This window comes from Rhizorhabdus sp. P4_G5 (assembly GCF_056401065.1).
The window spans coordinates 282496-396452 of the sequence record NZ_JBFUKB010000002.1 but is presented as its reverse complement, the minus strand read 5'-3'; the positions used below and the strand labels follow the sequence as shown (position 1 = coordinate 396452).

104 protein-coding genes and 1 pseudogene (2 of these 105 only partly in view) are annotated in these 113957 nt (G+C 65.0%); 65 read left to right on the top strand and 40 right to left on the bottom strand.

The features are described 5' to 3' along the window. The 3 genes from AC1DQK_RS04185 to AC1DQK_RS04175 all read right to left on the bottom strand — a co-directional run. On the bottom strand, nucleotides 1-621 hold the 5' portion of the coding sequence (locus AC1DQK_RS04185; RefSeq protein WP_477867696.1) for a KpsF/GutQ family sugar-phosphate isomerase. The gene continues 378 nt to the left of window position 1, outside the view; 621 of the gene's 999 nt are visible here — the first part of the coding sequence; it begins with the start codon at nucleotides 619-621; the stop codon falls past the left edge of the window. Nucleotide 622: 1 nt separating this feature from the next. Continuing rightward, entirely contained in the window at nucleotides 623-2713 is a 2091-nt protein-coding gene (locus AC1DQK_RS04180; protein WP_477867694.1) for a class I SAM-dependent methyltransferase, read from the bottom strand. 72 nt (nucleotides 2714-2785) lie between these two features. Continuing rightward, nucleotides 2786-4588 carry a hypothetical protein gene (locus AC1DQK_RS04175; RefSeq protein WP_477867692.1) on the bottom strand — a complete coding sequence of 601 codons (1803 nt, stop codon included), beginning with the start codon at nucleotides 4586-4588 and terminating at the stop codon, nucleotides 2786-2788. 75 nt (nucleotides 4589-4663) lie between these two features. Between AC1DQK_RS04175 and AC1DQK_RS04170 the strand changes: the two genes are divergently transcribed. From AC1DQK_RS04170 to AC1DQK_RS04160, 3 genes are all read left to right on the top strand, one after another. Further along, on the top strand, nucleotides 4664-7858 hold the full coding sequence (locus AC1DQK_RS04170) for an intermembrane phospholipid transport YdbH family protein (RefSeq protein ID WP_477867690.1): 3195 nt from the start codon (nucleotides 4664-4666) through the stop codon (nucleotides 7856-7858). Between the two features lie 73 nt (nucleotides 7859-7931). Beyond that, complete coding sequence (locus tag AC1DQK_RS04165) at nucleotides 7932-8117, top strand: YnbE family lipoprotein (RefSeq protein ID WP_477867739.1); 186 nt, start codon at nucleotides 7932-7934, stop codon at nucleotides 8115-8117. After that, nucleotides 8114-8485 carry a YdbL family probable chaperone protein gene (locus tag AC1DQK_RS04160; RefSeq protein WP_477867688.1) on the top strand — a complete coding sequence of 124 codons (372 nt, stop codon included), beginning with the start codon at nucleotides 8114-8116 and terminating at the stop codon, nucleotides 8483-8485. The genes AC1DQK_RS04165 and AC1DQK_RS04160 overlap by 4 nt, the downstream gene beginning before the upstream one ends. 221 nt (nucleotides 8486-8706) lie before the next feature. Here the strand turns inward: AC1DQK_RS04160 and AC1DQK_RS04155 are convergent, their stop codons facing one another. Genes AC1DQK_RS04155 through AC1DQK_RS04145 form a run of 3 tightly spaced genes read right to left on the bottom strand, consistent with a single transcriptional unit; the run spans nucleotide 8707 to nucleotide 12844 of the window. Further along, nucleotides 8707-10428 carry an ATP-binding protein gene (locus AC1DQK_RS04155; RefSeq protein ID WP_477867686.1) on the bottom strand — a complete coding sequence of 574 codons (1722 nt, stop codon included), beginning with the start codon at nucleotides 10426-10428 and terminating at the stop codon, nucleotides 8707-8709. Continuing rightward, nucleotides 10425-10997: a TOL_0243 family YfiR-like periplasmic protein gene (locus tag AC1DQK_RS04150; protein WP_477867684.1), complete on the bottom strand. Its 573-nt coding sequence runs from the start codon at nucleotides 10995-10997 to the stop codon at nucleotides 10425-10427. The genes AC1DQK_RS04155 and AC1DQK_RS04150 overlap by 4 nt, the downstream gene beginning before the upstream one ends. 2 nt (nucleotides 10998-10999) lie before the next feature. Further along, nucleotides 11000-12844 carry a TOL_0244 family TonB-dependent receptor gene (locus AC1DQK_RS04145; RefSeq protein ID WP_477867682.1) on the bottom strand — a complete coding sequence of 615 codons (1845 nt, stop codon included), beginning with the start codon at nucleotides 12842-12844 and terminating at the stop codon, nucleotides 11000-11002. 522 nt (nucleotides 12845-13366) lie between these two features. Between AC1DQK_RS04145 and AC1DQK_RS04140 the strand changes: the two genes are divergently transcribed. From AC1DQK_RS04140 to AC1DQK_RS04120, 5 genes are read left to right on the top strand one after another with little or no spacing between them, the layout of a single operon-like run. Further along, complete coding sequence (locus AC1DQK_RS04140) at nucleotides 13367-13687, top strand: AtpZ/AtpI family protein (RefSeq protein WP_477867680.1); 321 nt, start codon at nucleotides 13367-13369, stop codon at nucleotides 13685-13687. Between the two features lie 39 nt (nucleotides 13688-13726). Next, entirely contained in the window at nucleotides 13727-14512 is a 786-nt protein-coding gene (locus tag AC1DQK_RS04135; protein WP_477867678.1) for a F0F1 ATP synthase subunit A, read from the top strand. Nucleotides 14513-14560: 48 nt separating this feature from the next. Next, nucleotides 14561-14788 (top strand): F0F1 ATP synthase subunit C, encoded by a 228-nt coding sequence (locus AC1DQK_RS04130; RefSeq protein ID WP_012050658.1) that lies wholly within the window; start codon nucleotides 14561-14563, stop codon nucleotides 14786-14788. Between the two features lie 58 nt (nucleotides 14789-14846). Beyond that, the gene (locus AC1DQK_RS04125) at nucleotides 14847-15338 is read left to right on the top strand and encodes a F0F1 ATP synthase subunit B family protein (RefSeq protein ID WP_477867675.1); all 492 of its coding nucleotides are present in this window, start codon (nucleotides 14847-14849) and stop codon (nucleotides 15336-15338) included. Between the two features lie 12 nt (nucleotides 15339-15350). Further along, on the top strand, nucleotides 15351-15971 hold the full coding sequence (locus AC1DQK_RS04120; RefSeq protein WP_477867737.1) for a F0F1 ATP synthase subunit B family protein: 621 nt from the start codon (nucleotides 15351-15353) through the stop codon (nucleotides 15969-15971). Between the two features lie 61 nt (nucleotides 15972-16032). Here AC1DQK_RS04120 and AC1DQK_RS04115 read toward each other — a convergent pair whose 3' ends face one another. Genes AC1DQK_RS04115 through AC1DQK_RS04105 form a run of 3 tightly spaced genes read right to left on the bottom strand, consistent with a single transcriptional unit; the run spans nucleotide 16033 to nucleotide 18103 of the window. Next, nucleotides 16033-17310: an NAD(P)/FAD-dependent oxidoreductase gene (locus tag AC1DQK_RS04115; protein ID WP_477867673.1), complete on the bottom strand. Its 1278-nt coding sequence runs from the start codon at nucleotides 17308-17310 to the stop codon at nucleotides 16033-16035. Then, on the bottom strand, nucleotides 17307-17768 hold the full coding sequence (locus AC1DQK_RS04110; RefSeq protein ID WP_477867671.1) for a DoxX family protein: 462 nt from the start codon (nucleotides 17766-17768) through the stop codon (nucleotides 17307-17309). Before AC1DQK_RS04110 ends, AC1DQK_RS04115 begins: the two co-directional genes overlap by 4 nt. A 56-nt stretch (nucleotides 17769-17824) precedes the next feature. Next, entirely contained in the window at nucleotides 17825-18103 is a 279-nt protein-coding gene (locus tag AC1DQK_RS04105) for a BufA1 family periplasmic bufferin-type metallophore (protein WP_477867669.1), read from the bottom strand. Between the two features lie 229 nt (nucleotides 18104-18332). Between AC1DQK_RS04105 and AC1DQK_RS04100 the strand changes: the two genes are divergently transcribed. From AC1DQK_RS04100 to AC1DQK_RS04045, 12 genes are all read left to right on the top strand, one after another. Continuing rightward, a complete protein-coding gene (locus AC1DQK_RS04100) occupies nucleotides 18333-18836 on the top strand; it encodes a sigma-70 family RNA polymerase sigma factor (protein ID WP_477867667.1) in 504 nt (167 codons plus the stop codon). Continuing rightward, on the top strand, nucleotides 18836-19477 hold the full coding sequence (locus AC1DQK_RS04095) for a DUF1109 domain-containing protein (RefSeq protein WP_477867735.1): 642 nt from the start codon (nucleotides 18836-18838) through the stop codon (nucleotides 19475-19477). The genes AC1DQK_RS04100 and AC1DQK_RS04095 overlap by 1 nt, the downstream gene beginning before the upstream one ends. Before the next feature lie 79 nt (nucleotides 19478-19556). Then, complete coding sequence (bufA2, locus tag AC1DQK_RS04090; RefSeq protein WP_477867665.1) at nucleotides 19557-19829, top strand: BufA2 family periplasmic bufferin-type metallophore; 273 nt, start codon at nucleotides 19557-19559, stop codon at nucleotides 19827-19829. A gap of 57 nt (nucleotides 19830-19886) precedes the next feature. Then, nucleotides 19887-20732 (top strand): MNIO family bufferin maturase, encoded by an 846-nt coding sequence (gene bufB, locus AC1DQK_RS04085; RefSeq protein WP_477867663.1) that lies wholly within the window; start codon nucleotides 19887-19889, stop codon nucleotides 20730-20732. Beyond that, nucleotides 20729-21475 (top strand): HvfC/BufC family peptide modification chaperone, encoded by a 747-nt coding sequence (locus tag AC1DQK_RS04080; protein WP_477867661.1) that lies wholly within the window; start codon nucleotides 20729-20731, stop codon nucleotides 21473-21475. The genes bufB and AC1DQK_RS04080 overlap by 4 nt, the downstream gene beginning before the upstream one ends. A gap of 65 nt (nucleotides 21476-21540) precedes the next feature. Continuing rightward, nucleotides 21541-21804, top strand: a complete 264-nt coding sequence (locus AC1DQK_RS04075; protein ID WP_477867659.1) for a hypothetical protein — start codon at nucleotides 21541-21543, stop codon at nucleotides 21802-21804. A gap of 80 nt (nucleotides 21805-21884) precedes the next feature. Beyond that, nucleotides 21885-23807, top strand: coding sequence for an excinuclease ABC subunit UvrC (uvrC, locus tag AC1DQK_RS04070; protein ID WP_477867657.1), 1923 nt, complete (start codon nucleotides 21885-21887; stop codon nucleotides 23805-23807). Further along, nucleotides 23804-24796 carry a polysaccharide deacetylase family protein gene (locus AC1DQK_RS04065; protein ID WP_477867655.1) on the top strand — a complete coding sequence of 331 codons (993 nt, stop codon included), beginning with the start codon at nucleotides 23804-23806 and terminating at the stop codon, nucleotides 24794-24796. The genes uvrC and AC1DQK_RS04065 overlap by 4 nt, the downstream gene beginning before the upstream one ends. Nucleotides 24797-24852: 56 nt before the next feature. Then, nucleotides 24853-25584 (top strand): DNA repair protein RecO, encoded by a 732-nt coding sequence (gene recO, locus AC1DQK_RS04060; protein ID WP_477867653.1) that lies wholly within the window; start codon nucleotides 24853-24855, stop codon nucleotides 25582-25584. Nucleotides 25585-25653: 69 nt separating this feature from the next. After that, nucleotides 25654-26697 (top strand): 3-isopropylmalate dehydrogenase, encoded by a 1044-nt coding sequence (leuB, locus tag AC1DQK_RS04055; protein ID WP_477867651.1) that lies wholly within the window; start codon nucleotides 25654-25656, stop codon nucleotides 26695-26697. Nucleotides 26698-26984: 287 nt separating this feature from the next. Next, nucleotides 26985-29357 carry an RNA-directed DNA polymerase gene (locus tag AC1DQK_RS04050; RefSeq protein WP_477867649.1) on the top strand — a complete coding sequence of 791 codons (2373 nt, stop codon included), beginning with the start codon at nucleotides 26985-26987 and terminating at the stop codon, nucleotides 29355-29357. A gap of 33 nt (nucleotides 29358-29390) precedes the next feature. After that, nucleotides 29391-29723 carry an addiction module antidote protein gene (locus AC1DQK_RS04045; protein ID WP_477867647.1) on the top strand — a complete coding sequence of 111 codons (333 nt, stop codon included), beginning with the start codon at nucleotides 29391-29393 and terminating at the stop codon, nucleotides 29721-29723. 50 nt (nucleotides 29724-29773) lie between these two features. On the opposite strand, the gene AC1DQK_RS04040 is transcribed toward AC1DQK_RS04045, so the two are convergent. Together AC1DQK_RS04040 and AC1DQK_RS04035 are read right to left on the bottom strand one after the other, a co-directional pair. Continuing rightward, nucleotides 29774-30529 (bottom strand): LytR/AlgR family response regulator transcription factor, encoded by a 756-nt coding sequence (locus tag AC1DQK_RS04040; RefSeq protein WP_477867645.1) that lies wholly within the window; start codon nucleotides 30527-30529, stop codon nucleotides 29774-29776. Further along, nucleotides 30519-31247 (bottom strand): annotated as a pseudogene (locus AC1DQK_RS04035) (sensor histidine kinase); the annotation flags it as partial. The pseudogene AC1DQK_RS04035 and the gene AC1DQK_RS04040, both read right to left, overlap by 11 nt. 1240 nt (nucleotides 31248-32487) lie before the next feature. On the opposite strand from AC1DQK_RS04035, the gene AC1DQK_RS04030 reads away from it, so the two are divergent. The 3 genes from AC1DQK_RS04030 to AC1DQK_RS04020 all read left to right on the top strand — a co-directional run bounded on the left by AC1DQK_RS04030 (nucleotide 32488) and on the right by AC1DQK_RS04020 (nucleotide 34567). Then, nucleotides 32488-32754, top strand: a complete 267-nt coding sequence (locus AC1DQK_RS04030; RefSeq protein WP_477867643.1) for a hypothetical protein — start codon at nucleotides 32488-32490, stop codon at nucleotides 32752-32754. Nucleotides 32755-33006: 252 nt separating this feature from the next. Continuing rightward, nucleotides 33007-33555, top strand: a complete 549-nt coding sequence (locus AC1DQK_RS04025; protein WP_477867641.1) for a hypothetical protein — start codon at nucleotides 33007-33009, stop codon at nucleotides 33553-33555. A gap of 136 nt (nucleotides 33556-33691) precedes the next feature. Further along, the gene (locus tag AC1DQK_RS04020; RefSeq protein ID WP_477867639.1) at nucleotides 33692-34567 is read left to right on the top strand and encodes a class I mannose-6-phosphate isomerase; all 876 of its coding nucleotides are present in this window, start codon (nucleotides 33692-33694) and stop codon (nucleotides 34565-34567) included. Here the strand turns inward: AC1DQK_RS04020 and AC1DQK_RS04015 are convergent. Both AC1DQK_RS04015 and ubiG read right to left on the bottom strand, forming a co-directional pair. Beyond that, the gene (locus AC1DQK_RS04015; RefSeq protein WP_477867637.1) at nucleotides 34498-35289 is read right to left on the bottom strand and encodes an NUDIX hydrolase; all 792 of its coding nucleotides are present in this window, start codon (nucleotides 35287-35289) and stop codon (nucleotides 34498-34500) included. The genes AC1DQK_RS04020 and AC1DQK_RS04015 overlap by 70 nt on opposite strands. Nucleotides 35290-35436: 147 nt before the next feature. Continuing rightward, nucleotides 35437-36171 (bottom strand): bifunctional 2-polyprenyl-6-hydroxyphenol methylase/3-demethylubiquinol 3-O-methyltransferase UbiG, encoded by a 735-nt coding sequence (gene ubiG / locus AC1DQK_RS04010; RefSeq protein WP_477867635.1) that lies wholly within the window; start codon nucleotides 36169-36171, stop codon nucleotides 35437-35439. Nucleotides 36172-36255: 84 nt separating this feature from the next. Between ubiG and AC1DQK_RS04005 the strand changes: the two genes are divergently transcribed. From AC1DQK_RS04005 to AC1DQK_RS03970, 8 genes are all read left to right on the top strand, one after another. Further along, a complete protein-coding gene (locus AC1DQK_RS04005) occupies nucleotides 36256-37512 on the top strand; it encodes an aspartate kinase (RefSeq protein ID WP_477867633.1) in 1257 nt (418 codons plus the stop codon). Between the two features lie 26 nt (nucleotides 37513-37538). Beyond that, nucleotides 37539-38525, top strand: a complete 987-nt coding sequence (locus AC1DQK_RS04000; protein WP_477867631.1) for an NAD(P)H-dependent flavin oxidoreductase — start codon at nucleotides 37539-37541, stop codon at nucleotides 38523-38525. 77 nt (nucleotides 38526-38602) lie between these two features. Next, a complete protein-coding gene (gene ptsP, locus AC1DQK_RS03995) occupies nucleotides 38603-40882 on the top strand; it encodes a phosphoenolpyruvate--protein phosphotransferase (protein ID WP_477867733.1) in 2280 nt (759 codons plus the stop codon). A 109-nt stretch (nucleotides 40883-40991) separates the two neighbouring features. Beyond that, entirely contained in the window at nucleotides 40992-41963 is a 972-nt protein-coding gene (locus AC1DQK_RS03990; protein ID WP_477867629.1) for a RodZ domain-containing protein, read from the top strand. A 65-nt stretch (nucleotides 41964-42028) separates the two neighbouring features. Further along, nucleotides 42029-42940, top strand: coding sequence for a tetratricopeptide repeat protein (locus AC1DQK_RS03985; protein ID WP_477867627.1), 912 nt, complete (start codon nucleotides 42029-42031; stop codon nucleotides 42938-42940). Next, nucleotides 42924-43925 (top strand): tRNA lysidine(34) synthetase TilS, encoded by a 1002-nt coding sequence (tilS, locus tag AC1DQK_RS03980; protein WP_477867625.1) that lies wholly within the window; start codon nucleotides 42924-42926, stop codon nucleotides 43923-43925. The genes AC1DQK_RS03985 and tilS overlap by 17 nt, the downstream gene beginning before the upstream one ends. An 80-nt stretch (nucleotides 43926-44005) precedes the next feature. Continuing rightward, nucleotides 44006-45958, top strand: a complete 1953-nt coding sequence (ftsH, locus tag AC1DQK_RS03975; protein WP_477867623.1) for an ATP-dependent zinc metalloprotease FtsH — start codon at nucleotides 44006-44008, stop codon at nucleotides 45956-45958. Nucleotides 45959-46082: 124 nt separating this feature from the next. Further along, the gene (locus tag AC1DQK_RS03970; RefSeq protein WP_477867621.1) at nucleotides 46083-46511 is read left to right on the top strand and encodes a DUF3597 domain-containing protein; all 429 of its coding nucleotides are present in this window, start codon (nucleotides 46083-46085) and stop codon (nucleotides 46509-46511) included. Between the two features lie 148 nt (nucleotides 46512-46659). Here the strand turns inward: AC1DQK_RS03970 and AC1DQK_RS03965 are convergent, their stop codons facing one another. Continuing rightward, nucleotides 46660-47985 (bottom strand): methyl-accepting chemotaxis protein, encoded by a 1326-nt coding sequence (locus AC1DQK_RS03965; protein WP_477867619.1) that lies wholly within the window; start codon nucleotides 47983-47985, stop codon nucleotides 46660-46662. 175 nt (nucleotides 47986-48160) lie between these two features. Here AC1DQK_RS03965 and sdhC point away from each other — a divergent pair, with 175 nt between their 5' ends. From sdhC to AC1DQK_RS03945, 4 genes are all read left to right on the top strand, one after another. After that, nucleotides 48161-48568, top strand: coding sequence for a succinate dehydrogenase, cytochrome b556 subunit (gene sdhC / locus AC1DQK_RS03960; protein WP_477867617.1), 408 nt, complete (start codon nucleotides 48161-48163; stop codon nucleotides 48566-48568). Continuing rightward, nucleotides 48568-48957: a succinate dehydrogenase, hydrophobic membrane anchor protein gene (gene sdhD / locus AC1DQK_RS03955; protein ID WP_477867615.1), complete on the top strand. Its 390-nt coding sequence runs from the start codon at nucleotides 48568-48570 to the stop codon at nucleotides 48955-48957. Before sdhC ends, sdhD begins: the two co-directional genes overlap by 1 nt. Next, complete coding sequence (gene sdhA, locus AC1DQK_RS03950) at nucleotides 48957-50759, top strand: succinate dehydrogenase flavoprotein subunit (RefSeq protein WP_477867613.1); 1803 nt, start codon at nucleotides 48957-48959, stop codon at nucleotides 50757-50759. The genes sdhD and sdhA overlap by 1 nt, the downstream gene beginning before the upstream one ends. Before the next feature lie 159 nt (nucleotides 50760-50918). Next, nucleotides 50919-51365 (top strand): response regulator, encoded by a 447-nt coding sequence (locus AC1DQK_RS03945; RefSeq protein ID WP_477867611.1) that lies wholly within the window; start codon nucleotides 50919-50921, stop codon nucleotides 51363-51365. Here AC1DQK_RS03945 and AC1DQK_RS03940 read toward each other — a convergent pair. Further along, entirely contained in the window at nucleotides 51319-52500 is a 1182-nt protein-coding gene (locus tag AC1DQK_RS03940; RefSeq protein ID WP_477867609.1) for a glycosyl transferase, read from the bottom strand. The two genes, AC1DQK_RS03945 and AC1DQK_RS03940, sit on opposite strands and share 47 nt — an antisense overlap. An 84-nt stretch (nucleotides 52501-52584) precedes the next feature. Here AC1DQK_RS03940 and AC1DQK_RS03935 point away from each other — a divergent pair, with 84 nt between their 5' ends. Further along, entirely contained in the window at nucleotides 52585-53322 is a 738-nt protein-coding gene (locus tag AC1DQK_RS03935; protein WP_477867607.1) for a phosphocholine cytidylyltransferase family protein, read from the top strand. A gap of 17 nt (nucleotides 53323-53339) precedes the next feature. Here the strand turns inward: AC1DQK_RS03935 and AC1DQK_RS03930 are convergent, their stop codons facing one another. Continuing rightward, entirely contained in the window at nucleotides 53340-53774 is a 435-nt protein-coding gene (locus AC1DQK_RS03930; RefSeq protein WP_477867605.1) for an HIT domain-containing protein, read from the bottom strand. 11 nt (nucleotides 53775-53785) lie between these two features. After that, nucleotides 53786-54928: a CDP-alcohol phosphatidyltransferase family protein gene (locus AC1DQK_RS03925; protein WP_477867603.1), complete on the bottom strand. Its 1143-nt coding sequence runs from the start codon at nucleotides 54926-54928 to the stop codon at nucleotides 53786-53788. 28 nt (nucleotides 54929-54956) lie between these two features. Between AC1DQK_RS03925 and AC1DQK_RS03920 the strand changes: the two genes are divergently transcribed. Further along, entirely contained in the window at nucleotides 54957-55751 is a 795-nt protein-coding gene (locus AC1DQK_RS03920; RefSeq protein WP_477867601.1) for an NTP transferase domain-containing protein, read from the top strand. A 2-nt stretch (nucleotides 55752-55753) separates the two neighbouring features. On the opposite strand, the gene AC1DQK_RS03915 is transcribed toward AC1DQK_RS03920, so the two are convergent. Further along, nucleotides 55754-57280, bottom strand: a complete 1527-nt coding sequence (locus AC1DQK_RS03915; protein ID WP_477867599.1) for a lipopolysaccharide biosynthesis protein — start codon at nucleotides 57278-57280, stop codon at nucleotides 55754-55756. Nucleotides 57281-57421: 141 nt separating this feature from the next. Here AC1DQK_RS03915 and AC1DQK_RS03910 point away from each other — a divergent pair, with 141 nt between their 5' ends. From AC1DQK_RS03910 to AC1DQK_RS03870, 9 genes are all read left to right on the top strand, one after another. After that, nucleotides 57422-58201: a succinate dehydrogenase iron-sulfur subunit gene (locus AC1DQK_RS03910; protein ID WP_477867597.1), complete on the top strand. Its 780-nt coding sequence runs from the start codon at nucleotides 57422-57424 to the stop codon at nucleotides 58199-58201. Between the two features lie 58 nt (nucleotides 58202-58259). Further along, nucleotides 58260-59378 (top strand): cell division protein ZapE, encoded by a 1119-nt coding sequence (zapE, locus tag AC1DQK_RS03905; protein ID WP_477867595.1) that lies wholly within the window; start codon nucleotides 58260-58262, stop codon nucleotides 59376-59378. Continuing rightward, nucleotides 59378-60385: an acyltransferase family protein gene (locus AC1DQK_RS03900; protein WP_477867593.1), complete on the top strand. Its 1008-nt coding sequence runs from the start codon at nucleotides 59378-59380 to the stop codon at nucleotides 60383-60385. Before zapE ends, AC1DQK_RS03900 begins: the two co-directional genes overlap by 1 nt. A gap of 127 nt (nucleotides 60386-60512) precedes the next feature. After that, entirely contained in the window at nucleotides 60513-61475 is a 963-nt protein-coding gene (gene mdh / locus AC1DQK_RS03895) for a malate dehydrogenase (protein ID WP_477867591.1), read from the top strand. A 49-nt stretch (nucleotides 61476-61524) separates the two neighbouring features. Further along, a complete protein-coding gene (gene sucD / locus AC1DQK_RS03890; protein ID WP_477867589.1) occupies nucleotides 61525-62409 on the top strand; it encodes a succinate--CoA ligase subunit alpha in 885 nt (294 codons plus the stop codon). 105 nt (nucleotides 62410-62514) lie between these two features. Further along, on the top strand, nucleotides 62515-65421 hold the full coding sequence (locus AC1DQK_RS03885) for a 2-oxoglutarate dehydrogenase E1 component (RefSeq protein WP_477867587.1): 2907 nt from the start codon (nucleotides 62515-62517) through the stop codon (nucleotides 65419-65421). A gap of 1 nt (nucleotide 65422) precedes the next feature. Beyond that, a complete protein-coding gene (odhB, locus tag AC1DQK_RS03880) occupies nucleotides 65423-66664 on the top strand; it encodes a 2-oxoglutarate dehydrogenase complex dihydrolipoyllysine-residue succinyltransferase (RefSeq protein WP_477867586.1) in 1242 nt (413 codons plus the stop codon). 104 nt (nucleotides 66665-66768) lie between these two features. Continuing rightward, nucleotides 66769-68160, top strand: a complete 1392-nt coding sequence (gene lpdA, locus AC1DQK_RS03875) for a dihydrolipoyl dehydrogenase (protein WP_477867584.1) — start codon at nucleotides 66769-66771, stop codon at nucleotides 68158-68160. A gap of 75 nt (nucleotides 68161-68235) precedes the next feature. After that, complete coding sequence (locus AC1DQK_RS03870) at nucleotides 68236-70182, top strand: S9 family peptidase (RefSeq protein ID WP_477867582.1); 1947 nt, start codon at nucleotides 68236-68238, stop codon at nucleotides 70180-70182. A gap of 52 nt (nucleotides 70183-70234) precedes the next feature. Here AC1DQK_RS03870 and AC1DQK_RS03865 read toward each other — a convergent pair whose 3' ends face one another. Genes AC1DQK_RS03865 through AC1DQK_RS03825 form a run of 9 tightly spaced genes read right to left on the bottom strand, consistent with a single transcriptional unit; the run spans nucleotide 70235 to nucleotide 79359 of the window. Beyond that, nucleotides 70235-70837 carry a flagellar basal body-associated FliL family protein gene (locus AC1DQK_RS03865; RefSeq protein ID WP_477867580.1) on the bottom strand — a complete coding sequence of 201 codons (603 nt, stop codon included), beginning with the start codon at nucleotides 70835-70837 and terminating at the stop codon, nucleotides 70235-70237. Between the two features lie 17 nt (nucleotides 70838-70854). Next, on the bottom strand, nucleotides 70855-72528 hold the full coding sequence (locus tag AC1DQK_RS03860) for a flagellar hook-length control protein FliK (RefSeq protein WP_477867578.1): 1674 nt from the start codon (nucleotides 72526-72528) through the stop codon (nucleotides 70855-70857). After that, nucleotides 72506-72937, bottom strand: coding sequence for a hypothetical protein (locus AC1DQK_RS03855; protein ID WP_477867576.1), 432 nt, complete (start codon nucleotides 72935-72937; stop codon nucleotides 72506-72508). The genes AC1DQK_RS03860 and AC1DQK_RS03855 overlap by 23 nt, the downstream gene beginning before the upstream one ends. Next, nucleotides 72934-74232, bottom strand: coding sequence for a FliI/YscN family ATPase (locus AC1DQK_RS03850; RefSeq protein WP_477867731.1), 1299 nt, complete (start codon nucleotides 74230-74232; stop codon nucleotides 72934-72936). The genes AC1DQK_RS03855 and AC1DQK_RS03850 overlap by 4 nt, the downstream gene beginning before the upstream one ends. Before the next feature lie 58 nt (nucleotides 74233-74290). Then, nucleotides 74291-74935: a FliH/SctL family protein gene (locus tag AC1DQK_RS03845; protein WP_477867574.1), complete on the bottom strand. Its 645-nt coding sequence runs from the start codon at nucleotides 74933-74935 to the stop codon at nucleotides 74291-74293. Then, nucleotides 74928-75962, bottom strand: a complete 1035-nt coding sequence (fliG, locus tag AC1DQK_RS03840; protein ID WP_477867572.1) for a flagellar motor switch protein FliG — start codon at nucleotides 75960-75962, stop codon at nucleotides 74928-74930. The genes AC1DQK_RS03845 and fliG overlap by 8 nt, the downstream gene beginning before the upstream one ends. A gap of 5 nt (nucleotides 75963-75967) precedes the next feature. Next, nucleotides 75968-77704 carry a flagellar basal-body MS-ring/collar protein FliF gene (fliF, locus tag AC1DQK_RS03835; RefSeq protein WP_477867570.1) on the bottom strand — a complete coding sequence of 579 codons (1737 nt, stop codon included), beginning with the start codon at nucleotides 77702-77704 and terminating at the stop codon, nucleotides 75968-75970. 3 nt (nucleotides 77705-77707) lie between these two features. Then, the gene (fliE, locus tag AC1DQK_RS03830) at nucleotides 77708-78073 is read right to left on the bottom strand and encodes a flagellar hook-basal body complex protein FliE (protein WP_477867568.1); all 366 of its coding nucleotides are present in this window, start codon (nucleotides 78071-78073) and stop codon (nucleotides 77708-77710) included. Between the two features lie 11 nt (nucleotides 78074-78084). After that, entirely contained in the window at nucleotides 78085-79359 is a 1275-nt protein-coding gene (locus AC1DQK_RS03825; protein ID WP_477867566.1) for a sigma-54 interaction domain-containing protein, read from the bottom strand. 464 nt (nucleotides 79360-79823) lie between these two features. On the opposite strand from AC1DQK_RS03825, the gene AC1DQK_RS03820 reads away from it, so the two are divergent. From AC1DQK_RS03820 to AC1DQK_RS03810, 3 genes are all read left to right on the top strand, one after another. After that, nucleotides 79824-80648 (top strand): flagellin N-terminal helical domain-containing protein, encoded by an 825-nt coding sequence (locus AC1DQK_RS03820; RefSeq protein ID WP_477867564.1) that lies wholly within the window; start codon nucleotides 79824-79826, stop codon nucleotides 80646-80648. Between the two features lie 363 nt (nucleotides 80649-81011). Further along, nucleotides 81012-81836 carry a flagellin N-terminal helical domain-containing protein gene (locus AC1DQK_RS03815; protein WP_477867562.1) on the top strand — a complete coding sequence of 275 codons (825 nt, stop codon included), beginning with the start codon at nucleotides 81012-81014 and terminating at the stop codon, nucleotides 81834-81836. Between the two features lie 109 nt (nucleotides 81837-81945). Next, nucleotides 81946-82725, top strand: a complete 780-nt coding sequence (locus AC1DQK_RS03810; protein WP_477867560.1) for a hypothetical protein — start codon at nucleotides 81946-81948, stop codon at nucleotides 82723-82725. 28 nt (nucleotides 82726-82753) lie between these two features. On the opposite strand, the gene AC1DQK_RS03805 is transcribed toward AC1DQK_RS03810, so the two are convergent. From AC1DQK_RS03805 to AC1DQK_RS03785, 5 genes are all read right to left on the bottom strand, one after another. Further along, entirely contained in the window at nucleotides 82754-83053 is a 300-nt protein-coding gene (locus AC1DQK_RS03805) for a PspC domain-containing protein (RefSeq protein WP_477867558.1), read from the bottom strand. A gap of 157 nt (nucleotides 83054-83210) precedes the next feature. Further along, entirely contained in the window at nucleotides 83211-83942 is a 732-nt protein-coding gene (locus AC1DQK_RS03800; RefSeq protein ID WP_477867556.1) for a sigma-70 family RNA polymerase sigma factor, read from the bottom strand. Continuing rightward, nucleotides 83932-84789, bottom strand: coding sequence for a MinD/ParA family ATP-binding protein (locus AC1DQK_RS03795; protein WP_477867554.1), 858 nt, complete (start codon nucleotides 84787-84789; stop codon nucleotides 83932-83934). The genes AC1DQK_RS03800 and AC1DQK_RS03795 overlap by 11 nt, the downstream gene beginning before the upstream one ends. Then, on the bottom strand, nucleotides 84786-86933 hold the full coding sequence (gene flhA / locus AC1DQK_RS03790) for a flagellar biosynthesis protein FlhA (RefSeq protein WP_477867552.1): 2148 nt from the start codon (nucleotides 86931-86933) through the stop codon (nucleotides 84786-84788). Before flhA ends, AC1DQK_RS03795 begins: the two co-directional genes overlap by 4 nt. 268 nt (nucleotides 86934-87201) lie before the next feature. Continuing rightward, nucleotides 87202-87699 carry a hypothetical protein gene (locus AC1DQK_RS03785; protein WP_477867550.1) on the bottom strand — a complete coding sequence of 166 codons (498 nt, stop codon included), beginning with the start codon at nucleotides 87697-87699 and terminating at the stop codon, nucleotides 87202-87204. Between the two features lie 460 nt (nucleotides 87700-88159). Here AC1DQK_RS03785 and AC1DQK_RS03780 point away from each other — a divergent pair, with 460 nt between their 5' ends. Further along, nucleotides 88160-98089, top strand: coding sequence for a hypothetical protein (locus AC1DQK_RS03780; RefSeq protein WP_477867548.1), 9930 nt, complete (start codon nucleotides 88160-88162; stop codon nucleotides 98087-98089). A gap of 17 nt (nucleotides 98090-98106) precedes the next feature. On the opposite strand, the gene AC1DQK_RS03775 is transcribed toward AC1DQK_RS03780, so the two are convergent. The 5 genes from AC1DQK_RS03775 to AC1DQK_RS03755 all read right to left on the bottom strand — a co-directional run bounded on the left by AC1DQK_RS03775 (nucleotide 98107) and on the right by AC1DQK_RS03755 (nucleotide 100585). Further along, on the bottom strand, nucleotides 98107-98421 hold the full coding sequence (locus tag AC1DQK_RS03775; RefSeq protein ID WP_477867546.1) for a hypothetical protein: 315 nt from the start codon (nucleotides 98419-98421) through the stop codon (nucleotides 98107-98109). After that, entirely contained in the window at nucleotides 98418-98693 is a 276-nt protein-coding gene (flgM, locus tag AC1DQK_RS03770) for a flagellar biosynthesis anti-sigma factor FlgM (protein ID WP_477867544.1), read from the bottom strand. The genes AC1DQK_RS03775 and flgM overlap by 4 nt, the downstream gene beginning before the upstream one ends. A 70-nt stretch (nucleotides 98694-98763) precedes the next feature. Next, on the bottom strand, nucleotides 98764-99315 hold the full coding sequence (locus tag AC1DQK_RS03765; RefSeq protein ID WP_477867542.1) for a flagella basal body P-ring formation protein FlgA: 552 nt from the start codon (nucleotides 99313-99315) through the stop codon (nucleotides 98764-98766). 98 nt (nucleotides 99316-99413) lie between these two features. Next, nucleotides 99414-99905 (bottom strand): flagellar motor protein MotB, encoded by a 492-nt coding sequence (locus tag AC1DQK_RS03760; RefSeq protein WP_477867540.1) that lies wholly within the window; start codon nucleotides 99903-99905, stop codon nucleotides 99414-99416. Further along, entirely contained in the window at nucleotides 99902-100585 is a 684-nt protein-coding gene (locus AC1DQK_RS03755; protein WP_477867538.1) for a motility protein A, read from the bottom strand. Before AC1DQK_RS03755 ends, AC1DQK_RS03760 begins: the two co-directional genes overlap by 4 nt. Nucleotides 100586-100605: 20 nt before the next feature. Between AC1DQK_RS03755 and AC1DQK_RS03750 the strand changes: the two genes are divergently transcribed. From AC1DQK_RS03750 to AC1DQK_RS03685, 14 genes are all read left to right on the top strand, one after another. After that, nucleotides 100606-100803: a hypothetical protein gene (locus AC1DQK_RS03750; RefSeq protein ID WP_477867536.1), complete on the top strand. Its 198-nt coding sequence runs from the start codon at nucleotides 100606-100608 to the stop codon at nucleotides 100801-100803. Nucleotides 100804-100846: 43 nt separating this feature from the next. After that, nucleotides 100847-101200, top strand: a complete 354-nt coding sequence (gene flgB, locus AC1DQK_RS03745) for a flagellar basal body rod protein FlgB (RefSeq protein WP_477867534.1) — start codon at nucleotides 100847-100849, stop codon at nucleotides 101198-101200. Nucleotides 101201-101202: 2 nt separating this feature from the next. Then, nucleotides 101203-101607 (top strand): flagellar basal body rod protein FlgC, encoded by a 405-nt coding sequence (gene flgC / locus AC1DQK_RS03740; protein WP_477867532.1) that lies wholly within the window; start codon nucleotides 101203-101205, stop codon nucleotides 101605-101607. Then, complete coding sequence (locus AC1DQK_RS03735; protein ID WP_477867530.1) at nucleotides 101604-102281, top strand: flagellar hook assembly protein FlgD; 678 nt, start codon at nucleotides 101604-101606, stop codon at nucleotides 102279-102281. Before flgC ends, AC1DQK_RS03735 begins: the two co-directional genes overlap by 4 nt. A gap of 22 nt (nucleotides 102282-102303) precedes the next feature. Next, on the top strand, nucleotides 102304-103623 hold the full coding sequence (locus tag AC1DQK_RS03730; protein WP_477867528.1) for a flagellar hook protein FlgE: 1320 nt from the start codon (nucleotides 102304-102306) through the stop codon (nucleotides 103621-103623). Between the two features lie 25 nt (nucleotides 103624-103648). Continuing rightward, a complete protein-coding gene (flgF, locus tag AC1DQK_RS03725) occupies nucleotides 103649-104392 on the top strand; it encodes a flagellar basal-body rod protein FlgF (RefSeq protein WP_477867526.1) in 744 nt (247 codons plus the stop codon). A gap of 20 nt (nucleotides 104393-104412) precedes the next feature. Next, nucleotides 104413-105201 carry a flagellar basal-body rod protein FlgG gene (gene flgG / locus AC1DQK_RS03720; RefSeq protein WP_477867524.1) on the top strand — a complete coding sequence of 263 codons (789 nt, stop codon included), beginning with the start codon at nucleotides 104413-104415 and terminating at the stop codon, nucleotides 105199-105201. Next, nucleotides 105182-105883, top strand: a complete 702-nt coding sequence (locus tag AC1DQK_RS03715) for a flagellar basal body L-ring protein FlgH (RefSeq protein WP_477867523.1) — start codon at nucleotides 105182-105184, stop codon at nucleotides 105881-105883. Before flgG ends, AC1DQK_RS03715 begins: the two co-directional genes overlap by 20 nt. 26 nt (nucleotides 105884-105909) lie before the next feature. After that, nucleotides 105910-107013 (top strand): flagellar basal body P-ring protein FlgI, encoded by a 1104-nt coding sequence (locus AC1DQK_RS03710; RefSeq protein WP_477867521.1) that lies wholly within the window; start codon nucleotides 105910-105912, stop codon nucleotides 107011-107013. Beyond that, entirely contained in the window at nucleotides 107010-107357 is a 348-nt protein-coding gene (locus AC1DQK_RS03705; RefSeq protein ID WP_477867519.1) for a rod-binding protein, read from the top strand. The genes AC1DQK_RS03710 and AC1DQK_RS03705 overlap by 4 nt, the downstream gene beginning before the upstream one ends. Then, on the top strand, nucleotides 107354-108709 hold the full coding sequence (gene flgK, locus AC1DQK_RS03700; RefSeq protein ID WP_477867517.1) for a flagellar hook-associated protein FlgK: 1356 nt from the start codon (nucleotides 107354-107356) through the stop codon (nucleotides 108707-108709). Before AC1DQK_RS03705 ends, flgK begins: the two co-directional genes overlap by 4 nt. Before the next feature lie 12 nt (nucleotides 108710-108721). After that, complete coding sequence (locus tag AC1DQK_RS03695; RefSeq protein WP_477867515.1) at nucleotides 108722-109579, top strand: flagellin; 858 nt, start codon at nucleotides 108722-108724, stop codon at nucleotides 109577-109579. Between the two features lie 116 nt (nucleotides 109580-109695). Next, entirely contained in the window at nucleotides 109696-110559 is an 864-nt protein-coding gene (motA, locus tag AC1DQK_RS03690) for a flagellar motor stator protein MotA (protein ID WP_477867513.1), read from the top strand. Nucleotides 110560-110589: 30 nt separating this feature from the next. After that, nucleotides 110590-111597, top strand: coding sequence for a flagellar motor protein MotB (locus AC1DQK_RS03685; RefSeq protein ID WP_477867511.1), 1008 nt, complete (start codon nucleotides 110590-110592; stop codon nucleotides 111595-111597). Between the two features lie 111 nt (nucleotides 111598-111708). Here the strand turns inward: AC1DQK_RS03685 and AC1DQK_RS03680 are convergent, their stop codons facing one another. Next, complete coding sequence (locus AC1DQK_RS03680; RefSeq protein ID WP_477867509.1) at nucleotides 111709-112581, bottom strand: hypothetical protein; 873 nt, start codon at nucleotides 112579-112581, stop codon at nucleotides 111709-111711. Between the two features lie 170 nt (nucleotides 112582-112751). Between AC1DQK_RS03680 and AC1DQK_RS03675 the strand changes: the two genes are divergently transcribed. Next, entirely contained in the window at nucleotides 112752-113573 is an 822-nt protein-coding gene (locus tag AC1DQK_RS03675) for a class I SAM-dependent methyltransferase (protein ID WP_477867507.1), read from the top strand. Here the strand turns inward: AC1DQK_RS03675 and AC1DQK_RS03670 are convergent. Together AC1DQK_RS03670 and AC1DQK_RS03665 are read right to left on the bottom strand one after the other, a co-directional pair. Further along, nucleotides 113512-113646 (bottom strand): hypothetical protein, encoded by a 135-nt coding sequence (locus AC1DQK_RS03670; protein WP_477867505.1) that lies wholly within the window; start codon nucleotides 113644-113646, stop codon nucleotides 113512-113514. The two genes, AC1DQK_RS03675 and AC1DQK_RS03670, sit on opposite strands and share 62 nt — an antisense overlap. Further along, on the bottom strand, nucleotides 113643-113957 hold the 3' portion of the coding sequence (locus tag AC1DQK_RS03665; protein WP_477867503.1) for an adenosylmethionine--8-amino-7-oxononanoate transaminase. 936 nt of this gene lie beyond the right edge of the window; the window shows 315 of its 1251 coding nt (coding positions 937-1251); the start codon falls outside the window, past its right edge — the gene reads right to left on this strand; its stop codon occupies nucleotides 113643-113645. Before AC1DQK_RS03665 ends, AC1DQK_RS03670 begins: the two co-directional genes overlap by 4 nt.

Sequence of the window (113957 nt, the reverse complement as noted above, 5' to 3'; positions counted from 1 at the left end):
CAGGCGCGAGCCGATCACCCCGCCGGGATGGAGCAGTTCCAGATGCTCCCGCGAAATGCCGCGCACGCTCATCGTCGCCACCGCAAGGGCATCGCCCAGCGCGAGCATTAGCGTGGTCGATGTGGTCGGCGAGATATTGAGCGGGCAGATCTCGCGCACCTTCGGCAAGGTCAGGCAGGCGCTGGATATCTGGGTGATCGGCGAATCCGGTTGCGATGTGATGCCGATGATCGGGCAGCCCAGCCGCTGGGCATGATGAGTGATCGGCCGTAGTTCCGGCGTCGCGCCCGAATTGGAGAGCATGACCAGCAGATCGCCGGCGATGACCATGCCGAGATCACCATGCGCGGCTTCGCCGGGATGTATGAAGATTGCCGGCGTCCCGGTGGAGGCGAAGGTTGCCGCCATCTTGCGCGCGATATGCCCCGACTTGCCCATGCCGCTGACGACGACCCGGCCGCGCGTATCGACGATCAGTTCCACCGCGCGTGCGAATTGCTCGTCGAGCAATTCGCCGAGCGTGGCGAGCGCCCGCGCTTCGACCTCCAGCACGGTCCGGCCATGTTCGAGGATCGCCTCGCGCGCCGAACGTGCCGAATGGAGCCTGGGATCGTGAAGCATCTCAGGGCTTCATCGCGAACCAGGTCGGGTACATCGAGTTCCATGTGTCTTCGTGGCAGTCGATCACGTGGAGCTCGAGATCGTTCTCGACGACGAACCGGTCGACGGCGGCCATGACCAACGGCCAGTCGGGCGCATAGTCGTCGCCCGCGATGATGCCGCCGCGGCGCAGCTTCGGGAGCCAATCCCGGAAAGTCGCGCCGTTCAGCTCGCCATCATGGGCATAGCCATCGACATAGATGAAATCCAACGACTCGTCGCCGAACAGATGGAGCGCCTCGTCGAAGCGCATCCGCAGGATGGCATTGCGGTCGCGATAGGGGCTGAGCCGCGCGACAGCCTCGCGATATTGATCCACGCCATGGCCGCGGTCGCCTGCCCACATGTCGATGCTGAACAGATAGCCGACATGGTCATATTGCAGGATGCGCTCCGAGAAATCACCGGCCGCAACGCCAAGTTCGACGCCAACCCCGCCTTCGCGGAACAGGGTCGCCACGTCGTCCCGCCGGGTGAAGGTCCTCGCCAGCGTCTTCAGGGTCCGGCTCATTTCCGCATCGTAGCAGGATCCGGCCTCGGCCATCGCTTCGGAGCGGTATTCCTGGCCGCGAATGTAAAAGGTCAGCGCGATCGAATTGCGCGGCTTCTCGTCAGGCCCAAGCGCGTCGACGCTGTGCCAGCTCTCTTCGGTGCGCACGAAGCCATAAGCCGAATTCGGCTTGAACGCGTTGGTCTTCAGCCGCTCGAAGCCATCGCCCGCCCGCCGATGGAAGGAGGTTCCGAGGTGGATCTGCGATTCGTCCTCGGGAAGGTAGAATTGCAGAGTCGCGATCTTGCTGGCGGCGTCCGGATGAACGCCGATGCGATATCCAGGACGATCGCGGTAGAGTATCGGCACCGCGACGAGGTCCGGCAGCCGATCGCCAAACCGCTCCCTGAGGGCCGGTTCGAACTTGGCGATGATCGCCTCGGCTATGGCCGGTGCGGTGAAGACATCGATCATCGCCTGCCAGAATGGTTGATCGTCGGACGCGATCCGCGACAGCGACGCTGGGGTGAGATCAAGCAGGAAGCGGGTCGGCTTGCCATCGGCATCGATCGCATCGGGATGGTCGATCGGATCGAGCGCCTCGTCCCCGGGCAGGCGCAACAGCAGCTCGCGATAGACATTGGCGGGCAGCATATCCTCCATGAAGATATTGCCGCTGGGGACGGGGTCGACCGGTGCCGCCGCGATCCTGTCGATGATCCGCCCGATGATCTGGTCGATCGTCACGGGCGCCTCGTCAGCGGCAGGCGGCGTCGCGCATGTCGGGGACCGGGCTGCGAGCTTCGCCGGGTCGCGATGGAACAGATAGTTGAGCACGTCGCGCGTTTCGGCTGTCGCGAAAGCCGCGTTCTGCTGCTTGTGGATGAAGTGCAGTCCGGCGCCTTCGAGGATCGCGGTCACCGTCGCGACCTGGTCCGCATCGCTCTCGATCAGTTCGATCGACACCGACTGCAGCTTTTCGCTCGCCAGCGTCCGCTGCGCGCCCTTCACGATCGCGAGCTCGATGCCGTCGACATCGATTTTCAGGTGGGTCGGTATCTCCAGGCCGAAATCGGCGATGAAGCTGTCGATGTCATAGCCGATCATCCCCTGTCGGAACGCCGGTTCGAACGGCTGGCCGCGAAAGTCCAGTGCCGCCCCGAAATTGCTCATCGACGTGCCGATATCGAGGCTCGCCAGGTTCATTGCTGCGATCGACTTGCCCTCGGCGAAGGCCAGGCAGAGCGGGGTCACGAGATCCTGCAGGCCGTTGACGGCGATCGTGATGCAGAACTGATGATAGTTGGCGAAATGGGGTTCGAACGCCACCGTCCGGATGCCGCGCGCCCCCGCATAGATGCTGTAGATGCCGACATTGGCGCCGATATCCCAGAATGTCTCGCCCGGCTCGAACGTATCGATCCAGGCGATCGTCTCCGGTTCCTTGTCGAGCAGCGTGTCGTAGCGCCAGCCGGCGCCCTGTTCGGCATAATGGATCAGATGGCCGTTGGCGTTGAGCGTCTTGAAGCCCGCCGCCGCGAAATCCCTGGCCATGACGTTCATCGATCAATCTCCAGCCGCCGATCGCAACGGCCTAATCCGAATTGCTGAAGCCTTCGTTAACCATGTTCGGCATCACGCCGCGCGCAGCCGCTCATTCTCCCGCTCCAGGTCGCGCGCCCATGAGGCCAGGCCGAAACGCCTTATATCGACCTGCCGCCAGAACAGGCCGGGGTCACGATGCCACAGATCGAAGTGCGCGACCGCATTGGCGCATTGCGATCCCATGTCGATCACTTCGGCCAGCTCCGTCAGGTAGAAGGGCAGGGGCCGGTCGGTCGTTCCGATCTGCGTCTCATGCGGGAAGGCCGCGGCCTTCAGCGCGGTGTCGACGCCCTGCTGGAAGCGGGCGAGTGCGGTCTGGCTGTCGCCATCGGCCAGGCACAGCCGCGCTTCATAGAAGGATGCCGCGATCGCCTTGGTCGCCAGCAGCGGCGAGAAGACCTGCCATTCGCCCTCGGCGGCGGCGCGATACCAGCGCCTGGCAGCATCGCGTTCTCCGATCAGCTCGCTGAGCCGGCCCGCGAGGAATGCCAGCGAGATCCGCCAGCGCCGCACATGGACGGGCGTGCTGTCGTCGAGCGGCTGATCGGCATAGGCTGCGATCAGCGGCAGGATCGAGGGCGCGAGATTGTCGAGCCGCAACTCGAGCACCCGATAGCCCAGCACGGCTATCGCGGCTCCACGATCGGCCGAGCCTTCCCGCGAATCCTCGATCACGCACTCCGCGAGCCGGGCGAGCTTAATATCGTCGCCGAGTCTTTCGCCCATCTGCACCATCGAGCGGTAGAGATAGGGATTGTCATAGGCGGCCCCGAAATCCACCAGCGCAGGCTGCGGAGCCGCTCCCTTCGGAAAAGCCGGATGATCATATTCGGCTGCTCGGCCTTCGCCCATCAACGGGTTGGCGGCCGCCACGAGCAGCAGCCATCCGCTGTCACCGGCCTGGTCGAGCGAGACCGGGAACAGCGCGTGCGGGCCTTCGGGATCCGAGCTGACCGGCATCTGGACATAGCGGATCTCCGGCAGGAAGCGCTCGGATACCGCCTCGATCAATGCCGCCCAGTCGCGCGGCTGCCTGCTATCCGCCCCGTTCTGGCGAAAGCCCAGGATCAGCCGCCCGTCGAACTTCAGGACGCGGGCATAGTCGTCGAGCCGCGCCATCCAGTCGGCTGGAACGGCAGGCTCGAAGGCGACGATGAGGTCGAGCATATTGTCCGCAAGCTGCGCAAGATCGGCGTCGACGCGATCGATGTCGCGACGCCCGCCCCAATGGTCGGGCTTCGGCTTCGGCCCGACGCGCGTTATCGATCCGGCCCGCGACAACGACATCAAGACAGCGGCACCGCCCGCCGATCCGATGCCGTCGATCAGCACATGATCGCCGGGCCGGACATGATTGGCCGCCATCGCGTAGCGCGCGATGGTCGCGTCGGCTTCGATGCTGCCCTTCTGCAGCTCGCCGCCGCCACCATGCGGCGCACGCTGATAATAGCTGATCGCCGGCAGCGCCCGCCCCGACCAGTTCGAATATTCACCGAGCGTCATGCCGCCGGCATGGCGCTGCCAGCCGGCATCGAACAACACGCGTTCCAGCGAGCGCCGATCATGCCCCGCCGATTGAAGAACAAGGGCGTTCATCCGCTTGAACGGACGAATGGCATCCGCGAAAGACATCGTCGGCGCGGCATCGGTCCAGCTCAGCAGGCCTGCGGTGGGGCGGTTGTCGGTCGGCGAGGTTCCGCCCGCCGGCAGGTCGACCAGGTCGCAGCCCATCAACGCCAGCTCGCGTGCGAGATCGAGATGCGCCGCCTGGTCCAGTGCTATCCGGCAAGGACCCAATCGCTGCACGATTGCGTTGGCACATTGAATGGTCACTCGCTTCTCCCTGAACCTCGGGCGTTCGCCAGGTCGCTGCCGGATTAGGCTCCAAGCATTGAGGGTTGGTTAACCATGTTCGGCCGCGGGATCGGCGGGGTGACGCGCGCGGAACGACAGGGTAAGCGTCGCGCGATGGACGAAGCTCGGAGACGCCGCTCGCGCCTTTTGCTCGCCGCTGGCCTGGCTGGCCTGGCGGTGGCTGGCGGGGCCGTCTGGCTGTGGAGCGAGCGAACCCCGATCGCGACATCCTATATCGACGATTCGCTGAGGACGAGCGGGGTTCCTGCCAGCTATCGGCTTGCCCATGTCGGCCTCCGCACGCACCGTATCGAGCGCATCCGGATCGGCGATCCCCGCCATCCGGATCTGACCGCCGATTGGGCCGAGATAGAGCTGGCGGTCGGATTGACGGGCGTGAGCGTCCGCGCTGTCGATGCCGGCGGGGTGCACCTGCGCGGCCGGTTGGTCGATGGCAAGCTGTCGCTCGGGACGATCGGCCGCTTGCTGCCGCCGACCAGCACCGGCCAGCCCTTCGCGCTCCCCGATATCCGGCTGACGGCCCGCACGATCGGACTCGATCTCACGACGCCGCAGGGCCTCGTCCGGGCCACGCTCGATGGCAAGGGCAATCTCCACGATGATTTCAGCGGCAGGCTTCGCGTCGCATCCGGCGGATTGGCCGCCGGCGGCTGTGCGATCCTCGCGCCGGTTGCAGACCTGGCCCTCGCCGTCGAGGCAGGCCGGCCGCTCGTCCGCGGGCCGGTCGAAGCGAGCTCGGTCACATGCCCCGATGTCAGGCTCGTCGCGCCGCGGATGGCGGTCGATGCCCGGGGCGACGCCGATCTGGCGCGCTGGCGCGGCGACATCGGCCTCCAGCGCGGGCGGTTCGCGGCGGCTCAGGCCGACATAGGCCGGCTGGGCGGCCGGATCAGCTTCGACGCTTCGGCGCGGCAGGTCTCCGGCAAGGCCGATCTCCATGCCGATCGGGTCCGCCATGCCGCAGGCACTGTCGGACGGGTTGGCCTCGTCGGGTCCTACCGGCTCGATCCGGCGACGCGCCGCATCGCAGTCGATGGCGATCTCAAGCTTTCGCAGGCGCGCCTGAACGCAGTCCTGGCCGACCGCGTGGCGCGCCTGCCGGCGATGGCCGATGGAACGCCGATCGGGCCCATATTGGCCGCCTGGGCGCGCGCCGTCCGGCAGGCCGGGCGCAGCGTCGACGGAACCGCGCGATTTGCGCTGGAGCACGCTCCGGAAGGCGGCGCGTTGCGGGTCGAGCGGGTCGACGCAGCGGCATTCGGCGGGGGGCGCCTGTCGATCCGCGCCGAACGGACGGGAGGACTGGGCTGGCGCTGGCCTGTGGCCGGCCCCGTCGTCAACGGCAGCCTGGAACTGGCGGGCGGCGGCCTGCCCCATGTCTCGGTGAGCCTGCGGCAGGCCGCGCCGGGGGCGCCGCTCGAGGGTTCGGCGACGATCGCCCCCTATCGGGCCGGCGATGCGCTGCTGCGGCTGGCGCCGCTGCGTTTCGGGCCGGGGCGCCAGGGCGCGACCACGATCGCCACGCACATGACGCTCGATGGTCCGCTCGCCGACGGAAGGATCGACGGGCTCGACCTGCCGGTTGCTGCCGCCATCGGCCGCAACGGCGGCTTCGCGGTCAACGCCACCTGCGCGCGCCTCAGCTTCAGCCGGCTGGCCATCGCCGGCACCGTCATCGCCAATGCCCGCTTGCCGCTGTGCCCGATCGGCGGCGCCCTTGCCGGACGACGCGCCGGCGGCACGCTCTACGGCGGGGCCAGCATCGCGGCGCCACGGCTGCGGGGCCGCGTCGGCGATCAGCCCCTGACCATGGCGGCGCGCTCGCTGGCGGTCGGCCTAGGCCGGCCGGGCTTTTCCCTCGATACGCTGGCGATACGATTGGGCGATCCGGCGTCGCCGACGACGCTCGACGTCGCGACGCTCGGCGGGGCAGTGGGGGCGAAGGGATTCTCGGGCCGTTTCGATGGCGCGTCGGGCAAGATCGGCGCGGTGCCGCTCCTGGTTTCGGGCGGCAGTGGCGATTGGCGGCTGGCGTCGAGCGAACTTGTTCTCGGCGGCGCGGTGAAGGTCGACGACGCGGAGCGGACGTCACCGCGTTTTCACCAGCTGGTCGCCAACGATGTCCGCCTGACCCTGAAGAGCGGCCGGATCGGCGCCACCGCGACCTTTCGCGAACCGCGATCCTCCGCAGCTGTCGCACGCGTTGCGATCCGCCACGATCTGTCGAGCGGAGCGGGCGATGCGCTGCTCGATGTCGCCGATCTGCGCTTCGGCAAGGCGCTCCAGCCGGAAGCGGTGACGCCCCTCACCCTCGGCATGATCGCCAATGTGGAAGGCACGGTGACGGGCCAGGGGCGCATCCGCTGGTCCGGCGGCAATGTCACCAGCGACGGTGACTTTCGAACCCAGAAGCTCGATTTCGCAGCCGCCTTCGGCCCGGTGAGCGGCCTCAAGGGATCCATCCACTTCACCGATCTGCTCGGTCTCGTCACCGCGCCCGATCAACAGGTGACGATCGCCGAGATCAACCCAGGCATCGCCGTCAACGATGGCACCATCCGCTATCGCCTGCTGCCCGATCGCATGCTGGCGGTGGCAGGCGGGGCGTGGCCCTTCGCGGGCGGGACGCTCACGCTGGAGCCATCGATTCTTGACATGGGCCAGCCGGTCGCCCGTCGCCTGACCTTCCGTATCGCCGGACTCGACGCCGCGACCTTCGTCCAGCAGCTCGAGTTCAAGAATATCGCCGTCACCGGCAAGTTCGACGGCGTGCTGCCGATCGTCTTCGACGCGCGCGGCGGCCGCATCGAAAATGGGGCGCTGACGGTTCGGCCCGGCGGGGGCACGCTCTCCTATGTCGGCGACGTCACCAATGCCGATCTCGGCCGGATCGCGCGGATTGCCTTCGATGCGCTCAAGTCGATGCGCTACGATCGGCTGACCATAGATCTCAATGGTGATCTCGATGGCGAGATCGTCAGCAAAGTCCGTTTCGACGGGACCAACGACAAGCCCGAGCAGACCGCGCGATCCGGCGGGATCGTCGGGCGCCTGCTCGCGCCGGTCACCCGCCTGCCGTTCCGCTTCAACATAACGATCACCGCGCCGTTTCGCGGGCTGGTCAATTCGGCGCAGACCTTCGTCGATCCGTCGATCGTGCTCCGCAACGCCACCTCGGGCGCCGTCGAGGCGGCGCCTGTGCAGCCGACACCCATTCAGCCCCGGTAAAGCGAGATCATGCGATGAACACCCCGACATTGACGACGAAGCGTTGCGATGCGAGCCTCAGGCCATGAACAAGATGGTCCCTGCGTCTTATGGCGCCCTGCTGTTCGCGTTGATGCTGCCAGGCTGTATCCAGGTCTCCGCGCCCGACAAGCCGATCGAGATCAACCTGAACGTCAACGTCAAGCAGGAGGTGGTCGTTCGGCTTCAGAAGGATGCCGAGGATTTCATCGCCAACAATCCGGAGCTGTTTCCGCAATGATGAAGCTTTCCAATATCATCGCTCTCGCCGCGGCCCTCGCTGTCGCCGCGCCTGTGCTTGCCGCAGACCCGGTCGTTGAATCGGCGCTGTCGAGCGGGACGGTCGGCGAGCAGTGGGACGGCTATCTCGGTTTCGTCTCGGCGCCTTCGCCCGATCTCAAGGCCGCCGTCGATGCGATCAACATCAAGCGCCGCGCGGGCTATACCCAGATCGCCGCGGCCCGGAACGTCACGGTCGACCAGTTCGCGCAGACCACCGCCTGCTCGACCCTGCGCGCCGTCAAGCCCGGCCAGGCCTACAAGCTCAAGGATGGCGGCTGGCGCAAGCGGCAGGGATCGGAATCGATCACGCCGGATTATTGCGGCTAACGCGATTTCTTGTCAGGTGAAATCATCTGTCGAGTCGAAAATAACGGAAAACAAAGACAATTCAGACGATAGGCCTGATCGCTCATCGCTCTGATATCAAGAAGCGTTGATCGTGACTCATCACCCCTCCCCTGAAGGCTAGGGCATTCGCACATTGCTCTTTTTTCCGTCATCCCAGCGAAAGCTGGGATCTCTCTGCAATGCAACGCGGTATGAGCCGATCATACCCTGGCGCTGGCCATCGCTTCGTCGACCGCCACCGCCAGGGTTTCCATGCGATAGGGCTTGCGGACCACCGGAAAGCCTTGCGATCCCGCCGCTATGATCCGGTCGCTGTAGCCGGTCGTCAGGACGATTGGCAGTTGCGGGCGGCGCAGCTGAAGCGCGCTCGCAAGCTCCAGGCCGCTCATCCCGGGCATGACGACATCGCTGAAGACGATGTCGAACTCGGCGCCGTCATCCGCAATATGCAGCGCTTCGGGGCCATTGCGCGCCCGTACCACCGCGTGACCCAGCTCGCCCAGCAGGCTTTCCGCTAGATCGCCGACCTCCTCATTATCCTCGACCAGCAGCACGCGCCCGCAATTGTTGCGTACGGCCATTGGCTGTTCGGTGCGCTCGCGCTGGGGCAATGGCTTGTTGCTTGCCGGCAGCAGCATCGAAAGCGTGGTGCCCTTGCCGACGACACTGTCGATCCGCGCTTCGCCCCCCGATTGCGCGGCGAAGCCATAGACCTGGCTGAGGCCCAGTCCCGTCCCCTTGCCCACCACCTTCGTGGTGAAGAACGGCTCGAACACATGGGAAAGTTGGTCCGGCGCGATCCCTGTCCCATTATCTGCTATCGCAACGACCACGGCGCGCTCGCATCCCTCGGCTTCCTCGGGCGTCGCGTTGCGCGTGCAGATCGTCACTTCGCCGCCGTCAGGCATGGCATCGCGGGCATTCACGACGATGTTGAGCAGCGCCGCCTCGAATTGTCCTGGATCGACCTCGACCGGAAGCAGCGCTCGTTCGAGATGCGTGTTGAGGATGATGTTCGCGCCCAGCGTCGGCTGCAGCATCACCAGCATCTTCAATATGCTGTTGTTGAGATCGATAAGCTCTGGCTTGAGCGGCTGCCTGCGGGCGAACGCCAGCAACTGCCCGGTCAGCAGCGCGCCGTGGGTCGAGGCGTCGATGATCGTCTTGGTAAACCGCATGTGGCGCTCTTCGGACAAGCCCGGCCGCTGCAGCATCTCCGCCGAGCCCTGGATCACCGTGAGCAGGTTGTTGAAGTCATGGGCGACGCCGCCGGTCAATTTGCCGAGGGCCTGCATCTTCTGGGCCTCGCGGAGCTGTTCCTCGGTGCGGCTGCGCTGCTCCATCTGGAACTGGAGTTCGCGGTTGGCCTCCTCCAGCGTTTGGTTGACTCGGCGTAGCGCCGCCTGCCCAAAGCCCAGAACCGCCATGATCAGGGACGTCATGACCACCAGGAGCGCAATCATCGCATAACGCGTGATGCGCCGTGACAGCGGCTCGATGTCGCCGGCGAGATAGACCGTGCCGATTCTCGTCCCGCTGCGCATGACGGGTACGGTGACCTCGATCGGCACGCTCTCCGATGGTCGGATATCCGAGAACCGCGTCGGCAGCAGCGTCGGCAGGCGGGCATAGCCGGCGAACCGAGCCCCCGCTGAATCATAGACGCCTGCGGCCAAGATCTGCGGGCTGACCCGCAACGCATCGGTGGACTCCTGCGCGGCGGTCTGATCCTGGAAGTCGAGCGCGGCGGTCACGCTCGCCGCCAATATCTCGCCTTGTATCTGGGCAGCGCTCTGCCGCCCCTCACGATAGTTCCGCTCGTTCTGGAAGATGATCCACAAGCCGGCGCTCAACAGCAGTAGCATGGCCAGCGACACCAGCGCCATCAGGCCTCGACGGCTTAGCGGACGCAACAGGCTCATGATTGCCGAACGCGCGATTTGACGCTGAGCGCGAGGCTCAGCAGGCGGGCACTGATCGACAGGTTGCTGCGCGCGGCCATGGCGTCGTCGATGTGGAAGCGCACGCGACCGTCCTTCAGCGCGAAGTGCACCATGCCTCGCCCGCTACCGAGGCTGGCATCGGTGACGGTTAGGATCGGCTGTCCACGCAATGCTTCCTGCATCGCGGCGACGCTCTGCTTTGCGGACCCACCGAGAAAGGCGACATGGCAATCGGCAGCGCCCGCCGTGCTGTCGAGCCGGCGCACCACAAGCGCATGCTGGTCGACATGCTGGCCAACCACGGCTTCGTCGACATCGGCGCCGAAGGGATCGCGGCCGATGATGCACAGCTCGAGCGGAGCTGTTGCGGCGCCCACCGCGCTAGGCGGCCAGTTCACATAAGCCGCGAACTTGGGAAGGAAGGCGGCCTTGACCTGCGCCTCCAGCGATTTCGGCGCCGCGTCGGCCGCCGTCGCCGCGGCGAGGCTGGTGGCAGCCATCACCAAGCCAAGGCTGCGGCCGAGGCGGTGGAGAGTCCTGCCGGCCATGTTCACAATCGCCACTGCGCGGCAAGGAAAACGCTTCGCCTTACCTCGACGCCCACGGGCCCGACCTGCAGCGTGTTGCTCGTCGTGCCGAACTCGGCATGATAGTCGTGGAGAAGGTTGGAGCCGGTCAGCGAAATCTCGAGCGTGTCTGAGGGCGCCCAGGCGATCCTGGCGCCGAGTTCGACATAGGCCGGCGAGGATGGGGCGGGCAGGGCGCCGATCCGGCGCAGATCCAGAGTCAGCAGGACACTTCGGCTCAGTTCCATCGTGGAGCGTAAGGAGAGCTGGTATTTCGGGTCGTTGCCGGCAATCTGCAATCCGCCGAGCCCGGAACTGCCTCGCTTGAAGCGCAAATCCTTGTGCAGCCAGTTCGCGCCCGCCGCGAGGCGCCACCAGCTGCTTGCGCGGTAGTTCGCCCAGGCTTCGACACCATAGGTCTCACCTTCCATGCCGTTTTCGAAGGTCAGCGGAAAGCCGCCATTGGTGAACTCGGCACTGCGCAGATCCGAATAGACATTGTAGAAGGACGAGACGGAGAAGGAGAGGTCCGCCAGCGGCTGTGAGCGATAGCCGAGTTCGTAGGCGGTCACCTTGACCGGCTGCATATTGCCGCCGGTTATCGCCACGAGCGACCCGATCCGCTGGGTCACGTCGCGATCGAGCCGGGACGGCACGCGAACGGCGCGCGATGCCGCAAGCCAGAGCAGATTATTGTCGGCGATGGCCCAGGAGAGGCGCAGGTTCGGCATCAGCTCGATGCCGGTGTACGGCTCATGCTCCGCCTTCATGCCGACGACGAGTTTGAGCTTGTCGGTAAGCGAAACCGAATCCTGCAGGAAAAAATTCCAGAGCGTGAGCGTGCGGCCTTGTGGAACGAACTGCACCGTCTGGGTCGCGGAGAGGATGGTCGGAAAATCGTCCTTCATCGCGCGATATCCGCCGCCCGCGACGATGGCATGGTCGCCGACGGCGAAGTCATACTGCGCCTGGATGTCGTAGCTATCGAGATGGTTTGCGAACCGGCCGGGCACCGAGAGATCGATATGATCATAATAGGCCTGGACCTGCAGGCTCGAATCACTGCTCATCGATCGTGTCCATCGAGCGACCAGGTTGCGGCCGCTGACGTTCCCGTCCGGGGGCATGAGCTGCTCCTCCGACCCGTCATAGATGTCGCCCTGGACGGTGATCACATCATCGACCGACTCCCAGTCGGCCCGAAAGCCGCCCTGCACCTTGTCCCAGGCGTCGCGCACCCTCGCGCCCGTGCCGCTGCGATCCTGGTTGCGGTGCCTGAAGCCCAACACATAGGCGCGGTAGGTCAGCGCGTCGGTCAGTTTGCCGCCATATTGCAGCCGGCCTTCGACTTCGGTGTTCCCTGCGCCAAGCTCGACTGCAGCGCCCAGCGTGTCGCTCGATTTCTTGGTGATGATATTGATCACGCCGTTTACGGCATTGGCGCCCCATAGGGTTCCGCCCGGCCCGCTCACCACTTCGATCCGCTCGATATCGCTCGCCGGGACTTCCTGCAGGTTCCAGTTCACGCTCGACGAGAAGGGCGTGTAGATGCTGCGGCCGTCGACCAGCACGAGCAGCTTGTCGGAGGCGCCGCCGTTGAAGCCGCGCGCCGAGATCGCGTAGTGACTGGCGTTGACCTGCGCCACCTGAAGGTTCGGCGCGAGGCGCAACATCTCGGGCAGGCGTCGAGCGCCGGATCGCATGATATCGTCATGGGTGATGACGTAGATCGCTGCCGGAGCGTTGCTCAGCGGCTCGGCGCGTTTGGACACCGAGGTCACCTCGATCTGGGCGAGTTCCTCGATCGACAGGCTGTTTAGATCGAGCACTGCCGCAGCGGGCGTCGAGAATGAGGGCAGGCCGGCCAGCACTGCCGTCCAGACGCACGCACACCACGAAAATCGCCGCCGACCAACCGATACCATGTGGCTCCAGCCCCTGTCCTGGATGTCCCATCAGAGGCAATGCGCGTTCGCGATCAACGACATCAAGCCATGGAAAACACGTAGAGTGCCGACAAGGGCATGAATCACCCCGTTGGAGAGCTACGGGCTGTTTCGGCCTGTGCCATCTGGCAAAGGCGATTTCCTGCACGCCTTGGCGTCCGATGGCCCTTTGGCTGCACCCGGCTGACCTTGCCGTCGTGCTCGCTCATGGGGCGTCCGGCGGCACGGCCAGGCTTTTTGCGAACGCCTGTTTCTGCGGACTTTCAAATATCGTAACGATATCCGCGCTGCGCCATCGGGTAAGCGCGGTTGACTCGGGAAGACCCCCTTCCTAAAGGGGCCTCGCCTTGGCGGGATGGCTCGTCGGCATGGCGTTCGCTTCCCGATAATAGGAGAGGCGGCGACATGGCGGCGAAAGATCCCGGGCAAGACCCGGAAAGCACTGAGGATCAAAGGCTTACGTCGCTCGATGAGCGGCTGCGGACGATCCAGCAGGCTGAACAGGTCAGGACGGCAACAGCGCAGAAAAAGCCTGACAAGGGATATTCCCAGGGCAATCGCGTGCTGACCGAACTGATCGCGGGAATTGCCGGTGGTGGTTTGATGGGCTGGCTGTTCGACGGCTGGTTCGGAACCAAGCCCTGGCTCCTTTTGGTGATGCTGTTCCTCGGGATAGCCGTCGCCTTCAGGAACATCATACGGATTTCTCAGGAGCGCCCGAAATAGCTTTCGGACGCTTTTGGCATAAGCAGGGGTAAGGCAAGCGTGGCAGCCGAATCGGGCAAGATCGATCCGATGCACCAGTTCCTGATCGAACCATTGTTCGGGAAGGATTGGGCAATTGCGGGCCATAACATCGCTTTCACGAATTCTGCGATGTGGATGGTGGTGACTCTGGCGGCGATGCTGCTGTTCATGGTTGGTGGGATGAAGCGCGAGCTCGTCCCCGGCCGCTGGCAGGTCGCGGTTGAAAGCTTCACCGGCTTCATCTCGAACATGATGGCGACGAACATCGGCCCGGAGGGCAAGAAGTTCACCCCTTATGTCTTCTCGCTTTTCATGTTCATCCTCATCGCCAACATCCTCGGGATGATGCCGACCGGCGTCGTCGGGGTGCATCCGTTCACGATCACCAGCCACCTGACGGTGACCGGCGTTCTCGCTGTGATCAGCTTCTCGATCGTGCTGATCGTGGGCTTCGCGCGGCACGGCTTCCACTTCTTCTCGCTGTTCGTGCCCCATGGCACGCCCGGCTACATGATCCCGCTGATCTTCCTGATCGAGCTGTTCTCCTTCCTGATTCGCCCCTTCTCGCTGGGTTTGCGACTGTTCGTCGCGATGACCGCGGGGCATATCCTGATGAAGGTGCTCGCCGGCTTCGTGATCAACGGCATCAACGCCGGCGCGCTGACGGTCGCGATCGTCTCGATCCCCAGCTTTATCCTGATGATCGGCATCACCCTGCTCGAACTGCTGGTGTGCGCGATCCAGGCCTATGTGTTCGCACTGTTGACTTCGCTCTATCTGAACGACGCGGTCAACCTGCACTGATTTCCACCTACGACCACCATCAACCTGTTTAATGCTAAGGAGTTTATCATGGACGCAGAAGCCGCAAAGCTGATCGGTGCCGGCCTGGCCGCGATCGGTGTTGGCATGGCCGCACTTGGCGTGGGCAACGTGTTCGGCTCGTTCCTCGAGTCCGCACTGCGCAATCCCGCCGCTGCCGATGGCCAGCAGGGCCGTCTGTTCATCGGCTTCGCCGCTGCCGAGCTTCTCGGCCTGCTGGCGTTCGTCGTTGCGATGATCCTGCTGTTCGTCGCCTAACAGTTGCATGGCGGGCCGGTGCGCCGGCCCCCATTTGCAACGACCACAGGGAATATCGATGCCTCAGATCGCCCAGATCGCCGCGACCTATGCTTCGCAGATCTTTTGGCTGCTGGTTGTCTTCGGCCTGATCTACTTCGTGATCGGGCGCGGCATGCTGCCCAAGATCGAAGCGACCGTCGACGCGCGCGACCAGAAGATTGCCGCCGATCTTGCCGCTGCCGAGGCCGCTCGCGCCAAGGCTGACGAGACCGAGGCCGCCTATCGGGCACGGATCGAGGAAGCGCGTGCTGCCGCGCTGAAGGCGACGCAGGAAGCCAAGGCCGCTTCCACGGCCGAGGCCGAAAAGCGCGTCAAGGCGGTCGATGCCGAACTCGCGGCGAAAGCCGCAACGGCAGACGCATCGCTCAAGGCTGCGCAGTCCAGGGCCCTTGCCGAGATCGAAAGCGTCGCCGCCGAGGCTGCGCAGGAGATCGTCGCCAAGGTGTCCGGCCTGACCGTCGACAAGGCTGCCGCCGAGAGCGCGGTCAAGGCCGCTTTGGCGGCGTAACGGAGACCCATGATGTCTGTAAACGGCTCCGAACTCGTCGCCGATAATCTATCCGATGCCGCCAAGCTCGAGGGGCTGCCGCAGAACGTCAGCGCCGAGCATGCCGCTGCCGGCACCGAAGAGCATCATGTCGACCCCACGGCGCTGGGGATGACCGCGACCGCATGGGTGTCGCTGGCGATGATCGTCGTCATCGTCCTGCTGCTGTGGAAGAAGGTGCCTTCGGTCATCGGCTCGTCTCTCGACAAGAAGATTGCCTCGATCCGGGCCAATCTTGATGAGGCGGCTGCGCTCCGTGCCGACGCCGAGAAGATCAAGGCCGAATATGAGGCCAAGGCCAAGGCTGCCGCGCAGGAGGCCGAGGCTATGCTCGTCCACGCCCGCGAGGAAGCGGATTCGATCGTGACCCAGGCCCGCGCCGACGCCGCATCGCTGATCGAGCGCCGCGGCAAGATGGCCGAGGACAAGATCGCCGCGGCCGAGCGAACCGCCATCGCCCAGGTTCGTGCGACCGCGGCATCGGTCGCAGCCGCCGCTGCCTCGCAGCTCATCGCCGAGCGTCACGACGCGAGCTCGGACAAGCCGCTGGTCGATGACGCGATCACCGCGCTCGGAACCGCCCGGCTCAGCTGATCCAGCTGCATGATATCAAAAGGGCCTGCCGGCTTCGTCCGGCGGGCCCTTTTTCTTTGACTCAGGCATGCCGGTCGATGCCGGTGATCAGCCGCGCGCCCCGATCGAAGGTGAGGTAGTTCCAGGCCCAGTTGGCGCAGACGACCAGCCGGTTGCGGAAGCCGATGAGGAAGTAGACATGCGCTGCCGACCAGAGCAGCCACGCGAGCAGGCCGGATAGCTTGATCCATCCAAGATCGACGACCGCGCATTTGCGGCCGATGGTCGCCAGATTGCCGAAACTGCGGTAGCGGAAGGGTCCGGGTTCCTTCTGTCCCAGCAGCCGGGCGGCGATCACGCGCGCGGCGTACCGCCCCTGCTGCTTTGCGGCAGGCGCGATGCCGGGCACGGCGCGGCCGGTGGCATCGGTTACGGCCGCGGTGTCGCCGATCACGAACACGCGCTGATCGCCCGGCACCGCAAGGTCGGCGCCGACGATCACCCGTCCGGCCCGATCCGCCGAGCTGCCGAGCCAAGCGGCGGCGGGCGAGGCGCGGACTCCGGCTGCCCAGACGATGGTGCTTGCCGCGATGCGCTCATCACCGATGATCACGCCGTCCTCGTCGATCGCCGATACGCGCGTCTGCAGGCGAACCTGCACCCCGAGCCGTTCGAGTGCTCGCCGGGCCGCCGCTCCCAACGACGGGGGGAACCTGGGCAGCAGCCGCTGATCCGATTGAACGAGGATGATTCGCACGCAGCGGCGCGTGATATGCGGGAACTCGCCTTCGGCCGCTGCCCGGGTGAGCTCGGCGATGGCGCCTGCCATCTCCACGCCGGTCGGCCCGCCGCCGACCACGACGAAGGTCAGAAACTCGCTGCGTTCGGCCAGGCGTTCCTGCCGGTTCGTTTCGGCGCGCTCGAGCGCGAGCAATATCGTCCGCCGCACCGCGATCGCGTCGTCGATCGTCTTGATACCCGGCGCGCGATCGGCCCAGTCTTCCCCGAAATAGCTGTGTCGCGCGCCGCTGGCGACGATAAGTGCGTCATAATCAATCCGGGCGCCGCTCGCGAGCTCCACGCAGCGCGCCGCTCGATCGACCGCCACGACGCTGTCGAGCAGCACTTGCGTTCGCCGCTGTTTCTTGACGATCGCGCGGATCGGCTGGGCGATGTCGGCGGGCGACAGACCGGCGGTCGCGACCTGATAGAGCAGCGGCTGGAACAGATGATGGTTCTGCTTGTCGATCAGGACGATATCGACGGCATGCCGGGCCAACTCGCCGGCTGCCGCCAGCCCGCCAAACCCCGCGCCCACAATGACGATGCGCGGTCGGCGCGAGGGTTCGATCCCGCTCATGGCCGTGGCCAGCGCTCATCGCCCCGCGCGAGGGCATGGTCGATCGACCAGGCGCCGCCGCCCTTGGCGATCAGCGGCAGCAAAAGTCCGGCCCAGCTCAGATGCGTGGGCCATGCGTCTGGATAGACGAAGATCTCGATCACCGTCGTCATGCCTAGCAGCGCGAGTGCGGCGGGTCGCGTTGCCAGCCCCAGCACCAGCAGGATCGGGAAGAGATGCTCGGAATAGGTCGCGACATGCGCGGCGATCTCCGGCTTTACGAGCGGCAGGGCATAATCGGTCCGGAACAGCTCGTAGGTGCCATCCGTAATCGTGAGCAGGCCCTCCACCTTGGTCCGACCGGACAGGAAGAAGACGGCCGCTATGCCCAGCCTGGCGACGAGCAGCAGCAGTTTCTCGGGCAGCAGGCGTTCGGCGAGGCGAGCTGCGCCCGAATAGAATGATATCAGCGCATTCATGGCATTTCTCCTGGCGGCGCCCGCGCGGGCTGTGGGCAGGCGCGGGCGCCGAAAGCTCAGCTCTTCGGGGTCAGCGAACCGGGACCCTGCGGGGTCTTGATCGCGGTGCAGGTGCCGGCCTTCACATATTTCCAGGCGTCGCCCTGATAGTCGTGACGCGAGGTGCCGGCGCAGCTGGTGCCGGCGCCGGCCTTGCAGTCGTTCTTGCCGGCGAGCGAGATGCCGTAGCACTTCTCCATTTTCGGGGCATCGGCGGCATGCGCCGCGCCGGCGACGAAGGTCAGCGCGACGGCGGCGGCGATGGCGGCATGGGTCTTTGGGGTCTTGGTGGTCATGATCGTCTTCCTGTGAATCGTGCCTCGCGCGGGGTGCCGCGCGGTGATCCCGAGGCGGAAGGAGCGGATCACGGGAAGCCAGTTCGGCCCCGTTCAGGCGATCGTTACACGACGCCGACCGAAATATTTTTCGCTTTACGGCCAGATCGCTGTAACTTCCCGCCGTTCTGCAGCGAAGGCGTTTGGGGGAGCGCATATGAGAGCGGATGAAGATCAACTACGGCGATGGATGATCAGCGGCCTCGCGGGCCATGCTGGCGACCATGCCGCGTTGCTCGCCGCGCTCGTGCCGCTCCTCCAGGCTTTTTATCGGCGGCGTATGCGAAATGCCGTCGAGGATGTAGAGGATCTCGTGCAAGAAACCCTGATCGCCGTGCACAGCCGTCGGGCGACCTATGACCCCGACCGTCCCTTCGGCGTCTGGCTGTTCGCGATCGCGCGCTACAAGATGATCGATCATTTCCGGCGCCGTCGGCAGAGTTGCCCGATCGAGGATGTTGAGGAGCTGCTGGTCGCCGAGAGCTTCGAGGGAGCTAGCATCGCGCGCATGGACGTCGATCGGCTGCTCGACACGCTGCCTGCCAAGCAGGCCGCGGCCATCCGTGACACGCGGCTGGATGGGCTGAGCGTGACTGAGGCCGCCGCGCAAGCGCGGATCGGCGAATCCGACGTCAAGGTGTCAATCCATCGCGGGCTGAAGGCGCTAGCCGCACGCGTGCGGGGGGAGCCATGATGGATACCGAGGCCTTGATCCGGTCGCTCAGCACCGATGTGAAACCGGTTCCACGCCATGCGGTTGGTCGGCGCGTTGCCCTTGGCCTCGGCCTGGGGGCGGTGGGTACGGTCGTGTTGATCGGCTGGTGGCTCGGCTTTCGACCGGATTTTGGCACCGCCATGCGCGGCTATTCCTTCTGGATGAAGTGGATCTACACCAGCATGCTCGCGGGCGCGGCGATCGTTGCAACGGTCCAGCTCGCCCGGCCGGAACCGAGCAGCTTGCGCTGGCTGCGGATTCTCGTGGTGCCGATGTTGCTGCTCGCCGCGATCGGAGCCGTGGAGATGATGCGGGTGCCGTCGCGCGACTGGCTGGCGATGTGGCTGGGCAGCAGCTGGAAGCTATGTCCGATCATCGTGCTCATCCTGGCCGCCCCGATCTTCATCGGCCTGCTGTGGTCCTTCCGGCGGTTGGCGCCGACGCGGCTGCGCGCGGCGGGCGCCGTCGCCGGATTGGCCGCGGGTGCCTGCGCCGCCGCGCTCTACTGTTTCCATTGTCCCGAAGTGTCTGCGCTGTTCGTGCTCACTTGGTACACGCTCGGTATCGCGCTCGCGTCGGCGATGGGCGCTCTGCTCGGTCCGCGCGTGCTCCGCTGGTAAAAATCCGCGGCGGTGTAACCGGGCGACAGCGGCCCGCGTATTCCTGATGCCATCCCGGCTATGGAAGGAAAATCCGACGATGATCACCGTGAAGACTGGCGTCAGCGCCGCCACCACCGCCGCCTTGCTCGCGATCGCCGCGATGCAGGCTGCGCCTGCGCTGGCGGACCGGCACCAGGACGCGAAGACCGTGCACTGCTATGGCGTCAACAGCTGCAAGGGCACGTCCGACTGCAAGACGGTCGAGCATGACTGCAAGGGTCAGAACACGTGCAAGGGCCACGGCTTCAAGGAGCTGACGCCTGCCGCGTGCACCGCGGCGGGCGGCAGCACGACCGAAGCGAAGAACTAGTCCAATGCCCCGGTGCCGGCTCCTCGCCGGCCCGGGGTGTATGTCCGCGAGGTTGCCATGCACGCTCTGCCAGCGCACGTCCCGACATTTGGCCTCGGCTTGCGCAAGCCCCATTATCCGGACTTCCTCGATGGCGAGCAGCCCGTTCCGGTCGACTTCGTCGAGGTCATCTCGGAGAACTTCATGGTCGCGGGCGGGAAGCCGCGGCACATCCTGCGCAAGGTGCGCGAACGGCATCCGGTCGCGCTGCACGGCGTCTCGCTGTCGGTGGGCTCCGCCGACGGGGTCGATCACGATTACCTGCGCCGGTTGCGCGCGCTGGTGGACGAGATCGAGCCGATGATCGTGTCCGATCATCTCTGCTGGACGCGGATCGAGGGCTTCAGTTCGCATGATCTGCTGCCGCTGCCCTATACCGAAGAGGCGCTCGACATCGTGTGCGCCAATATCGCGCTCGCGCAAGACATGCTCGGCCGCGCGCTGCTGATCGAGAATCCGTCGAGCTATATCTGCTTCGACGACGCGCCGATGCGCGAGTGGGAATTCCTCGAGGCGATGAGCCGGCGTACCGGATGCGGTCTCCTGCTCGACGTCAACAACGTCCATGTCAGCGCCACCAACCACGGCTTCGATCCGGAGGATTATCTCGCGGGGATCCCCGCCGATCGGGTCGGCCAGATCCACCTCGCGGGGCATAGTCGCGGCCGCGCGCTGCTGATCGACACGCATGACAGGCCCGTGCCGCCCGTTGTCTGGAGTCTGTACGAGGCGGCGCTCGCCCGCACCGGGCCGGTGCCGACGATGATCGAGCGCGACGATGCGATCCCGCCATTGTCCGAATTGCTCGACGAACTTGCCATGGCGCGCCGGATCGCCTGCGCCGACGCGCGGAGGGCGGCATGAGCCTGCTGGCCTTGCAACGCGATGTCCGATCCTGGCTCGCCGAGGAGTCGGAGGCGGCGGCCGGCCGGCTCGGCGCCGGCGCGCGGCCCGGGCTCGACGTCTACCTCAACAATTATCGCAGCCAGCTGATCGCCTGTCTCGGCGAGGTGTTCGAGCGGGTGCGGCTCTGGCTCGGCGAGGAGCGTTTTCTCGGCGTCGCCGCCGCACATATCGATCTGACGCCGCCGAGCGGCTGGACCCTCGATGCCTATGCCGGCGGCTTTCCCGACACGCTGGAGCGGCGGTTCCCGGATGATCCGGCGGTGAGCGAACTCGGCTGGGTTGATCTCCATCTTGCCGAGGCGTTCGTGGGTGCGGATTCCCCCGCGCTCGACGGCCAGGCGCTTGCCACGGCCGACTGGGACGGCGTCGTGCTCCGTGTGGCGCCCACGCTGGCGACCAGGCTGCTCGTCACCAACGCCGCGGCGATCTGGTCGAGCTTGTCGGCCGGCACGCCGCCGCCGCCCGTCGAACATCTGCCGGAGCCCCGCTTCCTTTTGATCTGGCGCAAGGATCTGCTGTCCTGCTTCCGCACCGCCGAGCCCCATGAGGCGGAACTGCTCGACAGCGCGGCCGGTGGCGCCCCCTTCGCGGCACTCTGCGCGCAGCTCATCGCGCGCCTGGGGGAGGAGGCCGGCGTGGCTGCGGCCGGAACGATGCTCGGGCGCTGGCTGGGCGACGGCCTCGTGGTCGACCTCGTTTGAGAGAGGCGCCGGCGTCCGGCCGTCATTTACCATTTCATCATCGGCGGTCCGCTAAAACGCCGACCATGGGCGCGATCGGCTGGATCTGGGCGTGGGTGATGTTGCTGGGCGGGGTGCGCGCGCATCTCGCCCACGCGCTGCCGTCGGGCGTGATCGCGGCGATGATCCTGTCGGGAACCGCCGCGCTGCCCCTGTTATGGAACCGCAAGGACGGCCTGTTCGCTGCCGTCGCGCCCTCGGGCTTCGTCCGCGCCGGGCTCGCGGTGCTGGTGCTGGTCATCGCGGCCATCGGCCACCCGGACGCCATGGCCGGCCTGACCGCCGCCTGAATCCGCCGATAACGCGCCCATGGGTCGAGCCGGGTGATCCTGCCGTTGCGGCGGCCGGTTGCGCGACCTAGATCAGCAGGGTGAGCGACACCATCCCCACCGACAGATTCAACGAAGAGAAGAGCGTCTACACGGTGCGCGGTTCGGACGCGCCCGACCTGGAGGCGGGCATCGCGGCCATCCGCAATGTCCTCAAGACGCTTCCCGCCCGTCCCGGCGTCTATCGCATGCAGGATGCGCGCGGCGATGTCCTCTATGTCGGCAAGGCGAGGGCGCTGAAGAACCGGGTTGCCAACTACACCCAGGTCGGGCGGATGCCCAAGCGGCTGAGCCGCATGGTCGCGCAGACCCGCTCGATGACGATCGTCACCACCAACAGCGAGGCCGAGGCGCTGCTGCTCGAGGCGCAGCTGATCAAGCGCTATCGGCCGCCCTACAATGTCCTGCTGCGCGACGACAAAAGCTTTCCCTTCATCCTGCTGCGCGAGGATCACGACTTCCCGCGCATCCAGAAGCATCGCGGTGCGCGGCGCGCCAAGGGGCAATATTTCGGCCCGTTCGCCAGCGCCGGCTCGGTCACCCGCACGCTGAACGCGCTGCAGAAGCTCTTCCTGCTGCGCTCCTGCACCGACAGCTTCTTCGCGAACCGCGACAGGCCCTGTCTGCTCTACCAGATCAAGCGCTGCTCGGCGCCCTGCGTCGGCCGGATCGACGCGGCGGCCTATGCCGAACTGGTGGAGGACTCGAAGGCTTTCCTCTCCGGAAAGTCGACACAGGTCCAGAAGAAGCTCGGCGAGGCGATGAGCGCGGCGGCCGAGGCGATGGATTACGAGCTGGCGGCGGTCTACCGTGATCGCCTTCGTGCGCTAACCTATATCCAGGGGAGCCAGGCGATCAACGCCGAGGGAGTCGCCGATGGCGACGTCTTCGCCTTCGACACCAAGGCGAACACCGTCTGCATCCAGGCCTTCTTCATCCGCGGCGGCCAGAACTGGGGCCACCGCGCCTTCTTCCCCGCGCACACTGCCGACGTGCCCGAGGACGAGGTGCTCGCGAGCTTCCTGATGCAGTTCTACGAGGAGGTGCCGCCGCCCCGGCTGGTGCTCGTCGACCGCGAGCCGGCGGAATGCGCGCTGCTGGCCCAGGCGCTCGGCGAGCGCGCCGGCCGCAAGGTCCAGATCAAGGTGCCCCAGCGCGGCGAACAGCGCCGGCTGATGGACCAGGCCCGCCGCAACGCGCATGAGGCGCTCGACCGCCGCCTTGCCGAATCGACCACCCAGGGCCGCATCTTCCAGGAAATGGCCGACCTGTTCGAGCTGGAAGGCCCGCCGGACCGTATTGAAGTCTACGACAATAGCCATATCATGGGCACCAATGCGGTTGGCGCGATGATCGTCGCCGGCCCCGAGGGTTTCCGGAAGGGCGGCTATCGCAAGTTCAACATCAAACGTCCGGAGACCGCGCCGGGGGACGATTTCGCCATGATGCGCGAGGTGCTCGAGCGCCGCTTCGCGCGGCTGGAGAAGGAGGACCCCGAGCGTCGCAGCGGCGAGTGGCCCGATCTGCTGCTGATCGACGGCGGCAAGGGACAGCTGAGCGCGGTCTGCGAGGTGCTCGAGGATCTCGGCGTCCATGACGTGCCGGTCGTGGGAATATCGAAAGGCCCCGACCGCAACGCCGGCCGCGAGCATTTCCACCTCCCCGGCGGCCGCGAGGCGATGCTGCCGCTCAACTCGCCGCTGCTGTTCCATCTCCAGCGACTGCGCGATGAGGCGCATCGCTTTGCGATCGGCGCCCACCGGACCAGACGCGCCGCCAATTTCACCAGGAGCCCGCTCGACGACGTGCCCGGCATCGGCCCCGCGCGGAAGAAGGCGCTGCTGATGCACTTCGGCACGGCGCGGGCGGTGCGCGCCGCATCGCTCGAGGACCTCGAACGCGCGCCCGGCGTTTCGAAAGCGATGGCGCGCGCGATCCACGATCATTTCCACGCGGCCGGATGATGGCGACCGGCGCGCCTTCCTCCGGTTCCCCCGCCGCGCCCGCTGCGCTGACCCGCGTGCTGCTGACGATCGACACCGAGCTGACATGGCGGCCGGGCCCGGGCTGGGGCCGCTGGGAGACCGCCTATGAGCGCTCCTACGAGGCGGCGGGGGTCGGCGTCCGCTACCAGCTTCGCGTGCTGGCGCGCCATGCCCTCAAGGCCTGCTTCTTCGTCGATCCGATGCCGGCCTGCGTCTTCGGGATCGAGCCGGTCCGGCGCATGGTCGAGCCGATCCTCGAGGCGGGGCAGGAGGTGCAGCTCCATCTCCATCCGCTGTGGGTTGGCGCGCGCGACGGCCAGACCGGCAGCGAGCGTCAGCTGGCGCGCTACGGACGGCAGGCGCAGCGCGACCTGATCGCCCGCGCCCGCGACATGCTCGTCGAGGCGGGCGTTCCCGAGCCGATCGCGTTTCGCGCCGGCAATTACTCGGCCAATGACGATACGCTGCGCGCGCTGGCGGAGCTCGGCTTCCGGTTCGACAGCAGCCATAACGGCCACCAGAATCCCTGGCCCAGCGCGATCGATCTGCCGCGCGATCACATCACCCCGATCGTCCATCAGGGCATGATCGAGATCCCCGTGACCCTGATCGCCGAGGGCCGCGGATCGCGTCATCTCCAGCTCTGCGCCGTATCGTTGGGGGAGCTGAAGGCCGCGATCGCGCATGCGGGCGCGCTGGGGCTGCCGATCGTCAACATCGTCACCCACAGCTTCGAGCTGGCCAACCGAGCCGGGACGGCGCCGAACAAGGTCCACGTCAAGCGCTTCGAGGATCTCTGCGCCTTCCTGTCCAGCGAGCGCCGCCTCTATCCCACCGTCTATTTCAGCGACCTCGACGACATGCCACTCGACACGCCCTCGACGATGCTGCCCCGCGCCCGCTTCCGCCGCGTCGGGCGGCTGATCGAGCAGATCTGGTCCAACCAGGTCGAGGAGCGGACGCCATAGCGGCGTGCCGTGCCTCATGACGCATCCGGGATGCCGGCCGCACAGGCGATAGGGCGATGCAGCTGAGAAGCTCCGCGATCATCTGCGCGATGCGCCCCCATGGCGAGCATGGCGCGATCGTCCGCGCGCTCACGCCGGACCATGGCCTGCTCGCCGGCTATGTCCGCGGCGGCCGGTCGCGGCGCCTGCGCCCGGTGCTGGTGCCGGGCAACCTGGTCGAGGCGGAGTATCGCGCCCGCACCGCGGAACAGCTCCCCGGCCTGACGGTCGAGCTGTCGCACAGCCGCGCCGCCCTGCTCGCCGAGCCGCTCGCCGCTGCCGCGATCGACTGGCTGTGCACCCTCACCGCCGTCTCGCTGGCCGAGGGGCAGCCGCATCCCCGCCTCTACGAAACCCTCGATGCCACGCTCGCCGCGGTCGAATATGCCCCCTCGGCGCGCGGCTGGGCGGCGGCGGCGGTGCGCTATGAGCTGCTGCTGATGGCGCAGCTCGGCTATGCGCTCGATCTCACCGCCTGCACCGTCACCGGCGCCCGCGACGATCTCGCCTTCGTCAGCCCGAAAAGCGCCGCCGCCGTGTCGCGCGGCGCGGGCGCGCCCTATGCCGATCGGCTGCTGCCGCTGCCCGCCTTCCTGATCCAGGCCGGCGTCGAGGCGGGGTGGCCGGATATCCTCGACGGCCTGCGCCTGACCGGCCATTTCCTGGCGCGCGACATCCTGGTGGAGCGCCGCGCCGATGCCCTCGACGCGCGCGAGCGGCTGGTCGATCGCCTGCGTCGGCTCTGCTGACGCCAAACGCCATTGCGCCGCGAGCCGCATCAGGGCAGGGGGCGGCGACGATTCAAAAGAGGGTGGAATATGCTCATTGCCTTGCTGCCGGGAGACGGCATCGGTCCCGAGGTCATCACCGAAGCGGTTCGCGTGCTCGAAGTCGTATGCGGCGATACGCTCGAATATGAGATCGGGCTGGTCGGCGGTGCCGCCTACAAGGCGGGCGGTCATCCGCTGCCCCCAGAGACGATCGAGCTTGCCCGTCGCGCCGACGCGATTCTGTTCGGCGCGGTCGGCGATCCCGACTGCGACGCTCTGGAGCGCCATCTGCGCCCCGAACAGGCGATCCTCGGCCTGCGCAAGGCATTGACGCTGTTCGCCAATCTGCGCCCGGCCACCCTGTTCAAGGAGCTCGCCGACGCCTCGGCCCTGCGCCCCGAAGTCGCCAGCGCGATCGACATGGTGATCGTCCGCGAACTCAACGGCGATGTCTATTTCGGCGAAAAGGGCATGCGCCAGACCGCCACCGGCCGCCGCCAGGGCTATGACGTGATGGCCTATGACGAGGACGAGGTGCGCCGCATCGCCCGCGTCGGCTTCGAAACCGCGCGCGCGCGCCGCGGCAAGCTCTGCTCGGTCGACAAGGCCAATGTGCTCGAGACCTCGCAGCTCTGGCGCGACGTGGTGATCGAGACCGCGGCCGAATATCCCGATATCGAGCTCAGCCACATGTATGTCGACAATGCCGCGATGCAGCTGGTGCGCAACCCCGGCCAGTTCGACGTGATCGTCACCGGCAACCTGTTCGGCGATATCCTGTCGGACCAGGCCTCGATGTGCGCGGGCTCGATCGGCATGCTCCCCTCCGCCTCGCTCGATGCCGGCAAGAAGGGCCTCTACGAACCGATCCACGGCTCCGCGCCCGACATCGCCGGCCTCGGCAAGGCCAACCCGCTCGCGACGATCCTCTCCTCGGCGATGATGCTGCGCTATTCGCTCGACATGCCGGCCGAAGCCGACCGCATCGAGGCGGCCGTCGCCAAGGCCCTCGCCGGCGGCGCCCGCACCGGAGACCTCGGCGGCACGCTCACCACCTCGCAGATGGGCGACGCGGTGCTGGCGGCGCTGTAAACCGGAGCAAGGACAACCTTCATTTTCGTCATGCTGAACTTGTTTCAGCATCCACCCAGCCACCAACCGCGCGCCGAGGCTCCTGGTGGACCCTGAAACAAGTTCAGGGTGACGGCGGAGAGATGCTCTAGCCTGACGTCGAAACTCGGGGCCGGCTTCAACGGCGAGGCGTGAATCCGGTAGCTTTCAGGCAACCGCCTTCACCCACCTCACCCCAGCATCAAGGACATTTCGCAAACTGCCCCTTCTTCGGCCCAGCCGCGAACCGGCATTTCCCATCGCTGCCCTTGGTCACGGTCGCCGTCGTGCTGACCTTCGTCGCCGACGAGCATTTGATGAACTGCTTCTTCTCGTTGCGACAGGTCGCGGTCTTGCTGGCCGCATGCGCGCTCATGACCTTGCCGTTCGTCACGGTCTTGGTCGAACTCGCGACATGGCTCGTCGCGCTCTGGGCCCACGCCCCGGAGCTCATCAGCATCAGCGCGGCCGCCGCGCCGCTCATATATCTTGGCATGGCATCTCTCCTGCGTCGCCCATCGACAGCGGGCGAAACGCCCGAACGGCGCTTTGGATCAACTTCATTTGTCGGAAATTACGCGGTCAAGCTGACATCCAGGCACGAAGCCGCTAGAGTTCGCAGTGCGGAGGCCGCCGGTCTAATCGGGCGGAAAAAGGGGACGGGCGAGTTGGCGAGCGACGAACAACAGGGCGAGGATTATGTCCTGAATAAAGCATTCTGGCAGAACGGCCAGGCTCTGGGCTTCCCAATCCAGTTCGGCCTCGTGCTAAAGCATCTTCGCCAAGACATGCGCGACGACTGGTATTACGACTGTCTCCAATATAATGATCTGTTCGATGATCCAGACGAGGCCAAGCGGATCATCATCTCAATGCTTCAGGAATGGAACGGGGTTTACGCCGGCACGCGAAGCGTTGTGCGGAACATCCCTAAGAAGGGGTTTGGCGAACGTTACGGACTAGAAACCGATTTTTTCGACCGCTTCATCTACCAGGCCATCTGCAGCTTCCTGATACCTCACTACGATAAACTGCTTGGACATCGGGTACTCAGCTATCGGTACGACCCAGATCCCCAGAACAAAAAGTACCTTTTTAAGAATAAGATCAGCCGCTGGTTCACCTTCGAAGGGGTAACGCTAACCTTTATCCGGTCAGGAAAATTCCTGCTCGTTACGGACCTTAGCAACTTCTTCGAGAACATCTCTCGTGAGCAGATTATCGCCGCGCTGGAGAGGGCGGTTCCCGAAGTGGAAGCAACGGGGCCCGAGAAGCTACAGATTCGAAACGCAATCGGCACCCTCGATAAGCTGCTAAAACAATGGACGTTCAGTGGCAGTCATGGACTGCCACAAAACCGCGATGCGTCCTCGTTTCTGTCCAACGTTCTGCTTTCATGCGTCGATCAAGTGATGACAAAAAAAGGGTACGACTACTACCGGTACGTAGATGATATCCGCATCATCGCCGATACTGAACTCCAAGCACGCCGCGCGCTGCAGGACCTGATCCGGCAACTCAGATTGGTCGGGCTGAACATTAACGCTAACAAGACCGCGATATTGCCTCCTGACACCTCGAAAGCGGATTTAGCCAAGTTCTTTCCTTCTCAAGACAGCACGACGACGGCAATCGCTCAGATGTGGCAGTCGCGAAGCCGTCGCGTTGTCACCCGCTCCGTCACCTACATCTTCGAAATCCTTACCAAGTGCATCGAAGCGGGCGACACGCAGACGCGACCGTTTCGCTTCGCGGTTAACCGCATCGCGCAGATCGTCGAGTCCGGTCATTTCGACGTGGGCGACGCGTTGTCGACCTCCCTGCTCAACACCCTATCAGCTTCTCTGTCGGATCATGCCGTGACGACTGATCAATACTGCCGGCTTATCGCTATTCTTGACCGAGATGGGCGTTGTCTCCCCGCACTCGAGGCCTTCCTGCTGGCCGAAGACGGAGCCATCCACGAGTGGCAGTCTATGGCTGCGGGGATCGCGATCAACGCCAGCGGTCTGTCGGCAAAGCGCTTGGAGGCAGAGCATGACTATTTCTTCTGCCTAAAAAACTATTCTGCGAAGCACGATATGCCGCTTGAGACGCCATCAAAGTCGGCGATCGAGAAAAGGTTACAGGTCGCGGGCTTTGAGCTCGATGGCGTCTCCATGGAGTACGTGCTCGAATTCGTGCCGCATGCACGACGCGCTTTTATTCGAGCATCGTCGGACCGAAACTCCAGCGCAAGTGGTCGCAGCGTTCGAGGCCACAATGACCGCCACCTTGAGCGGCAAGGTGATCGGAAAGGCATCGATCGCCGAGTTCGCACCGGCCTGAGAATGCTTACCCAGGCCGCAAAACCGGTTGGCAGAATCGACCCAATTTGTGCCGCCCGGCACAAGGGCTCCCAACCACGGGGAAGCAGGCAAAACCGGTCGAGGGCGACGCTAGAGAGCAAGGAATCACAGGCCAACGATGCACACGCTGCTTTTTGTTCCTTATATGTTCTTGCGGTTTTGCCTTCTTTCCGCTACCTCTCTCCCTTGAAAAACCGGGCGTGCGCGCCCGTAGCGGGAGGTGGGCAAGAAACAAAAAATGAAAAAACGGCCGAACAACCCCATGCACCCGGAAAAACGTCACTTTCATGTTGACGATCTGCCCTCCGGCGCGGTCGCCTGAAGCCGATGGGCCCCGACAGCTTTCCCATCGACCTCGCCGCCTTGTTCGAGAGCGAGGCGGTGCAGCGGGAGGTGCTGAACGAGGCGCTCGCGAGCGGCCATGCGGGGACGATCGCCGGCGCGCTCGGGCTGGTCGCGCGGGCGCGGGGCATGTCCGGGCTGGCGGCGGCGACGGGCATGAAGCGCCAGCAGCTCTATCGCGCGCTTGGGCCGGACGGCAATCCGACGCTCGATACGCTGGCCCGGGTGATGACGGCGCTGGGCTACCGGCTGGCGGCCGAAGCTGCGCCGGGCCCTTCGAGACGCCGCTTCGGCAAGCTCAGTGGCACCTCAGGGTGAGCGGGTGTCCGGAAAGCGAACGGGCCGGGTCGATCGCCATGAAACGGGCTTCAGCGCCCCATCAGCGTCCGTGCCGCCGGCAGGTAGGTCCGGCCGATCCGGATGCGCTCCTCGTCGGTCATCACCGCGTGCCACACGCCCATGCCGTCATGGCTGAGCTTCGCGATCCGGTCGCGCCGCACGATCGTCGAGCGGTGGAGGCGGATGAACTGGGCGGGGTCGAGCCGCCGCTCCAGCTCGGTGATGGTCTGGTGCAGCAGGAAGCTGCGCGTGCCGACATGGAGCCGCATATAGTCGCGCTCGGCCTCGATCCGGTCGATATCCTGCGCCGCGATGCGGATCATCTCGGAGCGGTGCGGCACCCAGAATTCCTGGGCATGCTCGGACGTCTCGGCCTCCTCCACCGGCGCCCGCCGCCGCTCGACCACGCGGCCCACCGCGCGGCCGAGCCGGTCCTGCGCGACCGGCTTCAGCAGATAGTCGGTCGCCGCCAGGTCGAAGGCGGCCACCGCATATTGATCGAAGGCGGTGCAGAAGACGATGGCGGGCTTCCTGTCCAGCTGGTCGATCGCCCTGGCGACGCCGATGCCGTCCAGCCCCGGCATGGCGATGTCGAGCAGCAGCATCTCGGGCTCAAGCGCCTCGAGCAGCCGCAGCGCCGCCTCGCCGTCCGAAGCGGTGCCGACCAGGTCGATCATCGGCTCGCGCGCGCACAGGATCTGCAGCCGCTCGATCGCGAGCGGCTCATCGTCGACGACCAGCGTTCTTATCGGCGAGTCAGTTCTTATCGGCGAGTCAGATACCATGCCTGATCAATGGCATGAAAAGCGTCACGCCAAAACCACCATTGGCCAGCGGACCATAGCGGCAGGCGGCCTCGTCGCCGAAGCGCGCCTTGAGCCGGTCGGTGACGTTCTTCAGGCCGACCCCGGCGCCGCGCAGCTTGGCATCCTCGCCCAGCGGCTCGCCGTCATCCTCGACGGTGAGCACCAGCCCAAGCGAATCCTCGCGCGCGCCGATCCGGATCGTCACAGGGCGCTTGGCCCGCGACACGCCATATTTGATCGCATTCTCGACCAGCGGCTGCAGGATCAGGCAGGGCACGCAGGCATTGGCCAGCGCCGGCGGCACGCTGATGTCGACGATCAGCCGCTCCGGAAACCGCACCGCCTCGATGTCGAGATAGAGCCGCTGCAGCCGGATTTCCTCGGACAGGACGACATCCTCGGTCGGGTCGGCGGTGAGGCTGGTCCGGAAGAAGGTCGACAGGTTGAGGATCATCGACTCCGCGTCGTCGCGCCGGTCCTTGAGGATCAGCGTCGACAGCGAGTTGAGCGTGTTGAACAGGAAGTGCGGGTTGACCTGGTAGCGCAGCGCGCGCAGCTCGGCGTCGCGGGCCGCGGCGCGGTAGCCTGCCGCCTCGCGCTCTGCGGCGCGGACCGCCGCGGCATAGGACAGTGCCAGGAACAGCGCCCCCCACGCGGCGAAGAAGAAATAGCCGTTGAGCGCCTGGTCGCCGATCTGCCCCATGACGGACAGGTCCTTGTGCTTGTCCGGCGGCTCGCCGACCTGGATCATCACCGTGCCGGGCGTCGGTTCGCTGATCACCGGGGTCGGGACCATGATGGGCTTCGGCGGGGCCGGGGCGGGCGCGGCCTTAGGTGCGGGCGCGGCCTTGGGCGCGGGCTCGGTCGGTGCAGCTTGTGCCGGGGGTGTGGACTTGAAGGGCCAGCCGGGCGTGCCGGCGCCGGGCGGGGCCGGCGGGGCGGGGGGCGTCGGCGGCGGGGGAATGCTCGCCACGATGCTGCCTATGTCGATGTTGACGCCGTGCCGCTTGGCTTCCTCGGCCGCGGCGCGCGCTTCCGCTATGCTTTCCCTGTAGCTGTCATAGGCTTCGCGATAGGCTTCGCGGCGCTCCTGATAGGCCTCCTGCTGCGCCTGATAGGCTTCGCGGGCAGCTTCGCGCTTCGCCTCCTCGGCCTCGCGCAGCGCGGCGGCCCTGTCCTCGCTCCAGCCAGGCTGCGCGGCGACCTTCTCGCGCTGCATCTCGACCTTTTTCCGGGCGATCTCCTGCTTCGCCGCGGCGGCCTCGCGCTGCGCCTCGGCCTTGGCCTCGGCGGCGTCCTGCGCCTGTTCGGAGGCCTCGCGGATGGCGTCGCGGGCGGCGGCGATCGCGATCTGCGCCTGCCGGCGCGCCTCCGCGACGCTGCGGTCGTTGATCGTCGTCTTGAACATCGCGGCGTCGCGCGCCTTCTCGGCCTCGATCTGCTTGTCGACCTGCCGGAACGCCATCCAGTTCATCGAGCTGTAGGCCACCGCCGCCGGGATCGCGAGCAGCGCGACCGCGGTGACATTGGCGACGAGCGACTTGCCGGCCAGCGGCCGCATGGCGAGATAGACGATATAGGTCGCGACCATCGAGCCGGCGGTCACGAAGGCGCGCGCCGCGAGCATCTCGGTCTGGTGACCCCAGTCGATCATCAGCGACCGGACCGTGGCGACCGCGAAATAGACCAGCCAGAAGCACAGGATCGACAGCAGCGCCACGCGCGGGCTCACGGTCGAACCGCGCGGACCTTCAGAGTTCAAAGTCATGCATCCTATATATATTCACGCATGTAAGTATGCTGCTGCCGCCCGGTGGCGTTGGTCGAACCGGCCATGGCGTTCATCGAAAGTTCAGCTTTCTAGCACCGATTCCAGCCCGGAACAGCGCTCATCGCGGGACGTTGGTGAAGTCCGATACCTGCGAAGGAGCCAGGGCATGACCACCGACATATCGACCGACACCGACATATCCGGCAAGGACAGGACGACGCCGCATATCCGCACCGCCCATGACGCGTCGGAAGATCCCAAGCTGGCGCGCAATCCGGGCGACGAGGATGCCAAGCTCGATGTCGCGCTGGACGAGAGCTTTCCCACCTCCGATCCGCCGTCCAACACCCAGCCGGGCAAGGGCAAGGATCCGGCGCCATCCTCCGGCTATGACGTCGAGGCCGAGAAGGCCCGCATGAAGGGAGGCGAATGAGGGGCGCGAATGAGGAGAGGCGAATGCCTCGAGCGCTCTGCTGCACGCCGCGCCGCTGCGGCGGGGCGCAATGGGAGTAGGCATTTATCCACAGAATAATCGGCTGCTCGGAACCCTTACGCCTTATTCTTTGTTGCATTGCAGCAAGAAAGATGTTCCGATCCTGAACAGAGGCCTTCAAAGGGCTTAAGCGTCCATAAACCATATGGGTGCATGATCCCTGACTAGGCTTCCATTTGAAGGGGGTTTGGTATGGGCACGCATATGAAACCTGCAGACGGCGCAATGACGCTGGCGGAAATGAAAGAGTTCGCCAGCTTCCCGGCCGCCACGCAGCGATACATCCGCCGGTCACTCGACATAGGGCTCGGCCGCGACGATGCACTCACGCGCTGGTCGCGCGATGTCATCGAGTCGGCCAGCATCATGGCGCAGGCGCGGATCTATCATCGCCTCGATCATATCCGCGATCTCGTCCCCGACGACAGCGGCCTCGACGCCGTCGAGCCGTTCCTCGCGCCGCTGGTGACGATTTCGGCTTTCGATCTCGGCCAGGATCGCCTCATCAGCTTCGGCGCCTATCGCTTCCTCTACGAGCGGCTGATCGGCGCGAATGTGCGGCCGTGGCTTCCCGGCGCCTTCTGCGCGGCCGCGGCGCTGCCCCATCTCCATCCCGAGAAGCGGCGCGTCCTGCTGCAGTCGATCAGCGAGGCCGCGGCGACCGCGCCGGGCTGGTCGAACCGCGAGCCGGTCTTCTATCCGGAGTGGGTCGACAAGGTCGAAGTCCGCCTTCCCAACTGAGGCGGCCTGCTCGAAATGACCGTCGCCGCGCGCGACGCGGCGGGTCTTCGCGGGCGAAATCCCGGGCTTTTCGGTTGGACATGCGGAACAAATCCTCGCATCCCAAATTGTGCCGACGGCTGCGGGGAGAATGATATTGCCGGCCATTAAGCTCACCAACCACCGTGTCGAGAAGCCCTGGGGTCGCCACGATCTCGCCCCGCTGTTCGAGGACCAGCCCGCCGACCGGCCGGCGATCGGCGAAATCTGGTACGACGATCCGGCCGGCACGCCGCGCGAACTGCTCGTCAAATATCTGTTCACCAGCGAACGCCTCTCGGTCCAGGTCCATCCCGATGATGCCGCCGCCCAGGCCTGCGGCTTCCCGCGCGGCAAGGACGAGGCGTGGATCATCCTGTCGGCCGAACCCGATTCGACGATCGCGCTGGGCCTGACCGCGAAGATGGACGGGGATAGCGTGCGGGCGGCGGCGCTCGACGGCTCGATCGAGCAGATGCTTCACTGGAAGCCGGTCACGGCCGGCGAGGTCATCTATTCGCCCGCGGGCACCATCCACGCGATCGGCAAGGGCCTCAGGGTCGTCGAGATCCAGCAGAATCTCGACCTCACTTACCGTTTCTACGATTATGGCTCGGACCGGGAACTGCATCTCGACGAGGCGATGTCGGTGTCAGACTTCGGTCCTTTCGCGGGCAATCCGGCGCCGCGGGAGATCAGCCCTGGCCGCATCATCCTGGCCGAGCGGCAGAAATTCGTCCTCGAGCGCTGGACGATGGGCGGAAACTTTCTGATCGCCGCGGGTGCCGCTACCGTCTGGGTGCTCCCGGTCGAGGGGCAGGTCGTTCTGGACGGCAAGCCCGCTGCGCTTGGCGACGCCATCATCGTCGAGGGGGCTGCCGCTATCGCTATCGACATCGCCCCGGGCAGCACCGTGTACGTGGCCTATCCTGGGCTGTCCGTCATCGCTGGCCTGCTCGGGCCGGATCCGCGATCCGCCCTGCTGAGCGACTGAGTCGTCACCGGATATCCCAGCCCTTCGGGGATGCACAGCCAGTCGATCTCGTCCCGCCGTTCGATCCAGGGCGTGATCACCTCGACGCTATGCCGGCGGGTGAGTTCGACGGCGTTGTCGAAGTCCTCGGCGAGCGCGATTCGCTCCAGGTTGCACATCGTCGGGAAGATCAGGCTTCCGGAAGCGAGATGCGCTTCGGCGGTGCCCCAGACGCAGTGGCTGCTTTCCACGCCATCCGCCGTCGCCTCGCCGATCGCGGGTGCGCGCGCGATGTAGAAACGGGTGTCGAACCGCCGCGACATCGCATGGTCCGGACGCCACCGCGCGAAGGGATGGATGGCACGGGGGTCGATGCGCAGCGATCGTTGCGCGAGACTCCCGCTCAACGGCTGCCCTGCATGGAGCTCGGCACGGATCGCACCGAGCGTTTCGACATCGCGCAGGTCGTCGATGCCCGGCGCAAGGCCGATCTCCTCGATCGTCTCGCGGACCGCCGCGATCCGATGGGCGAGGTCGTCGGGATCGATCGCCTCGCCACCGACGAGCAGATCCGCGCGCGTCGCAAGCAGATAGTCGTCCGAGTCCACCCGCCCGCCCGGAAAGACCATTCGGCTGGCTGCGAAGGCCAGGTGCGCGCCTCGTCCTACCATCGGTATTTCGGGCGCACCGCCGGGCACGTCGCGCAGCAGGATCAGGGTGGCGGCTGGGATGGCGTTGGTCATGGCGCTTTCGTCAGTTTCGGCCGGGGAGGATCGTGAGGGGCCAGCGGATCGTCCGGAAGGAAGCCGATTCGCCCCAGGCCTCGGCCAGTCGCGGCCGGTGGGCGGCATAGGCGGCGGCATGCGACGAAAAATGGTCGGCGAACGCGATCACCGGACCGCGGTCAGGAAGTAATCGAGAGTCAGGTTATCGCTGAGGTGAAAACCCTTCGCAGGCGAAAAGCTCAGGCCCATGCGTTCGACGACATGCAGCCCGGCCTCCTCGAGGTGGCTCGTCAGCTCGTCGGGGGTTAGGAACTTGTTCCAGTCATGGGTGCCCTTGGGGACGAGGCCCAGGCCTTCCCCGGCCTGGATCATCGCCAGCCTCGAGAGCGGGGTTCGGTTCGGCGTCGACAGGATCATGATCCCGCCCGGCGCGAGCAGCGCGGCCAGTCCTTTGACGAAGGCCGCGGGATCGGCGACATGCTCGATCACCTCCATCGAGGTGACCAGATCGAACGTCTCGCCGACCAGCCCTTCGACGCCGCCGATGCGATAGTCGATCGCGAGACCCTGCCGCTCCGCATGATCCCTGGCCACCATGACATTCTCGGGGGCTGCATCGATCGCCGTAACCCTGGCGCCTAGCCGCGCCAGCGGCTCGGCGAGCAACCCCGCGCCGCATCCGACATCGACCGCGCTGCGGCCGGCAAGCGGCTTCAGGGCTGCGGGGTCGCTTCCCCAATGCGCATCGATCGTTGCCCTGATGTGGCGGAGCCGTGGTGGGTTGAGCTTGTGCAGCATCGCCGAGGATCCCTTCGGATCCCACCAGTCGACCGCCAATTTGCCGAAATGGGCGGCTTCATCCGCGACGATCGAGCCGTTCTGTTGTGCGCTTGCGTTCATTGCGGCCCCTCTCTATCAGGACCGCGCCCTCGAACCCAAGGGCTTTTCCGGCCTTTCGGGCCCTGCTGAGGACAGACTTTCCACATGGCGCGCATCGTTATGAAATTCGGCGGAACCTCGATGGCGGGGATCGAGCGAATTCGCAACGTGGCGAGCCGCGTCAAGCATGAGGTCGATCTCGGCAACGAAGTGGCCGTCGTCGTTTCCGCGATGTCGGGCGAAACCGATCGGCTGGTGAATTTCTGCCGCGAGGCGTCCCCGCTATACGATCCGCGCGAATATGACGTGGTGGTGTCGTCCGGCGAGCAGGTGACCAGCGGACTGTTGGCGATCGTGCTCCAGTCGCTGGGCGTCAATGCGCGCAGCTGGCTGGGCTGGCAGCTGCCGATCCGCACCAGCGACGCCCACGCCTCCGCCCGAATCGAGGTGATCAATTCGGAGGCGATCGGCCTGGCGATGGCGGCGGGCGAGGTGGCGGTGATCCCCGGCTTCCAGGGCCTCACCGAGGACGAACGGATCACCACGCTGGGCCGCGGCGGATCGGACACCTCCGCGGTGGCGGTCGCTGCGGCGATGAAGGCGGATCGCTGTGACATCTATACCGATGTCGATGGCGTCTACACGACCGACCCGCGCATCGTGCCCAAGGCGCGCAAGCTCGCCAAGGTCACCTATGAGGAAATGCTCGAGCTCGCCTCGGTCGGCGCCAAGGTGTTGCAGACCCGCTCGGTAGGCCTGGCGATGAAGGAGAAGGTGCGCGTCCAGGTGCTCTCTTCGTTCGACCAGCCGACAGATAATCCCACCCCCGGCACGATGATCGTCGGCGAGGAAGAACTTGAAGGAAGCGCCATGGAACGTCAGCTCATCACCGGCATCGCCTATGACAAGAACGAAACCAAGGTCACGCTGATCGCGGTGCCGGATCGCCCGGGCGCAGTCGCCTCGATCTTCGCGCCGCTCGCCGACGCCAGCATCAATGTCGACATGATCGTCCAGAATGTCGCGCATGACAGCGGCTCCACCGACGTCACCTTCACTGTGCCATCCGCCGAACTCGCCCGTTCCCTCGACGTTCTCGAGCGCGAGCGCGGCGCGATCGGCTATGAGCGGTTGATCCACGACGCCAGCGTCGCCAAGATTTCGGTGGTCGGCGTCGGCATGCGCAGCCATGCGGGCGTCGCATCGAAGATGTTCAGTGCCCTCGCCGCGCGCGGAATAAACGTGCTCGCGATCACCACCTCGGAGATCAAGGTCTCGGTGCTGATCCATGAGGACTACACCGAGCTCGCGGTTCGCGTCCTTCACACCGCCTATGGCCTCGATGCGGAGGACGCCGCTTGACCGGTCACGGGCGCCTTTCCTCGTTGATGGCGCGCGGTGCGGCCTTTTTCGGCTGTGAGCATGCGATCCTCGCCGGGGCGATGAGTTGGGTGTCCGAGCGCAACCTCGTTGCCGCCATGTCCAATGCGGGCTGCTTCGGCGTCATTGCCTGCGGGGCGATGACTCCGGCGTTGCTCGATGCCGAGATCGCTGGGACCAAGACGCTGACCGCCAAACCGTTCGGCGTAAACCTCATCACCATGCATCCCGATCTTGATGCGCTGATCGATGTCTGCGCGCGGCATCAGGTTAGCCATGTCGTGCTCGCCGGCGGCCTGCCGCCGGGCGGGGCGATCGAGAAGATCAAAGCGTCGGGCGCCAAAGTGATCTGCTTCGCCCCAGCGCTCGCGCTGGCGAAGAAACTGATCCGTTCTGGTGTGGACGCGCTGGTCGTCGAGGGGATGGAAGCCGGCGGCCATATCGGCCCGGTCTCTACCTCGGTACTCGCGCAGGAAATCCTGCCGACCATCGCCGATCAGCTGCCGGTCTTCGTTGCAGGCGGCATCGGCCGAGGCGAGGCGATTGCGGGCTATCTCGAAATGGGCGCTGCGGGCGTCCAGCTTGGCACTCGTTTCGTCTGTGCCCATGAGTCGATCGCGCATCCCAATTTCAAGAAGGCCTTCATCCGCGCTTCAGCGCGGGACGCCGTCGCCAGCGTCCAGATCGATCCGCGGTTGCCGGTGATCCCCGTTCGCGCGCTCAAGAACGCGTCGAGCGAGCTGTTCACCGCCAAGCAGCGCGAGGTTGCGCAGCTGCTCGACGAGGGCAAAGTCGAGATGATGGAGGCCCAGCTTCAGATCGAGCATTATTGGGCTGGCGCCTTGCGCCGCGCGGTTATCGATGGCGATGTGGAACATGGTTCCCTGATGGCGGGCCAGTCGGTCGGCATGGTGACGAAGGAGGAACCGCTTTCGGAAATCGTGGCGACGCTGCTAGAAGAGGCGGCGACGGCGCTGGAGCGGCGCGCCGCCTGATGGATCTCGGGGGTGCGTCGGCGCCCCGGCAGATTCCATCATTGGAAACCGCACTCGCTTTCTGATAGCGGGCCATGATGGCACCGCTGACCGCAACCTCCGCTGCGCGCGAAATTCTGACCCGCCTGCACGATGTTATGGCGTCGCGCTCGGCTGCCCAGGCGAAGCTCAACCGGGTGGTGCAGATCATCGGCGAGGCGCTGGGCACCGAAGTCTGCTCGATCTACCTGTTGCGCGACGGCGTCCTCGAGCTGTTCGCAACCCGCGGCCTGAAGCAGGAAGCTGTCCACGTCACCAAGATGGCGCTTGGCGAGGGACTGGTCGGCACGATTGCGGAGGATGTTGAGACGCTCAATCTCGACGAAGCCACCAGCCATCCTGATTTCGCCTACAAGCCGGAAACGGGCGAGGAGCTGTTCCACAGCTTTGCAGGCGTGCCGATCGTACGACGTGAGCAGGCCGTGGGCGTCCTCGCCGTGCAGCATCGCGAACAGCGCAAGTTCGACGAAGTGGAGATCGAGGCGCTGCAGACCGTCGCCATGGTGCTGGCCGAACTGATCGCCGGCGCCGGGCTGATCGATGACAGCAGCACCGGAGCGATCGGCACCCGCGACACCGGCCCGGTTCGGCTGGCGGGACTCAAGCTTGTCGAGGGCATGGCTCGGGGCAGGGCGGTCTATCACCAGCCGCGGGTCGAGATCGAGCATACCGTCGCCGAGGACATCGAAGTCGAGCGGCACCGCGTCAAATCGGCCTTCGCGAAAATGCGCGACCAGATCGAGCGGATGACGAGGGAGGCCGACTTCGGCGTCGCCGGCGAGCATCAGGACATCCTCGCGATGTACAAGATGTTCGCCTATGACGAGGGTTGGATACGCCGCATCAATGAGGCCATCGAAAGCGGCCTGACCGCCGAAGCGGCGATCGAGCGCGTCCAGCAGCGAACCCGCATGCGGATGCGGGAGATTGGCGATCCGCTGCTCGCCGATCGCATGCACGACCTCGAGGACCTGTCGAACCGGTTGCTGCGAATCGTGTCCGGGCAGCTCGGGACCGCGGCGCAACTAGGGCTTCGGCAGGATTCCATCCTTGTTGCGCGCAATCTCGGCCCTGCCGAACTGCTCGAATATGATCGTCGGCGCCTGAAGGGGGTCGTGCTCGAAGAGGGTTCCCTCACCGCGCATGTCACGATCGTCGCCCGCGCCATGGGCGTACCGGTGCTTGGCCGCGTCAAGGATATCCGCCGCCTTGTCGCCGAGGGCGATCCGATGCTGCTGGACGGAACCATGGGATCGGTCGTGGTGCGCCCCAACCCGACGATGGACGAGGCGTTCGAGGCGAGAATGATGGTGGGGCAGAAACGCCGCGCGGAATTCGCCGCGATGCGCGACCTGCCTGCCCAGACGAAGGACGGGCTGCGCCTGGAATTGATGGTCAATGCCGGCCTGCGCGACGACATGGCGGCTCTGGACGTCACCGGCGCCGATGGCGTCGGCCTCTTCCGTACTGAGTTCCAGTTCCTCGTTTCGGCAACGCTGCCGCAGCGCGAGCGCCAGCAGCGGCTGTACAAGGAAGTGCTCGACGCCGCCGGCGACCGGCCGGTGGTGTTCCGCACCGTCGACATCGGCGGCGACAAGGCGCTTCCCTATATGAACACCGATGGCGACGCGTCCGAGGAGAACCCGGCGCTCGGCTGGCGCGCGATCCGCCTCGCGCTGGAACGCGACGCATTGATGAAGGTGCAGGCGCGCGCGCTGCTGGAGGCGGCAGCGGGACGCACGCTCAACGTCATGTTCCCCATGGTGTCGGAGCCGTGGGAGTATGACGAGGCGGTTGCCCTGTTCGAAGCCCAGCGCAAATGGATCCACGATCGCAATCGTGCGGTGCCCAACATCATCCGCTACGGAACGATGCTGGAAGTGCCGGCGCTTGCCGAGAGTCTCGACATGATCCTGCCGCGGCTCGATTTCCTGTCGATCGGCACCAACGACCTGACCCAGTTCCTGTTCGCCGCGGATCGCTCGAACCCGAAGCTGGCAGAGCGCTATGACTGGCTGAGCCCTGCGATTCTGCGCTTCATCGCCCGCGTGGCGAAGCAGACCCGCGCCGCTGGCGTTCCGATCGGCGTCTGCGGGGAAATGGGTGGTCGTCCGCTGGAAGCGATGGCCCTGATCGGCATCGGCATCGACCGGCTCTCGATCACGCCGGCGGCGATTGGACCGGTCAAGGCGATGATCCGCTCGCTGGACGCCGCGGCACTGCGAGCGGAGATGGATGGCTTCCTCGCGCGTCCTTCGCGCAGCCTTCGTGATGACCTGACCGGCTGGGCCGAACGCAATGGGGTTGCGATCACCTGATTTGCGCGGCAAACCGTGCGTCGCCAGGGGGATGGTGACGCCGATGGCGCGTTTGCGGGCCGATGTTTGGTCGCTTGCGTGATCGTGCCGAAGCGTGAAGGAGAGCTCGATGGGCGAAAGCGCGGACGAACGGGGCTTGTTCCCACAGAATGTGGGTGAGCAACTCGCTGCCGAGCGGTTGCGCCAGAAGCTCGAACTGAGCGAGGTTGCCGCACGCACCCGCATTCCGTTGCGTCATCTCCTAGCGATCGAGAGCGGCGATCACGGTGGGCTCCCTGCCATTCCCTATTCGGCCGGCTTCGTCAAAAGCTATGCAACGATGCTGGGGCTTGATGGCCAGGCGCTTTCGCGGGCGTTTCGCGACGAGATCGGCGACGCGCGCCGCGCCTATTTCGAGCCGGAGGCTTATGAGCCGGTCGATCCCTCCCGGGTGCCGTCGCGACTGCTTGCCATGATCGCGCTAGGCGTCGCCTTGCTTCTCGGCATGGGCTATCTCCTGCTTCGCTTCGAGGGCGACAATAGCGACTTGGCCAAGCTTGCTGCCGATACCGTGCCGGACGCACGTCCGGTCGTGCCACGACCCGTCGCGCCGCCGCCGACCAGCCTTCCGGTCCAACCTGCGGCGCCTAGCGGTCCCATCAGCATCGCCGCTGCCGAGGATGTCTGGCTGAAGATATCCGAACGTGACGGCAGCAAGATCTATTATATGGACGTGCTGAAGGCCGGGCAGAGCGTCGCAATTCCGGACACCGCCGTCGATGCGATCCTGCGTACCGGCCGGCCCCAGTCGGTGAAGGTGCTGATAGGCGAAACGGCACTGCCGCCGGTCGGCGCGCCGGACCGGATCGTGCGCGACTATAGCCTGAAGCGCGACGCGCTGGTGGCGATCGCCACCACGCCGCCAGCCGGTCCCCAGGATGGTGTCGTCTCCGCAAGCAATGCAGCGGCCGAAGTCCCCGCTGCCGCGACCGTCGGCGCGCCGGCGCGCCGCCTTGTGCGGCCTGTGCCGCCGGGCGATGATCCGACGGGTAGCCGTCCGGACCCGGCTCGGCCTATAAGCGACTCCAATCAGCTTCCTTAGCCTTGATCCGGGCTGTACTCGCGCTGCATCATGCTATCGAACCGATCCCACGGAGATCCACCATCATGAAGAAGGCGATCGTCGCCCTCCTGCTTCTGTCCGGCACGTCTTTCCCGTTGCTGGCCGCCGAACCGCAGCTGCCGATCGAGGGCCGTGTCGGCAAGCTCGAGAAGGAAATGAAGGCCGTGCAGCGCAAGGTCTTTCCCGGCGGCGCGCAGCAATATTTCGAACCGGAGATAAAGGCGGAGACACCGGCGCCTGCGCCGGCCGGCGCGCCTGCGGAGACGCCAGTTGCCGATCTCTCGCGCCGCGTCGATGCCCTCGAAAGGGCGCTTGCCGGCTTGACCGGCCAGGTCGAGCAGAACAGCTATAATCTGCGCAAGCTCGAGGATCAGTTCGCCAGGATGAAGGGCGATGCGGAGTTCCGCCTCAACGCGCTCGAGGGCAAGGGTGGCGCCCCGGTCGCCGGCGGCGCGGCGAGCGCAACCCTGCCATATGTCGTGCCGCCCGCAACCAAGGCGCCGGCCGGCGGTACGAGCGCCGCTGCGCCCGCACCCGCGGCGGCAGCGGCTGCCCCGAGCGGCGATCCGGGCAAGGACGCTTACATGGCCGGCTATGCGCTGTGGGAGCAGAAGAAATATCCCGAGGCCGTCGCCGCGCTGAAGGCGATGGTCGCCAAATATCCGAAGCACAAATATGCCAGCTATGCCCGCAATCTCGCCGGTCGCGCCTATCTCGACAATGGCCAGTATAATGAGGCGATCCGGGAGTTCTTCGACAACACGAAGGATGAGGCCGGCGAGCGTGCTCCGCACAGCTACGTCTATATGGCACAGGCTCTGATGAAGCGGAAACCGCCTCTGCCCGACAAGGCCTGCCAGGCCTATGAGGTGCTCATGGCCAAATATCCCGACAAGGTGACCGGCGGACTTGCCGACCTCGTCGCCAAGGGAAAGGCCGATGCCAAGTGCCAATAAGGATGGGGTAGCGGGATCGGTTTCTGGTTCGTTGCCGTTCGAAGGGGCGGCCACTCCGTCCCTGGTCGAACGCTTCCGGAACGATCTCGCGCGCCTGCTGCAATCGGATGACATCAGGCTGGGGCTCGCTGTTTCCGGGGGGCCGGACAGCATGGCGCTCCTGCACCTCGCCGCCGCTGCTTTCCCGGGCCGCATCCAGGCCGCAACGGTCGACCACGGCCTGCGGCCCGAGGCCGCTGCCGAGGCGCATCTCGTCGCTCGTGCCTGCGTCGCGCTGGGCGTCGCGCATCATATGCTCAGCGTGACTGTTGGGGGGGAGGCCAGCGTTCAGGCTGCGGCGCGCCGCGCCCGATATGAGGCGCTTGCCGGCTGGGCCCGCGATCATGATCTGGGCGCGCTCCTCACCGCCCACCATGCCGATGATCAGGCCGAGACGCTGCTGATGCGCCTCGCCCGCGGCGCCGGATTGTCCGGGCTCTCCGGCATCCGCCAACGCCGCGATCTTGGCGGCGTCCTGCTCGTTCGCCCGCTCCTCGGCTGGCGACGCGCCGATCTGGCCGCCATTGTCGCAGATATTGAGACTGTGACCGACCCGAGCAACGCCGACCCGCATTATGATCGCACCCAGGTCCGCATCCTGCTGGCGACCGCGGGCGATCAGCTCGATCCGCTGCGGCTGGCCGCAGCTGCGGCACATCTTGCCGACGCCGATGCGGCGCTCGATTGGCTTGCGGGAGAGGGGATCCGTTCGCGGGTCGATCGGCTTGAAGAGGGGCGGGTGGCCGTCGATTTGGAGGGCTTGCCGCGCGAGGCGCGGCGTCGGATATTGTCGCGGCTGATCGGCGATGCCGATTCGCCGGTGGATGGCCCCACCTTGGAGACCGCGATGGTGCGGCTCGACGCGGGGCTGAATGCGAGCGTTGGCCGACTGACCTTGTCGCCCGGGCGTCGCATCCTGATCGAAAAAGCGCGCCCGCGACGCTGAAAGCGCGGGCTTTGGCGGTCTGTTCCATTGTTATTAATTCGACGGTGCCTATCTTGGCCCGTGAAAGGCGGAACAGACGCATGAGTGACGATAAAGAGCCGAAGCAGCCCAATCCCTGGATGAAGAGCCTCGCTATTTGGATGGGCATCCTCTTGGCCCTGGTCGTCTTCGTATCGATGTTCGAGAGTTCGTCGCGCGGTGCCGCCGGCGACCAGATCGCCTATTCCGAGTTTCTCGCGCGTGTCGATGAAGGCACGGTGCGCGAAGCCGATATCGGCGAAGGCGTCATCAACGGCAAATATACCAACGGCAGCGCCTTCTCCACGAATGCGCCCAATGATCCGATGCTGATCCAGCGGCTGGCGAGCAAGAACGTCACCTTCCGTGCGAAGCCGGCTGAGCAGACCAGCTTCTGGATGATCATGCTATATCAGTCGCTGCCGTTCCTGCTGATCCTGGGCATCGCCTTCTTCGTGATGCGCCAGATGCAGAAGAACGCGGGCTCCGGAGCGATGGGCTTCGGCAAGTCGCGCGCGCGCATGCTCACCGAGAAGCACGGCAAGGTTACGTTCGACGATGTCGCCGGGATCGACGAGGCTCGCGAGGAACTGCAGGAGATCGTCGATTTCCTGAAGGATCCTACCAAATTTGCTCGTCTTGGTGGCAAAATTCCGAAGGGGGCATTGCTGGTCGGCTCGCCTGGCACCGGCAAAACGCTGCTCGCCCGTGCCATCGCCGGTGAGGCGAACGTGCCTTTCTTCACCATTTCGGGTTCGGACTTCGTCGAGATGTTCGTCGGCGTCGGCGCCAGCCGTGTCCGCGACATGTTCGAGCAAGCGAAGAAGAACGCGCCCTGCATCGTCTTCATCGACGAAATCGACGCGGTCGGACGCCATCGCGGCGCGGGCCTGGGCAATGGCAATGACGAGCGCGAGCAGACGCTGAACCAGCTGCTGGTCGAGATGGACGGCTTCGAGGCCAATGAGGGCATCATCATCGTCGCGGCGACCAACCGCCCCGACGTGCTCGATCCTGCGTTGCTGCGTCCGGGCCGCTTCGACCGTCAGGTGGTCGTCCCACGTCCGGATATCGAGGGTCGCGAAAAGATTCTGGCCGTCCATATGAAAAAGGTGCCGCTGGCGCCCGACGTCAACGCCCGCACCATCGCGCGCGGCACGCCGGGCTTTTCGGGTGCCGATCTAGCCAATCTCGTAAACGAGGCCGCACTGCTTGCCGCGCGCAAGGGCAAGCGCCTCGTGGCGATGAAGGAGTTCGAGGAAGCCAAGGACAAGGTCATGATGGGCGCCGAGAGGAAGTCCATGGTCATGACCGAGGACGAGAAGAAGGCGACCGCCTATCATGAGGCGGGCCACGCCCTCGTCTCGCTCCATGTTCCCGGCTGCGATCCGCTCCACAAGGTCACGATCATCCCGCGGGGACGCGCGCTGGGCGTGACGTGGAACCTGCCCGAGCGCGATCGCTATTCGATGACGATGAAGCAGATGAAGGCGCGGCTTGCGCTCTGCTTCGGCGGCCGCATCGCCGAGCAGATCATCTACGGCAATGACGAACTCAACACCGGTGCCTCCAACGACATCCAGCAGGCCACCGACATGGCCCGCTCAATGGTGATGGAATACGGCATGTCTGAAAAGCTCGGCTGGCTGCGCTACCGCGACAACCAGGACGAGGTGTTCCTCGGCCATTCGGTGTCACGCAACCAGAGCGTGTCGGAGGCCACCGCCCAGATGATCGACCAGGAGGTCCGCCGCCTGATCGAGGAAGCCGAGCACACCGCCCGCAAGGTCCTGACCGACAATCTCGATCAGCTCCACCGGCTGGGTTCGGCGCTGCTCGAATATGAGACGCTATCGGGCGAGGAAGCCAAGCGCGTCATCAAGGGCGAGGATATCGGCCGTGATGACGGCAACTCCCGCAATCCTGCCGCGCTCGGCACCGGTGGATCTTCGATTCCCAAGAGCAAGCGGCCGGGCAGCGGCTCGAGCGGCTGGGCCGATCCCCAGCCTGCCTGATCTGCCTAGCATCCCGAATTGAACGAACAGGCCGCGCTATCTCCACGAGATGGCGCGGCTTTCGTCTTCATGGGGATACGCGCCTGGGCTCACACGTTCTGCCGATTTGCGTCAGGAGAGCGACATGAGCATATTCGGCAACATAATCGGCAAGATATTCGGCCACCACGAAGCCCAGGCCAAGACTCCCGCGCAAGCGGCACCTGCAGCTCCACGGCCTGCCGCAACGCCGCGTCCTGCGGTAGCGCCTCCCGCGGCAGCGACGCCGGCGGCTGGGGCACCTGCGCCCGCGCAGCCGGTCGATGTCGAGGCGGTGCTGACCCAGATCGCGGCGGCGAAGGACCGCCAGAGCAACTGGCGGCAATCGATCGTCGACCTGCTCCAACTGCTCGATCTCGATTCAAGCCTGGGGGCTCGCAGGGAGCTTGCCGCCGAGCTCGACGTCCATGCCGGTGCCGATGGCACGGCCGCGCAGAACATCGCGCTGCACAAGGCCGTCATGAGAAAACTCGCCGAAAATGGCGGCAAGGTGCCGGCATCGCTCCGCGATTAGGGCATGACCGTTTGAGGTGGAAGCGCGTGGCGCTTCCGCCGAAAGCGTGAATCATGCTCTGTCAATGGTTTAGACCTTTCGGATCAGGCTGATTCAGGCTGATCCGAAAGGTCTAGGAGTGGCGCGAATGTGGGCTGCGCGGTCGCGATTAGGCGGCGATGCGGTTCACGAACTCGCCGGTGATCGTCTCCAGCTTGGAAAGCTCGCCGTCCACCCGGCGGAAGCTTGCCTCGAGATGGTCGATCTCACCGGCGACATTCTCTGTGTCGACGCGGATGGCGGAGATCGTGGTCGACATCGTGTCGGCCGCCAAAGCTGTCTCGTCGACGGCGGCGGTGATCATGGTAACCGTCTGCGCCTGGGTTTCCATGGTCAGCCGGATGCGTTCGGCCGAGGTCTGGACTTCGCCGACAATGTCGCGGATCGCTCCGTTGGCCTCCACGGTCTGGCGGGTCGCGGCCTGGATCGCGGCGATCTTGGCCGCAATGTCGTCGGTGGCGCGGGCGGTCTGGCTCGCGAGGCTCTTCACCTCTTGTGCGACGACAGCGAAGCCGCGGCCGGCGTCGCCGGCCCGGGCTGCCTCAATGGTCGCGTTGAGCGCGAGGAGGTTGGTCTGGCCGGCGATGTCGCGGATCAGGCCGAGGATCGATTCGATCGCCTGAGCATGTTCCGACAGGACTTCGGAGATCGCGACGGCGTGGATCGAGCGGTCCGCGGCGCGCGTAGCTATCTGAGCGGCAACTTCGACTTCGGAACGGCTTTCCTCGATCGCTCGGATCAGCCCGGCCGCGGTGTGCGCGGCTTCGCGCATCGCGAGGGCGGACTGCTCGGCGGCAGCGGCCACTTCGGATGTCTTGCCGAGCATGCCGCGGGCGGCATGCGACGTATGGCCCGTCCGTTCGCGCAGCCCCCGCGAATCGCCCAGAGCTCGGGTCAGAGTCTCGGAGATGTTGGTGCGAAACTCGCGTCCCTGGTCGACGAGGCCCTTGTGTCGCGCCGCACGATTATGCGCCCCCGCGACGGTGAAGGTGAGATCGTAGAAGATCGAATTGATCGTCAGCAGCGCCTGGCAGCTGTCCGATACGAAACCGGGCTCGCCGACGAACCGCTCGATGATGGAACTGCACAGGGCCGAGACCGCCTCTGTCCTCAGCTGCGCGATCGCCACATGGTCGCTCCCCTCGGTAACCTGTCGGGATGCGCTTTCGATCGACGCGCGCAGATGGGATAGCGAAAGCCCCTCGGTCAGCACCGATTGCCAGATGGCGACAAGCGTGGCGACAGAACTGTGCTGTCCCGTCAACGCGAGCTTCGCTTCATAGACCGGGCGGAGGATGTCCATGACGCCGCCGATTTTCGCGCCGATCGCCTTGAGGCGCGCGTCGAGCGTGTCATTGGGATCGTAGATCGCCAACCTGCGGGCGATTTCCTGATCGGTAAGGCCGATCGCCTCCACCTCATGAGCGTTCATCATGGCTTCTGCGCAGTCCTTGTGTTTCGGCGAACCAGCGCAGTTTTAGACGGCAATGGTAAACACCCCGTTTAGGCTGCTCGTAAATCAGGGGGCTTATTGCGATCGAAGGCTGCCAAGCGCCTTGCATGGCGTGGCGCATAGGCTAAGAACGGGCCGTCGACAGAGGGAGGGCATCATGTCGCGCAATCCAGGGCGTCCGCTATCGCCACACCTCACCATTTGGAAGTGGGGCCCGCACATGCTGGTCTCGATTCTTCACCGCGCCACCGGTGCCGGGATGGCCATAGTGGCCGGACTCGGCTTCATCTGGTGGCTGGTTTCCGCTGCGAGCGGGCCAGAGGCCTACGCCACTTTCCTGTGGGCGGCGACATCCCCGCTCGGATATCTGGTCGCGATCGGGCTGACCTGGGCGTTCTTCCAGCACATGTTCTCGGGGCTGCGCCACTTCGTGATGGATGTCGGCGCGGGCTATGAACTGAAAACGAACAAGATGGCCGCGATTGCGACCATGGCGGGATCCATTCTCGTCACGCTGCTGATTTGGGGCGTGATCCTGGCTCGCCCAGCTACGGGAGCGCTATAATGGGTTCGGGAACGGGTATCGGCCGCGTCCGCGGCCTCGGCTCGGCCAAACATGGTTCGATGCACTGGTGGCGGCAGCGGGTGACGGCAGTCAGTAACCTGCTGCTCGTCACCTGGTTTGTCTTCTCGCTGTTCCGGCTGCCGTCCTATGAGCATGCCGCGATGGTGCAGTGGATCGGTGCGCCGATCGTCGCGGTGCCGCTGATCCTGATGACCATATCCGTCTTCTATCATCTGCGGCTCGGCTTGCAGGTGATCATGGAGGACTATGTGCATGAAGAGGGGGGCAAGATCTTCTTCGTGCTGTTGCTCAATTTCTATGCGATCGCAGGCGCTGCGCTGTCGATTTTCTCGATCCTCAAGATCGCATTCGGGGGAGTGCCCGCCTGATGCCTAATTCTCCAGCCGGCTCGGCTTACAAAATCATTGACCACCTCTATGATGCGGTGGTCGTCGGCGCAGGCGGATCGGGCCTGCGCGCCACCATGGGCGCTGCCGGTGCCGGTCTCAAGACCGCCTGCATCACGAAGGTGTTCCCGACGCGCAGCCACACCGTCGCGGCGCAGGGTGGCATCGCCGCCTCGCTCGGCAACATGGGTCCGGATCACTGGACCTGGCATATGTACGACACCGTCAAGGGGTCTGACTGGCTGGGCGACCAGGACGCGATCGAATATATGGTGCGCGAAGCACCCGCCGCGGTGATCGAGCTTGAACATGCCGGCGTGCCGTTCAGTCGGACCAACGAAGGCAAGATCTATCAGCGCCCGTTCGGTGGCCATATGCAGAATATGGGAGCGGGGCCGCCAGTGCAGCGGACCTGCGCTGCCGCCGACCGCACCGGCCACGCCATGCTGCATGCGCTCTACCAGCAGAGCCTGAAGTATGACGCCGACTTCTACATTGAATATTTCGCGCTCGACCTCATCATGGAGGGCGGCGAGTGCAAGGGCGTGATTGCGCTGTGCATGGAAGATGGATCGATTCATCGCTTCCGCAGCCATGCCGTGGTGCTCGCCACCGGCGGTTCGGGCCGCACCTATTTCTCGGCAACGTCGGCGCACACCTGCACCGGCGACGGCGGCGGCATGGTGCTGCGCGCGGGCCTGCCGCTGCAGGATATGGAATTCGTCCAGTTCCATCCGACCGGTATCTACGGTGCGGGCGTGCTCATCACCGAGGGCGCGCGAGGCGAGGGCGGCTATCTAACCAACTCGCAGGGTGAGCGCTTCATGGAGCGCTATGCGCCGTCCGCCAAGGATCTCGCCAGCCGCGACGTGGTGTCGCGTTCGATGGCGATGGAGATGCGCGAAGGCCGCGGCGTCGGCAAGAACGGCGATCATATCTACCTGCACCTCGATCATATCGATCCCAAGGTGCTGGCGGAGCGGCTTCCGGGTATCACCGAGACCGGCAAGATCTTCGCCAATGTCGATCTGACTCGCCAGCCGCTGCCGGTGACGCCGACCGTCCACTACAATATGGGCGGCGTGCCGTGTAACTATCATGGCGAGGTCGTGACCCTGAAGGACGGCAATCCCGACACGGTCGTCCCCGGCCTGTTCGCAGTCGGCGAGGCGGCGTGCGTCTCGGTTCATGGCGCAAACCGCCTGGGTTCCAATTCGCTGATCGATCTTGTCGTTTTCGGCCGTGCCACCGGTTTCCGCCTGGCCGAGCTGATCAAGCCCAACAGCAAGCACGGCGCTGTGGTTGCCGAGGCCGATGACAAGGCGCTTGGCCGGCTCGATCATTATCGCAACGCGAAGGGTGGGACGCCCACGGCGAAGATCCGCCTCAACATGCAGCATACCATGCAGAAGCACTGCGCCGTGTTCCGCGACACCGAACTGCTGCGCGAGGGCTTGGGCCTGATCGACAATGTCTATGCCGAGCTGCAGGACGTTGGCGTCACCGATCGGTCGCTGATCTGGAACACCGACCTGATCGAGACACTTGAACTCGACAATATGCTGCCGCAGGCGGTGGTGACGATGCACTCGGCCGCCAACCGCAAGGAAAGCCGCGGCGCGCATATGCACGAGGATTATCCGAACCGCGACGATGCGGAATGGATGAAGCATACGATCACTTGGTTCGACAAGGGCGCGGTCACGATCGATTATCGCCCGGTGCATGAATATACGCTCACCGACGAGGCCGAATATGTGAAGCCCAAGCCGCGCGTATACTGATCGCGCCGCTTTCTGGGACAAGGAAAGAGGGCTTCAGCCCTCTTTTTTTGTGCCTTCCAAAATCGCTGGCTGGATAGGCCGCGGGGTGGCCGCGCTGCTTCGAAACGACCCGTGAATTTGCGGGCTACGGCTCTGGAGCGGATCAGTCTAATATCATCATTGTTTCCGGCCGTTTCGTCGCTTCGGGCGGAACGTCAAAGGCAGCGGGCGGTTTTGCCATCGGCATACGGCACAAGGGGATTTTCGGTGGGGCAGAGCATGGGCCGAGCGTTGATCGTCGAAGACGATCCGATGCTGCAACGGCTGCTCGCCGAACTGATCGAGGAAATGGGCTATTCGGTCACTTCCGCCGAGGATGCCGAGAACGCGCGAAGGGCTATCCAAGATCGTGAGTTCCAGTTCCTGCTGACGGACCTGAAATTGCAGGATGATCGGGTCGCAGGGCTTGCCCTTGCCAACGAGATCAGGACCGAAAATGCTTATATGCGGATCGTTATCGTGTCGGGTTATCCGATGCCGGACGATCTCCCGCCAGAAACACTGTTCCTGCAAAAGCCGTTCACGATTTCGCAGCTGCAAAATCTGATTCAGCCGTCGCCGAGCTGATTTCCGGTACGCCTGAGTCGATCTCGACCGGCACGTCGCCCGTCCCGGCCAGCCGCGCCATGATCCACTGCGCCGCGAGATGCGGTGCCTGCGCGCCGGTGTCGCCGAGCGCGTCCGCAACCGCTGCCCGCTGGATCTCCGCGAACTCGCCATGCCGCGTCGCGGCCGTGCCGATCGCCGCCATGGCGCCATCCACGGAGGCGCAGACCTCTCCGAAGCCCCACATCGCGTAATCGGGATTACCGCGCCAGTTCACGCCATGTGCGTCAAGAAACAGGCAGGGCTTGGGTGTGACGAGATACTCATAGATCTGGCTGCTGACGTCGCCGATATAGAGGTCGGCGGCCCGGGTGTAACTCATGTCGAGCGACCTCCAGGATCCGAGATCGACGATCACGCGCCCTGGCACCGCCTTGCGCTGCCAGGCTTCGGCCTCCTCCGCGCTCAGCGTCTCGCGAAGCCGTACATGGGGCGCGACGATCAGGTTGTATCGGCCTTCGGCGACAACCCGATCGACCAGCGCTTCGCCGAACCGCGTCCAGGACGACATTTTCCTGGCGAAATGGGGATTGTAAAGAATGGTGGGCCGCTCCGGCGAAAGCGGTGCCCCGAGGTCCGGCACGGGCGAGAGCCGCTCGACAGCGGCCAGCTTGATATATCCCGATGTGTGGCAATGCTCGGGCTGGACCAGTCCCTCCGCCACCATCCGGCGCCGATCCTTTTCGCCGGCGGTGATCACCTGGTCGAACAACCGCAGCCGCGGCTCGAAGCCCTTGGCGCGATCGCCAGCACCATGTGGGATATGGACGAGCAAAGGCTGCCGGCCCGGCAGGCGCTTGAGGAGGGTCGTGGTCCGTTCGGCCGTCACGATCGCGTCATATCGGCGCAGTCGGCGTTGCCAGCAGAGCAGCTTGGGCAGCTTCATGGCCTCGAAACGCCCCGAATAGTTCGCCAGGGCAGCTATCGGCCGCGGCAGCGTCATCGCCAGGATCGGGACGCCCGCTGCCCCCAAAGCCGTGAACATCCCGGCCAGTTTCGGCATCGCATCCTCGTCGAGGACGAACGCGTCTACCTGCGCGACTCCGCTGGCATGAAGGGCCGCTGCTACCGGCGCGATATGCAGCGCCTGGTGCATGCCGCCGACAAAAGCGAAGGCTATTCGCGGCCTGTCATCCAAAATCCTCGATCCCGCCATATTTGCCGATTACCCGCCCCGCCTATGAAAAAGGCCATCATACTCGCGGCGGGTCAGGGTTCCCGCCTGCTGCCTCTCACGGCGGACCAGCCGAAGTGCCTCATCGATTTCGCAGGCAAAAGCCTGATCGCCTGGCAGATCGAAGCCCTTGCCGCGAACGGGATCGAAGAGATCGCCGTCGTCACAGGATTCCGCGACTACAAGCTGGACGCCGCCCTCGCAGCAATCCCGCAGCCCCGCCCCGCAATACGCACATGTTTCAATCCCTTTTACAAGGTTGCCGATAATCTCGGCTCCTGCTGGATCGTCCGCGAGGAGATGGACCGGGATTTCATCATCCTGAACGGAGACACGCTCGTATCGCCGGAGATCGTCGGGCGGCTGATCGGGGGCGCGGCCATGCCGATCACCGTGACGATCGACGTCAAGGACAGTTACGATCTCGACGATATGAAGGTGCAACGCGACGGTGATCGCCTGCTGCAGATCGGCAAGCGGCTGGATGCGCAGGACAGCAACGCGGAATCGATCGGCATGCTGGCCTTCAAGGGCGACGGGCCGTCCATCTTCCGCAACCAGGTCGAAGCGATGATGCGGACGCCCGAGGGTGTGCTCAACTGGTACCTGAAGGCGATCCACGCCTTGGCGCCGTCGGGGGTCGTGGGCACCGTATCGATCGAGGGACTGCCCTGGGCGGAGGTCGATTTCCCGGAGGATCTGCCGATTGCGCGCGCGCTGACCGACGGCTGGGTGCGAGGCTGAGAGTTTCCGGGCGATCGTCAGGAAGGCCATACCCCCTTCAGCCATTGTGCCACGGCTTCGATCTGCGCGCTCGTCAATGCGACCGCCTGTCCGAGCGCGGGGGGGCCCGACCACCCCGCGTCGGTGACTGACAGCTCGCCCCATTCACGTTCGCCTTCGTAGCGCGGTATGACGTGGAAATGCACATGCGGGTCGACCATCATCAGCATCAGATAGTTGATCCGCTGATAGGACACCGCGGCGGCGAGTGCTGCCTCGATCTCGGCGGTGATCGTCGCCAGTTCGGCATGGGCCTCGGGCGGCAGCGCGCCGAAGGCGACAGCGTCGTACTTGGCGGCGAGCACCAGCGAACCCAGCGTGGGCTGAGCCGGGCGAAGCAGCACGACCCAGTGGCCATAGTCACGGATCAGTGTCGCGGGATAGCCGAATTTCTCGATCGTCGTGTTAGCCATGTCGATCCTTCCTACACCGCCAGCCAGGATGTTATCGCCGCGCCATGCGCCTGTCGCGCCATCGCCTGCAACAGCCGCACAGCGTGGAAAGCGCAGGAGAGCACAGTCCACCAGGCGACGGCGATCAAGCCGATGTCGGGCCGCTGGAGCAGGGTCGCGACGAACAGGATCACCATGTTCGGGTTGCGCCTCGCGGTGATCAGGCGGAAATCGCTGTCGACCTTTTCCCACACGTGGATGTGCATGCCGAAGCGGCCGATGAAGAGGCCTTCGATGATCCGCTGCACCACATAGCCCCCGACGATCGCAACCATCACGAGACCGAAGGTTTCCTCCGAGATCGCTAGGTTCCAGCTGCCGAGGCCAACCGCCCAGGCCGCCCACCAGAAGGGCGGGTGCACCAGATCCAGGCCATGATCGAAGATGTTGCCCCAGGCGCTCGAGGTGATCGTGCAGCGCGCCAGCTTGCCGTCCACAGTGTCGAGCACCATGAAGACGAGTCCCGCTGCCATCCCCGCCCAATAATGCCCGTACCAGAATGCGGCCGTAGCGAGAACGCACATGATCGCGCCGATCGTCGTCACCTGGTTCGGCGTCATGCCGATCCGCGCGGCGATGCGGGTCAGCACCAATGCCCATTCGGGCCAGAGATATTTGGTGAGCAGGTCGGTCACGCCCTTATAGGCGCCGAGATAGGTCTTGCGCTCGATCGCTCGGACGCTTGCCGGATCGAGCCGTTCGATCACCGGCTCCTCGCGCTTCCGCAGCGCCTCGTTGTAGAACAGCCGATGATCCTCGGCGCGCACTTCCGTCAATTCCTGTGGAAATTCGCTGTGGCTGCCGTCGGCGACATGATGTTGGTCATCGGGGACATGGGCGATCACCTTCTCGCCGCCGAGCGTCAGCACCTGGCCCGGGCGCTGTTCCATGAACTTCAGCCAGGCGGGTTCGAATACATGGCTGGCCGCGACGAGAAGCGCCGGTCCGTTGGTCGCCCCGAAACGCAGCTTCTGCGCGGCGGCGATCCGGCGAAGCCGTTCAGTGCTGGTCATTCCCCAGATCGGGGTCGGATTGGTGCCGATCGATCGAACAGCGAGAGAAGCGGCGGTCATGTCGTCCTTGGGGTTGTGATTTTGGGTCGCTTCCTTGCCCATCGGGCGACGGACTGGCAAGGGCGGGTCGATGAGCGACACCCTTTTCACCGCGATCGTGCTTGCCGGCCAGCGGCCGGGCAGGGATCCGCTCGCCGAGCATTTCGGACAATCCATCAAGGCGCTGGTCGACGTCGCCGGCCAACCGATGCTCGGGTGGGTGGGAGCGACGCTCGCCGCGCGGAACGACGTGAAGCGGATCGTGATCCTCGCGCAGAACAGTGCCGCACTGCTCGAACATCCGCAGACCCGGTGGCTGGACGACGAGCCGCGTGTGATGGCGCGCGACTGCGGGGATTCGATCGTCGAGGCGATCAGCGCGACATTGCGGGCGATGCCGGGCGGCTATCCCTTCCTGCTGACCACCGCGGATAATGTCCTACTGGACGACGCGATGATCGGCCAGTTCGTCGCGCGATCGCAGGGTGCCGACCTTGCGGTGGCGCTGGTCGAGCGGAACACGCTGGAGGCCGCTTATCCCGGCAATCGGCGCACCTGGCTGCCCTTTCGCGGGGGTGCCTATTCGGGCGCCAATCTGTTCTGGCTGGGCAGTCCCGCCGCGCTCGACGGGCTGGCCGCTTGGCGCCGGATCGAGCAGCAGCGCAAGAAGGCGCGGGCGGTGCTCGGCGCGTTCGGTCTGGGCCTGGCGCTGATGATCGCGGCTCGGCTACTGACGCTGCAACAGGCGATCGCGCGGGCAGGGCGGCGGCTCGGCCTTGCCGCACGCGCCGTCGTGCTGCCCTTTGCAGAGGCATGCATCGACGTCGACAAACCTTCCGATCATGCCATGGCCGAGGCGATCCTGCGGAAGCGCAACGCCGCCTGAGGTCAGAGCAGGTGGAGCTTCCGTGCTGTCTTGCCGAGCGCGCCCTTGTCCGCCAGCGAGAGCCCGAAGCGGCCCGACAGCCAGATCCCGCCAAGCAGCATCACCGCGCCCAGGCCGATGCGGATCAGGTGGTGGAAGGGCATGAGCAACTCGGACAGCAGGAAAATCGTCGTTCCGACGGCGGCTGCGACACAAGCGGCACGAGCGAAAGGCGGTGCGAACGGGTGCAGCCGATCATGCGACCATAGCTGGACCATCGGCGTCAGCACCGACACCGCGATGCCGGCCGAAACCGCTATCGCCATCCCATCCATCCCGCCCTGCGGCAACAGCATCGCTCCCAGCGACAGCGACACAATGAGACCCAGCGCACTGCCGACCAGCGGATGGTGGTAGCGGCTGATGACCGACTGGATCGCTGCGGCCTGGCCAGCCACAGCCTCGATCAGCCGGGTGAAGGTGAGCAGCGCCAGCGCCAGGTAGGCGGTTTGCGCGGCCCCCCCGAACAGCGCCAGCAACGCGCGGCCGCCGCCGGCGATCGTGCAGACCACGGGCGTGGCGACGACGATGGTCAGCCGCGTCGCGAAGCCGTATATCTCGGCGACGTGGCGCATGTCGTGGCGCACTGCCTCGGACGCCAGCGGCGCCATCACATAGGAGAAGGCCTGGCGGATCAGCTGTACGCCGCTCGCGATCTTGCGCGCGATAGCAAACAGGCCCGCGGCGCTGGCGCCGGCGGCGCCGGGGATCAGCAGGTTGAGGATCAGCGGCGGGGCGTCGGAAAACAATCGGTTGACGATATTGGAGGGGAGGACGGACAGGCCCGCGTAGAGCGTCTTGCGGGTCATGCCGGGGACGGGCGCGGTCTTGAGAACGAGATCGAGACGGTAGAAGCGCGCCAGCAGCCGGGTCGAAAAAATGCAGGTCATCGCCAAGGAGCAGATGTGCGCGATCAGCAGGCCGAGCGTGCCGGCGCCAAGCGCGGCGAGCACGACCGCCGCCGCCATGCGCATGATCTGCTCCCACATCACCCGCAGGCGAATTTCGGGGCCGAACGCCTTGCGCGCGCGCAGCGCCGAGGTGGCGATCTCGACATAAGCCCAGAAGGGCAGCGCCCAGGCGAACAGGGCGATGCCGGTGGCGAGCTGGTCGCGGTCCTTCGGGGCGACATTGACGACACCGGCAATCCAGTGCGCGCCGAGACTGGTTGCCAGCGCGATCAGGATGCACGGCAAGACGCCGAACAGCATCGCCTGCCGCAGCGCCATCGCGCGTTCGGCGTCATCGCTGGCCTGCGGTACCACCCGCTGGAGCGCGCTGGTCATGCCGAGATCCGCGAAATTCTCGACCAGATTCACCGCCGACCAGAGCACCATGTACAGGCCATAGGTGGGCAGTCCGAACAGCCAGACATAGAGCGGCTGGGAGATGATCTCGATGACGCCGCCGGCCCGCGCGAGCAGTGCCGTCCCCGCGCCCTTGGCAACCTGGCGTGCGCCGGGGGGGAGTTCGGTGGGAGCAGAGGCCATCCGCGTGCTTTAGATCATCCCCCCTTCCATTCAAGGGATCGGAAGAGGAAGGGAATCATGCGGATAAATCATCGCTTAGGCGTTGAGCCCCGCGCAGCTATTCGCTATCGCCGGTCGAACTAAGGCAGGGGGTTTCGAGTCATGGCCGAGTTCGCGCTTCCCAAAAACAGCAAGATCAAGAAGGGCAGGACCCTGAAGGCTTCGGGCGCCAAGGATCCGAAAGCCTTCAAGATCTATCGCTACGATCCCGACAGCGGCGAAAACCCGCGTTATGATACGTTCGAGGTCGACCTCGCCGAGTGCGGACCCATGGTTCTCGACGCGCTCATCAAGATCAAGAGCGAGCAGGATCCCACGCTCACCTTCCGACGGTCGTGCCGTGAGGGCATCTGCGGTTCATGCTCGATGAACATGGATGGCAGGAACGGCCTCGCCTGCACCACGGCGATCGAGGACTGCAAGGGCGAGGTTCGCATCACCCCGCTGCCGCATATGGATGTGATCAAGGACCTGGTTCCGGACTTCACCCATTTCTATGCGCAATACGCCTCGATCCAGCCCTGGCTGAAGACGGTGACGCCCGACCCGTCGGGCAAGGAGCGTCTCCAGTCGCCTGACGATCGCAACAAGCTCGATGGCCTGTACGAGTGCATCCTGTGCGCCTGCTGCTCGACCTCTTGCCCGAGCTATTGGTGGAACAGCGACAAATTCCTCGGACCGGCGATCCTGTTGCAGGCCTATCGCTGGCTCGCCGACAGTCGCGACGAGATGACCGGCGATCGTCTCGATGAACTCGAGGATCCGTTCCGCCTGTATCGCTGCCACACGATCATGAACTGCGCGAATGTCTGTCCAAAGGGCCTGAGCCCGGCCAAGGCGATCGCGGAGATCAAGAAGATGGTGGTCGAGCGCCAGCTCTGACCTTTCGTCCGGGAAAGACGATGGCGAGTTTCGGCGGGCTCATCCGCGGGCTGGATCGATGACCAGCGTCATCGCCCGCTATGAGGAGCTGCTGGCCTCGGGCGAGTTGCGGCCGGATCCCGACCAGCGCGTGACGGTCGAGCGTCTCGACCGCTTGGCCACCGCGCTTGCCGAGCAGCCGGTCAAGGGCAGCCTGCTGTGGCGAATGCTCGGCAAGGCGCCGGTGCCGCCGCGTGGCCTCTATATGTGGGGTGGGGTCGGCCGCGGCAAATCGATGCTGATGGACCTGTTCTACGATTGCGTGCGAATCGAAGCCAAGCGACGCGTGCATTTCCACGAGTTCATGCTGGAGGTTCACGATCGGCTCCGAGTCGAGCGTCTCAAGGAGAAGGGTGATCCGATCCCGCCGGTCGTCGAGGCGATCGCCGCGCAGGCCAAGGTGCTGGCGTTTGACGAGATGGTCGTGAACAACATGGCTGACGCTGCGATTCTGAGCCGCCTCTTCACCAGCCTGATACTGGACGCGGGCGTGACCATCGTCACCACGTCCAACCGTCCACCGCGCGATCTCTACAAGGATGGCCTGAACCGCGAGCTATTCCTGCCCTTCATCGACCTCATCGAAGCGAAGCTCGACGTGCTGTCGCTCAACGGCCCTACCGATTACAGGCTGGAGCGGCTTGGCGGCCATCCCGTCTGGTACACGCCGAACGGGCCGGCGGCCAGCGAGGCGCTGTCGCAGGCGTTCTTCCGGCTGACCGATTACCCGCCCGAGGATAAGGCGCATGTTCCCACGGCTGAACTCGCCGTCCCGGGCGGCCGCACCCTTCATGTCCCCAAGAGCCTGAAGGGGGTCGCGGTATTCTCGTTCAAGCGGCTCTGCGCAGAGGCGCGGGGCGCCGCCGATTATCTGGCGATCGCCCGCAACTACCACACCGTCATCATCGTCGGCATCCCGCTGCTCGGTCCCGAGAACCGCAATGAGGCATCCCGCTTCAAGGTGCTGATCGACGCATTTTACGAGCATAAGGTGAAGCTGCTGGCGAGTGCCGAGGCCGATCCGGCGAACCTCTATCCCGAAGGCGACGGCGCGTTCGAATTCGAGCGCACGGTTTCGCGCCTGATGGAGATGCAGAGCCTGGACTATCTCGCCACCGGACACGGCAGCGAGATGTGATGCAGGGCGGCGTGGAGCGGCTGAAGCTCCTCGACGGCTGGCGGGCGATAAGCATATTGGCAGTGTTGGCGGGGCATCTCCTGCCGCTCGGGCCGCACCGCTGGCAGGGCAACGACATGGTCGCCCGCTTCGGGATGAGCATCTTCTTCGTCCTGTCCGGATTTCTGATCGTGAGCATATTGTGGCGCGACCAGAATGTCGGCCGCTTCCTGGTCCGCCGGCTCGCGCGGATCGTGCCGCTCGCCTGGCTCGCGATCCTGATCGTCTTTTCGCTGGAAGGCGCGTCGGTGGCCGATTGGCTTGCGAATCTCTTCTTCTACGCGAACCTGCCGCCCCAGCATCTCGATCATGCGGGCCATTTCTGGAGCCTGGGCGTCGAGATGCAATTCTATCTCGGCATCGCCATCGTCGTTGCGGCGTTCGGGCAGCGTGGCCTGTGGCTCGTTCCACCCGCCGCGCTGGCGATAACGCTGCTGCGAATCTGGGCCGGGATGCCGACGACGATCGTCACGCTTTATCGCGTAGACGACATCCTGGCCGGCGGATGCCTTGCGCTGATCCATCTCGGCCCAGCGCGTTCTTTCCCCGCGAGGGCGCTTGCGAGGGTGCCGTTCTGGCCTCTGGGCGCGCTGGCGCTCGCCGCCTGTCATGCCGAGGCCGGAGTGCTGGCATATGCGCGTCCGTACCTCGCAGCCATGATGGTGGGAGCGCTGCTGTATCAGCCCGAGCATCGGATCCGGCCCGTGCTGGAGTCCCGCCCCATGGGCTATATCGCCCGGATTTCCTACGCGCTCTATGTGATCCATCCCTTCACGGTGCGTGGCTGGCTTGGGGAGGGCGACGCCGTGGTTCGCTATTGCAAGCGCCCGCTGGCGATCGCGCTCGCATTCGTTGCCGCGCATATTTCCACCTTTCGCTTCGAACGCGCCTTCATTCGATGGAGTCATCGAGGTGCGCAGCCAAGAAACGAAAAGGCATCCAGCAATGCGGCTTCACGCCGCCCTTAAAAAACTTCTGTGGGCACTGCAGCATAAGGTTGCCCCATGGGTTTGGCGAGGCTAAGCGGGCACCGCACCTTGGGGCGGCTGCATTGGAGCGGGCGTCCTCCCTGGCGATTTATATCGGAGGAGTCGAATGGCTCGTACTAAAATTGCGCTGATTGGCGCCGGCAACATCGGCGGCACTCTTGCCCATCTCGCGGCATCCAAGGAACTGGGCGACGTCGTACTGTTCGACGTGGTCGAAGGCATTCCGCAGGGCAAGGCGCTCGATCTATCGCAATGCGCGCCCGTCGAGGGCTTCGATGCCAAGCTCAAGGGCACGAATGACTATGCCGATATCGCCGGTGCCGATGTCATCATCGTCACGGCCGGCGTCGCGCGCAAGCCCGGCATGAGCCGCGATGATCTGCTCGGCATCAATCTGAAGGTCATGAAGGCGGTCGGCGAGGGCATCAAGGCCAACGCCCCCGACGCCTTCGTCATCTGCATCACCAACCCGCTTGATGCGATGGTGTGGGCGCTGCGTGAGTTTTCGGGCCTTCCGCACAACAAGGTGGTCGGCATGGCCGGCGTGCTGGACTCGTCGCGTTTCGCCGCGTTCCTCGCCGAAGAGTTCAATGTCTCTGTCCAGGATATCACCACCTTCGTGCTGGGCGGCCATGGCGATACGATGGTGCCGGTCGTCGAATATTCGACCGTCGCGGGCATTCCGATCCCCGACCTGATCAAGATGGGCTGGTCCACCCAGGAGCGGATCGACGCGATCGTCCAGCGCACCCGCAGCGGCGGCGGCGAGATCGTCGCCTTGCTCAAGACCGGTTCCGCCTTCTATGCGCCCGCCACTTCGGCCATCGCGATGGCGGAGAGCTATCTCAAGGACAAGAAGCGGGTTCTGCCCGCCGCGGTCTATCTGACCGGCCAATATGGCGTGGACAATCTCTATGTCGGCGTTCCGGTGATCATCGGCGCCAACGGTGTCGAGAAGGTCGTCGAGATCGAGCTTTCCGACGAAGCCAAGGCCAACCTCCAGGTCTCGGTCGACGCGGTCAAGGAATTGCTGGTCGCCTGCAAGGGCATCGACAGCTCGCTGGCCTAAGGCCGCCCACCCACTCAGCCTCCCCGGTTAAACAAGGTTCGACAGCCCTATGAGTATCCTCGTCAACAGGAACACCAAGGTCATTACCCAGGGTATGACCGGCAATACCGGCACTTTCCATACCGAGCAGGCGCTCGCTTATGGCACGAAGATGGTCGGCGGCGTTACGCCGGGCAAGGGTGGCACCACCCATATCGGCCTGCCGAACTTTGACACTGTCCACGAGGCGGTGGCCGCCACGGGAGCGGATGCCAGCGTGGTCTATGTTCCGCCGCCCTTCGCCGCGGACTCGATCCTTGAAGCGATCGATGCCGAAGTGCCGCTGATCGTCTGCATCACCGAAGGCATTCCCGTCATCGACATGATCCGCGTCAAGCGCGCGCTTCAAGGCTCCAAGTCGCGGCTGATCGGGCCGAACTGCCCCGGCGTGCTGACTCCGGACGAGTGCAAGATCGGCATCATGCCGGGTTCGATCTTCAAGCAGGGTAGCGTCGGGGTTGTCTCGCGGTCGGGCACGCTTACCTATGAGGCGGTCTTCCAGACCACCGCGATCGGCCTCGGCCAGACCACCGCTGTCGGTATCGGCGGCGATCCGGTCAACGGCACGAACTTCATCGACGTGCTCGAACTGTTCCTCGCGGACGATGCCACCAAGTCGATCATCATGATCGGCGAGATCGGCGGCTCGGCCGAAGAAGAAGCCGCGCAGTTCCTGCGCGACGAGGCCAAGCGCGGCCGCTCGAAGCCGATGGCCGGCTTCATCGCGGGCCGTACGGCGCCTCCGGGCCGTCGCATGGGCCATGCCGGGGCGATCGTCTCGGGCGGTCAGGGCGGCGCCGAAGACAAGATTGCGGCAATGGAAGCCGCAGGCATCAAGGTGGCGGCGAGCCCTTCGGAGCTCGGCACCACATTGGCGGAAGTGCTTAAAGGGTAAGAGGTGAGCCCGTCAGCAAGCGGGCCACCACGAACTAGTTTTTATCAACCGCAATTGCTGCGCTTCGGGCCTTAGTCCCGGGGTGGGTGCATCAAGGATGGTGTGATGGGTATCGAAGGCGTCGGATTCGACGGGCCGGAGGGAGTCAGTGCTTCCTTCGTGGAATCGCTTTATCGTCAATATCGTACGGATAGGTCGAGCCTAGATCAGGGCTGGCAGGATTATTTTGCCGGTGTTGAATCGGTCGTCTCGGGCCCCAGTTGGGCCCGGGCGGATTGGCCACCCTCCGCCACCGACGGGCTGACCGCCGCCCTCGATCCGATGCAGATGGCCGCGCCGCCAAAGCCTGCCAAGCCAGCGGTCGCGCCGGCAGCCGCGCCTGCCGCTGCTGCGACGAGCCAGGCGGAGATCGAACAGCGGGCGCTGGATTCGATCCGGGCGATCATGATGATCCGCACCTACCGGGTGCGCGGCCATCTTCTCGCCAACCTCGATCCGCTGGGGCTGTCCAAGCGCGACGAGCCCGCGGACCTCACTCCGGAATGGCACGGCTTCAAGGAAAGCGACATGGACCGCGAGGTCTATGTCGGCGGCTTCTTGGGCGTCGAACGCGCCACGCCGCGGGAGATCCTGGGCATCCTGCGCCGCAACTACTGCGGCAATGTCGGCCTCGAATATATGCACATCGGCGATGTCGAGGAACGACGCTTCCTCCAGGCGCGGATGGAAGGCAAGGATGCCGAGATATCCTTCACGCCAGAGGGCAAGCTGGCGATCCTCAACAAGGTGATCGAAGCGGAGCAGTGGGAGAAGTTCCTCGGCCGCAAATATGTCGGCACCAAGCGCTTTGGCCTCGACGGCGGTGAATCCATGATCCCCGCGCTTGAAGCGGTGATCAAATATGCCGGTGCCTATGGTGTTCACGAGGTGGTGATCGGCATGGCCCATCGCGGTCGCCTCAACATCCTGTCGAACGTCATGGCGAAGCCCTATCGCGCGATCTTCAACGAGTTCGCGGGTGGGTCATCCAATCCGGAAGATGTTGGGGGCTCGGGTGACGTAAAATATCATCTCGGCACCTCGACCGACCGGGAGTTCGACGGCAACGTCGTCCACCTCAGCCTTGCGCCGAACCCGTCGCATCTCGAAGCGGTCAATCCGGTCGTACTGGGCAAGGCGCGCGCCAAGCAGACCAAGCTCGACGATCTGGAGCGCGAGCAGGTGCTGCCGATCCTGCTGCACGGCGACGCCGCCTTCGCCGGCCAGGGCATCATCATGGAGTGCTTCGGCTTCTCCGGTCTGCGCGGCTATCATACCGGTGGCACGATCCACTTCGTGATCAACAACCAGGTCGGCTTCACGACCTCGCCGCAGTTCGCGCGCTCGTCGCCCTATCCGTCGGACATCGCCAAGATGGTGCAGGCGCCGATCCTGCATGTGAACGGCGATGATCCCGAGGCCGTGACCTTCGCATGCAAGGTGGCCACGGAGTTCCGCCACACCTTCAAGCGCGATGTCGTGATCGACATGTGGTGCTATCGCCGCTTCGGCCACAATGAAGGCGATGAGCCGGGCTTCACCCAGCCGCTCATGTATGATGCGATCCGCCAACATCCGCCGATCAGCGCGGTCTATAACGCACGACTGATCCAGGAAGGCGTGATCGAGGCCGATTATACCGCCAAGAAGGAAGCCGCATTCGTCGAATATCTCGAAGGGGAATTCGCGGCGGCAAAAAGCTACAAGGTCAACAAGGCCGACTGGTTCGAGGGCGACTGGACCGGATTTGCATCGCCGCGCGAGGCGATCACCGAGCGTCGCGCCGCTCAAACCGGGATCACGGCTGACATGGTGGCGGACATCGGCCGGCACCTCACCACCGTCCCCGAAGGGCTGAAGATCCACAAGACGCTCGGGCGCATCCTCGATGCGAAGAAGGAGATGTTCGCGACCGGCGCCGGTTTCGACTGGGCGACCGGCGAGGCCCTCGCCTTCGGCTCGCTGCTCAAGGACGACTATGCCGTTCGCCTGTCGGGTCAGGACTCAGGACGCGGCACGTTCAGCCAGCGGCATGCGGTTTGGGTCGATCAGACCGATGGTCACAAATATATCCCGCTTTCCGCCATGGACCGGCGCTTCCAGGTGCTCGACAGTCCGCTGTCCGAATTCGGCGTGCTCGGCTTCGAATATGGCTATGCCTCCGCGGCACCGAACACGCTGGTGATGTGGGAAGCGCAGTTCGGCGATTTCGCCAACGGCGCGCAGGTGATCGTCGATCAGTTCATCTCGTCGGGCGAAGCCAAGTGGCTGCGCGTGAACGGGCTCGTGATGCTGCTGCCGCACGGATATGAGGGGCAGGGGCCGGAACATAGCTCTGCGCGCCTGGAGCGCTATCTGCAGCTGTGCGCCGAAGACAATATGCAGGTGGCGAACTGCACCACGCCGGCCAATTACTTCCACATCCTGCGCCGGCAGATGGTGCGCAAGTTCCGTAAGCCGCTGATCATAATGACCCCGAAGTCGCTGCTCCGCCACAAGGCGGCCGTGTCGACAATCGAGGACTTCACCGGTGAGAGCCGGTTCCAGCGGGTGTTGCGCGATCCGGGAGCGCCGGCGGACAAGGACGTGCGCCGTGTCGTGCTGGTGTCGGGCAAGCTGTTCTACGAGCTTGCCGAGGCGCGCGATGCCGCTGGCGACGCCAACACGCTGATTTTGCGGGTGGAGCAGCTCTACCCATTCCCGGCCGACGCCCTGATTGCGGCATTCAGTCGGATGCCGAATATCGAGACGGTGGTCTGGGCTCAGGAGGAGCCCAAAAATCAGGGAAGCTGGTCGTTCGCCGAGCCTTATGTCGAAAAGGTGCTGACCGAAGTCGGCGGCAAGGTGACACGTGCCGTCTATGCCGGCCGTAAGGCAGCGGCAGCGACCGCAACCGGCCTCGCTCGTAATCATGCCGTGCAGCAGGCGATGTTGATCGCCGAGGCGCTCGGCCACGAATTAAAGGGTAAGTAAGATGGCTACCGATGTGGTGGTACCGACGCTCGGCGAATCGATCACCGAGGCAACCCTCGGCCAGTGGCTCAAGAAGCCGGGTGACGCGGTCAAGGTCGACGAGCCGATCGCCAGTCTCGAAACCGACAAGGTCGCGGTCGAAGTGCCGTCGCCGGTCGCCGGGGTGATCGGCGAACTGGTTGTCGACGAAGGCGATACGGTGAATGTCGGCGCGGTCATCGCGCGGATCGAGGCTGGCGCTACTGCGGCGACCGCGGCGACCCCCGCGGTCGAGGATCGCACCGCCGTCGGCAAGGCCGAGGCCGCCGCGCCGCACGAGCCCGCCGCGGCGCCGGTGGACACCGAATCGGGCGATCCGGTCACCCTGTCCCCATCGGTGCGCCGCGCCGTGCTCGAGCATGGCGTGGACCCGAGCAAGATCAGGGGCACCGGCAAGGATGGCCGGCTGACCAAGGACGACGTCATCGCCGCCGCCCGGAACGCCCCCAAGCCCGCCGTGCCTGCGGCTGCGCCGTCGGCGCCGGCTCCTGCCGCGGCGAATGGCCGCAAGGAAGAGCGGGTTCGCATGACCCGGCTGCGCCAGACGGTCGCCAGCCGCCTCAAGGAGGCGCAGAACACAGCGGCGATGCTCACCACCTTCAACGACGTCGACATGACGGCGGTGATCGAGGCACGTAACAAATACAAGGACCTGTTCGAAAAGAAGCACGGCGTACGCCTGGGCTTCATGGGCTTCTTCGTGAAGGCGGCCTGCATGGCGCTGCGCGACGTGCCTGCGGTCAACGGCTCGATCGAGGGCGATGAGATCGTCTATCGCGATTATGTCGACGTGTCGGTTGCGGTGTCGGCGCCAAACGGGCTGGTGGTTCCGGTGATCCGCGATGCGCAGACGCTGTCGGTCGCCGATATCGAGAAGACGATCGGCGATTTCGGCGCGCGCGCCAAGGCCGGGACGCTCAAGCTGGAAGAGATGAAGGGCGGTACCTTCACCATCTCGAACGGCGGCGTGTTCGGATCGCTGATGTCGACCCCGATCATCAACCCGCCCCAGTCGGGCGTTCTCGGCCTGCATCGCATCGAGGATCGTCCGGTGGTGCGTGATGGCCAGATCGTCGCGCGGCCGATGATGTATCTGGCGCTGAGCTATGACCACCGCCTGATCGACGGTCGCGAGGCAGTGACCTTCCTGGTCGCGCTCAAGAACGCGATCGAGGATCCGACGCGGCTGTTGATCGACCTGTAGAAGTCTGCGCCGCCCCTGCCCGAGCCGGGATCTCTGGAGGCGAGAGAGCGATCCATCGCCTCGGATCCCGGCGCTGCCGGGATGACGGAATGAGGAAGTGACCAATGTCCGACTATGATTTCGATGTGATCGTCATCGGCGCGGGGCCGGGCGGCTATGTCGCCGCGATCCGCGCCGCGCAGCTTGGCCTCCGGACGGCTTGCGCCGAAAGCCGCGACACCCTGGGCGGAACCTGCCTCAATGTCGGCTGCATTCCGTCGAAGGCGATGCTCCACGCCTCGGAGCTCTATGACGAGGCCGCGAGCGGCAAGCTTGCCAAGCTCGGGATCAAGACGACCGTCGAGCTCGACCTGGAGATGATGCACGGCCAGCGCCGCGATGCGGTCAAGGGCCTGACCGCCGGGATCGAATATCTGTTCAAGAAGAACAAGGTCGAGTGGCTGAAGGGGCTGGCCTCCTTCACCGGCAAGGACAGCATAGATGTCGCCGGCAAACATTATCGCGCGAAGAACATCGTCATCGCCACCGGGTCGAGCGTCACGCCGCTTCCTGGCGTCGAGATCGACGAGAAGACGGTCGTCTCCTCGACCGGCGCGCTGGAGCTGTCCAAGGTTCCGAACCATCTCGTCGTGATCGGCGGCGGCGTCATCGGGCTGGAGCTCGGATCGGTCTGGAAGCGGCTCGGGGCGAAAGTGACAGTCGTCGAGTTCCTGGACCAGTTGCTGCCCGGCATGGACGAGGAGGTCCGTAAGGAATCCGCAAAGCTGTTCAAGAAACAGGGGATGGCTTTGAAGCTGTCGACCAAGGTGACCAGCGTCGCAGTCGAAGGCGGCAAGGCGATCGTCACGGTGGAGCCTGCTGCCGGCGGCGCGTCGGAGACGATCGAGGCGGATGCGGTGCTTGTGTCGATAGGCCGGCGGCCGAACACGGAGGGCCTCGCCCTCGAGCGCGCAGGGCTCATCACGAACAAGCGCGGCCAGATCGAAATCCACCACGACTTCGCCACCGCGGTCCCTGGCATCTGGGCGATCGGCGATGTGGTGCCCGGCCCGATGCTCGCCCACAAGGCCGAGGACGAGGGCATTGCTGTCGCGGAAAACATCGCCGGTCTGACCGGGATCGTAAACCACGATGTCATCCCTGGCGTGGTCTATACCATGCCCGAGATCGCCGGCGTCGGCCTGACCGAGGAGCAGGCCAGGGAGCGCGGCGAGATCAAGGTCGGCAAATTCCCGATGATGGCCAACTCGCGGGCCAAGACCAATCATGAGCCAGACGGCTTCGTGAAGGTGATCGCCGATGCGAAGAGCGACCGGGTGCTCGGCGTCCACATCATCGCTTCGCTGGCAGGAACCATGATCGCCCAGGCCGCGCAGGCCATGGAGTTCGGCGCGACCAGCGAAGACATCGCCTACACCTGCCACGCGCACCCGACCCATTCGGAAGCGATCAAGGAAGCGGCGATGGCGGTGACGGGAAAACCCATCCATATCTGATGCTTTGACGCTGGCTGAACCGGCGCCGGAACGATAGCTTTCTCCTGGTCGAGCCTGGCCGGGGGAGTTGTGGTTTTGCCGCTGAAGTCATTGCGATGGTCGTCGATCGCCGCCCTGTTGCTGCTGTTGCTGACGGCGAAGATCCACGCTGCGAGCGCACCGCCCGTTTCGCTATACGGAAACTTGCCGGGACTGGAGATGGCGGCCATCTCGCCCACCGGAAGCTATATAGCTCTGGTCGGCGTCGTCGAAGGGCGGCGGCGGGTGATCGTCTTGGACAAGGATCAGCGGGTAATCCAAGCGGTGCCGCTGGACGATCAGAAGGTGCGCTGGATCGACTGGGCCGGTGACGGCAAGCTCCTCATCAAGCTGAGCAGCACTGTCGCATTGGGGCAGGAGTTCACCTCGTCGAAAGCCGAACTGTCCTCGGTGATCGTGATGCCGGTTCCTGGTGGAACGCCTTTCGCCGTTTTCGAGCGTAGCCAGACCATCACCGGCGGCGTCTTCGGGTATTTCGGCACGGTCGAAAAGGACGGCCACCGGTACGGGTATTTCGGCGGTCTCGACACCAAGAACGGCGTACCGTCCGGCAAGATAAGGCCCGATCTCTATCAGGTCGACCTCGACACAGGAAAGGCACGGTCGATCGCGCAACGCAGCACGCAAGACACCGACCGGGAGTGGCTGGTCGATGCACATGGTGACGTCGCGGCGAGCCTCGACTTTTCGCCGCTGAAGGGGAACTGGCTGATCCGGAACGGCAAGGGCGCCACGATCGCGAGTGGCCGCGCACGGCAGGGAGGAATCGGCCTGCTAAGCCTTGGGCGCGCTCCGGATACGCTCATTTACAGCGAGAGCGACGAAGTCACCGGCATTGATCGGTGGATGGAGGTTTCCCTCAAGGGCGGTGCTCCGGTCGAGATCCTGTCGGGCGAAAGCATCTTTGCGCCCTATTTCGACGGCCGAACGCGCCTGTTGATCGGTCATGCGCGCGAGGGCGACGTGCCGGAAGCTTATTTCTACGATGCCGAGCGGCAAAAGGCGGTGCAGAGGATCGGTCGTGCGTTTCCGGGGCGTCAGGTCCAGCTCGTAGACTGGAACGACGATTTCGATCGGTTGATCATACGCACGGACGGAAGCGGCGATCCGCAGACATGGTGGATCGTCGACATCAAAGGGCGCAGCGCCAAGGAATTGGGAACCGCGTATCCGTTGGCCGAATCTGCGGTCGGATTGGTTCGAATGGTCCGCTACAAGGCCTCGGACGGGCTGGACCTCAATGCTGTTCTGTCGCTTCCTCCAGGACGCAAGCCCACCAACCTTCCGGTGATAGTGCTGCCGCATGGCGGCCCCACTGCGCGCGACTATCCAATATTCGACTGGTGGGCGCAGGCGTTTGCGTCGCGCGGATATGCTGTGGTTCAGCCCAACTTTCGTGGTTCGTCCGGATATGGCGCGGAATTCAGGATGGCCGGCAATGGCGAGTGGGGGCGCAAGATGCAGACCGACATGTCGGACGGTCTGGCAGAGCTCGCCCGACAGGGCATCGTCGATCCGAAGCGAGCCTGCATCATGGGCGCAAGCTATGGCGGATATGCGGCGCTTGCCGGGGTTACGCTTCAGCATGGGCTCTATCGCTGCGCCGTGTCGGTGTCGGGGATCAGCGACGTGAGCAGATTCTATCAGACGGAGATGTCCGAAAGCGGCAACGACCGCACGCTGATGCGATCACTTAAGGCGGAGATCGGATCGGGCCGCGACCTGCAGGACATCTCGCCTATTCGCTATGCGGCCGCCGCGGATGCGCCGATCCTGCTGGTCCATGGCAAGGACGACACGGTGGTACTGTACCAGCAGAGCACCAGCATGGCAGACGCGCTGAGGCGGGCGAAGAAACCGGTGGAGTTGGTGACGCTTCCCGCCGAAGATCATTGGATGTCACGTAGCGTGACCCGTCGGACGATGCTGCAGGCCGCACTCGACTTCGTCCAGAAGTATAATCCGGCTGACCCTGGCCCCTGAGCCTCGGATATCGCCGATCGACGTAGCCGAGTGAAACGCGGCGACCCTGCCGCTACTGCACGACCATCGAGGTGAAATAGACATTGTCTATGCCGCCAAAGCCGGTGCGCTGCTTGAGCACGTCGTTGATCGCGTCCTTGAGCTGCTTCTGGAGCGTCAGCTTGCCTTCCGGCGTCGAGATGGTGAAGCTGTCCTGCTGCGACATGACCATCAGGATCGCCGAGCGGATCGGCATTTCGTTGTCCTTGAGATTATCGAGCACCTTCTGATCGTAGAATGTCGATGCTCCCAGGCCGATCTGGGTGAAGCCGTCGGAGTCGCGCAGGTTGGCGGTGAATGGCTGCTCGAAGGTGTAATAGGTGGCCTTGTACTTGGTCGGATCGGGCGACTGGTCCGTCTCGATGCCGAGCGGAAGCGTCTTCTTCTCGGCATGCCCGCCTTCTTCGAGGCCTTCCTTGACGACGAGCTTCGGCGCGTTGGGGTCTTCCTCCACCGCTTTCTCGTGCTCGCCGGCCAGGCCCGCACCGGCAGCATACATGCCCGCGCCGACGCCACCGCCCGCGAAGACGATCGCCATCATGAGCATCATCAGGATGCCCTTCATCTTGCCCTTCTTCTTCGGCGCCTCGGCGGCGGCTGCGGCGGCACTGCTCATCGTTCAAATCCTATGGATCAGGCGTAAAGTTCACCATCGTCGCGCGATGCCGACTCGCCGGCATCGTCACGGATCGCCGCCTGTGTAGCGGCAAAAGGTTTATGATTTTCTGACGACTGGCGCTGCTGTCCCTGCGCCGAAGCCGAACTGCCGCCGCCTTGCTGGCTCAGGTCGACATGCGACTCCGAGACGCGCAGTCCCTGCGCGCGGACTTCGGCGAGCAGGCGCGGCTGGGCGTCGGCGATGATCGTGCGGGCCTGATCGGTGTCCGCGGTCATGCGGATCGCGGTCCCCGACGCGCTGTTGGCGATTTCCACGGTCAACGCGCCGAGATGTTCGGGATTGAGCTGGAACTTCAGGTGGCCCTGCTGGCTGGCCGCCTGGCTGATGTCCCGCGCCAGTCGATCCAGCCACTGATTGTCGCGGGCGAGATCGAGATGCCGGGCGACGCTCTGTTCGGCCTGGGTCGCTACCGGGACTCCCTCAGCATGGGGTGCTGCTGAAGTCGTGGGCGTGCTGCTGGCGATTGGAGCCGGTGTCGTATCGGCCGGGGCAAGCGCAGGGCCGGCTGCCGGGTCGGCCGGAGGCGGCGTAGAGGTATCAGCCTCGGCCGTCCTTGCCTGCGGAAGCGGTGCGTTGCCGTCCTGGCTGATCGTGGTGTCGGGCAGCGGTGTCGCGCTCGGGACGTTCGCATCGACGATGGACGTAGCGGCCGCGCCTGCGGCGGGCCTCGCGGTTTTCGGCGTAGTCACCGCTGGCATGACGGCGGCAAGGACCGGCTGAACCACGGCGGCGGTGGTTGGTTGCGCGGCGGGCACGATGGCAGCCGCGACAGCGGCGGGGGCGGTGCCGGCCGCAAGCTCAGCCAGCTTTTGGGCCGGCAATGGGACGGGCGCAGCCTCGGCCGCAACGGCGTCGCGAGGCTTGGCAGGCTGGTAGACCGATTTGAGCGAGGCGAGCAGCGCGGCGATGTCGCTTCGCGCAGCGGAGCCGCTCCTGAGGCCGTCGCCAGTTCGTGGCGATCCGCCATCTTCGACCATCGTCGATGGCGTCGCGGCGGAAGAAGATTCCGCAGTTTCCACCGGGCTGCCTGTTTCCGGGATCGGCGCCGCTGGCGTAGAGGTCGTCGCGACCGGCGTCGTCACGGCGGCACGCGCGGTATTGGTGTCGGCCCCGATCGATCTGGCCGGGCCATCGGACGCCGTCGGCATCATCGCTGTAATGGACTTGGCCGTGGCGGTCGCAATGTCCGCTGGCAGGGCGACGGTCGTGGCGACGCTGGTGGCCGCTGTTTCGGATGGAGTCGCGACCGGCGCCGGCGGCATGGGCGCGATCGGCATAGGCTGATTGACGCCGAGCTGGCTGGCGGCGGTGACCATGGCCTCGATTTCCGCGAGCAGGTCCACCGGCTGGCTGGAGGGCAGTTCCTTCGCTTCACCTTCGGGCGGGTTGACGGAGCTGTCTTCGGCTGCCGCCGCGGTTTCGGCATCGCCGTCGGGCGTGGCTTGGGCGCGCGTGCCGTCTTCGGGCGCCTTGTCTTCGGGCTTGGCCCGCTCGACCAGCTTTGCGAAGGCTTGAGGAGCCTCCGATGGCTGTTGGGCCGCCGGGGCCGGGGCCGGACTCGTGTTCAACGCGATCGAGGCGGTGGAAAGTGCTGCAACGGCCATGTCAGTCTTCACCTTGCTCTGCATGTCTTGGTCCTCTCGGACGGAAATTCGCGGCGATACGGGCCTCGGTCCAGTCCGAGAGAGCCTGCACCGCACGGGCATCGAGCTTCGCCGCGCTTTCCTGGCGTTGGCGCGCTTCGAGCCGCTCTGCGATCTTCTTTTCGGCCGCGGCACGTGCCGTGACGATGGCGTCGGTGAGGCCGTTGCGGGCTTTGTCGAGACGCTGCGCCAGTTCGCCGCGGTTCTGAAGGATCGCGCCGGTCGACGGGCCGCTCGGCAGGGTCAGGCTGTCGCGCAGCGAGGCGAGCTTTGCGGCATTGTTCTCCAGCGAAGCGACCTGCGCCTCGGCGCTCGCTGCGGCCGAAGTGGCGAGCATGTGCTGCACGCCCCGCACCCGGGTGATGCGCGCTCGCTTTGCGACCAGTGCCTTCATCCGCCGAACGCCTCAATCAGCGCCTTGACCGACTCGTCGAAGTCGACCCGGTCCTTCTGACCCTGGCTCATGAACTCGAGGATGTGGTCGTGCCTGGCGATAGCGATATCGATGATCGGGTCGCTGCCGGTGCGATAGGCGCCCATCAGGATCAGATCGCGGTTTTCCTCATAGACCGCCCACAGGCGGCGCAGGATCTGTGCGGCCTGGAGATGTTCGGGCCCGACGATGTCGTTCATCACGCGGCTCAGCGACTTGCCGACGTCGATCGCGGGAAACACGCCTTGTTCGGCAAGGCTGCGCGACAGGATGATATGGCCATCGACGATGGCGCGCGCGGTGTCGACGATCGGATCGTCGGTGTCGTCGCCATCGGCAAGAACCGTGTAGAGAGCGGTGATCGACCCTCCGGAGCTGGCGTCGACGCCGGCGCGCTCGATCAGCCGCGGGATCATGCCGAGCGCCGACGGCGGATAGCCCTTCATCGTCGGCGGCTCGCCCAGCGACAGGCCGATTTCGCGCTGCGCATGGGCGACGCGGGTAAGGCTGTCGATCAGCAGCAGCACGCGCTTGCCTTGCGCGCGGAAATATTCGGCGATGGCCGTCGCGCGCATCGCGGCCCGCAGCCGCAGCACCGGCGGATGATCGGCGGGAACGGCGACCACCACGCTCTTCTGGCGCACTGGTCCCGCCAGCTTGGTGGCGAGAAAGTCGCTGACCTCGCGGCTGCGTTCGCCGACCAGGCCGACGACGATCACGTCGGCGTCGGCGCCGGAGATCATCTGGCCCATCAGCACGGATTTTCCGACGCCCGAGCCGGCGGCGATGGCGATGCGCTGCCCGACGCCGGCCGTGAGCAGCGCATTGATCGCGCGCACGCCCATGTCGAACGGTTCGGTCACTCGGGCGCGGTCGAGCGGGTTGCCACGCTTGCCGGCCAGCGGCCAGCGTTCGGCCGTGGCGATCGGCCCGAGGCCGTCGATCGGGTTGCCCAGTGCGTCGATCACCCGGCCCAGCAGAGTGTCGCCAACATCGACCGAGCCGCCCCGGCGGTCGGGCTCGACGCGTGCCCCCGCGCTGTGCGGAGCGTCGGCATCGAGCGCCATCAAAAGCGTGCGGTTGCCGCGGAAGCCCACGACCTCGGCGAGCGCGGCATGGCCGTCGGCATCGATGACGCGGGCGTTCGAACCAACCGGCATCGGAAAGCCGGTAGCCTCAAGCATCAGGCCATCATAAGAGGCGAGGCGGCCGATCCGGCGCGGGCCTGTCGGCTCCAGCTCGACAGCGTCGAGCATGGCCCGGGACATGGCAGCTATGCTCATCGCGGGAGGCCCATATGAGCGATGATCCTGATCATCGCGGGAGGCCCATATTGTCCAACTGGCTGCGCAGCCGCGCGAGGCGGACCTGCGGTCCATCCTCGATCCACCCTTCGCCGGTCTCGAGGATGATCGTGCCGGAGGTGAGATGATGATCGGGCGCCATTGGAAGGCCCAGGTCGACGCCGTCCAGCATGGCTATGTCTTCGGGGTGCATGCGCAGCCGGGCAGGGCCGGACTCGGCGGTGACCATCTCGGCGATCGTTTCAGCCCGCTCCTTCAGCATCGCGGGATCGATCTTCACTTCGCCGACGATCTGCCGGACGAACCGTGCGACGGTTTCCGCCAGAACCGCCGCGAGCGGACCGGCAGGTTCGGGCTTGATCGCCTCGGCCGAGCGAATGAGTTCGGCAAGCGCTTCCCGCTCGCGGGCGAACTCGACCATCACGGCCTGTCGGCCATGCTCGAACCCTTCCGCGAAAGCCTCGGCGCGCAGCGTCTCGATATCGGTGACCGGTGCTGCCTGGGGCTGGCGCGGGCTCGGCGCGAAGTCGCTCGCGCGGCGCTTGGGATGGGGATTGTCACCCCAGGGCGTGAACTGGCCGGATGGAGCAGGGCGTGCCCAGGCATCGACCCGGGTCGCGTCGCCGCTGAGATCGCTCGCCCACAGATCAGACAAAGTCGTCGCCCTTTCCGCCGAGACTGATGGTGCCTTCGGCAGCAAGCTTGCGCGCAATCGAGAGCATAGCCTTCTGCGCTTCCTGGACATCGGCCAGCCGCATCGGGCCGCGATCGGCGATTTCGTCCTGGATCGACTGGGCGGCGCGGCTGGACATGCAGGCGAAAATCTTCTGCCGCAGCTTCTCGTCGGCGCCCTTGAGCGACACGACCAGCACATCATTGTCCACCGCACGCAGCAGCGTGCCGAGGTCCTTGTCACCCACCGCCATCAGATTGTCGAAGATGAACATCTCTTCCTCGATGTTCCGGGCGACCGACTTGTCGAGCTTCTGCAGGGCCTTGATGATCCGCTGCTCGGCGGCCTTCCGTGACGAATTGACGATCTTGGCGGCCTCCCCGGCGCCGCCGCGGCGCGTGGTCGCACCGGTGGACTGTTCGGTCGCGGGCCGGTTGAGCATCTCGTCCAGTTCAGAAAGAGCGGCCTCGGTGACGGGGCCCATGGTCGCGACGCGATAGACCAGGTCGGCCTGCATCTCCTCGGGCAGCAGCTGGAGCACGTCGGCCGCGCGCTGGGCTTCGAGGAAGGCGAGCACGATCGCGGCGAGTTGCGGATGCTCGAACTCGATCAGGTTGGCGATGGCGCGCGCGTCCATCCATTTGAGATTTTCGAGCGTACTGACATGCTGGACGGGTGTGATCCGCTGGAGCACCTGATCGGCCTTGTCCTGGCCGAGCGCCTTGTGCATCATGCCCTTGATCTGGCGTTCGACGCCGAAACCGAGGGTGGTGCGAACCCTGGCGCGATCGACGAAGACGTCGAACACGTCATCGATCTGATCCTCCGAGATGTTGGCCACCCCGAACATCGCGCCGCCGAGATGCTGTACCTCGTCTGGTTCGAGCCGGCTCAGCACGGTCGCGGCCTCCTCCTCGCCAAGCAGCATCAGCAGGATTGCGGCGGCCTGGCTGCCGCTGGGCGGCACAGGGCTGGCATTTTCGGTGTCGATGGGCGTTTCGTCGGCCATGGCGATCAATCGGCTCCCGGCATGTCGGCGCGGATGAGGTCGCGGACGACCAGGGCGGCGCGGTCCGGATCCTGGCGTACGAAATTGCGGATCAGCTCGGCGCGATTGGCATAGCCCGGCGTGGCCTGGATCATATCGAGGGTCACGGGTTTGTTGGGGTCATGCAGCGCCTGCTGGGCGAGTGCGGAAGCGATCTCGTTGCGGACCGCCGGGCTGGTGCCCTCGGGGATACGGCCGCCCGAGCTGATCATTGCCTGCATCGCGGTTTTCCGTTCCTCCGCGAAGGCGGCGCGACGCTTGAGCATCGGCTTGGCGACGCCGAAGACGAGCAGCGCGACGACGAGCAGCGCAGATAGGTTGCGGGCCAGGGTCGAGACCCAGGTGGCCTCCCACCAGTTGGGCTTGACCTCGGCATCCTCCATGACCGCAAAGCTGCGGGCGGAGAGGGCGACGACATCGCCGCGGGCCTGATCGGCGCCGATCGCGCCGCGCAGCAGCGACTCGATCGATGCGAGCTCGGCGCGGCTGAACTTGCGGCTGCCTTCACGCAGGGCGACGGCAACCGAGAGGCGCTTCACCTGGCCGACCGGATTATGGGTGACCGACACCTCGCGGCCGAGCTCATAGGTGCGGTTATACTGCTCGGAAGTCTTGCCGGCTTCCGCGGCGGCGGTTGTGCCGGCCGTGGCGTTCACGGTCTGCTGCGGCGCTGCGGTCACCTGGCTCGCGGCCGGGGCCTGGTTCGACAGGGCGCCGGGGATGCCAGAGGCTTCGCCGCCATTCTTGTCGCCGGTCCAGCCGCCCTGTTCGGAGCGGACCACGGCGGTATCCTTGGGATAGCTCTCGCGGGTCGCCTGGGTTTCGGTGAAGTCGACGTCGGCATGGACTTCGGCGGTGAAGTTGCCGGGGCCGACGATCGGCGTCAGGATCTTGGTGAGCGCGTCGAGATAGCGCTGCTCGATCTTGTTCTGGATGTCGACCTGTCGGTTGGAGGCCTCGCTCATCGGGTCGCTTCCCGAGGAGGACAGCAGCCGGCCGGCCTGGTCGACCACCGACACGCCGTCGGGTGAGAGGTTCGGTACGGACGATGCGACAAGATGGACGATCGCCTGGACCTGCGAGTCCGATAGCGCACGTCCGGCGCGCAGCCGCAGCATCACCGAGGCCTGCGGCTTGGCTTCGTCGCGCAGGAAGACGCTCGGCTGGTCTGCGGCGATGTGGATCTTGGCGGTTTCGACGGCGTCGATGGCTTCGATCGTGCGGGCCAGATCCATCTCGCGCGCGGTGCGCAGTTTCTCGCCCTCGACCGCGCGGCTGGCGCCGAGCGGGAGCGAGGAGATCATGGCATCGCCATCGGGGGCCGACTTGGGCAGGCCCTGCTGTGCGAGCAGCATCTTGGCCTGGTAAAAGCTCGTCTCCGACACGGTCAGCGAGCCGGTGTCGCGATCGACCTGATAGGGGATGTTCGCAGCCTTCAGCGCGTCGGCCACCGCAGCCTTGTCGGCGTCGCCCATGCCGGCGAACAGGTCGCGCTGTGGGGCACCGGACATCGTCGACCAGAGCAGCGCGGCGACGCCGAGCAGCGCGATCAGGCCGATCATCGGCAGGCTGCGCTGGATCGCCGGTTGTGCGGTGAAATCCTTTACCCGCTCGAGGATCGCCGATGTACCGACGCTACCCGCACCCGTCGGGGCGGACAGCGCAGGAGCGTTCGGGGCGGAGGAGGTGATGATGTCAGCCATCGATTATACCGGCATGCTCATGATGTCCTTATAGGCGGACAGGAGTTTGTTGCGGACCTGCAGGGTGGCCTGGAAACCGACATTGGCCTGCTCGCGCTGGAGCATCACGGCCGCGATGTCAGTGGTTTCGCCGCGCTCATAGCTCTCGCTGATCGCGCCGGCCTTGGTCTGCTGGTTGTTGACCTCGCCCAGGGCGCCGCGCAGCGTCGAGGCGAAGCCGCCATCGGGCGCGCCCGTCGTCGTGCCTACCGACGCAACTCCGTCGATGGGGTTGGGCGCGGGAGCGGCGGCGGCCTTCTGCAGAGCCGAGTTCTGCTGCAGGATGGCGTTGCGCATCGCCATCAGGTTGCTCGTGTTGATGGTGGTCATCTAGCCCTCCCTCAAGCCACAGCGCGCATGTCGGCCATGCGATAGCGCAGCGTGCGTTCGGAAATGCCGAGCCGCTGGGCGGCGCGGAGGCGGTGGCCACCGGTCGCCGCGAGTGCTTCCTCGATCGCTTGCGCCTGGCTCAGGCGGCGCGCGTCGGCGAGGCGAACGGGCGCCTGGAGCGGGGGGGATGCGATCGGTGCGGGTTCGACCGATGCCATGCGGAAGGCGGGGGCGTTCGGCGCGGGATCGATCATCAGGTCGGCGGCCTCGATGCGGCTGCCGTCGCGCATCAGCATGGCGCGCTGGAGAACATTTTCGAGCTCGCGGACATTGCCGGGCCAGCCATGCGTCATCAGCCGGTCGAGCGCGTTGGCGGTCGGCCAGGCGAGTTCCTCATGGTCCGGCGTGTGGCGCAGGAGCAGCGCGGCCGAAATCGCCCTGATGTCTTGGCGGCGTTGGCCCAGCGGCTTCAGGGTCATCGGCATGACGTTGAGCCGCCAGTAGAGATCAGCGCGGAACCGCCCGGCCTCGACTTCGGCGGCGAGATCGCGATTGCCGGCGGCAATGATGCGAACGTCGATCGCAATCGGCGCGGTGGCGCCGACGGGAAGCACTTCGCGCTCCTGCAGGGCGCGGAGCAGCTTCGCCTGCAGGGGCAGCGGCAGCTCGGAGATCTCGTCGAGCAGCAGCGTGCCGCCCTCGGCGGCGCGGAACAGGCCGTCCCCCGACCCGGTCGCTCCGGTGAAGGCGCCTTTCTGGTGGCCGAACAGGATGGCTTCGAGCATGGTTTCGGGAAGGGCGGCGCAGTTGACCGCGACGAAAGGCTTGTCTTGGCGCGGGGAGACGGCGTGGACGAAGCGGGCGACACCTTCCTTGCCGGTGCCGGTCTCGCCCAGCAACAGCACGGTTGCGTCGCTTCGCGCGACGCGGGCGGCCAGCGACAGGAACCGGGCACTGTCCGGTTCACCGCAGGCCGGCATGATGCGCGGGCGGATCAGTTCAGCGATCAACGCATGGCCGAACGCCATGTCTTCGAAGCCGAAGACCACGGTGGCAGGGCGGCCGACCTTGGCGCGGCGCAGCACCGGCAGGCCATCCGCAAAGTCGATCAGGATGTCGTGCTGGCGGGCGACGCCGAACTCGGTGACGTGGAGGATGCGCTGGGCATCACGGGCCGGTGCGGCGGCAGGGTCGAGCCGTGCGGTTTCGATCCCTGCGCCGGCCAGCCACGCGACGAGCGTGGGGTGGGAACCTTGCGCCTTCTCGCTGATGCCGATCGTCGTCATGGGCCGTCCTCGCGGATCGACGTGCCAGCCACGCCAATTCCTTGCCTGACATCCTTACCGGCAGATTAACTACGAAAGTCTTAATAGACCGCGCGACGCACCTGCCCGTGGCGGCACGCTCACGCGCGCGAGCGCGAGAGGCGGCGAAAGCGCGCCGGAAAATGGGCGTTTCAGGCGAGCGGCAAGAGGTTGCTCATCCTTTAGTCGGAGGCGGCAGAAACTTGCCGGGCCGGCGATGTCCGGATGAGACCGGCGCCGTCAGCCCAGTGGCCAAACTGGCTTAACACCGACTACGACTAAAAACTAATTGTGTAAAAATAATAGGTTGAGTGGAAAGTCTGGAAAAAATCGATCGTGGTGAATTTTCCTGGTTAAAGCCGGAGTAAGCACGGCCGTTAATGGGATCGAGGCGAGAACGGCCAGCACCGGATCATCGCCCCTTAACAGGACAAGGACTGATCCACATGACCGTCATCAACACCAACATCTCTTCGCTCCGCGCCCAGAATGCAGGTCGCCTGGCCAATCAGATGCAGGCCTCCGCGATGGAGCGCCTCTCGAGCGGCAAGCGCATCAATTCGGCTAAGGACGACGCCGCCGGCCTCGCCATCGCCTCTTCGATGACCGCATCGGTCCGGGGCATGTCGGTCGCGATCCGCAACGCCAATGACGGCATCTCCTTGTCGCAGACTGCGGAAGGCGCGCTCGGCGAAGCCAGCAACATGCTGCAGCGTATCCGCGAACTGGCCGTCCAGGCTGCCAACGGCACCTACCAGTCGACCGATCGTGACAACCTCCAGACCGAAGTCGCAGCGCTCCAGTCGCAGATCTCCGACGTGGTGACCAAGACCAAGTTCAACGGCAACACGTTGTTCGCAGTCACTTCGGGCGGCACCAGCTTTGCAATCCAGACCGGCATCAACTCCGGCGACACGACGGCAATCACGGTTGGAGGTCTCGACAAGGTGGCCGCGGCCTATGCGACCGGCATCAAGGTCGACACCACCGCCAATGCGGCGCTGGCGCTCACCGCTTCTGATCTGGCCCTGACCCAGGTGGCCAATGTGCGGGCCAATCTCGGCGCCAACCAGAACCGCCTCGAAGCGACGGTCAACGTGCTGACCGCCAACATCAACAACCTCTCGGAAGCGCGCTCGCGGATCGAGGATGCCGACTTCTCGCTGGAATCGAGCAACCTCGCCAAGTCGCAGATCCTGGCACAGGCATCCACGGCGATGCTGGCCCAGGCCAATCAGAGCCAGCAGAACGTGCTCAGCCTCCTCAAATAATAGCTTCTTCCCCCAGTTGCTGGCCGAGACGGCCCCCGGTGCATCCGCATCGGGGGCTGTTTCCGTTTTTGGGCGCCGGCCGTCTCAGCGTGCTATGGCCGTCACCCCGGCGAAGGCTGGGGTGAGGGTAAACATGAGCGATAGCATAGTCCGCCTCTAGTGCTGCCCAAAGTGGAAGACCCGTGGAACGCCGTATTTCCGACCAACGCACCGCGATTGCCGCACCGCTTTTCGAATTAAATTATGGTTAATGCCGCTTAACCATCTTTCTTCCTTAAGCATAGTTTCAGGACGTCGTTACCCGGATCGTGGCGAGAACGGTCGAGTAGCCGGCACGCCGAGTAACAGCGGAAGGATTCACTCATGTCTGTCATCAACACCAATATTTCGTCGCTGCGTTCGCAGAACGCCGGCCGTCTCGCCGGGCAGATGCAGGCGACCGCCATGGAGCGCCTGTCGAGCGGTAAGCGCATCAACACCGCCAAGGACGACGCAGCCGGCCTCGCCATCGCTTCCTCGATGACCTCGTCGGTCCGCGGCATGACCGTCGCGATCCGCAACGCCAATGACGGCATCTCCCTGGCGCAGACCGCTGAAGGCGCGCTGGGCGAAGTGACCAACATGCTGCAGCGTGTCCGCGAACTGGCCGTGCAGGCGTCGAACGGCACCTACCAGTCGAGCGATCGTGATAATCTGCAGACGGAAGTCGCAGCGCTCCAGTCGCAGATCTCGGACGTCGTCACCAAGACCAAGTTCAACGGCAACACGCTGTTCGGGGCAACCTCGGTCGCGACGACCTTCTCGATCCAGACCGGCATCAATTCGGGCGACACGACGTCGATCTCGGTCGGTGGCCTCGACAAGGTTGCTGCGGCCTATGCCACCGGCATCAAGGTCGACACCACGACGAATGCCGGCACCGCGATCACCGCATTCGACGCCGCCGTGACCCAGGTCAACACGGTCCGCGCCGGTCTCGGCGCCACCCAGAGCCGTCTTGACGCCGCCGTCAACGTGCTGACCGCGAACGTCAACAACCTGTCTGAAGCCCGCTCGCGGATCGAAGACGCGGACTTCTCGGTGGAATCGACCTCGCTCGCCAAGTCGCAGATCCTTGCACAGGCTTCGACGGCGATGCTCGCCCAGGCGAACCAGAGCCAGCAGAATGTGCTGAGCCTGCTCCGCTAAAAGATAGCCGGCCTCCTCAAACGGCCGTCTCTCAGGCCCCCGGCGCTTCGTTTCCCCGCGCCGGGGGCCTTTTTCTTGAAGTGCCCCGGCGTTCGACAGGAAAAGTTCGATGGATACGATCTCGATTTCGGACAGCGGCAGCGGTTTCGACGCAGCGCTCAAAGCCCTCGAAGATCTCGAAACCAGCGTCGTCCAGACGCGCGACGATCAGCCCGCCGCAAAGCTCGCCGGGATCGGGCCGATCGATTTTTCCGCACCGGACGAGGAGAGTGCGCCGGTCGGGATCATGTCGATCCAGATCGACGACTTCGATGATCTCGATGCCCTCGTGGCTGGTGCGATCGATCAGCCGACCGCCCCATCGCCGGCGATGCAGCCCATTCCGACACCGCCGGTTCCGACGCCCCCGGCCGCCACGATCGCTCCTGCTCCGGCAGCCCCCGAGGCCTTACAGCAGGCCATCGCACCCAGGTCACCGAGCAGGATGAGCCAGATCGCCATCGGCGTCGGCCTCATGTCCAGCCTGATCTCGGCCGTTGGCCTGATCGTCGCGGAGCGTACGATCATGTCCGCGCAACTCGTGGTCGCCGATGCGCGCGAGCGGCAACATCAGCTCGAGACGGCAAATGCACTGATCCACGACCTGCGACTGGTCCGGGACCGGCAGATCGAGCTGCTGCAGGCACAGCGTGCGCAGCTTGCCGATACGCCGGTCAGCAGCGAGGAGCTCAAGCACCGCATGGAGGTGCTGCAGTCCAGCCTGGCCGAGCGCGATCCGATGAACATGGTGTTGAAGGCAGTCCAGAGCGGACAGGCCGACACCAACGCCCGCTTCAACGAGTTCGGGATGAAGATGGCGCGCGTCGAAGCGGCACTCGACCGGCGCTAAGGCTCCCCGCGCGCAGACGGGGAGGGGTTCAAGCCGCTTCGGCGAAGACGATCCTGCCTTGGTCCTTATCGCTCTGCCGCGCTTCTTCCAGCAAGGCAGTTGGGGCCTCCGCACCCGCCGCGCGGATCGGGTAGATCCAGCGGGAAATCGCCACCAGAACGCCCGCACCGATATAGGCGGCGACGGTTGCAAGCGGGCTCAGCAGCAGGCCCAGGCCGACGGCCAGCCTCACATAGTTGGAGTGGAAGCCGAAGTCCTGGCCGATCGCCTCGCATACTCCGAAAAATGTGTCGTGGCGGGCAAAGAGCGACGGGTGAGAGCGTTGCATCGAACCAGTTCCTTCGTGAAGCGGGCAGTGTCCGCCGGATGCAGGCGGCGTTGCACGAGCCATGCCAAAGCTGGGCGATCGAGGAATTTCGCCATTTTTACTGGAATGCTGCGGCGCAGTGGCCGGATCAGGCGGCGATCACGCTAAAGGTTGGGATCTACCGCCAATCCTTCAGCGACGTGCGCAGCTTGTCGAGTGCAGTCTTCTTGATCTGGCAGACCCGCGCCGCGCCGATGCCGAGCGTCTGGCCGATTTCTTCGAGGTTCATCTCCTCGACGAAATAGAGCTGGAGCACCATCGCCTCGCGCTCCGGCAGTTCCGAAATATGTTCGCCGAGCGCCGCAGCCAGTTCCTCGCGCTCGATCCCCTGGTCGGCGCTCTCCTCGACGTCGGCGAACCAGATCGACTGGTCCGAATACACCTCGTCGAGCGACTCCTGGTAGGTGGCCGCTGTTTCATCGACCAGTGCGCGGAACGCGGCGCCGTCGAGGCCCATGGCCTGGGCAAGTTCGGAATCGCTGGGACTGCGCCCGTAGCGTTTTTCGAAATCGGACTTTGCCTTGAGCATTTCCCGGCGCTTGACCATCGCCGATCGGCTCATCGATGCGTGGCGGCGCAGATGATCAATCATCGCACCGCGCACCCGCAGCGAGGCATAGGTGGAGAAGGCGTGACCGCGATCCTCATAGCCATTGGCGGCTTCGACCAGCGCGATCATGCCGATCTGGATCAGATCCTCGATGTCGATAGCCGACGAAACCCGGCCATGGACATGCCAGGCGATCTTGCGGACAAGCTGCATATGGCTGCGCACCAGGTCTTCCGCCCGCGGCTTCTGCGGCTTGCGGCCATAGGTGTGCAGCGAGGAGTCGCGAGATTCAGCTAGCACGGGCGACCGCCTCCATGCCGAAGAAGCAGTCGCCGCCAGCGTGGGCGCGGATATCGAGCGTATCGATCGTGCGGGCGAGGTGGCTCAGCGCCTGCGCCGCGCGGGCGCCGGGATATTGATCGACGACAAGCCGCCGCCGCGCGACGGCGGTCAGTACGCGTTCATCGCGGGGAACGCCGCCAAGATAGCTCAGCCTGGTGTCGGCAAGGAACCGGCCCGACACTTCGCGGAAGCGGCGGAACAGTTCGCGGCCCATCGCTTCGTCGGTGATCCGGTTGGTTACGATCGCGATGTCGCGGACACCATGGTCGAGCGCAAGCAGCTTCACCGTGCCATAGGCATCCATGAAGCGATCGGCGTCCGGCGCCAGCACGACCACCGGCAGGTCGGCGGATGCGACCATGTCAAGCGTGTCGGGATCGGCGCTGCCGGGCGTATCGACGATCACATAGTCGAGCGACCTGCGGTGCGGACGGAAGGCATCGGCCAGTTTGAGCCGCGCGGCGAGGTCGACCCGGCCGGCGGCATCGGCGGGTCCAGCCGGCACCACGAACAACGCCTCAGGACCGTCCACCACGATCTGGTCGATCGTCAGCCGCCCCCCGATCACATCATCGATCGATTCCGCCGGGTCGAAACCCATGATGCGCGTCGCATCGCCGGGACCGGGATCACAATCCACCAGCATGGCGCGGCGGTGCATCTTCGACAGCGACAGCGCGAGGTTTGCGGCTATCGTCGTCTTGCCGACGCCGCTGCGGCCGCAGGCGATGCTGATGACGCGGGCGCTGCGCTGCCGGGCCGCCGAAGTGGGTAGATCGATCAGGTCGGTGCGGGCGCGGATCATGCTGCGGTCTCCATCGGTCGCGCACCCAGGGCGCCGGCACTGCCATTATGAGAGGGCCCGCCGCCAACCACCGCGGCGACTTCGACCGCCTTGCCATCGGGAATCTCGAGGAAGGACATGACGGGCGTTTCCGGCAAATGGGGTTTGAGGAGGCGAGCCAGTGCGCGCCGCGCGATCGGCGAAGTGACGATGGCGAAGCGGGTCGCGCTGTTGACCATCGGCGCGGAAGCCTCGGCGATCGCCGAGACGATGCGGTTGGCGAGCGCCGGTTCGAACGGGTGTGCCGCACCGGGCGAGGTCCGCACCGCCTGTGCGAGCAGCGACTCAAGTCCGGCATCGAGCGTCACCACGGGCAGCGGCATTTTCACCGGCACCAGCGTCTGCACGATCAGCGCGCCGATCCGCGAACGGATATTCTCGACCAGCGCGGCCGCGTCGCTCGACTGTGCGGCGGCGTCGACCATCGATTCGGCGATGCGGCGGAAATCCTTCAGCGGCACGCCTTCCGCGAGCAGCGCACGGCAGGCCGCGGCGATCTGGGCGAGGCTGAGCGGCGAGGGGGTGAGGCCGCCGACCAGCTGGGGCGCGGATTCCTTGAGGGAATCAAGCAGGCGCTGGGCTTCATCCATGCCGAACAAGTCGGCGGCGGCGGCGGCGATGATCTGGTTGAGATGGGTAGCGACGACCGTGGCGGGATCGACGACGGTATAGCCCGCGACGATCGCATCGGCGCGCTTCTCGGGCGTGATCCATACGGCTTCGAGGCCGAAGCTGGGATCGCGGCAGGCGCGGCCGTCGACCGTGCCTTCGAGATCGCCGCTGTCGAGCGCGAGCAGCTGTTCGGGAAATGCCTCGTCCTCGCCCATGATCACGCCGGCGACGGTGATGCGATAGGCATTGGGCGGCAGGCTCAGATTGTCGCGCACGCGGACCAGCGGCACGACGAAGCCCAGCTCGCGTGACAGCTGACGGCGGATACCGGTGATCCGCGCCATGAGCGGTGCGCCCTTGCGCTCGTCGACCAGCCCGACAAGACCATAGCCGAGTTCGAGGCCGAGGGCGGCGCCGTCGGAGACGTCGTTCCAGTCGATGCTGTTCGGGGAAACCGGGGCGGGCGCCGCTGCGGCCTCTGCGGCGGCGACTTCGAGTGCGGCTTCCACCCGCTTCGATGTGTTCATCTTCCAGGCCGCGAAACCCGCAACGCCGGCGGCCGACAGGATGATGAAGTGCGGCATGCCGGGTACGATGCCGAGCAGCGCGAGGATGCCCGAAACAGGCGTCCAGGCGCGGGCCGAACCGAACTGGCTTGTGATCTGGCCCGCCAGGTCGAGCGGCGAGGAAACGCGGGTGACGATCGCAGCGGCGGCGATCGACAGCAGCAGCGCCGGCACCTGTGCGACCAATGCATCGCCGATCGCCAGAATGATGTAGGTCGAGGCGGCTTCGCTCAGCGACAGGCCGTGGCTCATCACGCCGAGGATGAGGCCGCCGAGAATGTTGATCACGAGGATCAGAACGCCGGCGACGGCATCGCCCTTCACGAACTTCGAGGCGCCGTCCATCGAGCCGTAGAAATCGGCCTCGGTGGCGACTTCCTGGCGGCGCAGCTTGGCTTCCTCGGGGGTGAGCAGCCCGGCGTTGAGATCGGCATCGATCGCCATCTGCTTGCCGGGCATCGCGTCGAGGGTGAAGCGCGCCGAGACTTCGGAGACGCGGCCGGCGCCCTTGGTGATCACGACGAGGTTGATCACCATCAGGATGCCGAACACGAACAGGCCGACGGCGTAATCGCCGCCGATCAGGAAATTGCCGAAGCTCTCGATGACATGGCCTGCCGCGGCCGGCCCCTGATGTCCGTCGACCAGCACCACGCGGGTCGAAGCGACGTTCAGCGCCAGGCGGAACAATGTGGCGAACAGCAGCACCGTCGGAAAGGACGAGAAGTCGAGCGGCTTGGCGGCATTGAGCGCTACCATCAGCACTGCGAGACTGATCATGATGTTGGCGATGAAGCCCATGTCGAGCACGAACGAGGGGACCGGGATCACCATCAGCCCGACGAGCATCAGCGTCGCCATTGGCAGGATCGCGCTGCGGCCGGTCGCGGCCCACAATTTGCGGCTCATCGACACGGGTGCCGCCATGACTCAGGCCTCCTGGCGCGCGGGGCGCCGGAAGTGCCGGAAACTGGCGGAAACAGATGCTCTCGGCATGTCGTCCTCGATCGCCTTGGCGTGGTTGCAAAGCGAGGAGTGCGCCAGATGTGGTTAATTTTGAGTTAGAGGCGGTTAAGTACGGTCGTTGGCGACAAAAGTTTAGGGGGAGGACACGCGACGTCGTGCACGTCATCCCGGATCACGTCCGGGACGACGGAGAAGGCAGGGCAAAGGCGACCGACGCCGCGCGCTCGCCTCAATCCCGGTGGCCCCGCCGGTTCTCGCGGCGCAGCGTCTGCCGGTCCTCGCCCATCTCCTGCCGGAACGACTGCCGGTCGGCCCGCCGGTCCTGCCGGAATTGCTGGCGCGTCATCTCGCCGCGGGCCAGCGCCTGGCGGTCCTCCCGGCGCTCCTGCCGGAAAGCGCGGTCATCGCCGCGCCGGTCCTGGCGGAAGGCCTGCCAATTCTCACGAAGCTCGCGCTGGTCGCCGCGATCGGCGCCCCGGAAGGTCCGCTGGCGATCCTGCCAATAGCGCCGCTGATTATCGCTCCACCGCTGGCGATGGCCGCCGCGGTCATAGAGATAATAGCCGGTGCCGGGGTAATAAAAGTCGTCATACCAGCCATAATAGGATGGATAGCTGGCGCCATAGCCTACCGACATTCCGCCATAGCCATAGCCGTCATCATAGCAGGCGGTGAGGCTGAGCGATGCCGCAAGGGCCAGGACGCTGTTACGCAAATACGCAGACATGGATACTCTCCGCGAGACAGGGCTTCGAACTGGTTCCGCTCGATGAAGCTGTCTCGACCTGACTCGTTGTAAACACTTATGCTCGGGCGAGGTTCCTGATGGGATAGCTAAGGTGCCTTGAACCCCCGTGCTGCCGTTTGCTCCATATTCGAGTAATCGAGTAGCATATCGGGACGCACCCGTTACGAAGCCGATAGCGGAATGATTAACATTGCGTTAATCAGGGAGACGCGGGGGGGAGCCGTTTCGGCGTCGTCACAGTTGATGTCGCGAAAATCCGCCGATCTTTGGACGCCGGGCTTCCTCGAATGATTCGCTAGAGGCGAAGTCGGGAGCGGAGCCATTGCAGTGATCGGGCCGCCATGTCGCGGCATCAGCCGGTCATCTGACAACATCTTTGCAGCTGACTGCGCCTTTTTCCGGTGCGGGGGCGTGCCGTTGTGATTGTTGGGGGAGTTGCATGACAGATTTCGTGGGAACGTCGGGCGCGGACTCGCTCGTGGGAACGGCTGGTGACGATCGATTTGTCGGCGGTGGCGGCAACGATACGATCCAGGGCAACGACGGCAACGATGTCATCGTCCTCGACACGGCGATCACCGGCGGCACGTTCAACGGCGGCAACGGTTACGATACGCTCGAACTCCACAGCCAGGCTGGCGCGCCCAATGGACTCTTTGGTCCTGCTACGACCTGGGCGGGCTTCGGCGTCAACGGGATCGAACGGATCGACTTTCAGTCGGCGGCCGGAACGGCGGTTATAGCGGGTGTAACGAGCCATTTCGTCAATGGAGCTACGACGCTCAATTTTGCCGTACCCACCGACCTCATCGGGGGGGCGGGGGTCGACAACCTGCTTCTGATCGCCGTCAACGGCATGGGCTCGGACGGCAATCTCGTGATCCCGACCGTCACTGTATCGAACTGGACGACCGCGACGCGGGGCTATCTGGCCGGCGATGTCGTCTCGCTGATCGGGGTCAGCAACGCGACCGGCGGCGGCGCGTTCAACTATGTGCTGACAGCCTCAGAAACCAATGCGGCCAATGGTTTGCGGCAGGCGCTCTATGCAGGGACCGGCAACGACACCCTGAACGGCTCATCCGGCGCGGACATTTTGGGCGGCGGCGCCGGCACCGATGTCCTGCACGGCAATGGCGGCAATGACGTGTTGTCGATCTCCAACACAACGGTCAACGGCGTCACCTCGACGAATAGCGGCGCGGGATCCCTGTTCGACGGCGGCAACGGCACCGACTTTCTGTCGGTCGGTGGCAGCGTCAATTTCCAGGGCACCGTCCAGTCGATCGAAGGCATCTATCTCCAGCCCGGCTTCACCAACAATGCACCCGGGACCATCACGCAGTCCGCGGCCCAGCTGTCGATCGGCAGCGCGACGATCGGAGCGATGGGGCCGGGCCTAGAGCTCGACGGCACGGGCGGCATCATCGTCACTCTGCAGCCGGGCGACAGCTTCGATGGCGCGCACTATATTTTCGATGCGGGTTCGGACGTCCGGTTCACCATCAATGGCAGTACTGGCGGCGACAGCATCTCGGCTACGATCGCCGACGATCTGATCTCGGGCGGCGACGGCAACGACTATATCAACGGCGACGACGGCAACGACACGTTGAGCGGCGGCAACGGCGACGACGCCCTCACTGGCGAAGACGGCGATGACGTGCTGACCGGCGGCGGCGGCAATGACGTCTTCGCTACGGATGGCGATGGCGCCAAGATCATCACCGATTTCACCGTCGGCGAGGACAAGATCGACCTGTCCGATAGCATCATCGACAGCTTCGCGACATTGCAGCCCTATCTGTCGTCGAGCGGCGGCAACGCGGTTATCGCGGGCGGGGACACCAGCTTCACGCTGCAGGGCGTCTCCCTCGCAAGTCTCGACGCGAACAGCTTCATCTTCGCGACTCCGAAGAACCTGACCGGCACCGAAGGCAACGACACCATCGAGGGTAGCGGGCTCAACGACAGCCTGAGTGGACTTGGCGGCAACGACAACCTCTATGGCGAGGAGGGCAACGACACGCTGAACGGCGGCAATGGCGACGACTTCATCGGTGCCGGTGAGGGTGACGACCTGGTCGACGGCGGCAACGGCAACGACCAGATACTCTATGGCGATGTTGAATCCGGCGTTTCGGTCGATCTCCGTATCACCGGGCAGCAGAACACCGGCGGCGGCGGGCTCGACACGATCACCAATGTCGAGGGCATCGGTGGTTCGGATTATGCCGACACGCTGACCGGAACGGCGGGCAACAACACGCTGAACGGCGCGGACGGCGACGACGTGCTGTATGGCAAGGGCGGCACCGACGCGCTGATCGGCGGGGCGGGCAACGACATCATCGTGCTCGATATCCAGCAGACCAATGGCTTCTATGACGGCGGCACGGGCTATGACACGCTCGAGCTGCACAATATCGCGGGCGCCACCGCGGGCGGCAACGGGATCATCGGTTCAGCGTACAACACGCCTCCGCTGCTGAACATCGAGGCGATCGATTTCCAGTCCGCCGCCGGGACCGGAATATCGATGGCGCTCACCTATCATTTCGTGAACGCTGGCACCGGCGTCACCAACGCCGTTCCGGGCGCGCTCCACGGCGGCAGTGGCATCGATTCGCTCGTTCTGGTCGCCACGGGCGGCATGGGGACGGACACGAATCTCGTGCTGCCGACCTTAAGCTTTTCCAACTGGACGACCGCGTCGAAGCCTTATGTCCCGACCGCGAGCGACGTGGTCCTCCTGAACGCGCAGGGCAATTTCAACTACACGCTGACCGCGTCGGAGGCCAACGCGGCCAGCGGCGTCATCCAGGTGCTGAGCGGCAACATCGGCAATGACACGCTCAACGGGTCGTCTGGGATCGACCGGCTGAATGGCGGCACCGGCACGAACGTGCTGCACGGCAATGGCGGCAACGACGTGCTGCAGATCGGCAACACCATCACCAACGGCGTGGAGACGACCTTCACCGGGACCGGCAGCCTGTTCGATGGCGGCAATGGCACCGATTTCCTGTCGATTGGCGGAACGGTCAACTTCCAGGGAACGCTGCAGTCGGTCGAAGGCATCTATCTCCAGCCGGCTGTCCCGCTTGCTGCTGGCGCCAATCCCGTCACCACCGCCTATCAGGGACCGGCTTCAATTACGATATCGAGCGCGACGGTCTCCGCGCTTCCGGCCAACCTTGAGCTCGACGGCACCGGCACCATCACGGTCAACCTCACCAACGCTTCGGGCGACAGCTTCAATGGCGCGAATTATATCTTCGATGCGGGTTCGGACGTCCGATTCGTGATCAATGGCAGCACCGGGGCCGACAGCATCTCGGCGACGATCTCGAACGATCTGATCTCGGGCGGCGACGGTAACGACTATATCAACGGTGACGACGGCAACGATACGCTGAGCGGCGGCAACGGCAACGACACCGTCGCCGGAGAAGACGGCGATGACGTGCTGACTGGCGGCGCCGGCAACGACATCTTCGTGGCGGACGGCGACGGTGCCAAGGCCATCACCGACTTTACCGTGGGCCAGGACAGGATCGACCTGTCGGATTCCACCATCGACAGCCTCGCGACATTGCAGCCCTATATGTCCGAAAGCGGCGGCAACACGATCATCGCGGGTGGGGACACCAGCTTCACGCTGCAGGGCGTCTCCCTCGCCAGTCTCGATGCGAACAGCTTCATCTTCGCGACGCCGAAGAACCTGACCGGCACCGAAGGCAACGACACCATCGAGGGCAGCGGGCTCAACGACAGCCTGAGCGGATTGGGTGGCAACGACAACATTTTCGGCGAAGAAGGCAACGACACGATCAACGGCGGCAATGGCGACGATTTCATCGGCGCCGGGATTGGCAACGACTTGATCGACGGCGGCGCGGGCAATGACCAGGTTGGCTACCTCGATGTCGATGACATGGGGGTCTCGGTCGACCTCCGCATCACGACGCAGCAGAACACCGGCGGCGGCGGGCTCGACACGATCACCAATGTCGAGGGAGTCGGCGGATCGGACAATGCCGACACACTGACGGGAACGGCGGGCAACAACACGCTGATCGGCAATGGCGGCGATGATGTGCTGTACGGCAAGGGCGGCACCGACGCGCTGATCGGCGGAGCAGGCAACGACATCATCGTGCTCGACACACCGATCGCCGGCGGTACCTTCGACGGTGGCAACGGCACCGACATGATCGAAGCTCATTCGATCAGCGGCGCTGGCAGCAACCTTTTCGGCCCGACCACGAGCTATGGCGGCTTCGGCCTCAACAGCATCGAGAAGGTCGATTTCCAGTCCGATGCCGGAACGGCCGTCAGCGTCATCGCGACTCAGCATTTCGTGAGCGGCCCCAATACACTGAACTTCGCCGTGCCGACCATTCTCGACGGTGGCGCCGGCTACGACACTTTCCTGACCGTCGCAGTCAACGGCATGGGTTCGGATACCAGCATCGTGATGCCGGTCTACACAGTGTCCAACTGGACGAATCCGACACGGGCCTATCTGCCGGGCGACAGGGTCGGGCTCGTTGGCGCGGGCAATTTCAACTATGTATTGAACGCCTCGGCAACCAATGCGACGAATGGTCTGTCGCAGTGGCTGATCGGGTCGGGCGGAAACGACACGCTCAACGGTTCGTCGGGAATGGACCTCCTTTCCACCGGCGGCGGCACCGATGAACTGCACGGCAATGGTGGCAACGATGCCCTTCTTCTGACCAATACGATCGTCAACGGCGTCGAAGCCACGCTAACCGGGGCTGGGACCCTGTTCGATGGCGGCAATGGCACTGATTTCCTGGCGATCGGCGGAAGTGTGAATTTCCAGGGTACGGTGCAGTCGATCGAAGGCATCTATCTCCAGCCCGCCTACACCAACAATGCGGCGGGCGCCGTCAGCCAGCCGGCCACGCAGCTCACGATCGGCAGCGCCACAATCGGCGCGATGGGACCGAACCTCGAACTGGACGGTACCGGCACCATCATCGTCAATCTTGCCAATGCCTCCGGCGATAACTTCAACGGGTCGGGCTATGTCTTCGACCCGGGCTCGAATGTTCAATTCGCCATCAACGGCACGGCCGGCGGCGATACCGTCAGCGGCACGAGCAGCAACGACACGATCAGCGGCGGCAACGGCAACGACCTGATCTTCGGCGGTGACGGTAATGACGTGCTGACCGGCGGTGCAGGGAACGATATCTTCGTGGTGGACGGGGATGGCGCCAAGGTCATCACCGACTTCACGGTGGGCCAGGACAAGATCGACCTGTCGAACACCAATGTAGACAGTTTCGCGACGCTGCAGGCCTACTTGTCGTCGAGCGGCGGCAACACGATCATCGCGGGTGGCGACACCAGCTTCACCTTGCAAGGGGTTTCGCTGGCGAGCCTCGATGCGAACAGCTTCATATTCCCGACGCCTGTGAACCTGACCGGAACCGGGGGCAACGACCTTCTCAATGGCGGGACGCTGAACGACAGCCTCAGCGGGCTCGGCGGCAATGACACACTCAATGGCGACGAAGGCAACGACACGCTCGATGGTGGCGCCGGGACAGATGTGCTCCACGGCGGAGACGACGACGACATACTGATCGTCGCCAACACGCCGTCCGGCAACGAGGTCTTCGATGGCGGCGTCGGCACCGACACGCTGCTCATTGAGGCATCGGCGGGCACGCACGGCAATGGCCCAGCGGGCAGCACCGACACGGTTGCGCTGTTCGGCACCACCCTGTCGTCGATCGAACAGGTCCAGTTCGACTCCGATCCCGGATCGAGGCTGATCGCGCTGGCGCTCAGCGCGCAGGTCGGCGCGGGGATATCGAGCACGGCCACCCTGCAGGGCGGTGCAGGGAACGATTCGCTTCTCCTTCTGGCCGTTGCTCCCGGCACCTACACCCTGTCACCCTTCGTGCGCGACGCGAGTTGGAACAGCTCCAACGATGTTTTCAATCCCGGCGATACGGTTGGATTGATCGTTGGTGCTGCCGGCAACTACACGCTCAACGCCGCGACTGGCCATGCCGGTGTCGAGGTGCTGCTCGGCGGCGTCGGCAACGATACGCTCAACGGCACCAGCGGTAGCGAGATACTGAACGGCGGGGGCGGCGCCAACACCGTCCATGGCGGCGGCGGCAACGATCTGATCGTGATCTCCAACGTCACGCCGTTCGGCGGTGCGACGACCAGCTTCACCTTCGCGGACAATCTGCTCGATGGCGGCAACGGCGTCGATTATCTGTCGGTAGGCGGCAATGTGAGCTTCGGCGGCCAACTCCAGTCGATCGAAGGAATCGATCTTCAGGCGGCGTACACCGCGACTGGTGCGGGTCAGGCGTCTCAGGCCGATGCCGATCTCGATATCGGCAGCGCGACGATCAACGCGCTGGGGCCGAACCTCATGATCCGAGGCATCGGCGAGATTTCCGTCAACGTGGCGCAGGGCGACAGCTTCAACGGGTCTGGATATGTTTTCGCCGCTGGTGCGGACGTCGGCTTCGAGATCGAGGGCGCAAACAGCAACGACGTGCTCACCGGCACTTCGAGCTATGATGAGATCTCCGGCGGCGCGGGCAACGATACGCTCACCGGCGGCGCTGGAGCCGACACGCTCGATGGCGGCACGGGCACGGATCGCCTGGTCGGTGGCGCGGGCAACGACAGCTACTATGTCAGCACGGCGAACGACGTCATCGTCGAGGCGGCGGGCCAGGGCGCCGATACCGTCTATGCCACGTCGAGCTATACGCTGGCGACCAATGTCGAGGATCTGGTTCTGCTGGGGACGGCCGACACCGACGCGACCGGCAACAGTTCGGCCAACGTCCTCACCGGCAATGACGGCGACAATGTGCTGTCAGGCGGCACGGGGGACGATACTCTGATCGGCGGCGCGGGCAAGGACACGCTCGATGGTGGGAGCGGCGCGGACCAGATGGCCGGCGGGGCCGGCAGCGACACCTATATTGTCGGCAATCCGGGCGACGTCGTTGTGGAGGATGCGGGCGGGGGCCGCGATACGGTCCAGGCTTCGATCGGCTATACTCTGGGCGACAATGTTGAGAATTTAACGCTGACCGGCACATCGAACTTAGGGGTCGGCAATACGCTCGACAATGTCATCACCGGCAACAGCGGTGCCGAGACGCTGTTCGGCCGGGAGGGGAACGACACGCTGGACGGCGGCAATGGTCCAGACACGATGTTCGGAGATGTGGGCGATGACAGTTATGTTGTCGACAACATCGGCGACAATGCGAACGAATATGAGGATCAGGGCCTCGATACTGTCAACGCCTCGATCAGCTACGACATGGCCGAGAATATCGAGAACCTCGTCCTCACCGGCACCAGCGCGATCAACGGCACGGGCAATGCGCTCGACAATGCCATCACCGGCAACAGCGCAGCCAATATTCTGGCCGGCGACGACGGCGCCGACTCGCTCTCGGGAGGCTCAGGGAACGACACGCTCGTCGGCGGCAATGGCAGCGATCGTCTCGACGGTGGCAGCGGCTCGGATCTGATGATCGGCGGCGAGGGTGGCGACACCTACATCGTCACCAGCGCAGGCGACGTCGTCCAGGAGGACGGCGAATGCGGCTGCATCGACGAGGTGGACAGCTCGATCAGCTATACGCTGGGCGCCAATGTCGAGGATCTGGTGCTGACCGGGACCGCCAATCTGAACGGCACGGGCAACGAACTCGACAATTACCTGATCGGCAATAGCGGCACGAACATCCTGTCGGGCCAGGATGGCTCCGACTATCTCTATGGCGATGCCGGCAACGATACCCTCAATGGTGGCGAGGGCGATGACGCGCTCGAGGGCGGATCCGGATCGGACCGGCTGGTCGGCGGTAATGGCAACGATATCTATCTCGGCATCGGGTCGGGCGACGTCGTTGTTGAGGATGCCGACGGGGGACATGACGCGGTCTACTCGACGGTCAGCCAGACGCTGGCTGCCAACGTGGAAGACCTGCTTCTGGTCGGCACCGGCGCCGTCAATGGCACCGGCAACGCCCTCGACAACGTCCTGGTCGGCGGAAGCGGCGCGAATAGTCTGTCCGGCCTTGGCGGCAATGACGTCCTCTTCGGCGACAGCGGGAACGACACGCTGTCCGGCGGAGATGGCGATGATGTCCTCGACGGCGGCGATGGATCGGATCGTATGTCCGGCGGCAACGGCAATGACAGCTATCATGTCTCCAGTTCGGGCGACGCTGTCATAGAGTCGGCGAGCCAGGGCACGGACTCGGTCGTGTCGTCGATCAGCTACACGCTGGGCAGTAACGTCGAGAATCTTGAACTGACCGGGTCCGAAAATCTGAGCGGCACCGGCAATACGCTTGCCAATATTATTCTCGGCAATGACGGCGACAATTCGCTTTCGGGCGACAGCGGCGACGACCGGATAGAGGGCGGCGACGGCAACGACATGATCGATGGCGGCACCGGCGCGGATCTCATGATCGGCGGCCAGGGCGACGATGTCTTCGTCGTGGGTAACCCGGCCGATACTGTCATCGAGCAAAGCGGCGGGGGCAATGACGGCGTCACTTCTTCGATCAGCTACACGCTTACTGCCAATGTCGAGAACCTGACCCTGGCTGGCACCAGCGCTATAAATGGCACTGGTAACGCCGAAGCGAACCAGATCACCGGCAATGACGGCGCCAACATCCTGACAGGTCTCGACGGCGACGATAGCCTGTCGGGCGGCAGCGGCAACGACACGCTCGACGGCGGCAATGGTAACGATGTGCTGGCCGGCGGCACCGGATCCGACCGGATGGTCGGCGGCCAGGGCGATGACAGCTATACGGTGAGCAGCACCGGCGACACCGTCGTCGAGGCGGTGGACGGCGGCACCGACACGGTCAATTCGACCATCACCTATACCCTGGGCAACAATGTCGAGAACCTGACACTGACCGGAACCGGCGCCACTAGCGGTACGGGCAACACGCTCAATAATCATCTCATCGGCAATGAGGGCGACAACCTGCTCAGCGGCAGTTCGGGCAATGACATGCTCGATGGCGGCAACGGCAATGATACGCTCGATGGTGGATCGGGAACCGATCAGATGACCGGCGGGCAGGGCGACGACTCCTATGTCGTGGGCAGCTCGACCGATACCGTTATCGAGCAGGCCGGCCAAGGCACCGACAGCGTCACCTCGACAGTCACCCACACCCTGTCCGACAATGTCGAGAACCTGACCCTTGCCGGCACGAGCGCGATCAACGGCACCGGTAACGGCGATGCCAATGTTATAACCGGCAATGACGGTGCCAATGTGCTGACCGGCCTCGATGGCGACGACAACTTGTCGGGTGGCAGCGGCAACGACACGCTTATGGGCGGCAATGGCAGTGACTCGCTGGCCGGCGGCGCCGGATCGGACCGGATGGAGGGCGGTGCCGGCGACGATGTCTATTCGGTTACCAGCAGCGGCGATGTCGTTGTCGAGGCGGCCGACGAGGGCACCGACACTGTGCGCTCGTCGGTGAGCTATACGCTCGGCGCAAATGTCGAGAATCTGACGCTGACGGGTACCACCGCGATCGACGGCACCGGCAATAGCGCCGCCAATGTGCTGACCGGCAATGATGGCGCCAACCTGCTCGATGGCGGCAGCGGCAACGACACGCTCAGCGGCGGCGCGGGCAACGACACGCTCGACGGCGGCGCTGGCGCTGATGCCATGGCGGGCGGCACCGGCAATGACAGCTATGTCGTCACCAATTCGGCCGACGCCGTGAGCGAGCAGGCGGGAGAGGGCACCGACAGTGTCAGCGCGTCGGTCAACTATACGTTGACCGACAATGTCGAGAACCTGACCTTGACGGGCACGAACGCAATCAACGGCACCGGCAATGGCGACGCAAATGTGGTCACGGGCAACGGCGCGGCAAATGTGCTGACCGGTGCCGGCGGCGCTGACTCGCTGTCTGGTGGTGCCGGCAACGACACCATCGATGGTGGTGCGGGCAGCGATGTGCTGACGGGTGGATCGAACCGTGACACGTTCGTCTTCTCGACGGCGCTCGGCAGTGACAATGTCGACAGCATATCCGACTTCAACAGCGCATCGGATAGCTTCCGCCTGTATCAGTCGATCTTCAATGGGTTGGCGCTCGGCACATTGGCGGCAGGCCAGTTTGCCGTCGGCACCGACGCGGCGACCAGCGACCATCGGATCATCTATGACGCGGGGACAGGTTCGCTGTACTTCGATGCGGATGGCAATGGCGGAGGCGCGGCATCGCAATTTGCGACGCTGACCAACTTGGCCAGCATCTCAGCATCGAATTTCGTGGTGGTGTAAGATCGGGAACGGCAGCCTTAACGCTGCCGCCCATAGGTCGCGGGGGTGCAATCGAACCTTCCGGTGGCGACGGCGAGCATATCGATTCGCTGCTGCGTCCGGTCGCTGAGATAGCGGACCCGCGCCCGTGCCGCGTCGGCGAGCTTGAGCGCTTCGGCGAGGCGCGCCGGTGGATTCGCGGTCTGGGGCCAGCCGCCGGGCACCTTCAGCGCCTCGACGCTCTGACCGAATGCTGCGACGGCGTCTTCTATCGCGTCGATGTCATGACTGTCGAGCGCGGCAATCAGCGCCTCGCTCGACAGGATCAGGCGTTCGACGACGACTTCGCTCACACGGTCTCCCGGGGCAGGTCGAGCGCGATCATCTTCGCGGCGATCGCCTTGGCATCGATCGGATATTTGCCGGCCGCAATCGCTTCACGGATCGCCGCGATCTTGTCGGCGTCGATCGGCGGGCCTTCGCTGGCCAGCGTCGCCACCAGCGACGGAGTTGCCGTGACGCCCTTTGCCGCGGGTGCGGGCTCGGACGCTGCCGGCGGTGCGATCTTGTCGTCCCGGACCTGACCAATGCGGGTCGGGTTGGACGGTCCTACCCCATTGATCATCGCGATTTCCTTCAATTCTGGCCTGTTATCCACGTTCCACCTCTGCCGCTAATAACGACAGGTTTAGAAACTATTTAAATCCGAGAAGTCGGACCCGGCCCACATCTACCACTTCCGCAAAAACTGTCGAACCTTTTGAACTGGTTGCGACGCGTATTCGACTCCCGATATTAGCATCTTCCATTGCCGTGGCATCGACGCTGATCGAGTAGGACGATCCTTGCGCGATGAGCTGGACAGGGTCGCCCTTGCGTATATCCGCGGTGCCGAACGCGCCTGCGCGGTCGCCCGCGGCGCCGCCGTTCGCGGTCGAGACGTTCTGCCGCATCAGCGGCACCCGCAGGCGCCAGCCGGCGGTGGTGCACCGGACGGTGACCGCGCCGGCGGTTGGCGGATCGACCTGGATGCCGATCGGGCAGGCGACGAGTCGCATGCGCCGATCGATAGGCACCATGGGTCCGCCCGGCTGGCCGACGTCGGCGCCGAGCGTGGTCACCACGATCTGTTCGAGTTGGTTGAGGTCCTGCGCTGGCGGCAGCGCCGATTGCGCGTAGGAAGGCGCCGCCGCCAGAAGGGCAGTGATGATGAGCGCGATGCGGTTGATGACAGGGCTTCGGTTCATGTTGCGATCTATACCCGCCAATCCGCAAACAAATGGTTAACGGCGCGGTGACGCTGTTTCGCGGCTATGTAGATCGCTGCCCGGCAAGATCTGGTCGCCTAGCGGCTGGCCGCCGGAAGCTGTTGCACCGAAATGCGCTGGCCCTTTGCGGGATCGCCGGCGCGCATCGGCGGTATGGCAATCTCGATCATCGTATCGGGCAGGCCGCCCATTCTGATGGCGCGGGCGACTGCGGTCGCGCGCGCCGCGGACAACTCCCAGCTGTCGAGTCGCGCCGATTGGCCATCGCGGCCCTGGCTGGAGACGATGACGCGCTGCTTCGCCTTGGCCGCCAGGGCGCCCATCGTGGCGAACCGCCTGGCTTCGCCCGGCTTCAACATCGCTTCGCCGGCCTCGAACATGTTCGCGGCAACCAGTCCCTGCGCCGACGTCCCGGCCGCATCGCCGCTGCCGCCGAACGCGCCCCGCATGCCGGCGGCGAGCTTGAGCCGATCGTTGACCTGCGCCTGCATCATCACGAAGAAGGCGAGCAGCAGCAGGGTAAGGTCGGCGAAGCTCAGGATCCAGCGCTGGGAAATCTGCCGCGTCATGGCACGGTCCGCAATCTGGGCCTGACCACATGAGACAGCATGTCGAGTTCCTGGCGGGCGATCAGTTCGAGCTGCTTGCACGCGGCGTTCTGCCAGGCCAACTCGGTCTCGGACAGGCTCTCCAGGCGACCGGCGATCGGGGCTGCGATGCCGGAAGACAGGATCACGCCATAGAGGGTGGTGAGCATGGCCACCGCCATGCCCGGGCCGATCTTCGATGGGTCGTCCATGTTGGCGAACATCTGCACGAGCCCGATGATCGTGCCGATCATGCCCATTGCTGGCGCCGTTTCGGCGACTGACCGCCACACGCCGGCGACGGCCTGGTGGCGCACGCGCCGGGCCTCGATCTCATCGTCGGCCCAGCGGACGAAATCGCCGGAGGTTCGTGCCTCGGACAGTTCCCGGGCGGCGCGCAACAGGAAACGCTGAGCGGTCTCGATCCGGTCGACGCAACTGATGCTGCGAACTTCGGCCAGTTCGCGGATGCGGCTGACCGATACGCGAGCGGCGGCGGCATCTGCCGCCGGGTCGGCCCTGTTGAGCAACGCCAGTGCCCCGAAGGCGCGCCTGATGTCTGCGCGGGTCGAGCGGAACAGCGTGGTAAGCACGGTTCCTCCGAACACGATGCCGATCGCGGCCGGGTCGACATAGCGGGCAATCTCTTCGAGCAGGAACATCGTTTCCCCAATGCCCATAAATGGTCAAGGCACCGTTGCCGGACATGGCTAACGGACCCGGCAATATCGACCGGCAGAAAATTGCCGCCCCCGGCAGGAAATTGCCGGAACAGCGCCAAATCCCAGAAAATGCAGCGGCACAGACCTCGTTAACCACGTTTGGCACGGCAGTTGCTTGGGAGGGTGGCAAGGCAGCCGTCGAGCCTGTTCGAACATGATTAACGGCCGGCGGCGGCACAGTTTTAGAGGACGAAGCGAAAAATGGCTGATCCGCTTTTCGGGGTACATGGCAAGGCGCTGGAGATCAGATCCCAGCGGCTGGCGATGCTCGCCTCCAACATCGCGAACGCCGCTACGCCCAATTACAAGGCGCGCGACATCGATTTTCAGAAGGCGCTGTCCGACGCCACCGGCAATGGCGGCATGTCCGCCGGCCAGGCCGCGCAGAGCAATGTCGGCTATCGCATCCCGCTTGAGACCTCCGTCGACGGCAACACCGTCGAATTGTCGACCGAGCAGAACCAGTTCGCGGAGAACGCCCTGCAGTACAAGACCACGCTGTCCTTCCTGGAGGGGAGGATCGGGACGGTCATGCAGGCGCTGCGGGGAGAATAGCCATGGCCAACAACCTCTCGGTCTTCGACATCGCCAGCCGCGCGATGTCCGCACAAATGGTGCGCCTCAACACTTCGGCCTCGAACCTGGCCAATGCCGGATCGGTCGCGGGGAGCAAGGCCGAAGCCTTCCGGGCGATCAAGCCGGTCTTCTCGTCGGTCACCGACAGGCCCGGCGTCGCGACCGTCAAGGTCGATCAGGTGGTCGCCTCCAACATCGAACCGACCAAGCGCTACGACCCCAATCATCCCAAGGCCGACAAGGACGGCAATGTCTGGGAAGCGGGCGTCGACCAGGCGCAGGAGCTGGTCGAGATGATGGAGACGGCCCGCCAGTACCAGAACAATGTGCAGGTCATGCAGACCGCTAAGACGCTCACTCTCGACACGCTGAGGCTCGGCAAATGACGATATCCACCGGAAGCAATTATCTCGACACCCTCTCGGGCACGTCGAAGACTGCCGCCACTACGACGAGCAAGACGAACAATGCGCTCGACCAGACCGCCTTCCTGAAGCTGCTCACTACCCAGATGCAGACCCAGGACCCGTTCAACCCGGTCGACAATACCCAGATGGTCGCGCAGATGGCGCAATTCTCGTCGACCACCGGCATCGCCGAGATGAATGCTTCGCTCAAGACGATCTCAGCCGGCATTGCCGCCTCGCGGGTTGGCGATGCGGCGAGCTGGATCGGGAAATCGGCGTTGGTTCAGTCGAAGACCGCCACCGCGCTGGCGGACGGCGCTTTCGCCGGAAACGTCACCTTGCCCGAGGACGCGTCGCGGGTCGACATCAACCTCGTCGATTCGACCGGAAAGGTCGTCTACACCGGCTCGGCCACCGACGTCGCCAAGGGCGACGTGCCTTTCTACTGGAACGGCAAGGATAAGGACGGCGCCGCCGTCGCCGGGCCGCTCACCATCTCGGTCAGTGCGAAAAACACCGCGGCCGAGCAGATCGCCACCACCACCTCGAGCTGGACAACCGTTTCGGGCGTCCAGTCGCCGGCGAGTGGTTCCACCAAGCTCGTCACGCCGCTGGGGAATATCGACCCCGCCGACGCCCTGCAGCTTTCCTGATTATCGGTAACGGAGCTTAACCATGTCCTTTTACACTGCACTTTCCGGCCTCAAGGCTTCGCAGACCGAGCTCGCGGTGATCGCGAACAACGTCGCCAATGTCGGCACCACCGGCTTCAAGAAGAGCTCGGCCGAGTTCGGCGACATCGTTTCCTCGGCACCGCTGCAGAGCGCGACGGTGGCCGGCCAGGGCACCCGCCTGCGCGGCATCGCCCAGCAGTTCACCCAGGGCGGCTTCGAGAACAGCGAACGTTCGCTCGATCTCGCCGTCTCGGGCCAAGGCTTCTTCGTGACGCGTACGTCCACGTCGAACTCGAACGTCGCCTACACCCGCAACGGTTCGTTCCGCGTGGACTCGGAACGCTATGTGGTCGACTCGGGCGGCGCCTATCTTCAGGTGCTGCCGACCGACTCCTCCGGCACCGTGACGGCAACCGGCCTGAACTCGACCCGCTCGCTGCAGCTGCCGCTGACGTCGGGCACGTCGAGCTCGACCCAGTCGGTCGATCTCGCGGTGACCTTCCCCGCGGATGCAGATCTGCCATCGGCCCGGGCCGTGTACACCGCCGCGAATCCCTATGCGTTCGACCGCTTCGATGCGAACAGCTATAACCAGTCGACCACGACGACGGTATATGACGCATCGGGCACCGCCTTCCCGATGACGACCTATTATGTTCGCCAGAACATTCCGGCGGGCGCGGTCACCGACACGACGTGGACCGCCCGGACGTTCATCGGTGACAAGGAGATCAGCTCCGATCCCGCGACGCCGACGCCGGCGACCCCGGTCACGCTGCTGTTCGATCAGTTCGGCACGCTGAGCAAGGTCAACGGCGCGACCCCAGCTGCGCTCACCACCGCACAGGTCAGCCCAACCGGCGCCACCGGCCCGATCGCCTTCTCGCTGACCTATGGCGCCAACACGAAGATGGCGTCCGCCCCGTTCACGCTGACCAGCTTCACCCAGGACGGCTATGCCGCGGGGCAGCTCGACAACGTCTCGGTCGGCGCCGACGGCCTCGTCTCCGCCACCTTCTCGAACGGCGACACCCAGGCGCTCGGCAAGATCGTGCTGGCAACCTTCTCCAACCCGGAGGGCCTGCGCCAGCTCGGTGACAGCAAATGGGGGTCGACCGGCATCTCGGGCGAGCCGCTGATCAGCGAAGCCAATTCGAACGGGACCGGGCTGATCCAGTCGGGCGCGCTCGAGCAGGCGAATGTCGACATCACCGAGGAGCTGGTTGCGCTGATCCAGGCGCAGCGCAACTTCTCCGCCAACGCCAAGGCGATCGAAGCGGCCAACACCATGACCCAGACCATCGTCAACCTGCGGTCCTGATCGTAATCGATAGCGGAGCCCGGCCATGGACAAGCTCATCTACAGCTCCTTATCCGCGATGCGGGCGGCGATGGCGCGTCAGACGACGACGGCCAACAATCTCGCCAACATCAACACTGCGGGTTTCCGTGGCGAGATGAGCTCGAGCACGGCGCTGTACCTCAAGGGCGATGGCTTCGACGCCCGCGCCACCAACTCGGGCGAGGTGGTGTCGGCGGACATGTCGGAGGGCACGGTCAGCGAGACCGGGCGCTCGCTCGATGTTGCCATCCAGGGCAAGGACTCGTTGCTGGCGGTGCAAAGCCGCGAGGGCGACGAGGCTTATACGCGGCGCGGCGACCTCAAGCTGAGCGACAGCGGCCTGCTCACCACGGGGGACGGGCTTCCCGTCCTCGGTGACGGCGGACCGATCACTCTGCCGCCCTATGACAAGCTGACGATCGCGCCGGACGGGACGATCTCGATCGTGCCGCAGGGCGCCGATCCAAGCCAGATCCAGACGGTCGACCGGCTCAAGCTGGTGGCGACCAATGGCACCGACATCGCCAAGGGCCTTGATGGCCTGTTCCGCCCGCGCAACGGCGGCACGCTGGCGCCCGACCCGCAGGCGAACGTCCGCCAGGGCGCGATCGAGGGATCGAACGTGAATGCCTCGGCCACGCTGATCGACATGATCGAGGCGAGCCGGGACTGGGACATGCAGGTCAAGATGATGAGCAGCGCGCAGGATATCGACAAGGCTTCGGCCGACCTGATGCGCTTCGATTAACCGAAGACGGAGTAGCTTAGATGAGCAACGCAGCATTGCACGTCGCGCGGACGGGCCTCGACGCCCAGAATATGCGGATGCAGGTGATCGCCAACAACTTGGCGAACGTCAACACGACTGGCTTCAAGCGTGATCGGGCCAGCTTCGAGACGCTCGCCTATCAGGCGATGACCGCCCCGGGCGCGGCCTCCTCCGAGTCGACCAAGTTCGCGACCGGGACCAGCCTCGGCACCGGCGTGCAGATCAACGGTACCGCCAAGATCGAGACGCAGGGGTCGCTGCAGACGACCGACAACGCGCTGGACATGGCGGTCGAAGGCGCGGGCTATTTCCAGATCCAGATGCCGGATGGCCGCACCGGCTATACGCGCGACGGCAATTTCACGCTCTCGTCGGAGGGCAACATCGTCAACAGCGACGGCTATCAGCTGCAACCGCAGATCCAGATCCCGCAGGGTGCCGACAAGATCACGGTCGGCAATGACGGCACTGTCAGCGTCAGCATGCCGGGAGCAACCGAGTCGACCGAAGTCGGCAAGATCGAGATCGCGCGCTTCGTCAATCCAGCGGGGCTCCAGTCCGAGGGCAATAACATCCTCACCGAAACGGCGTCCTCGGGGCAGCCGCAGACCGGCGCCGGCGGCACCGACGGCCTTGGCAACATCCGCCAGGGCGCGCTCGAATCCTCGAACGTCAACATCGTCGAGGAGCTGGTCGACATGATCGAGACCCAGCGCGCCTATGAAGTGAACAGCAAGATGATCTCGGCCACCGACCAGATGCTGCAATATGCCAACCAGAACATATAGTCCGGACGCAAGCGCGCTGGTGACGCTCGGCCTTTGCGCCGCGTTGCTGATCGGCCTGGGCGCCGAGCCGGTCGACGCCAAGAAGCCGCGCAAGCGCGACATGGAATATGCGCCGAGCTATTCGCAGGAGCCGCTGCCGCCTGTTGCCAACGGGGCGATCTTCCAGGCGGCCAATGGCTATTCCGCGCTGACCAACGGAGCGCGAGCGGCGATGGTGGGCGATATCGTCACGATCACGCTCGTCGAGCGCACCCAGGCATCGAAGTCGAACAGCGCCTCCACCGACCGCTCGGGCGACATCAGCCTGACGCCGCCGACGACGGGCCCGGCCTCCTTCTTCAATCCGACCGACATCGGCGCGAGCGGCGGCAGCACCTTCGCCGGCAAGGGCGGGGCGGCGCAGTCGAACCAGCTCAGCGGCGAGATCAGCGTGACCATCGCGCGAATTTATCCCAACGGCACGATGCTGGTACGCGGCGAAAAGCTGCTCACCCTCAATCGCGGCGATGAAAATATCTCGATCAGCGGCCTGATCCGCCAGGCGGATATTGGCCCCGATAACCGTGTCGCCTCGACCCGCGTCGCCGATGCCAGGATTACCTATTCGGGCAAGGGCGAGATCGCGCGCGGCTCGCGGCAGGGATGGCTTAACCGTTTCTTTTCCATCTTGAGTCCATTCTGATTAAAGATTTCGAGGATAAGCCGTTCATGTATCGCGCGTTGATCACCTTCCTGGTCTGCTTTTCGGGCTTTGCGCTGTCTGGCGTCGGCCATGCGGAGCGCATCAAGGACATCGGCACCTTCCAGGGACTCCGCGCCAACCAGCTGACCGGCTATGGCATCGTCGTGGGCCTCGCCGGCACCGGCGACGACAGCCTGGATTATTCGACGCTCGGCATGAAGGGCGTCGCGTCGCGCTTCGGCCTGCAGCTTCCAGCCGGGGTCAATCCCGCGCTGAAGAACGCGGCCGCGGTGATGCTGACCGCCGAATTGCCCGCCTTCGCCAAGCCGGGCCAGCGGCTGGATGTCACCATTTCCGCGCTGGGCAAGGCCAAGTCGCTGCGTGGCGGCACCTTGATCATGGCGCCCCTGCAGGGCGCCGACGGACAAATATATGCGATGGCGCAGGGCAATCTCGCGGTAGGCGGTCTCGGCATCGACGCCGCCGACGGGTCGAAGCTCACCATCAACGTGCCGACCGCCGGCCGCATACCCGGCGGGGCGACCGTTGAGCGCAGCGTCGACGCCGGTTTCGCCAATTCGCCGCAGCTTCGCTTCGATCTCTCGGACGGCGATCTCACCACCTCGCAGCGCGTTGCCGCCGCGATCAACGGCAAGATCGGCCAGAATATCGCTCGATCGATCGACGCCACCACAATCACTATCGATGCCGCGCAAGGCGCGGAATATCGCACCGCGCTGATGAGCCGCATCGAAAATGTCGAGGTCGACACCGCCGATGCACCGGCGCGGGTCGTCGTCAACGCGCGCACCGGGACCGTCGTGATCAACGGCGCCGTCCGCATCGCGCCGGTTGCCGTCACCCATGGCAAGATGACCGTACAGGTCGACGAGAAGCCGCAGGTCGTCCAGCCTAATCCCTTCTCGCAGGGCAGAACCGCGGTTCAGCAGAACAGCGCGATCAAGGTCGACCAGGAAGCGCGCCCGATGTTCGAATTCCAGCCCGGGGCCTCGCTCGCCGAGATCGTCAAGGCGGTCAACGCGATCGGCGCTTCGCCGGCCGATCTGGTCGCCATTCTCGAAGCGCTCAAGCAGGCGGGCGCGATGAAGGCGGAGCTGGTAGTGCTATGATCGGCAGCGTTTCCATCAAGACCGGCGCGCTCGCCGATCCCAAGGCCAGCGAGCTCGAGCAGCTGAAGGCCGCCGCGAAGCAGTTCGAGGCGGTATTCACGCGCCAGATGCTCAAGTCGATGCGTGATGCGAAGCTGAGCGACGACGATCTGTTCGGCAGCGATGCGACCGATCAGTTCCGCGAAATGCAGGACTCGAACTTCGCCGACCAGATGGCGGGGAAGGGAGCGATCGGCATCGCCGACCTGCTGGTCAAGCAGTTCCAGGCACGCGTATCGAAGACGCCCGCGGTGTCCGCCGCTGCAGCCGATAGCGCTGCGAAGCCTGACGGGACCGGCAAATGACCGACCTTCTCAATATCGGCCGGTCGGGCGTCGTCGCGTATCGCGCGGCGCTGTCGACGGTCGGCGAGAATGTCTCCAACGCCGAAACCGAAGGCTATACGCGTCGCACGGTCACGCTGAAGGAGTCGGCGGTCTCGACGTCGAACGATTTTCGCTATCGTTCGTCGGCCGTGTTCGGCGGGGTCAATGTGAACAGCGTCCAGCGCGTGTTCGACAATTATCGCAGCGCCTATTCGCGCTTTGCCAATTCCGAGGCGTCCCGGTCCGATGTGAAGGCGACCTGGCTGGACACGGCCGAGGGCGCGCTCGATGATTCGGACGTTGGACTGGGCGTGAAGATGGCCAGCGTGTTCACCTCGGCCGAGGCACTCAGCGCCGATGTGAGCAGTGACACCAATCGCCGCACGATGCTGACCGCGTTGGGTGACGCGACCAACCAGTTCAATAGCACTGCCGGCGCGCTGAAATCCGCCGCCGACGGCGTTGCCACGTCCGCCGAGAACTCTGTCAACAAGCTCAACGCCGATCTCAAACAGCTCGCCCAGATCAATGTCGGCCTGCGGCGGGCCAGTCCCGGCTCGGCCGGTCAGGCGCTGCTGCAGGATCAGCGCGATGCCGTGCTGAAAAGCATCTCGGATGCCGTGGGCGTCGAGGTCCGGCTCGAGAATGACGGGCGCGCCGAGGTCAGGATCCTTGGCGACAGCGTCACGAAGCTCGTCGATTCGGAGAGACCAAACGCTTCCTTCGTCGGCCTGGTGCAGGCCAATGACGGCAGGCTTTCGCTGGTCGCATCGGGACTGCAGCCGCAGGCCATCATCACGCCGCAGTCGGGCTCGCTGGCCGGCTATGTGGACGTATCCAACACGATCGCGTCGCGCCGCGAGGCGCTCGATGCGACGGCGGCGACCTTTGCGAGCGTCATAAACACATGGAATCAGGCGGGCGTCGACGGCAACGGCACGGCCGGCGCGGCGCTGGTCAGCGGAACGACTGCGGCGGGCCTCGCCGTGGCCACGACCGACGGGGCGAAGATCGCGGCGGCTTCGGTTGCAGGCGTCGCCAACGGCAATGCGCTGGCGCTCAAAGGCTATCGCACTTCGTCCGGTCCGGAAGCGAAATGGGCGCTGTTGGTGTCGACCCATGCCCAGAGCGTCGCGGCCGCGAAAGCCGAGCAATCGGCGACGGCGAGCCAGCGCGACGGAGCATTGCAGGCGCTCGACGAGGTGACCGGTGTCGACCTCGACGTCGAGGCGGCGCAACTGCTGCGCTTCCAGCAAGCCTATAGTGGCTCCGCGCGGATCATCCAGGTCGCGCGCGATACGCTCCAGGAAATCATGAATCTCTTTAGATAAAAGGACTGGCTGGTGATCACCGCAACCCGATATCGCGCGATCGCGGAAATAAACCGGCAGTCCAAGCTCGGCGCGGAGATCGCGCGTGCGCAGTCGGACATCTCGACCGGCAAGCGCATCGACAAGCCTTCGGACGACCCGATTGCCGCCGCGCGAATCACCGAAATCCGCCGCGCGCAGGCCGACCAGACAGTATGGTCGCGCAACATCGAGACCGCCAAGTCGGTGGCCGCGGAAGTCGACACAGCGATGACCAATGTCGCCGATATCTTCAACCGGGTGAAGGAACTGACGCTCGCCGGCGCGACCGAGTCGGCCTCGCCCGCCGACCGGGCGGCGATCACCCAGGAGCTTACCTCGCTGCGGTCGTCCCTTGCGAGTATCCAGACATCGACCACGCCCACCGGTCAGTCGCTGTTTCCGATCGATTCGCCCCTACTGATCTCGACGTCGGCGACGCAGCGTCTTGCCGCCACGGCACAGCGCTCCGACGTGTTCGACGGCATCCCGTTCGTGCATGGCACCGGGACGCTGGACTCGTCGATCGGCGCTGCGATTGACGCAATCTCCACCGACGACGTGGCGACACGCCGTGCGCTGGCCGATGTCAGCCTGAGCGACATCGACATCGCCGTCAGGCACGTCACGGACGAACGCGCGGCGCAGGGCGTGCGGGCGGCCCAGCTCGATACCGCCACCGATACGATGGAGGCCGTCGTCACCCAGCTCGCCGAAGAGCGCAGTTCGCTCGAAGATACCGATGTCGCCGCGACCGTGATGAGGCTCAATGCCAAGACGTTGAGCCTTCAGGCCGCGCAACAGGCGTTCGCGAAGGTCAATCGCAACACTTTGTTTGATCTTCTGAGTTAAGACAGTCTCACGGCTTCTGGATAAAGCTCCTGCTTATCCTGCCGTTAACGTCGATGGGGAAAGGCGCCGGTTCTGAGCGCTGACCTCAAACGGTATTTGCGTGGGAGTTAGCGTTCATGTTTGCAGGCATTGGCCTCGTCATCCTCCTCGCCATGGTGTTCGGCGGCTTCGCCATTACCGGCGGTGACCTGGAACCAGTTCTTCACGCGATTCCCCATGAGATGCTGATCATTGGCGGAGCGGCGGTCGGCGCGATCGTCGCGGGCAATTCGATGAAGGAGCTGAAGGCCTTCGGCGGCGGCTTCAGCAAGGTGTTCAAGGGACCGAAATATAACAAGAAAGACTATCTCGACGTCATCTTCCTCGTCTCTACGCTGATGAAGAAGCTCCGCACCGAAGGTCCCGTGGCGCTCGAACCGCATATCGAGGATCCCAAGGCGTCGACGCTGTTCTCCGAATATCCCAAGCTGCTCAAGGACAGCACGCTGATCCACATGATCACCGATACGCTGCGCCTCGTCGTCATCTCCTCCGGCACGCTCGATCCTATGGCCGTGGAGGATGTGATGGATAACGCTCTCAAGACCCATCACCATGACGAGATCAAGCCGGCCGACATGATGCAGGGCCTGGCCGACGCGCTGCCGGCGCTGGGCATCGTCGCGGCAGTGCTGGGCGTGGTGAAGACAATGGGTTCGATCGACAAGCCGCCGGCGATATTGGGCGCCATGATCGGCTCGGCGCTGGTCGGCACCTTTCTCGGCATTTTGCTCGCTTATGGCATCGTCTCGCCCTTCGCGCAGCGCTGCCGCCAGGTCATCGAGGCCGACGCCGCCATCTACGGCGTGGTCAAGCAGATCATCATCGCCTCGCTCCACGGTCACCCGCTGCCGCTGGTGATCGAGGCTGCGCGCTCGGGCATCACCCATTCGAACCAGCCCGCCTTCGCCGACGTCTTCGACGGCATGCGCGGCCGCTAAGTTCCAGGCTTCCGAAGGAACGCTCGACCCATGGCGCAATCGCCTTCCAAGCGCGGCAAGAACGAGCCGGAGCCCCGGCCGATAATCATCAAGAAGATTATCGCGGAGGGGCATGGCGGCCATCATGGCGGCGCCTGGAAGGTGGCCTATGCCGACTTCGTCACCGCGATGATGGCGTTCTTCCTGCTGATGTGGATCCTAGGCGCGACCAACGAGAAGCAGCGCAAGGGCATCGCGGACTATTTCACGCCGACGATGGTGCAGCTCAAGGAAAAGAGCGCGGGCGCCAACGGCATCTTCGGCGGCGAGTCGATCATCGACAAGGATAATTACCCGCACCGCGCGTCCCAGACCGGCTCCAAGTCGATCACCATCCCCAAGGATGCATCGGGCGGCGAGAAGGAGGGCGGAGCCTCGGTCCGCGCCAAGGATCGCGCCGCTTTCCAGAAGCTCAAGCTGATGCTCCAGCAGAAAATGGCGGCCACGCCCAGCCTCGCGGCTATGGCCAAGAATGTCCGTTTCATGGAAACCCGTGAAGGGCTGCGGATCGATCTGGTCGACCAGGCCGATTTCGCGATGTTCAAATCGGGCACCGACCAGCTGCTGCCGGCCGCTGCCGCGCTGATGAAGCAGGTAGCCGAGGTGTCCGATCTCGCCGACAATGCGGTGATCGTGCGGGGCCACACCGATGCCATGCCCTATGCGAAGGGGCGGACCGTCAACAACTGGACGCTGTCCGCGGCGCGCGCAGAGGCCACGCGCCGGGCACTGTCCGACTTCGGCGTGCCGAACAGCCGCTTCGCGCGGATCGAAGGCGTCGCCGACCGCGAGCCCTATGTTCCAGAGAACCCCTATGATCCACGCAACCGCCGCATGTCGATCACGCTGGCGTGGTCGGATGGCAGTGGAGGGGAGGCGCCAGATGCCGCAGGGCCTGCGCGCAAGCCGGTCGACCTGATGGCGTCCGCGGGGCCGAACGATCCGACCGCGATGCCTGACGCCGCGAGGGCGCAGATGATGGTTGCGAAAAAACCCTGATTTCGCCGTGACGCCGGCGGAGATTGGGGCCTCGATTGCCAAGGGCGGAGTTGATGTCGCGAAGCCTTGATGAAACCCCGACTCCTGTCGGGGACGACGCATGTGGAGGACTCAGCCCTCGAGCGGATTGTCGCTGATCGAGCCGTCGCCGTCGGAGGCGAGCAGCATATAGGCGAGCCGTGCGTTGCCCGGATTGGGCTTGAGCAGGTTCAGGCGATCGGTGGCGCCCATCATGGCCAGCATCTCGCCCGTTCCCGGCGCAGCCTTGCCGTCGCCTTCGAAGACCTCGCGCGCATAAGCGAGGCGCATCCGATCCGATGACAGGGCATCGCTGCCGGTCGTCGGCTGCATGGGCGCGCCATTGTCATCGATCTTCTTCGCCATCAGCGCATAGACCTGGCTCAGCGAACGGGCGCTGCCGCTCTGGTCGTAGAAGATCGTCCGATTGGCGCGCGCCTCGCGCGGAAACAGCGAGGCGGCTGACGCATCCGGCCGCGCGTCGGCCGCCTTCAGGAATTTCGTGGCGCCCTCCAGCCCCAGGAAATGCGCGAAATAGAGATCGGCGGAGCGCGGCTGGCGGCCGAGCGAAGCCTGCAGCCCTTGGGCATTGTCGCTGGCGAACTCGGCTGCCATCAATGCGGAGGCGTCCGGCTGGTTCTTGAGGGCCATCACCTGGTCGCGGACGGAGCCATCGACTTTCCAGCTGCCATCGCTGCGCCGGCTGATCGCGTCGGCAGCCCAGCCGAGGCCATGCTTCGCCCCATACATCTTGACGGCACCGAGCCAGCTTTGGTCGATGAACTGGAACAGGCCGCCCGCCGAGCTCGATTGTGCCTGCGCGTTCGGATTGAGCCCGCTTTCCGACTTGGCCTGATTGAGCAGATAGGAGAAATCGACGCCGACTCTCTGCGCGGCACGGCTGATCGCACCGCGGACGCCGTTGACGTCACGCTCGATGCGGCTGCCGAAGCTTGGCCAGGTCATGCGGCGGATCCTGTTAACACCCCTTAATTATCGCTGATCATGGTTAAGGAACCGTTATGGGCACCGGGGGAGCGGCGGCGCGTTCCGGGCGCGGGCCGGAGCCCGCTGCCGCGATGGCTCCTTTTTGCGGAGCCGATGGTTTCCGATCCGACCTCTGGAGGAGTGAAGCGTTGCGGGATCTCACGCCACTGCTGCCGATCACGAGCGCCCTGGCTGCCACGGCCGCCCGGCGATCCCTGTCGGATTGGCTCCACATCCTCGCTTTTGGCGCGATCGGGTGGCCGTGGCTGCTGAAAAGCCTGTCGGGAGGGACCATGGCACGGCGGACCCAGCTGTGCGCGCGGCTCGACCTGCCAGAGGATGCGCTGCCGCATCTCGGCAGCTGGAAAGCCGACGCCGGCTTTCTTCATCTGATCGTGGATCACATCCAGAATGCGCGGCCGCGGGTCGTGGTGGAGTTCGGCGCCGGTGCGTCCACACTGGTTGCTGCGCGAGCGCTCATGCTGCACGGTGGGGGCCGCCTCGTCAGTTTCGACCAGAACCCCGACTTCGCTGCCGAGACGAGGTCCTGGCTCAAGAGCTACGGCGTCGACGCTGATGTTCGCGCGGTCCCACTTGGCCCTTCGCCGGGCGGGTGGCCGGGTTTGTGGTACGATCATGAGCCGGTCGACCGGCCTATAGATCTGCTGCTGATCGACGGACCGCCATGGACCATCCACCCATATGTCCGAGGGGCGGCCGAGGCGTTATTCGATGATATCGCGCCCGGTGGCTGTGTGATGCTGGACGACGCGGCACGGCCAGGAGAACGCGTCGTTGCCCGGCGATGGAGCGTCCGCTGGCCCGACTTCGATTTCCGGCTGCGGCATGCCGGCAGCAAGGGCACGCTGGTTGGGGTCCGATCGCAGAAGGCGTCGAGCGGTCACACCTTCACGCGCCGTCGCCGGGCGGCTGCCGATCCTCGTCGCGACGGCGGCGCGGCAGATTCTTGATCCGCCGGATGCCGGCGAACATCGGCAGCAGCAGGACGAGCAGCAGGATGGCGGCGACGATCTGTTTCTTCATGCGCTCAGCTCATGCGCGGCCAGCAGGATCGCCTCGTAGATCGCGTCGAGGTCTTCATCGTCGATGCAATAGGGCGGCATGACATAGACGGTGTTGCCCATCGGCCGCAGCAGGAGGCCGCGCTGGCGGAAGAATTTGCCGAGAAGCGGCCCCATCGCGGAGAGGTAATCGCCATAGGGGTCGACGAACTCCATCGCGACAATAGTGCCGAGTCGGCGCTTGCCGACCATCGCCGGATGATCGAGCCGGTCGAGACGGTGCTGCTGGCGCACGCCCAGTTCGAGCACCTGCTGGCGCACCGGCTCGTCTCG

Bases quoted from the DNA above. Each gene is read 5' to 3' on its own strand.
- AC1DQK_RS03755 (WP_477867538.1), bottom strand. From the start codon at position 100,585: ATGTTCCTGCTCGAAGAGATTGCCCGCTATGTCGACCCGGCCGCGATC.
- flgB (WP_477867534.1), top strand. From the start codon at position 100,847: ATGGCTGATCCGCTTTTCGGGGTACATGGCAAGGCGCTGGAGATCAGA.
- AC1DQK_RS04105 (WP_477867669.1), bottom strand. From the start codon at position 18,103: ATGACCACCAAGACCCCAAAGACCCATGCCGCCATCGCCGCCGCCGTC.
- AC1DQK_RS03730 (WP_477867528.1), top strand. From the start codon at position 102,304: ATGTCCTTTTACACTGCACTTTCCGGCCTCAAGGCTTCGCAGACCGAG.
- AC1DQK_RS04040 (WP_477867645.1), bottom strand. From the start codon at position 30,529: ATGGTATCTGACTCGCCGATAAGAACTGACTCGCCGATAAGAACGCTG.
- flgF (WP_477867526.1), top strand. From the start codon at position 103,649: ATGGACAAGCTCATCTACAGCTCCTTATCCGCGATGCGGGCGGCGATG.
- AC1DQK_RS03930 (WP_477867605.1), bottom strand. From the start codon at position 53,774: ATGGCTAACACGACGATCGAGAAATTCGGCTATCCCGCGACACTGATC.
- AC1DQK_RS03965 (WP_477867619.1), bottom strand. From the start codon at position 47,985: ATGATGAACGCTCATGAGGTGGAGGCGATCGGCCTTACCGATCAGGAA.
- AC1DQK_RS03850 (WP_477867731.1), bottom strand. From the start codon at position 74,232: ATGCTCGACGCTGTCGAGCTGGAGCCGACAGGCCCGCGCCGGATCGGC.
- AC1DQK_RS04030 (WP_477867643.1), top strand. From the start codon at position 32,488: ATGACCACCGACATATCGACCGACACCGACATATCCGGCAAGGACAGG.
- AC1DQK_RS03810 (WP_477867560.1), top strand. From the start codon at position 81,946: ATGGATACGATCTCGATTTCGGACAGCGGCAGCGGTTTCGACGCAGCG.
- AC1DQK_RS04095 (WP_477867735.1), top strand. From the start codon at position 18,836: ATGGATACCGAGGCCTTGATCCGGTCGCTCAGCACCGATGTGAAACCG.
- AC1DQK_RS03735 (WP_477867530.1), top strand. From the start codon at position 101,604: ATGACGATATCCACCGGAAGCAATTATCTCGACACCCTCTCGGGCACG.
- motA (WP_477867513.1), top strand. From the start codon at position 109,696: ATGTTTGCAGGCATTGGCCTCGTCATCCTCCTCGCCATGGTGTTCGGC.
- AC1DQK_RS03680 (WP_477867509.1), bottom strand. From the start codon at position 112,581: ATGACCTGGCCAAGCTTCGGCAGCCGCATCGAGCGTGACGTCAACGGC.
- AC1DQK_RS04155 (WP_477867686.1), bottom strand. From the start codon at position 10,428: ATGAGCCTGTTGCGTCCGCTAAGCCGTCGAGGCCTGATGGCGCTGGTG.
- AC1DQK_RS03705 (WP_477867519.1), top strand. From the start codon at position 107,010: ATGATCGGCAGCGTTTCCATCAAGACCGGCGCGCTCGCCGATCCCAAG.
- AC1DQK_RS03785 (WP_477867550.1), bottom strand. From the start codon at position 87,699: ATGTCTGCGTATTTGCGTAACAGCGTCCTGGCCCTTGCGGCATCGCTC.
- AC1DQK_RS03865 (WP_477867580.1), bottom strand. From the start codon at position 70,837: ATGAGCAGTGCCGCCGCAGCCGCCGCCGAGGCGCCGAAGAAGAAGGGC.
- AC1DQK_RS04005 (WP_477867633.1), top strand. From the start codon at position 36,256: ATGGCGCGCATCGTTATGAAATTCGGCGGAACCTCGATGGCGGGGATC.
- odhB (WP_477867586.1), top strand. From the start codon at position 65,423: ATGGCTACCGATGTGGTGGTACCGACGCTCGGCGAATCGATCACCGAG.
- bufA2 (WP_477867665.1), top strand. From the start codon at position 19,557: ATGATCACCGTGAAGACTGGCGTCAGCGCCGCCACCACCGCCGCCTTG.
- flhA (WP_477867552.1), bottom strand. From the start codon at position 86,933: ATGGCGGCACCCGTGTCGATGAGCCGCAAATTGTGGGCCGCGACCGGC.
- AC1DQK_RS03715 (WP_477867523.1), top strand. From the start codon at position 105,182: ATGCCAACCAGAACATATAGTCCGGACGCAAGCGCGCTGGTGACGCTC.
- AC1DQK_RS04120 (WP_477867737.1), top strand. From the start codon at position 15,351: ATGTCTGTAAACGGCTCCGAACTCGTCGCCGATAATCTATCCGATGCC.
- sdhD (WP_477867615.1), top strand. From the start codon at position 48,568: ATGGGTTCGGGAACGGGTATCGGCCGCGTCCGCGGCCTCGGCTCGGCC.
- zapE (WP_477867595.1), top strand. From the start codon at position 58,260: ATGACCAGCGTCATCGCCCGCTATGAGGAGCTGCTGGCCTCGGGCGAG.
- tilS (WP_477867625.1), top strand. From the start codon at position 42,924: ATGCCAAGTGCCAATAAGGATGGGGTAGCGGGATCGGTTTCTGGTTCG.
- AC1DQK_RS04160 (WP_477867688.1), top strand. From the start codon at position 8,114: ATGATGAAGCTTTCCAATATCATCGCTCTCGCCGCGGCCCTCGCTGTC.
- AC1DQK_RS04000 (WP_477867631.1), top strand. From the start codon at position 37,539: ATGGCGCGCGGTGCGGCCTTTTTCGGCTGTGAGCATGCGATCCTCGCC.
- AC1DQK_RS03765 (WP_477867542.1), bottom strand. From the start codon at position 99,315: ATGAACCGAAGCCCTGTCATCAACCGCATCGCGCTCATCATCACTGCC.
- AC1DQK_RS03935 (WP_477867607.1), top strand. From the start codon at position 52,585: ATGAAAAAGGCCATCATACTCGCGGCGGGTCAGGGTTCCCGCCTGCTG.
- flgC (WP_477867532.1), top strand. From the start codon at position 101,203: ATGGCCAACAACCTCTCGGTCTTCGACATCGCCAGCCGCGCGATGTCC.
- leuB (WP_477867651.1), top strand. From the start codon at position 25,654: ATGCTCATTGCCTTGCTGCCGGGAGACGGCATCGGTCCCGAGGTCATC.
- AC1DQK_RS03670 (WP_477867505.1), bottom strand. From the start codon at position 113,646: ATGAAGAAACAGATCGTCGCCGCCATCCTGCTGCTCGTCCTGCTGCTG.
- mdh (WP_477867591.1), top strand. From the start codon at position 60,513: ATGGCTCGTACTAAAATTGCGCTGATTGGCGCCGGCAACATCGGCGGC.
- flgM (WP_477867544.1), bottom strand. From the start codon at position 98,693: ATGATCAATGGGGTAGGACCGTCCAACCCGACCCGCATTGGTCAGGTC.
- AC1DQK_RS03820 (WP_477867564.1), top strand. From the start codon at position 79,824: ATGACCGTCATCAACACCAACATCTCTTCGCTCCGCGCCCAGAATGCA.
- AC1DQK_RS04025 (WP_477867641.1), top strand. From the start codon at position 33,007: ATGGGCACGCATATGAAACCTGCAGACGGCGCAATGACGCTGGCGGAA.
- AC1DQK_RS03815 (WP_477867562.1), top strand. From the start codon at position 81,012: ATGTCTGTCATCAACACCAATATTTCGTCGCTGCGTTCGCAGAACGCC.
- fliG (WP_477867572.1), bottom strand. From the start codon at position 75,962: ATGGCCGACGAAACGCCCATCGACACCGAAAATGCCAGCCCTGTGCCG.
- recO (WP_477867653.1), top strand. From the start codon at position 24,853: ATGCAGCTGAGAAGCTCCGCGATCATCTGCGCGATGCGCCCCCATGGC.
- ftsH (WP_477867623.1), top strand. From the start codon at position 44,006: ATGAGTGACGATAAAGAGCCGAAGCAGCCCAATCCCTGGATGAAGAGC.
- ptsP (WP_477867733.1), top strand. From the start codon at position 38,603: ATGGCACCGCTGACCGCAACCTCCGCTGCGCGCGAAATTCTGACCCGC.
- AC1DQK_RS04065 (WP_477867655.1), top strand. From the start codon at position 23,804: ATGATGGCGACCGGCGCGCCTTCCTCCGGTTCCCCCGCCGCGCCCGCT.
- flgG (WP_477867524.1), top strand. From the start codon at position 104,413: ATGAGCAACGCAGCATTGCACGTCGCGCGGACGGGCCTCGACGCCCAG.
- fliE (WP_477867568.1), bottom strand. From the start codon at position 78,073: ATGACCACCATCAACACGAGCAACCTGATGGCGATGCGCAACGCCATC.
- AC1DQK_RS04115 (WP_477867673.1), bottom strand. From the start codon at position 17,310: ATGAGCGGGATCGAACCCTCGCGCCGACCGCGCATCGTCATTGTGGGC.
- AC1DQK_RS03925 (WP_477867603.1), bottom strand. From the start codon at position 54,928: ATGGGCAAGGAAGCGACCCAAAATCACAACCCCAAGGACGACATGACC.
- AC1DQK_RS03900 (WP_477867593.1), top strand. From the start codon at position 59,378: ATGCAGGGCGGCGTGGAGCGGCTGAAGCTCCTCGACGGCTGGCGGGCG.
- AC1DQK_RS03825 (WP_477867566.1), bottom strand. From the start codon at position 79,359: ATGACGACGATCGGCATCAGCGAGAAGGCGCAAGGTTCCCACCCCACG.
- sdhA (WP_477867613.1), top strand. From the start codon at position 48,957: ATGCCTAATTCTCCAGCCGGCTCGGCTTACAAAATCATTGACCACCTC.
- fliF (WP_477867570.1), bottom strand. From the start codon at position 77,704: ATGGCTGACATCATCACCTCCTCCGCCCCGAACGCTCCTGCGCTGTCC.
- AC1DQK_RS03685 (WP_477867511.1), top strand. From the start codon at position 110,590: ATGGCGCAATCGCCTTCCAAGCGCGGCAAGAACGAGCCGGAGCCCCGG.
- AC1DQK_RS03970 (WP_477867621.1), top strand. From the start codon at position 46,083: ATGAGCATATTCGGCAACATAATCGGCAAGATATTCGGCCACCACGAA.
- AC1DQK_RS03780 (WP_477867548.1), top strand. From the start codon at position 88,160: ATGACAGATTTCGTGGGAACGTCGGGCGCGGACTCGCTCGTGGGAACG.
- AC1DQK_RS04130 (WP_012050658.1), top strand. From the start codon at position 14,561: ATGGACGCAGAAGCCGCAAAGCTGATCGGTGCCGGCCTGGCCGCGATC.
- AC1DQK_RS03990 (WP_477867629.1), top strand. From the start codon at position 40,992: ATGGGCGAAAGCGCGGACGAACGGGGCTTGTTCCCACAGAATGTGGGT.
- AC1DQK_RS03760 (WP_477867540.1), bottom strand. From the start codon at position 99,905: ATGACGCGGCAGATTTCCCAGCGCTGGATCCTGAGCTTCGCCGACCTT.
- AC1DQK_RS04100 (WP_477867667.1), top strand. From the start codon at position 18,333: ATGATCAGCGGCCTCGCGGGCCATGCTGGCGACCATGCCGCGTTGCTC.
- bufB (WP_477867663.1), top strand. From the start codon at position 19,887: ATGCACGCTCTGCCAGCGCACGTCCCGACATTTGGCCTCGGCTTGCGC.
- AC1DQK_RS03910 (WP_477867597.1), top strand. From the start codon at position 57,422: ATGGCCGAGTTCGCGCTTCCCAAAAACAGCAAGATCAAGAAGGGCAGG.
- lpdA (WP_477867584.1), top strand. From the start codon at position 66,769: ATGTCCGACTATGATTTCGATGTGATCGTCATCGGCGCGGGGCCGGGC.
- AC1DQK_RS04045 (WP_477867647.1), top strand. From the start codon at position 29,391: ATGGGCCCCGACAGCTTTCCCATCGACCTCGCCGCCTTGTTCGAGAGC.
- AC1DQK_RS03885 (WP_477867587.1), top strand. From the start codon at position 62,515: ATGGGTATCGAAGGCGTCGGATTCGACGGGCCGGAGGGAGTCAGTGCT.
- AC1DQK_RS04015 (WP_477867637.1), bottom strand. From the start codon at position 35,289: ATGACCAACGCCATCCCAGCCGCCACCCTGATCCTGCTGCGCGACGTG.
- AC1DQK_RS03985 (WP_477867627.1), top strand. From the start codon at position 42,029: ATGAAGAAGGCGATCGTCGCCCTCCTGCTTCTGTCCGGCACGTCTTTC.
- AC1DQK_RS03860 (WP_477867578.1), bottom strand. From the start codon at position 72,528: ATGCAGAGCAAGGTGAAGACTGACATGGCCGTTGCAGCACTTTCCACC.
- AC1DQK_RS04170 (WP_477867690.1), top strand. From the start codon at position 4,664: ATGTTCGGCCGCGGGATCGGCGGGGTGACGCGCGCGGAACGACAGGGT.
- AC1DQK_RS04075 (WP_477867659.1), top strand. From the start codon at position 21,541: ATGGGCGCGATCGGCTGGATCTGGGCGTGGGTGATGTTGCTGGGCGGG.
- sucD (WP_477867589.1), top strand. From the start codon at position 61,525: ATGAGTATCCTCGTCAACAGGAACACCAAGGTCATTACCCAGGGTATG.
- AC1DQK_RS04110 (WP_477867671.1), bottom strand. From the start codon at position 17,768: ATGAATGCGCTGATATCATTCTATTCGGGCGCAGCTCGCCTCGCCGAA.
- sdhC (WP_477867617.1), top strand. From the start codon at position 48,161: ATGTCGCGCAATCCAGGGCGTCCGCTATCGCCACACCTCACCATTTGG.
- ubiG (WP_477867635.1), bottom strand. From the start codon at position 36,171: ATGAACGCAAGCGCACAACAGAACGGCTCGATCGTCGCGGATGAAGCC.
- AC1DQK_RS03805 (WP_477867558.1), bottom strand. From the start codon at position 83,053: ATGCAACGCTCTCACCCGTCGCTCTTTGCCCGCCACGACACATTTTTC.
- AC1DQK_RS03915 (WP_477867599.1), bottom strand. From the start codon at position 57,280: ATGGCCTCTGCTCCCACCGAACTCCCCCCCGGCGCACGCCAGGTTGCC.
- AC1DQK_RS03855 (WP_477867576.1), bottom strand. From the start codon at position 72,937: ATGAAGGCACTGGTCGCAAAGCGAGCGCGCATCACCCGGGTGCGGGGC.
- AC1DQK_RS04080 (WP_477867661.1), top strand. From the start codon at position 20,729: ATGAGCCTGCTGGCCTTGCAACGCGATGTCCGATCCTGGCTCGCCGAG.
- AC1DQK_RS04165 (WP_477867739.1), top strand. From the start codon at position 7,932: ATGGTCCCTGCGTCTTATGGCGCCCTGCTGTTCGCGTTGATGCTGCCA.
- AC1DQK_RS03750 (WP_477867536.1), top strand. From the start codon at position 100,606: ATGGTCAAGGCACCGTTGCCGGACATGGCTAACGGACCCGGCAATATC.
- AC1DQK_RS04140 (WP_477867680.1), top strand. From the start codon at position 13,367: ATGGCGGCGAAAGATCCCGGGCAAGACCCGGAAAGCACTGAGGATCAA.
- AC1DQK_RS04150 (WP_477867684.1), bottom strand. From the start codon at position 10,997: ATGGCCGGCAGGACTCTCCACCGCCTCGGCCGCAGCCTTGGCTTGGTG.
- AC1DQK_RS04180 (WP_477867694.1), bottom strand. From the start codon at position 2,713: ATGAACGTCATGGCCAGGGATTTCGCGGCGGCGGGCTTCAAGACGCTC.
- AC1DQK_RS03795 (WP_477867554.1), bottom strand. From the start codon at position 84,789: ATGATCCGCGCCCGCACCGACCTGATCGATCTACCCACTTCGGCGGCC.
- AC1DQK_RS03920 (WP_477867601.1), top strand. From the start codon at position 54,957: ATGAGCGACACCCTTTTCACCGCGATCGTGCTTGCCGGCCAGCGGCCG.
- AC1DQK_RS03940 (WP_477867609.1), bottom strand. From the start codon at position 52,500: ATGCACCAGGCGCTGCATATCGCGCCGGTAGCAGCGGCCCTTCATGCC.
- AC1DQK_RS03710 (WP_477867521.1), top strand. From the start codon at position 105,910: ATGTATCGCGCGTTGATCACCTTCCTGGTCTGCTTTTCGGGCTTTGCG.
- flgK (WP_477867517.1), top strand. From the start codon at position 107,354: ATGACCGACCTTCTCAATATCGGCCGGTCGGGCGTCGTCGCGTATCGC.
- AC1DQK_RS04125 (WP_477867675.1), top strand. From the start codon at position 14,847: ATGCCTCAGATCGCCCAGATCGCCGCGACCTATGCTTCGCAGATCTTT.